Origin of the sequence: Roseovarius nanhaiticus, from assembly GCF_900156535.1 — a bacterium.
GTDB classification, from domain to species: domain Bacteria; phylum Pseudomonadota; class Alphaproteobacteria; order Rhodobacterales; family Rhodobacteraceae; genus Roseovarius; species Roseovarius nanhaiticus.
Genome location: NZ_FTNV01000001.1, coordinates 2,023,553 through 2,109,937 on the forward strand (window position 1 = coordinate 2,023,553; position 86,385 = coordinate 2,109,937).

The window sequence follows — 86,385 nt, forward strand, 5'->3', positions numbered from 1 at the left end:
TCTTCGCCGGGATAAAAGCGCGCGCGCGTTGCCGTGGCCATGGGGCCGGGGCTGACGATGTGTACCTTGGGGCCATGCTTGGCCGTCTCGGCCTGCCACGAGCGGGCGAGCGCGATTTGTGCCGCCTTCGTCGCGCCATAAGCACCGGCAAATTTCTCACCGGCCTTGAAATCCTCAAAGAACATGGCCTGTCCATCCGCCCCCAAAAGCGGCGCGATGAAGGGGATGAGGTGGCCCGTGGCGGTCACATTGGTTGCGACCGACTTGTCCCAATCGCGCACATCCATATGCATCGCCGGGCTGAGTGGCGCGGCATGCACTGCGGTATGCGCCCAGATATGAACCCGTCCCCAACGGTCGTGGATGCTACGGCAGAGCTGGCGCATCGCGTCACCGTTGGTGATGTCCATGGGCGCCAGTGTGGCTGAATGGCCCGCCGCCTGAATGCGGTCGTCCAGTTCCTCCAGCGCGCCCGTGGTGCGCGCGACGGCAACGACGTGATGCGATGCGGCCAATTCGAGAGCGAGGGCCGCGCCTAGGCCGCGCGAGGCGCCGGTGATGAGGGCTATTTGTGTCATGGCGGGGGTGTGCACCCGGCGCGCGGCGGCGTCAAGAGGCAGCCGCCCGCGGATCATCCTGGCATGGTGATCCGCCGGCAAGACCCGTCTCACCGAGGCAAAATTGACCTCAAGCGCGATCACGGCTAAGCTTTCACCGGCTGTATTGGAGGATTTCGTGACGGACCCCTTTCAGAATGTCGATGCAGCCGGCCCCGAATTCATCCATGTTTTCGCGAACGCGATGGAGGTGCGGCAGTCCGAGCCCGCGATGGAGACGATCGTGGCACGTTATCTGGACAAACTGGCATTTTCAGAGGGCAGCCTGACAGTCGAAGTCGGCTCGGGGGCAGGCGCGATCGCGCGCAGGATCGCGGACCGCGCCGCGCCCGGCGCGGTGATCGGCTTCGAGCCGTCCAAGGGCTTCGTCGAGGAGGCGCGGATACGCGCCGAAGGCGTCGAGAACCTGTCTTTCGAGGTGGCCGACGGTGCCGCGCTTCCGTTGCCGGACGACGCGGCGGACGCCGTCGTCATGCATACCGTCCTGTCACATGTCGACAAACCCGACACGCTTATCGGCGAGGCCTGCCGCGTGCTGCGGTCCGGAGGACGACTGGTCATCTGCGACGCGGATTTCTCGAAATCGACGCTTTCGAGCTTTGCGAATGATCCGCTCGATATCTGCGCGCGGGAATTCACGTCGCATTTCGTGACGGACGCTTATCTGGTGGGCAAGCTGCGACAGCTGATCGCCGATGCGGGCCTTATCCTTGAGGACTTCACCCACGAGACCCGTGTCTCATCGACGCGAGAGGGTATGCGGCCGTGGGTCGACCGGGTCACGTCATTGATGGTGGAACGCGGCGATATCGGTCAGCCATTGGCGGATGCGTTCGTCGCCGAGTTCGAAAGACGTGCGGATAACGGCACGCTCTACGGCTATCAGGTCTTTGCGACCGCCATTGCGCTGAAGCCCTGAAGGCGGCCTATTCTGCCGCCTTCAACTCGAACCCCTGCTCGATCTGATCCGAAGGACGCACCGGGTATTCGCCCGAGAAGCACGCATCGCAATATTGCGGGCTTTTCGCGTCACGGCCATTCGCCTCGCCCACGGCGCGATACATGCCGTCGAGCGAGATGAACTTGAGGCTGTCCACGGCCAGATGCTGGCGCATTTCTTCCTCGTCCATGGTCGCGGCCAGCAGCTTGTCGCGCTGGGGCGTGTCGACGCCGTAAAAGCACGGCCATGCGGTGGGCGGCGACGCGATGCGGAAATGCACCTCCGCGGCGCCCGCGTCTAGGATCATCTCGCGGATCTTGCGGCTGGTGGTGCCGCGTACCACGCTGTCATCGACGAGGATCACACGCTTGCCCGCGATCAGCGCGCGGTTGACGTTCAGCTTGAGGCGCACGCCCATGTTGCGGATCTGCTCGGTCGGCTCGATGAAGGTGCGGCCCATATACTGGTTGCGGATGATGCCCATCGCGTAGGGAATGCCGGATTGCTGGCTGAAACCGATGGCCGCAGGCACGCCGCTGTCTGGCACGGGGCAGACAAGATCGGCCTCGACAGGGCTTTCCTTGGCCAGCTCCACTCCGATCTGGCGGCGCGTCTCGTAGACGCTGCGATCGCCGATGATGCTGTCGGGGCGGCTGAAATAGACATGCTCGAAGATGCAGAAGCGGGGCTTTTGCTTGCGGAAGGGAAAATGGCTCTCGACGCCAGATTTGGTGATAACCACCAATTCGCCCGGCGCGACCTCGCGGATATACGTGGCGCCGATAATGTCGAGCGCGCAGGTTTCACTGCTGAGGACCCAGCCATCGCCGACCTGGCCCAGAACCAGAGGCCGCACGCCCAGAGGGTCGCGCACGCCAATCAGCTTGGTCCGGGTCATGGCAACGATGGAAAACGCACCCTCGACCCGGCGCAGCGCGTCCTCCATCCGCTCGGGGATGGTGCGCTGCAGGCTGCGGGCCATGAGGTGGATGATGCACTCGCTGTCGGAGTTGGATTGAAAGATGCTGCCGCGCTCGATCAACTCCTTGCGCAGGGCCATCGCGTTGGTGATGTTGCCGTTATGCGCTATCGCCGCGCCGCCCATGGCAAACTCGCCAAAGAAAGGCTGTACGTCGCGGATGACGGGCATCTTGCCGCCCGAGGTCGAGTAGCGCACATGACCGATGGCCAATTCGCCCGGCAGCGTCTCCATCAGGCTCTGCTTGGTGAAGTTATCGCGCACATAGCCAAAGCGGCGGGCGCTGTTGAAGCCCTCATTGGCGCAGTAGCTGACGATACCGCCGGCCTCCTGACCGCGATGCTGCAGCGCATGAAGGCCAAGGGCGGTGAAGTTCGCCGCCTCGGGGACGCCGATTACACCAAAGACGCCGCATTCTTCCTTCAGCTTGTCGCCGTCCTCCGCGTCTCGCAGATAGGATGTATCAAAGGGATGGGCGGGAGGCATGAGTTTGGTCAAGGGGCGCTCCGAATCCGGTTTTCACAGATGTGACACACATAAGGACTGATGGCGCCGGTGTCACGGCATGATCTCGCTGAAGTGATCTACCAGCGCGACAGGATCACGCCGCCCGCCACCAAGGCGGTCGATAGAACACGGGTAACATTGATGCTGTGCTGGGCTACGCCGAACGCGCCATAGTGATCGAGCAGCAGCGCCGCGCCCATCTGTCCGAAGATCATCAGCGATGCGGTGGTGACGACCCCGAGGATCGGCACGCTCCAAAGCGCGGCAAAGACGAAAAGCGCGCCCATGGCACCGCCCACCAGCAAAAATGGTGGCGCCTTGACCGCACGCAGCAGGCTGGAGCCGTCGCCGATAAGGATGGTGGCAATCAGCAGAACCGCGAATCCTATGGCGAAGGACACGGTGGCCGCGCCGACGGGACTGCCGATGCTGCGCCCCAAGGCTGCGTTGATCGGCGCCTGACTTGCGATCATGGCGCCGGCCACCGCCATCAATACCGTCGCGATCAGGATCTGGTTTGCCATCAGGGGCTCCCGTGCCCTATTGCCTTATTGCGCGGGTTCGGCAGGGGCAATCGTGCTCTCGGCCGGTGCGGTGGAGGCGGGCGGCGCGTCGCAGGCACCGACCAGCGATTCGTACTGCGCGGTGATCCAGCCCAATGCCTGCTCGGGGTTGCCGTCCTCGATCTTGCCGGTCATCTGGCCAAAGACGCGGGCCGAGCGGCTGTCGTCGATCATCTGGATGTCCTGGCCCGTCACGACGGTGTCATATACGAAGTAAGCGATGGCGACGAGTAGAACGCCCCGTGCCACGCCAAAGACAAAGCCAAGTCCCTGGTCCAGTCCGCCGAGGGCCGAACGCTGCACCAGCGACGAGAAAAGCGGTGTGATGAAAGACGCGACGATGAGTGCCACGGCAAAGACGACGGCGAAGGCACCGATCATGCTCAGCTCGCAGCTGTCGGCGATGAAGCCGCCGACCATCGGGATTTCCTTGACCAAAGGCTCGACCTGCGGCGCGAACATGAAGGCAAGGATGCCTGCCACGACCCAGCCCGCAATGGCCAGCGCCTCGCGCACCAATCCGCGGCTGTAGGCCAGAAGCGCCGACAGAACGATAACCAGCGCCACTACGCCGTCGATGATGGTAAATCCGTCCATGTCGCCCCGATCCTGATGCGCGTTTATCCAGCGCCGAAAATGTCACCTACGAAACCGGTCAAGTCCGCCGCGCGCGTCAGTCTCAGACCACTCTTTCCGCCGGACTTGCCGCCCTCGGGAAGGATTGCCGCGGTAAAACCAAGTTTCTCGGCCTCTTTCAACCTGTTTTCGGTCTGGCCTACCGGGCGCAGCGCCCCCGAGAGGCTTATTTCCCCGAAAACGACCGTATCGGCGGGCAGGGCGGCGTCTTCCCGCGCAGACATGAGCGCGGCGGCGACGGCCAGATCCGCCGCCGGCTCGCTGATCTTCATACCGCCCGCGACGTTCAGATAGACGTCGAGCCCTGCAAAGGGGATACCGACGCGCGATTCCAGAACAGCGAGAATCATCGACAGGCGCGCGCCGTCCCATCCGACCACCGCGCGGCGCGGCTGGCTGTGGGGTGAGGGCGCGACAAGGGCTTGCAGCTCGACCAGAACGGGGCGTGTGCCCTCGATACCCGAAAACACCACCGAGCCGGGCGAGGGCGTACCGCGTTCCGACAAGAAGAGCGCAGACGGGTTGGATACCTGAGCCAATCCGCCGCCCGTCATCTCGAAAACACCAATCTCATCGGCAGGGCCAAAGCGGTTCTTGACCGCGCGCAGGATACGGAACTGGTGTCCGCGCTCGCCCTCGAAATAAAGCACGGTGTCGACCATGTGTTCGACCACGCGGGGGCCGGCGATCTGGCCGTCCTTGGTGACATGGCCCACCAGCACCACGCTGACGCCCTTGCGCTTGGCGAAGCTGGTCAGCTCATGCGCGGCGGCGCGCACCTGGCTGACGCTGCCCGGTGCGCTACCGATCGTGTCCAGCCACATGGTCTGGATGGAATCGATGATGACCAGCTGGGGCTTTTCCGCCTCGATCGTGGTCAGGATGTCGCGCAGGTTCGTCTCGGCGGCCAGCTGCACATTGGCGCCGGACAAGCCCAGCCGGTCGGCGCGCATGCGCACCTGCGCGCTGGCCTCCTCGCCCGACACATAGATTGTCTTGAGGCCTTGCCCTGCGAAACTGGCTGCAGCCTGCAACAGAAGCGTGGATTTGCCGATGCCCGGATCGCCGCCGACCAGAATGGCAGAGGCGGGGACAAGGCCGCCACCCAGCACGCGGTCCAGCTCGTCCATGCCAGACGAGGTACGCGGCGGCGGCGCCTCCTTGGCCGAAAGGTCCGTCAGGGTCATGCCCTTGCCGCGGCTGACGCCCAGCGAATTGGCGGCGGGCCCGGCGCTGAGCCCCTCATCCTCTTGGATGGTGTTCCACGCACCGCACGCATCGCAGCGGCCCGACCATTTGGTGTGGACCGCGCCGCAGGCCGTGCAGGTGAAGGTGGGTTGGTTCTTTGCCATGGGCCGCTCATGCCCCAAGCGCGCAGGTCAGTCAAATGCCATACGGCATTAAAGGCGCGTGGGCGCGGCTATTCGGCAGCGGTCTTTATGGGGCCGGCGACGGGACGAGGACCGCGCGGCAGATCCGCCTGATCCAGCTCGGGCAGAACCGTCTTGAGATCATCCTTGAGGCGGTGCAACTGGCTGCGCGCGACGCTTTCGTCCATGTCGACACGCATCGCCCAATGTTTGAGCTCTTGGCAGACCAGCTTGGCCTTCTCCAGCCGCGTCTCGAACGCCTCAATCTCCTGCTGGCGCTGGATCAGGAAGGCGCGGGCCCGTTCGACCTTCTCGTCCGAATAGGTCTCGGCCAGTTCGCGGCTGAGATAGGACATCTGCGCAGCCACCTCCAGCATTGAAGGCTCGAGCGTGCCCAGATCGGGATGATCGTTCAGATGCGCCAGCCGCGCGCGCACCGCATCGAACTCGGAATGCACCGAAAAGGCGCCAGCGCGATCCGCGGCGTGGGCGGCGGCATAGGCGCGCGCCACGTCCTCCATGTTGATGGCAAAACGGCGATGTGAGGTCTCAAGCGCCATGATCCGCCCGTTCGAGGGCAAGAAAAAGCACAGCATCACGGCAAGCGCGGTCGCGCCGATCTGGAACATGCGCCCGGCGGCGTCATAGGTGGTGTCGCCGATGCGCGCCGTCATTTCCAGCCAGGGCAAGACGCCAAAGGTGGCGAGTGCCGTCACTGTCAGAAGCGAAAGGGTCGCCGCGACCAGCAAGGCGAAGGCCAGGCGCTGCATCAATGTTTGCGTCAGCCGCCACGCGGCCTTGGTATGACTTGGCATGCGTATCCCCCCAGACAGGATGCCCCATCCCGTAATAGGCGATATTATGCCGACGCAGCGCATTCGCGAAGAAAATAATGAAATTTTCGGAATTGGGCGTGCGCCGCGTGTCCTATTTACCCCCGACCTGCCGTTTCTGTTTCCGCTGAGCGAACAATAACCGGCAATTCGGGCCTTTAGCGCACGGCTTCGATGGGGCCAGTCGCGCGCCCGTGGATGAATTGATCCAGATATGGATCACCCGAAGCGTCCATTTGGGCCACGGGGCCGGTCCATTGGATCACACCGTCATGCAGCATCGCGATGTCGTCGGCGATGGCCCGCACCGATGTCATGTCATGAGTGATGGTCATCGCGGTGGCACCCATTTCGGTCACGATCTCGCGGATGAGGTCATTGATGACGCCCGCCATGATGGGATCTAGACCCGTCGTCGGCTCGTCAAAAAAGATGATCTCGGGCTCTGCGGCGATGGCGCGGGCGAGGCCCACCCGCTTTTGCATGCCGCCCGACAGCTCGGCGGGGTACTTGTCGGCCTGCTCGGGTGTCAGGCCCACGCGGCGCAGCTTTTCAATGGCGATCTCGCGCGCCTCGTCTGGGGGCCGCTTGAGCGAGCCGCGCATGAGGCGAAAGGCCACATTCTGCCAGACAGGCAGTGAGTCAAAGAGCGCGGCGCCCTGAAACAGCATCCCGAAGCGCGCGAGAAACGCGTCGCGGTCGCCCTTGGTCACGTCGCGGCCATCGAGCGTGATGGTGCCGCTATCGGGCGTGACCAGGCCCAAGATCGATTTCAGCAGAATGGACTTGCCCGTGCCCGACCCGCCGATGATCACCATCGACTTGCCGCTTTCGATGGTCAGATTCACGCCCCGCAGGACGTGGTTCGAGCCGAAGGATTTGGAGACGTCCGAAAGCGTGATCATGCCGAGAAAAACACCTCGGTCAGGACATAATTGCTGGCCAGGATCAGCACGGATGCGGCGACAACCGCCGCCTTGGTCGCGCGGCCCACGCCTTGGGCGCCGCGGCCCGAATTCATACCGTAATAGCAGCCCATCAGCGCCACGATAAAGCCAAAGACAGCGCCCTTGATCATGCCGCTGATCACGTCCCACGCCTCGAGAAAATCGAGCGTATTGTGCATGTAGGTGGCGGCGTTGAAATCCAGCCGTCCGATGGCCACCAGAAACCCGCCCATGATTCCGATCACGTCGCCCACGCCCACCAGCAGCGGCACCGCGAGAGTCGCGGCCAGAACGCGGGGCAGGGTGAGGTATTTCATCGGATTGGTGGAAAGCGTCGTCAGTGCGTCGATCTGCTCGGTCACCTTCATCGTGCCAATCTCGGCGGCGATGGAAGAAGCCACGCGCGCGGCCACCATGAGGCCTCCCAGCACCGGTCCCAGCTCGCGCGTAAGGCCGATGGCAACAATGGAGGGCACGACCGTCTCGGCGTTGAACCGCGCGCCGCCCGCGTAGATCTGAAGCGCAAGTGCACCGCCTGTGAAGAGAGCAGTCAGGCCCACCACCGGCAGCGACAGCCAGCCGATCTGCACCAGCGCATGAGTGAACTCGCGCCCGTAGAACGGCGGGCGGATCAGATGCGACACTGTGCTGCCCGCGAATAGCGCGATTCGGCCCATTCCGGCCAGCGCGGCAAGCGCGCTCCGTCCCAGCGCCGCCAGAAGATGCAGGATCACGTTCATCCGCCCAGATATCGCCGGTTATAGCGCGCGCCGAGCGAGGTGAGGATCTCGTACCCGATGGTCCCGGCGGCATCCGCCAGATCGTCCACAGTCTGATCCGGCCCCAGCAGCGAGACCGTTTTGGGATCGCCCGCCGCGTCGGTGATGTCGACGCCGATCAGATCCATCGACACGCGGCCCGCCAGAGGACAGCGCACTTCGTCCGCCCAAACCGAGGCGCGCCCGCTGAGAGCGCGTAATAGCCCGTCCGCATAGCCTGCGCTTATGGTCGCGATGCGGCTGGGCCGCTGCGCCATCCATGTGCCGTTATAGCCGACCACCTCGCCAGGGGCGACGTCACGGCACTGGATCACCGGAATATCGAGGCTGACCACCGGGCGCGCATCGGCAAAGGGGCGCCCGCCATAAAGCCCGATACCGGGACGCGTGACGTCGAAATGATACGCTTTGTTGAGCAGGACGCCACCCGTATTGGCGAGGCTCAGCGGGCAATCGACCCCTTCCGTCATCTCCCGAAAGAGCGCCAGTTGCCGGCGGTTCATTTCGTCGCCGGTATCTTCGGCGGCGGCCAGATGGCTGATGATCAGTTGCGGGTCCTGCGCCACGGCAACTTCGCGCACGGCGGACCATTCGCTCGGCTCCATCCCCAGCCGGTTCATCCCGGTATCCAGCTGCAGACCAAAAGGGTGCGCCGGAAGCGCCTCGAGATGACGAATCATCTGATCGAGCGAGTTGAGGATGGGCGTCAGGTCCATGTCGCCCAGCATGTCCGCGTCGCCGGCCATATGGCCCGAAAGGATATAGATCGTCGGACCTGGGCCCAAGGCCTGCCTCAGGGCCGCGCCTTCCTCGGCCACAGCAACGAAGAAGGTCCGCGCGCCAGCCCGCGCCAGCGCACGCCCCACGCGTGCGGCGCCAAGGCCATAGGCATCCGCCTTGACCACCGCGCCGGTTTCGGCGCGGCTCATTGCGGCCAGGACCTGCCAATTGGCGGTCAGCGCGTTCAGATCGACTGTCAGTGTGCCTGTGCTCATGGGCGGTCTTGTGACATGGGCGTGCGCAGGGTCAAGACCAAAGCGGTCCCCGGCCGCGCCGCATCAGAACTCCTGATCACCGCCGCCGCCGCCGTTCTGCCAGGGTTGGACGAGGTTGCCGAAGCGGGTAAAGCGTCCCTCGAAGCTTAGCTCGACCGTGCCGATGGGGCCGTGGCGCTGCTTGCCGATGATGACTTCGGCCTTACCGTGCAGGCGCTCCATCCGCTCTTGCCAGGCGGCCATTTCCTCCAGCTTCTCGTCGCCGGGTTTCTCGCGCTCGGCGTAATACTCCTCGCGAAAAACGAACATGACCACATCGGCGTCCTGCTCGATCGAGCCCGATTCGCGCAGATCGCTCAGCTGCGGGCGCTTGTCTTCGCGGGATTCGACCTGGCGGGATAGCTGTGACAGGGCGATCACAGGGATGTCGAGCTCCTTGGCGATGGCCTTGAGACCCATGGTGATCTCGGAAATCTCGTTCACGCGGTTTTCGCTGCGCCCGGTCCCGCGCACGAGCTGCAGGTAGTCCACGATCAGCACGTCGAGGCCGTGGGTCCGTTTGAGGCGGCGCGCGCGTGCGGCCAGCTGGCTGATCGGCAGGGCGGGTGTGTCGTCGATATAAAGCGGGCAGGATTCGAGCTGCTTGGCGGCATCGACGAAGCGGCGGAATTCGCCCTCGGTCATGTCGCCGCGCCGGATCTGCTCGGACGGCACTTCGGACGCCTCCGAGAGGACGCGCGCCGCCAACTGTTCGGCACTCATTTCCAGTGAATAAAAGCCGACGACGCCGCCCTCGATCGCGCCCTCGGTGCCATCGGGCCGTGTGCCGCGCCGGTAGGCCTTGGCGATGTTGAAGGCGAGGTTGGTCGCCAGCGACGTCTTGCCCATCGAGGGACGCCCGGCGAGAATCAAAAGGTCGGACTTGTGCAGACCGCCCAGCTTCTTGTCCATGTCGATGAGGCCGGTCGAGACACCGGCAAGACCGCCCTCGCGCTGATAGGCGGCATTGGCGACATTAACCGCGTCGGATACCGCCTTGAGAAAGCTTTGAAATCCGCTCTCGGTCTGGCCCTGCTCGCTGAGTTTGTAGAGCATCTGCTCGGCTTCGACGATCTGGTCCTTCGGCTCGCTGTCCACATCCATGCGCGCGGCCTTGCCGGCGATGTCATGGCCCAGATTGATCAGCTCGCGCCGGATGGCGAGGTCGTAGATCATCTGGGCGTAGTCGCGCACCGCATAGGTGCTGATCGCGGCGCCCGCGAGGTTCACCAGATAGGCGGGGCCGCCAAGCTCCTTCAGCCCCTCATCCTCTTCCATGAAGGCCTTGAGCGTGACCGGCGAGGCGAGGTTGTTCTTGGCGATGCGCGCCGAGGCGGTCTCGAAGATGCGGGCATGGACCGGGTCGTAGAAATGCTGCGGCCCGATGATGCTGGCGATGCGGTCGAAGACGTCGTTATTGGTCAGAATCGCGCCCAACAGCTGCTGCTCGGCCTCGATCGAATGGGGCATGGTGTCGGCGGCCTGAACCTCGGTTCCGGCGGCGGCCCCGGTGGCGTTGAAAGTTGAGATTTCGTTCATGGTGCTGACCCCGGCTGCTCGGCCCCGCTCATACAGTCAGGGCAGGCGCCGGGGCAAATGGTATAAGTCTGTGGATAATTGCGCCGCGCCGCATGTTGCGGCGCCCCGGACACCAACGCCTACATATGGTAGGAAGATAGGCGCCGCGTGATGAAAAAGCAACGACGTCAGGCGCGCGCCTCTTGCCAGGCACGGGGCGCCTTGAGAAACGCCTCGACCTCGCGCAGCGTCTCGTCGTCGAACGTGCCCTGGGCACGCGCCTCGGCCAGAACGTCCCACCATGTGCAGAGGTGGTGCAGCGTGACGCCGTGATCCCCCAGCGTCTGTACGGTGTCCGGGAAAATGCCGTAATAAAAGATCACTGCCGTATGCGCGCAGCTTGCGCCCGTCTCGCGGATCGCATCGACAAAGCCGATCTTGGAGCCGCCATCGGTGGTCAGGTCCTCGACCAGAAGCACGCGCTGCCCCTCGGTCATCGTGCCCTCGATCCGCGCGCCGCGTCCGTGGCCCTTCGGCTTCTTGCGCACATAGGTCATCGGCAGGGCCATCCGCTCGGCCATCAGCGCGGCAAAGGGGATGCCCGCCGTCTCGCCGCCTGCAACATTGTCGAACGCCTCAAAGCCGGCGTTGCGCATCACGGTGACGGCCAGAAAGTCCATCAAGGTGCTGCGGATGCGCGGGTACGAGATCAGCTTGCGGCAGTCGATATAGGTCGGGCCGGGCAGGCCGGAGGAATAGATATAAGGCGTCTCGGCGTTGAAGTGGACGGCGCCGATTTCCAGCAGCATGCGTGCGGTCAGGCGGGCAATCTCATCGGCGGGAGGGTATGTGCTGGGGATCATGAATGCGGTCCTTGTATCGGCGTGCAGCTTTCGCCTTCGGCGAGGATATTTTCAGCAAGAAGAATGGGAAGAGACGTGCCAACTCGGGGTGAAGCCTGGATCGAACACGGTGACGGGGCCATCGTCAGTGTCGATCTGAGCGGGCAGATCGGGCGCGCCGCGGCTGAGCGTGATCGTGCCTTTATTGGCGGGCAGACCATAAAAGGCGGGGCCATTCAGCGACGTAAACCCCTCAAGCCGGTCAAGCGCGCCGTCGTCCTCGAATACCTGCGCGAGGATCGGCAGCGTGTTGGGCGCGGTAAAGCAGCCGGCGCAGCCACAGGGTTGCAGCTTGGCCGGATCGGTGTGGGGCGCGCTGTCGGTGCCGAGGAAAAAGCGCGCATCGCCGGACGTTGCGGCGGCGCGCAGAGCCAAGCGATGCTCCTCGCGCTTTGCGACGGGCAGGCAGTAGTAATGTGGCCGGATTCCGCCGGCGAGGATGTGATTTCGGTTTATCACCAGATGATGGGTCGTAATGGTCGCCCCGAGGTTGGTTTCGTGCGCTTTTACATATTCCACACCCTGCGAGGTGGTGATGTGCTCCATCACCACTCGGAGGCCAGGCACGCGGGCGCGGAGCGGGTCAAGCACGCGGTCGATAAAGACGGCCTCACGGTCGAAAATGTCGATGGCCGGGTCCGTTACCTCACCATGGACACACAGGGGCAGACCGATCTCGGCCATGCGCTCCAACACGCTTTGTACGCGGGAAAAATCGCTGACGCCGCTGGCGGAATTGGTGGTGGCGCCTGCCGGGTATAGCTTGACCGCCCTGATGAGGCCGGATTCGTGGGCGGCGGCGACATCATCTGCGTCGGTATCTTCGGTCAGATAAAGCGTCATCAGCGGCTGAAAATCGGCGCCCGCGGGTAGCGCCGCAAGGATGCGGCCACGGTAGGCCTCGGCATCCGCAGCGGTCACGACGGGCGGCACGAGATTTGGCATGACAATGGCGCGTCCGAAATACGCGGCGGACCACGGCAGAACCGCGCGCAGCATGTTGTCGTCGCGCAGGTGCAGGTGCCAATCGTCGGGTTTGCGCAGGGTAATCTGCTGGGGCGTATCTGTCATGGGGCACGGGTTACACGAGCCGCAGCGACCGCGCCAGACCCTTGCCGTGCAAAACTCTGCGCTCAGCCCTTGACCGAACTGTCGGTCATGTTGTCCTCATCTGGCGCGGCGCCAGGCGCAGCGGCGACGCGTGCCTCCTGCTCTGCACCCGGCCGTGTTTCGGGCGGCAGGCGGCTGCCGTTTTCTCTAGCCGTGCGCAGAGCCGCGTCCAGCGCCTTTTTGAAGGGCCGTGCGCTGCGCTGCTCCAGCACCTTGCGCGCCAGGAGGATCACCAGATAAGGCCGACCGGCCGCCTTAAGACGCTCGAGCAGCGAAAACTGATAGCCTCCGTCGCGGCGGCGCGCGCGGAAGAGCTTGGCCAGCGCCGCGCGGTCCAGCTTGCCCGCGCTGACCTGCGCCAGGATGCGAAAGAGGATCTGGAGCCGCATCAGCCCCTGTTCCAGCTCGGGCCCCATATACCGCATCCGAAAGAGCGTGACGTTCTTGCGGGCGAAAAGTGCGGCATGCATCGCGTCGAGGTCATCCTCGGGGTCATATATAACGAAAGCCTCGGAAGCGGCATCCAGCATGTCGGGCGCATAGCCGTAGCGATCGGTGAAGGAGGTCCGGCGCATGTCACGGAAACGATCATCCCATTCGGCCATGCGCGGATCGAGCGTCGCCTGAGGGGCAAGCGCGACGACCTTGGCGCCCGGCGCCGCGACCGAAAAGGCGGCGGCGGCATAGCCGCAAGAGCCCGCGCCATAGAAGATGACCTGGTCGAAATCCTCGAAGAAACCGTCGTCGATCAATCGGTCGAAATAGCCATAAACGGCGCGATCACGGAACCACGTATCGCCGTCCGACACGAGGCACAGATGCGACCAGCCCAGCGCGCGCGCCATGTCCCAGCCCAGCGGCTGTGCGTCACGTGACAGCGCGGCAATGCCCTGATGCGTCTCGAAGGTGACCAGAAGGATCGGCTTGTCCTCGATGAAAAGTGCCGCGTGGCGGTCGCCCAGCCGTTCCACATAGCCATCATCGGCCGCGACCTCGGCGGCCCTGGTCAGCCAGGCGTCTCGATCGGCGAGACCCGATAGGGGCGTGTTGAACGTGTTGGGCGTGTCTTGCATGAAGCTGTCCTCGCATGAGCAGGCGCATCGCCTTTGGGGACGATCCTTTTGGACTATCCGGCAAAAGAGGCAAAATTTTGAAAAATCCGTGTGGTTTGCTGGACAGGGCCCATGGCGCGCGGCAGGGTGAAGCGCGCGGCACGGGCCGCGGCCGGGTACGCAAGACGGGGCAGGGCGATGGAGCATGTGAAGACGATCGAGGATGTCCAGCGCCTTCTGGCCGAAGAGGGATATGTCTGCGGCAGAGCCCTTGCCACCGCGCTTTTTCTGGCGCTGCGCCTCGGCCGCCCGCTTTTCCTCGAGGGCGAGCCCGGCACCGGCAAGACCGAGATCGCCAAGGCCATTGCCGCTGCGCTTGGCCGCCGCCTCATCCGTCTGCAATGCTATGAGGGGCTCGATTCCGCAAGCGCGGTGGCCGAATGGAATTTTGCCGCACAGATGATCGCCCTGCGCGCTGCCGAAGTCGGCAAAACGGCAGAAGGTGGCGCGCTCAAGGATCAGCTTTTCTCAGACGAATTCCTGATCGAGCGCCCGCTTCTGCAGGCGATGCGCCCGCAGCCCGGCGGCGCGCCGGTCCTTCTGATCGACGAGATGGACCGCACCGATGCCCCCTTCGAGGCGTTCCTGCTGGAGGCGCTCAGCGACTACCAGGTCACCATCCCCGAGCTGGGCACGATCAAGGCCGAAACGCCGCCCATCGTCATCCTCACTTCGAACCGCACGCGCGAGGTGCATGACGCGCTGAAGCGCCGCTGTCTCTATGCCTGGGTCGACTACCCGGATTTCGAGCGCGAGGCGCAAATCCTCGCCGCCCGCGCGCGCGAACTGCCCGCCCAGCTCAGCCGAGAGGTCGTGGCCTTCGTCCAGGCTCTGCGCACCGAGGATCTCTTCAAGAAGCCGGGCGTCGCCGAGACGATCGACTGGGCCAAATGCCTGCTGGCGCTCGATGCGGTTGCTCTCAGCCCGCAGGTCATCGCCGATACGCTGGGCGCGCTCTTGAAATACCAGGATGACATCGCGCGCCTGAACAATAGCGAGGCCACCCGCATCCTCGATCAGGCCCGCGCCGCGATCGCCCCCGCATGAGCCTGATCTTTCATTGTTCCACAAATACTTCGGGGGTCCGGGGGTAGAACCCCCGGCGCCGCATCATGCCCGAATACCCCGATCTCGATATCCCGCAAAACCCGCGCCTGGCGCAGAATATCGTACATTTCGCGCGCGCCTTGCGACGTGCGGGGATGCCGGTGGGCACCGGGCGCATCATCGATGCGGTGCGCGCCGTGGGTGCCGCGGGCTTCACATCGCGCCGGGATTTCTACTGGACTCTGCACGCTGCCTGCGTGACCCGGCCCGAACATCGCGCTGTCTTTGCCCAGATCTTCCGTCTCTACTGGCGCGATCCGCGTTTTCTCGAGCATATGATGGGCCTGCTGATCCCTGCCATGCGCGGCCTGAACGAGGATCGCGGCGCCGAGGCCGCCGAGAAGCGTGCGGCCGAGGCGCTCTTGGATGGTGCCGAGGCGCCCGACCGCGACATCCCCGAGCCGAAGGACGAAGACGCGCTGCTCGAGATTGACGCCAGCGCCACCCAGTCGGCGCGCGAACAGCTGCGCACCCTCGATTTCGAGCAGATGGGCACCGAGGAGATCGCCGCGGCCCGGCGCATGCTGGCGCAGCTCAGCCTGCCGGTGCCACCGCTGCCATCGCGGCGCATGGGCGCTGATGCGCGAGGCCGGGTGCTGGACGCGGGTCGCACCATGCGCCTTGCCATGCGCCGGGGCGGCGAGATCACTCAGATCGCCCACCGCAGCCCCCGTGCCAGACCGCCTGATCTGGTGGTCTTGTGCGATATTTCCGGCTCGATGAGCCAATACAGCCGGATGGTGCTGCATTTCGTTCATGCGGTGGCCAATACGCAGCGGGCGAATGATGCCAAGCCGGGTTGGGGCAAGGTGCATGCCTTTACCTTCGGCACTCGGCTCAGCAATGTGACCCGCCATCTCGCCACGCGCGATGTGGATGCCGCGCTCGCCGCGGCGGGGCGCGAAGTGCAGGATTGGGAGGGCGGCACGCGCATCGGCGATTGCCTGACCGCCTTCAACCGCGACTGGTCGCGCCGGGTGCTGGGGCAGGGCGCGCTGGTTCTGTTGATCACCGACGGTCTCGACCGCGGCGCGCCGGATGCGCTGGCCGCGCAGGTACAGCGCCTTCAGCTGACCGCGCGGCGGCTGGTCTGGCTTAACCCGCTTTTGCGCTGGGACGGGTTCGCGCCCAAGGCGCAGGGCATCGCCGCGATGTTGCCGCATGTGGACATGGTGCTGCCATGCCACTCGGTCGCCACGCTGGAGGATTTGGCAGAGGCGCTCGCCGCGCGGGGTGCGGCGGGTCACAAGGCGCGGTTGATGGCCATGCGCTAGGCCACCAGCGGAAAGCCGCCAGAGAAGGCCTGCTGTGGGAACGATGAGGGCTTGCCCGGAGTTTGATACCGAACCGTCACTTGGCCTGATGGAGCAAACGTCTGCCGCGCACCGAGATTTACAAAAGCGCGGCGCGGCAATCGCTCTGGCAGATGCCCAAAAAATTTTTCTCGAGACTGGAGATACATATGCAACGCCATTGGCTGACTTCGACCACCGCCCTCGCCCTTGTCCTCAACGCCGCTACGCCGCTGCCTTCCACCGCTTACGAAAAGGCATCGATCCAGCCGGCAGTGGCGCCGAACGGCGCCGATCTGCGCTTGGCGCAGGCCGACGCCACGGCCAGTGATGCCATCGATGGTGTGATCTCGGACACCGTGGGCCAAGCGTCGGGTGAGCAATCCGGCGCATCCGACGTGTTGGAAAACGCCGCAGAGGCCCAAGCGCAAGCCGAAGCACAGGCCGCTGCGGAGGCACAGGCCGCTGCAGAAGCGCAAGCCGCAGAGGAGGCTCAGGCGGCCGCAGACGCACAAGCTGAAGCGGAAGCGCAAGCAGCCGCAGAAGCGCAAGCTGCAGAAGAAGTGCAGGCTGCTGCAGAGGCACAGGCGGCCGCAGATGCACAAGCTGAAGCGGAAGCGCAAGCTGCCGAGGAAGCGCAAGCAGCCGCAGAAGCCCAAAGCGCAGCCGAGGCCGAAGCGGCGGCGGCTGAGGCGGCGGCCAAGGAGGCCGCCGAGGCCGAAGCAGCGCGCGCCGAAGCCGAAGCAGCCGCGGCGCAGCAGGCCGCAGATGAGGCCGCTGCCGCAGAAGCGGCGGCGCAGCAGACGCAATCCGCAGAGACGGGCGAAGCCGCCGCTCCTGAGGCAAGCACGCAAACGCAATCTTCCGAAAACGCGGCGCCCGATGCTGCGATCGAGCCGGCGCAGACCGAGTCGACCGAAAACAGCGCCCCCGACCTTCCCGAAACTGACGCCGAGCCCGCTGCCGAGCCCGCTGCCGAGTCCGAGGCGCCCGAGATCCCCGAAGTACCGATCCAAACGCAGAGCCAGGAAAACGCCGCACCCGACGTCGGAGCGGCTGAAACCCCCACCGAATCGACCGAAAATCTGGCGCCGGATACGCAGCCCGAGGTTCTGCCCGAAGTCAGCGCCGAAGATCAGGCGACCGCCGCAGATCTGGCGGATGAAAACGCTGGCGCCGCTGCCGCCGCTTCTGGCGAGGGTGAGGTCGTGGAGACTCAGGATATCACCGTCACCGAGGAAAACACCCGCGCCTCGAACGAAGAATTCACCACCTCTGCCAGCGGTCAGCAGGCTCCGGCGCAGCAGACGCCAGTGGCACGCGATGACGATGACAATCAGCTGCTCAAAAACCTCGGCGTTGCTGCGGCGGCGGGCCTTGGGGCCTACGCCATCGGCCGCATGCTGGATGGCGGCGGGCGCGTCGTATCGAACACCGGCGACCGCGTCGTCGTGCAAGAGCCGTCGGGCGGCTACCGCATCATCAAGGATGACGACACGCTCTTGCGTCAGCCGGGATCAGATGTGCGAACCGAGACATTCTCGGACGGCTCGACGCGCAGTGTCGTGACCGAAGCCGATGGCAGCCGCACAGTCACCATCCGCGCCGCCGATGGCCGCGTTCTGCGCCGCGTGCGCACCCTGCCGGACGGGCGCGACGTGACCCTCTTTGACGACACGCGCCGGTTCGAGCGTGTCGATGTGACCGAGCTCGAGCGCGCCGATGCGCGTCGCGGTGCGGATTACGACTACAGCACGTCGGACGTTGATCAGTTGCGTCTCGCGCTCAATGCCGCCAATGGCGAGCTGCCCAAGCGCAGCTATTCGCTGAACCAGATCCGCCGCATCGACGCGGTGCGCAAGCTGGTGCCGGTCATCGCGCTTGATGCGATCAATTTCCGCACTGGCTCGGCGGTGATTGAGGCCGACGAGGCGCAGGATCTGGCCGATCTGGGCCGCGCCATGGTGGCCGCCATCAACGACGACCCCGGACAGGTCTTCCTGATCGAGGGGCATACAGACACCGTTGGCGACGCCAGCTACAATCTGGCGCTCTCTGACCGGCGCGCCGAGTCCGTTGCACTGGCTCTGACCGAGTATTTCCAGGTGCCGCCTGCCAACATGATCGTGCAGGGCTATGGCGAGGGCGATCTGCGCATTCGTCAAGAGGGCGACATTCGCGCCAATCGCCGCGGCGCCGTGCGGAACATCACCCCACTGCTGGATGGTGGCCGCTAACAGCGACTGCCGCGCGAGTTCCGATTGAGTGTTCCGGCCCTCCGCCCCATATTGGGGGTGGAGGGCCTTTTCATGACCGACAGTGACGATATTCCACAGATCGCGCTCGACTGGCACCGCGCGGGCCGGGGCGCTGCGCTGGCCACCGTCGTCCAGACCTGGGGCAGTGCGCCGCGCCGCATCGGGGCCATGCTGGCCGTGTCGGGCGCGGGCGATATGGCGGGCTCTGTCTCGGGCGGCTGCGTCGAGGGGGCCGTCGTGGCCGAGGCGATCGAGGCAATCGCCGAGGGCGCCGCACGGATGCTGGAATACGGCGTGGCCGATGGCGACGCCTTCGCCGTCGGCCTTGCCTGCGGCGGCACGATCCGCGTGCTGGTGCAGCCCGTGGGCAGCGCGCTGCCCGAGGCGGTGCTGGCCCAGCTGACCGAGGCGCGGACCGCGCGCGTGCCCGCGGCGCTGGTCAGCCCAAAGGGCGCGCCTCCGCGGGTCGAGGCCTCGGGCCACGCCGAGCGCTTTCGCATGGACCGCTCCGGCTTCGAGGAGGATGGCGAGACATTTGTCGCCATTCACAACCCGCCCTTGCGCCTTATCGTCGTCGGCGCCGTGCATATCGCGCAGACGCTGGTTCCGATGGCGCAGGCGGTGGGGTATGATCCGGTCGTGGTCGACCCACGCAGCGCCTTTGCCAGTGCGGCGCGTTTTCCCGGCACCCGGCTGCTGGATGACTGGCCGGATGATGGCGTGCGCGCGCTGGGGCTCGACGGGCGCACCGCGCTGGTGCTGCTGACCCATGACCCCAAGCTGGACGATCCGGCCCTGACCGAGGCGCTGCGCAGCAAGGTCTTTTATATCGGCGCGCTGGGATCGACGCGCACCCATGCTGCGCGGCTGGACCGGATGCGCGCGGCAGGCTTTGGCGAGGATGATCTGGCGCGCATTCATGGCCCCGTCGGCCTCGATATCGGCGCGGCGGGCCCTGCGGAGATTGCGCTGAGCATCCTGGCGCAGATGACCCAGGTTCTGAGGCGCGGCGCGTGAAATTCGGCGCCGTGCCCCTGAGCGAGGCCGAGGGCGCCATCCTCGCCCATTCCGAGGCGGTGCCGGAGGGCCGGCTGCGCAAGGGTCTGCTGCTGGAGGCGGGCCACATCGCGCAGCTCAGCGCGGCGGGGCTGAGCGCGGTCACCGTTGCACGGCTCGCGCCGGACGATCTGCACGAGGATGTGGCGGCCCGGCATCTGGCCGAAGCCCTGTCGGATGGCAGCACCGGCATCCGCCGCAGTGCGCCCGGCACGGGGCGTGTCAACCTCATTGCCGAGGGGCCGGGCGTTGTGCAACTGGACGTCGATGCGATCCGGGCGGCCAACGCCGTTGATCCGATGATCACGGTCGCGACCCTGCCGCAACTGGCGCAGATCGGCCGGGGCGGCATGATCGCCACGATCAAGATCATTTCCTACGCGGTTGCGGGCGATCTGGTGACACAGGCCTGCGACATATCGCGCGGCGCCATTCGCCTTGCCGCGCCGCAGCACCGTACCGCGTCGCTGATCGTGACCCAAACCGCGGCGGGCGCGGGCGACAAGGGGGCCTCCGCCATCGCCGCGCGCGTCGAGGCGCTGGATATGAGGTTGGCCGAAACGCTGCACTGCCCGCATGACACCGCGCCGCTGGCGGTACAATTGGCGGCGGCGCAGGGCGAAATCCTCCTCATTCTCACCGCGTCGGCCACGTCCGATACCTATGATACCGGCCCGGAGGCATTGCGCGCGGCGGGCGGGACGGTCACGCGCTTTGGCATGCCGGTGGATCCGGGCAACCTGCTCTTTCTCGGGCATCTTGGTGCAAAACCCGTCATCGGCTTGCCGGGTTGCGCCCGCGCGCCCAGCCTCAATGGCGCCGATTGGGTGCTGTCGCGCATCGCCTGCGGGCTGGACGTGACGCATGACGACATCGCGGCCATGGGCGTGGGCGGTCTGCTGAAGGAAATTCCCAGCCGCCCGATGCCGCGCCGCGGCAAGAAATCGGCGTAAAAACAGGCTTCTCAACTAAGGGGCGCCGTGCTTAACTCTGGGCAATAACAAAGATAGCTCATAGGGAGGGCGCCCATGTCACAGGTCACGATGGCCGTGAATGGCAAGTCCGCGAGCGGCACTATTGAGGGCCGCACGCTTCTTGTCGATTTCCTGCGCGAAACGCTGGGTCTGACCGGCACGCATGTCGGTTGCGATACCAGCCAATGCGGCGCTTGCGTGGTCCATGTGGACGGAAAGGCGGTCAAGGCCTGCACCATGTTCGCCGCCGAAGCCGATGGTGCCGAGGTGGACACGATCGAGGGGCAGGCGGCGCCCGACGGCACCCTGAACAAGATCCAGCAGGCGTTTCAGGACCATCACGGCCTGCAGTGCGGATTTTGCACCCCCGGCATGGTGATGAGCGCGGCGGCCCTTCTGAAGGAAAACCCCAAGCCGACCGAGGCCGAGGTGCGCAGCTATCTGACCGGCAATATCTGCCGCTGCACCGGCTATCACAACATCGTCAAATCCATCCTCGCCGCCAGTGGCCAGGATGTCAGCCAGATCGGCGGCGCGATCGCTGCCGAGTAAGGCCCGACCAGCTTTTCAGGGAGGCATCTCATGCCCAAGGATAATGCACTCGATAACGGCGGCATCGGCGCCAGCCCCAAGCGGCGCGAGGATGTCCGGTTTCTGTCGGGAACCGGCAACTATACCGACGATATCAATTTGCGCGGACAGGCCTATGTGCATTTCCTGCGCTCAGATGTAGCGCATGGCAAGCTGAACGGTCTGGACCTGAGCGAGGCCGAGAAGATGCCGGGTGTCCTGCGCATCTTTACCGGGGAGGATTTCAAGACTGCGGGCTCGATTCCCTGCGGCTGGCAAGTGACCGACCGCTTCGGCAACCCGATGCAAGAGCCGCGCCACCCGGTGCTGGCCGAGACCCATGTGCGTCATGTGGGCGACCCCATTGCCGCCATCGTCGCCGAGACGCGCGATCAGGCGCGCGACGCCGCCGAGGCGATCATCGTCGATATGGAGGAGTTGCCCGCCGTCGTTGACATGCGCGCAGCGCTGGAGGAGGGCAGTACGAAAGTACATGAAGAACTGACCAGTAACCTTTGTTTCGACTGGGGTTTCGTGGAGGAGAACAAGCAGGCGGTCGATGATGCGATCAAGAACGCCGCGCATGTCACCACCGTGGAGCTGATCAACAACCGCCTTGTGCCCAATGCGATGGAGCCGCGTGTGGCCATCGGCGATTACAACCGCGCAAGCGGCGACTCGACGCTCTATACCACGTCGCAGAATCCGCACGTGATCCGCCTGCTCATGGGCGCCTTCGTGCTGAATATCCCCGAGCACAAGCTGCGCGTCGTGGCGCCCGATGTGGGTGGCGGCTTTGGCTCCAAGATCTATCACTATGCCGAAGAGGCGTTCTGCACCTTTGCTGCCAAGGCCCTGAACCGGCCCGTGAAATGGACCTGCACCCGGTCCGAGGCGTTCCTGAGCGACGCGCAGGCGCGCGATCATGTGACCAAAATCGAGCTGGCGCTGGACAAGGACAACAATTTCACCGCCGTGCGGACCGACACGCTCGCCAATATGGGCGCGTATCTGAGCACTTTCGCGCCCTCGATCCCCACATGGCTGCATGGCACGCTGATGGCCGGCAATTACAAGACGCCGCTGGTCTATGTGAATGTGCGCGCGGTCTTTACCAACACTGTCCCGGTCGACGCCTATCGCGGCGCGGGCCGCCCCGAGGCGACCTATCAGCTGGAGCGTGTCATCGACAAGGCGGCGCGCGAGCTGGGCGTCGATCCCATTGCCTTGCGCCGCCAGAATTTCATCACCGAATTCCCCTATCAGACACCCGTTGCGGTCGAGTACGATTCCGGCGATTTCAATTGCTTGATCGACAAACTTGAAGCGCAGGCGGATCTGTCGGGCTTCGACGCGCGCCGCAAGGAGAGCGAGAAGAAGGGCAAGCTGCGCGGCCTCGGCGTCAATTGCTTTATAGAGGCTTGCGGCATCGCGCCCTCGAACCTGGTCGGGCAACTCGGCGCGCGCGCAGGGCTATATGAAAGTGCCACGGTGCGCGTCAACGCCACCGGCGGCATAACCGTGATGACCGGCAGCCACAGCCACGGGCAGGGGCACGAGACGGTGTTCCCGCAGGTCGTGGCCGACATGATCGGCATTCCTGCTGACATGATCGAGATCGAGCATGGCGATACCGCCAACACGCCGATGGGCATGGGCACCTACGGCTCGCGCTCGATCGCCGTGGGCGGCAGCGCGATGGTGCGCGCCACCGAGAAGATCATCGCCAAGGCCAAGAAGATCGCCGCGCATATCATGGAAGCGTCGGACGGCGATATCGAGCTGAAGGACGGCAAGTTTACCGTTGCTGGCACCGACAAATCGCTTGCCTGGGGGGACGTGACCTTGGCGGCTTATGTGCCGCACAACTACCCGCTCGACGAGGTGGAGCCGGGGCTGGAGGAGACCGCCTTTTACGATCCGAACAACTTCACCTATCCCGCCGGCGCCTATGCCTGCGAGGTGGAGGTCGATCCCGAGACCGGCAAGGTCACGATCGAGAAATTCACGACTGCCGATGATTTCGGCAATATCGTGAACCCGATGATCGTGGACGGTCAGGTGCATGGCGGCCTCACGCAGGGCATCGGCCAGGCGCTGATGGAGAATTGCAGCTATGACGCGGACGGGCAGCTATTGTCCGCGAGTTACATGGATTACTGCATGCCGCGCGCCGATGATGTGCCTTTCTTCAAGATCGACCACTCCAATGGCACGCCCTGCACCCACAACCCGCTGGGCGTGAAGGGCTGCGGCGAGGCGGGGGCCATCGGCTCAACGCCGACGGTGATCAACGCGGTTGTCGATGCGCTGCAATCGGGCGGGCACAAGGTGGACCATGTGGACATGCCCGTGACGCCGCACCGCGTCTGGCAGGCGATGCAGCAGGGCTGAGAGGGCGGGGCGTTCGGGGCTCTGCCCCGGACCCCGGGATATTTCCGGCAAGAAGAAAGACTTGCCGCAGTGGGAGTTGATGGGATGTATGCATTCGAAATCGAGCGGCCGACCAGTATCGCCGATGCCGTGAAGGCACTGAAAACCGAGGAAGCGCAGCCGCTGGGGGGCGGTCAAACGCTGATCCCGACACTGAAGCAGCGGCTGGCCATGCCATCGGTGTTGGTCAGCCTCGCCGGCATCAAGGAGATGCGGGGCATTTGCAAAGACGATCAGGGGCGCATGTGCATCGGCGCGGGCACGATCCATGCGGACGTTGCCGAGGGCGGGTTTCCGGGGCTGGCGTCACTGGCGGCCCATATCGGCGACCCGGCGGTGCGCAATCGTGGCACGATCGGCGGCAGTCTGGCCAATAACGATCCATCGGCCTGCTATCCGGCGGCGGCCCTGGGGGCAGGCGCGGTGATCAAGACCGACAAGCGCGAGATCGCGGCGGATGACTATTTTCAAGGCATGTTCGACACGGCCCTGGACGAGGGCGAGATCATCACCGAGGTGAAGTTCCCCGTGCCGGAGGTGTCCGGTTATGCCAAGTTCGAGCAGCCCGCGTCGCGTTTTGCCTTGGTTGGCGTCTTTGTGGCGAAATTCGCGGATGGCGTGCGCGTAGCGGTGACGGGCGCATCCGAGGGCGGCGTTTTTCGCTGGTCCGAAGCCGAAGAGGCGCTGTCGAAATCCTTTGACGCCTCGGCGCTCGAGGGGCTGAGCGTTCCGGCGGACGTCATGATCGGGGATCTGCATGGCACGCCGGCATACCGGGCGCATCTGGTGGGCGTGATGACGCGCCGGGCAGTTGCTGCGGCCAAATGACGGCGGCCGTTACTCTTGATTGAAACGAAAAACGGCCCGGAGATCATCCGGGCCGTTTTTTACATTTGAATATCTGCGGTTTAGCGGGGCAGCGGGCCGATGATCATGATCATCTGGCGGCCTTCCATCTTGGGCATGTTCTCGACCTTGCCGGTGCCCTCGACGTCTGCGGCGACGCGCTGTAGCAATTCGCGGCCCAGATCCTGATGCGCCATCTCGCGGCCGCGGAAGCGCAGGGTGATCTTCACCTTGTCGCCATTTTCAAGAAACTTGAAGACGTTGCGCATCTTGACGTCGTAGTCATGCGTGTCGGTGTTGGGCCGGAACTTGACCTCTTTCACCTCGATGATCTTCTGCTTCTTGCGGGCCTCGGCCTCGCGCTTTTGCGTCTCGTACTTGTACTTGCCAAAGTCCATGATCTTGCAGACCGGCGGCTTGGCATTGGGCGAGATTTCGACCAGGTCCAGTCCCGCTTCTTCGGCCATCTCAAGAGCGCGGGCGCCCGAGACGACCCCGACATTATCGCCATCGGCCCCGATAAGTCTGATTTCGGCGTCACGGATACGGTCGTTGACGCGGGGGCCTGTGTCGCGCTGTGGCGGCGCGTTATGCGGTCTGCGGGCTATGGCTTTGATCCTTCGATGGTTGATGCAAATCTATGAGGTCGCAAGGTAGCCATGCCATCCCAAGGATTCAAGGCGCAAAATAGGCCGATCCGTGCCGAAACAAGGTGAATCGTCCTTGCACCTTGCAGGGACGCCGGGCATGAGGTCAGATGGTGCGGCGCGGTCTGACAGACTGGCATGAAGGCTGCCCGCTAAATTGCGCAAATGGGGATGACACCATGAAAAATATTCTTTGGATCGTGCTGGCCGCGATCGTGCTGATCGGGGGCTATGTTCTGGTCACCGGCAAGTCGCCAACCGAGATGATCGAAGAGGCCGGTGACGCGATCGACGCGCCCGCCGAGCTTGAGCAGTCCGCCGATGACGCCGCGAGCGAGACCGAAGCTGCTGTGGACGAGGCTGCCGCCGAAACCGAAGCCGCCGCCGAGGAAGCCGCTGCCGAGGCAGACGCGGCCGCCGATGACGCCGCCGCTGCCGCCGAAGAAGCCGCAGCCGAAACCGGTGACGCGATCGAGGCCGCATCGGACGAGGTCCTTGAGTCGGCAGATGGCGCGATGAACGCCGTCGAAGGTGCTGCCAGTGACGCGGCCGCATCCGCGAGCGACGCCGCCAGCGATGCGGTTCAGGGCATCGAGAACGCCGTGGACGCGATGGCCGAAGAGGGCAGCGATGCGGTTGAAGCCGTCGACAGTAACGCTGATGAAGCGGCGGATGCCACCTCGGAAGCCGCAGACAGCGCTGCCGAAGGCACCGAAAGCACCGCAAGCGATGTGGTGGATGCGGTCGATGATGCAGCTGCACCGGCAACCGAGCCAACGAAGGAAGGGGCGACAGAGGGCGCAAGCGAGGCTAGCGAAGGCAGTGTCGTAGATGCTGTCGATGATGCGACCGCTCCGGCCACGGATGGGGCAAGCGCTACCGGCACAGACGTGCCCGAGGCGCTGACGGTCGAGAATTTCGATCTGGAAGCCGCAAAGCAGATGATCGACAATTCCGACGTCAACGCGACGCAGAAATCCCTGCTGAAAGCGACGCTGGAAAAGGCGCAGGAGAACCCCGAGCTGCTGCAGGCGGCGCTTGAGCAGGCCCGCTCTGCTCTGGGGATGTAAACTGCGACAGACATGATGCAGAAAGCCCGCGCCATGGATAATGGCGCGGGCTTTTTCATGACACGGATGGCTGGGCGTGGATCAGTCCAGAAAGGCCTTCTCGACAACATATTCGCGCGGTGCAGAATTGGCGCCCTCGCGCAGGCCGTATTCTTCCAGAAGCGCCTTGAGCTCCAGGTTGAAGGCCATGTTGCCGCAGATCATCGCGCGGTCGGTCTCGGGCGCGAGGGGCGGCACGCCCAGATCCTCGTAGACTTCGCCCGAGCGCATCAGATCCGTGATCCGGCCCATCTTGGAGCTCTGCTCGCGGGTCGTGGTCGGGTAGTAGCGCAGCTTGGCGGCGAAATTGTCGCCGATCAGCTCTTCCAGCATCTCATCACCGCGAACATCCTCGATCAGTTGCGCGCCGTAGGTCAGCTCGCCCACCGTGCGGCAGGTATGCGTGACGATTACCTCGTCGTAATCCTGGTAGGTTTGCGGATCACGCAAGAGCGAGGCAAAAGGCGCAAACCCCGTGCCCGTGGCAAAGAGCCAGAGCCGCTTGCCAGGCAAGAGCGCGTCATGCACGAGGGTGCCGACGGGCTTGGGGCGCAGGATTACTTGATCGCCCGGCTGAATATGCTGCAGCTTGGACGTCAGCGGTCCGTCCGGCACCTTGATCGAGTAGAATTCCAGCTCGTCATCCCAGGAGGGGGACGCAATGGAATAGGCGCGCAGCAGGGGCTTTTGCCTGCCGGTCACAGGATCCGGATCGCCCATCAAGCCGATCATCACGAACTCGCCCGAGCGGAACCGAAGCGAGGCCGGGCGCGTCACACGAAAGGAAAAGAGCCGGTCCGTCCAATGCGTGACCTGCGTGACGGTCTGCGCATCGGGCAGGGCGGGCGCGGCGCGCGGGGCGGTCTCTTGGGCGGCATGGGTCACTTGGATCATCTCGTTCATTATGCGTCTGTCACCGACTGTTCATGCCGGTGCCCCTTCGTATAGTCATTGCGTTACATCAATTAAAGGCGGCGTTCAGCCGCGCAGGCGTGACTGGTAGTCATGCGCGCGCCAATCTGCCCGAAAAAGCCACTGATCCTCGGGTTGGCGGGCGGCAAGCGCCTCATCGATCTCGACCTCGTCGAAACCGCAGCGCCGCGCCATGGCGTATTGATCGGCCAGAATGTGTCCCTGCGCGCGCAGGCGCCCGTCATAGCCCATCAGGCGCAACTGCCGTGCAATGGAAAAGCCGCGCCCATCGGCCGAGGTAGGAAAATTGACGCGGATCAGGGCGATGTCGGGCAGGCGGCCCGCAAGTTCGGCAGGGTCCACGCTGGAGGCCAGGTTGATGCCGACGCCATCCCGCGCATCCTCCAGCGCGACGATGGGCAGGGTCCAGTCATCGGGACCAAAGCCCGCATCGGTAACGATAACGCTCATGCGCTTTCTCCTTGTTTGACAAATTTTCCATCCACCAGATGGATGCCGCATTCGGTCTTATCCTGGCCCTTCCAGCGGCCAGCGCGCTCATCCTCGCCGTCCTGAACGGGCGAGGTGCAGGGCATGCAGCCGATGGAAGGGTATCCTTGCGCCACCAGCGGGTGGCGGGGCAGGCGGTTTTCCTCGATGTATGTGCGCGCGTCTCCGGGTTGCCAATGAGCCAGCGGGTTGACCTTAAGCCGGCCTGCATGCTCGCCATTTGGCTCTTCGACCTCGAAGAATTCCAGATCTGCGCGCGCCGCGCCCTGATACCGTTTGCGTCCCGTGATCCAGCCTTCAAACCCGCTGAGGGCGCGGGCCAGCGGCACGGTCTTGCGCAGGGCGCAGCAGGCGTCGGGATCGCTCTGGTTCAGCTGACCGGTGCTGTCGCGCGCCTTGATTTCCGCGGTGTCGGGGCGAATGACGCGCATATCCCTCAGGCCCAGACGCTCGGCCAATTCCTGCTGGTAGATCAGCGTTTCGGTAAAGAGCATTCCGGTCTCGAGGAAGATCACGGGCGTGTCGCGCCGCGCCAAGGCCACCATATGCAAAAGCACGACCGATTCCGCGCCGAAGGACGAGACCAGCGCCAGTTGGCCCACATCCGGGTCATGCAAAGCGCGCGCGAGGACAGCAATCGCCGAATGATAGCGATAGTCCGCGTTCAGCGCATCGGCGCGCGCCTGAAGCGCGGTTATGGGGGTCTCATGCCGCGACATGGGCCTCCGCCTTTCTGCGTGGCTTGGCGTCGGTGTCTCCATAAAGCGCTGCCTTGAAGGGATCCATGCCAAGGCGTCGATATGTTTGCAGGAAGCTCTCGGACGCATCGGAGCGATGGGCAAGATAGGCCAGCATGATCTTTTCGATGGCTGGCACGATATCCTCCGCCGAGAAGCCTGGCCCGGTGCGATCTCCGAGGCGCGCATCTGCACCGCCGTCACCGCCGATGGTGATCTGGTAGCTTTCAACACCGGCACGGTCGAGGCCGAGAATACCAATATGGCCCACATGGTGATGCCCGCACGCGTTGATGCAGCCCGAGATCTTGATCTTCATCTCGCCGATCTCATGCTCAAGCTTGAGCGCGTCAAAGCGGGTGGCGATCTGCTGGGCGATGGGGATCGAGCGGGCCGTCGCCAAAGCGCAGTAATCCATGCCGGGGCAGGCAATGATATCGCTGATGAGGCCGATATTGGCCGTGGCGAGGCCGACGCGGCGCAGCGCGGCATGGACGCTGGGCAGGTGGGCCTTGTTCACATGCGGCAGGATCACGTTCTGCTCATGGCTGATGCGCAGCTCTTCATGGCCATATCGCTCGGCGAGATCGGCCATGACGCGCATCTGCTCGGCGGTGGCATCGCCCGGTGTCTCGCCATGTGCCTTGAGGCTGATCGAGACGATGGCATAGCCCCGCGCGCGATGCGCGGCCAGATTGGTGTCGGCCCAGGCGCGAAAGACGGGATCGGCGGCGCGGGCCGCGTCATAGGCTTGCGTCTCTGCCGCGTGAAAGGCGGGCGGTGCAAACTGCTCCCGTATGGCACCCAAAAGCTGCTGATCGACGCCGCTGAATTGCGAGCGAATGAGCGCGTAGCGCGCCTCGACGCGGGCGCGGATATCGTCGATGCCGTGCTCGTGTACCGTAATCTTGATGCGCGATTTGAACTTGTTGTCGCGCCGCCCGATGGTGTTCCAGACGCTTACGACAGCTTCAAGATAGGGCAGCAGATCCTCCTCGGGCAGGAAGTCATGCAGCACTTTGCCGATCATTGGCGTGCGGCCGAGACCGCCCCCCACCAGTACCTGATAGCCCATCCTGGTTCCGCGCTGCACAATGCGTAGGCCGATGTCATGCGCAAGCGTCACAGCGCGGTCCATGGGGCTGCCGGTAACGGCGACCTTGAACTTGCGCGGCAGGAACTGAAATTCAGGGTGATCTGTCGACCACTGGCGGATCAACTCGGCGATGGGGCGCGGGTCCGCCACCTCATCTGCGGCGGCGCCTGCGAAATGATCTGCGGTGACATTGCGGATCGTGTTGCCGCTGGTCTGGATCGCGTGCATCTGTACCTCGGCCAGTGCGTCCAGAATATCGGGCACATCGGCCAGGTTGGGCCAATTGAACTGTATGTTCTGGCGCGTGGTGAAATGGCCATAGCCCTTGTCCCACCGCTCGGCGATCATGGCAAGCTGACGCATCTGGCGCGCGCTGAGCGTGCCGTAGGGAATCGCGACGCGCAGCATGTAGGCGTGCAGCTGCAGGTAGAGGCCATTCATCAGGCGCATCGGCTTGAACTCTTCCTCTGTCAGGCTGCCGTTGACGCGCCGAGCGACCTGGGCCCGGAACTGGCGATTGCGCTCGGCCACGAAAGCGGCGTCGAATTCGGAATACGTGTACATCAGCGTGTCCTTTCGGCTGGTGCCATGTTTCCACACGGAAACATGCGGAAAATCCGTGCGGATTTTCCTAGCGCGCCGCCTGCTTGCCGTGAAAATAGTTGGAGGGACCGGTGCGGCGGAACTCCTCGCGAAAATGCGTGGGCTGCGGGCCGGCGGCTCCGGGCGCGACATCGGCCAGATAGGCGCCGACAACCTCGCTTGCACGGCCTTGCGCGCCCAAAAGGCGTATGTCGGCATCGGCCTCGTCGGTCAGGATTTCGGCCTCGGACAGATGGCGCGTCCAGGTATCGGCCTCGGTCAGGTAGACGACGTCGCCTTCCAATAGCGCATTGGCTGTGACGACTTTTGAGGTAAATTCACGTGGCATCAGGCGGTCTCCTCGAGTGGGACTAGATTGGGCACGGGCACAATGCCCGGAATGATATGCGGCGTCAGACCTGCGCCATGACAGGCCGCGACAATCCGCGTATCGGGCGCGGAGGGCATGAGACAGAGGACATGTTCTCCGGCAACCGCGGCCTTGATCAGGGGTGCAGCATGGTCCGGCAGGGGGCCGAAAACGGCCTCGCGCCGGGCCAGCTCAAGCACGCCCGGCGACATGGTATCCCCGTGCAGCACCAGATCGGCCTCATGCAGAATGCGGCGCGTCTTGTGGGGCAGAAGCTCGGGGTCGCCGCTCGCGACGATTGCGAAGGTAATGCGGCCCGGCTCTGTACCTTTCCCGAGATGCTGCGCCAGCTGCGCGTCCAGGACGGTCTGCAAATCCTCGCCGCGCTCCAGCGCCTCGGGGCCGCTGCGGAAGAAAAATGCACTCCAGAAGGCGCGGCGGGCGCGGCCCATGGGCAGCGCCTCGGCGATACCTCGGAACGCACGCGCAGCACGGGCGAGGGGGCCAAGGCGGGCGGGCAGCATCGCCTCGATATCGGCCTTAATCGCGCGGGCCAGAACGGGCGCCGTGCCTTCGGTGCCGATGGCGATGGTCACGGGGTCGCGGTCGACAATGGCGGGCGTGATGAACTGGCTGCCGCTCAGATTGTCGACGATGTTTGTCAGTGCGCCGTCCGCGCGCGCCAACGCCACGGTGCGCGCATCCTCGGCGGCGTCCTCATCGGCGGCGTAGAAAAGCGCGGCGCAAAGCGCATCGCCCGGGTCCATGCGGCGACGCACGAGCGAAAGGCGGCCCGCGCCGGCCCAGCTTTCGATCTCGGGCGCGGGTGCTTCGGAAAAGACGGTCAGCCGCGCCTCGGTCTTCATCAGAAGACGCAGCTTGGCCAGCGCGGCATCACCGCCACCCGACAGCACCACGCGGCGCCCCTCCAGTGCTATGAAGATCGGAAAATGTCTCACACGATGCCCATTCCGTTTGACTTGCCCTCATATATAGAAAATATTCCCGGCAAAGCGCCATGGGGGCGCGCCAATAAGGACATACGTTCTAATTGGCGGGCTGCCGCGCAGAGAAATTCCACCAATCGGAGAAAACCGGAATGGCCGTTCGTCTGGATGATCTGGATCGGAAGATCCTTGGGCAGTTGCAAGAAGATGGGGGGCAGTCGCTGGACGATATCGCCAAATCCGTCGGCAGTTCCAAGACGCCGGTCTGGAACCGGATTCGCAAGATGCGCGAGGCCGGGGTCATCAAACATCAGACCTATTTGCTGGATGCCGAGGCACTGGGATTTGAGGCGTGCTTTTTCGTGCTGATCCGCACGTCCGAGCATGATGCGGAGTGGCAGCAGGCCTTTCTCAGGGCGCTGAAGGGCCGCCCCGAAGTGCAAGAGGCGCACCGGTTGGCGGGCGATATCGACTATATCCTGAAGGTGCGCGTCAGAAATGCGCGCGCCTACGACACGTTCTATCAGGCGCTGATCTCAGAGGTGAAAGTGCATAATGTGACCGCGCTCTTGTCGATGGAAGAGATCAAATCGACCACAATCCTGCCGCTATGATGCGCTAGACTGGGCTTCCAAGGCACTGATGATAGGAGAAAAATCATCCACGGACAGGCTGGCGCCGCCCACCAGCGCGCCGTCCACGTTTGATACAGCAAAAATCTCGGCGGCATTCGCGCCCTTGACTGATCCGCCATAGAGCAGACGCACCGACCGGCCCACTCCCGCGCCAAAGCGTCGCTCGATCCGGGTGCGGATAAAGTCATGCACCTCGCCGATTTGATCGGTGGTCGGCGTCAAGCCGGTGCCGATCGCCCAGCATGGCTCATAAGCGATCACGGTGTTTTCGCCCGTCGCGGTATCGGGGACCGAGCTGGAGAGCTGCCCGCCGATAATGTCGAGCGTGTTTTGCGCCTCGCGCTCGGCCAGGCTCTCCCCGACGCAGATGATGGCGATCAGGCCCGCCTCATGCGCGGCACGCGCCTTGGCGCGGACGTCATCACTTGTCTCGCCATGATCGGCGCGCCGCTCGGAATGGCCTAGAATGACGGCTCCGGCCCCAGCCGCACGCAGCATGTCGGCGGAAATGTCGCCGGTATGCGCACCGGCAGATTCTGAATGGCAATCCTGCCCGCCGATGGTGATGAGGGCCGCGTCAGAAAGCGCTGCCGCGGCGTCAATCAGGGTGAAGGGCGGACAGATCATGATATCGACAGCGCCACCACTGTGCGCACGGGCCAACGCCTCGAGCATGCCCAGCGTACTCCGCTCGCCGTTCATCTTCCAGTTGCCTGCTGCCAGTTTTCGCCGCATGCCCAATCCCCTCAGCTATCGATGCTCATCGCCTGCCTCGCCCAATCGCAAGCCGCGCCGCAATCGTCAAGCGCGGCTTCGGTGAAGGCACTCTAGCACTGGCCGAAGTGTTTTTGCGCGCAAACGGATGCAAGCCCGCGCAACAGCGCAGCGATCGCGGTGCAGCACCGTTATCGCGCTGCACCGCGCAAATCCGGCTATCCAAGAAGGTATGGCCCTGCAAAAGACCGCGCGAAAACCGGGCGCGGATTGCCTCTTTCGGGAAGCGTCACCCGTTTTGACCGAGCTTTTCGTCGAACTTGATCGATTCGCCGCAGCCGCACGCTTCGGTCACGTTGGGGTTGTGAAAGCGGAAGCCCGACTCGAGCAGGCTGACCTCGTAATCGATTTCGGTACCAAAGAGGAACATCTGCGCCATGGGCGCGATCATCACGCGCGCGCCTGCCGTCTCAACCACCTCGTCATGCGGGTCGACCTCGGTCACGTAGTCCATCGTGTATTCCATACCCGCGCAGCCACCCTTCTTGACGCCGATGCGCAAGCCTTGATGGCCATCCTTGGTCATGAGTTTCGAGATCTGCGCCGCGGCGCGATCTGTGATGGTGACGGCCTGTTTGCCGGGAATGCCAAACATCTGCTGCGTTCCTTTGCGTTTGAGACCAAGGTAAGGGCGCACCGCATGCTTCACAAGCGGCGCGGCATCCTTCTACATGAAGCCCAGTTCCAGCCGGGCCTCGTCGCTCATCATGTCCATGCCCCAGGGCGGCTCCCAGACGAGGCTGACATCGACCTGCTTGATGCCGTCCAGCGGCTCGATCGCGTCTGCAACCCAACCCGGCATTTCGCCCGCGACGGGGCAGCCGGGAGCGGTAAGTGTCATAATGACCTTCACTGCATTCTCGTCATCAATGTCGATCGTGTAGATCAGGCCCAGATCGTAGATATTCACCGGGATCTCCGGGTCGAACACCGAGCGGCAAGCCTCGACGATTTCTTCATATTTCGGATGCCCGGTCGAAGAGGGGGCGATCAGCGGGATACCCTCGAAGGGTTGTGGATTTTCGGTCATGTCACTTCCTGCACCTTTGCCTGAGTTTTTATATAGGGATTGTGACGCCATGCGTAAAGTGCGCCGCGCAGGGGTGCGTCACCCGGACTTGCGCTTGCGGATCGGAGTAGGGCGCACCCGCGCCTCAATCGTCTCGTAAAGCTTGCCGACGATATTCTTGCCGGTCGAGCCCTCGATTCCCTCGAAGCCAGGCGAGGAATTCACCTCAAGCACTTTTGGCCCCTTTTCGGCGCGCAAAAGGTCCACACCCGCCATGTTGAGGTTGAAGGCGCGCGCGGCGCGCAGGGCGGTCTCCCGCTCTTCCTTGGTGATGCGCACCGATTGCGCGCTGCCGCCGCGATGCAGGTTCGAGCGGAAATCGCCCTCGGCCCCGGTGCGCTTCATCGAAGCGACGACCTTGCCGCCGATCACGAGGCAGCGAATATCCTCGCCCGCCGCCTCCTTGACGAAATCCTGCACCAGGAAGTTGGCCTTGAGGCCGCGGAACGCGTCAATCACCGACTCCGCCGCCTTTTTCGTCTCGGCCAGCACGACGCCCTTGCCTTGTGTCGATTCCAGCAGCTTGACGATCAGCGGCGCAGTACCGACGAGGCCGATGATGTTGCCCGTATCGCGCGGGCTGGCGGCGAAGGCGGTGTTGGGCATGCCGATCTTGGCGCGGGCCATGATCTGGTGCGCGTGCAACTTGTCACGGCTGGCGACGATGCCGGCGCTGCCGTTGACGCAATAGGTGCCGATGGTCTCGAACTGGCGCAGGATCGCCGCGCCGTAGGGCGTGATCGAGGCGCCGATACGCGGGATCACGGCGTCAAAGCGTGGTAAACGCTTCCCGTCATAATGCACTTCGGGCGCCATCGCATTGATCGCCATGTAGCAGCGCGTAGTGTTGACGACCTCGACGGTATGCCCGCGCTTTTCGCCCTCCTCGACCAGCCGCTTGGTGCTGTAATTATCCTCGCGGCTGAGAACGGCGATGCGCAGGGCGCGGTCGGGCGCCTCGCTGCGCATCTTGGCGGTGGTGTAGACGTCATAGCTCAGCTCGGGCTGCAAAAACCGGTCCGTCGCCACGATCGAGATGTGATCCTTGAGCGCCTGACGGCCCAACAGCATCCGGCTGGCCATGCCGCCCCGGTTGGTCAGGGTGATCTCGATAGGCCAGCTATCGCCGTTTACTGCGAGAGGCGTCTCGATCACGAAGCGCGACTCGCTCTCGCCGTTGGACGAGGTCACATCGCGTCGATCGATAATCAGGGCAGAGCACGGAATGACCAGATCGTCGCGCCCCGGGATCGGATGGAGCGTGAAGCGCACCTTGGGGCGTGCGGCGGGCCCGAAAGTCTCGATGTCGAATGCGTGGAGCGCCGACGTGCGCGCACCTGTATCCACCTTGGCCCGCAACGCGGGCACGCCCAGCTTGGGAAGGGCTATCCACTCTTCCCATCCGAATTGTAGCTGTTCTGGGATCTCTGGTTGATCGGCACGGGACATGGCGGCATCCTTTCATTGACGTCGCTTGAAGTGCGGGAACCTAGCGCAATCGCCCAGAAGGTGAAAGTGCGCCCTTGGTCCCGAAAAGGACAGGCGCTACTGGATCAGTCGCGATTGATGTCGCCCCGCACACGCCGGACCTGACCTTTTTCCAACCGGAAATAGCGCCTCAGCCCAAGCCATGCACCCAAGGATAAAAGTGCCCAAAGCGCCAGGAGGAGCGGCAGCCCCATAAGGCCCGGCGCAAACACCAGGATAAGCCCCACCAGCGCTCCGCCAATGGCGAATCCGAGCGCCAGGAAGCCGGGCAGGACGATTTCGGTGATGCCCAGAAGGAGCGCAGCAGCAATCCAGACCCACCACAGCTGCCACAGCGGCAGGGTTTCCACAGCCTCGATCATGCCTTGCCCTTGAGCATGGAAAACGCGTTGCCAAACGCCTCGAGCGCATTCGCGGGCACGAGGATGGTCGAGGAAGACGGGCTGGCGCCCAGCTTGTTCAGCGCCTCGACCTGTTTCAGCGCCACCTGGTATTGCGCCGCCTCGAGGCCGTTATCGGCAATGGCGCGTGCGACGACGGAGGTGGCGTAGGCTTCGGCGTCGGCGGCGATGCGGCGGGCCTTGGCGATCTGCTCGGCGGCATAAAGCTCGGCGTCGGCATTGAGTTCGACGGCGCGCTTTTGCCCCTCGGCTTCGGTCACGTGGGCGCGGCGGGCACGCTCGGCGTTCAGCTGTTGCAGCATCGCATCTCGGGTGGCCTGATCGAGGTTCACATCCAGGATCTCGGCGCGTGTCACCTCGATGCCCCAGTTATCCACGGCATCCTCGACCGAGTTCTTGATCGTCTGGATCAGTTGCGCGCGGTTCGATTGCACCTCGTCGAGGTCCATCTTGCCCATCTCGGCCCGCACGATACCGGCGACGGTCGTGGCGATGGCGCCGTCGATGTCGCGGATGCGATACACCGTCTTTTCCGGCTGCACGATGCGGTAGAAGACCGAGCTGTCGACCTGCACCAGTACGTTATCCTTGGTGATCGCGTCCTGGCTGGCGGTGGGCAATTGCCGCTCAAGGATGGAAATGCGGTGCGCGACCTTGTCCAGAAACGGCACGATCATGTTGATGCCCGGCCCCAGCACCGAATGCAGTCGGCCGAACCGCTCGACCACGTGCTGTTCGGATTGCGGCACGATCTGGATCGCCTTGAAGATGGCGATGATGATCAGGATCGCCAGCAAGATATAGAGAAGGTTCGATGAGAGCAGCTCGGCAACGGCGTCTTGGGTCATGTACAGGCTTTCTGAAAAAGGGCGCGGCGAATGGCTTTTGCAAAGCAGAGTAATGCGCTTTATGCAGCGGCAAAAGTGAATAAGGGCTTGAGGCGATGACAAAGCGGATCGAATTTCAGCTGGCGGCGACCGACGGCGCCGCGCGCACCGGCACCATCCGCACGACGCGCGGCGATATCCGCACGCCCGCGTTCATGCCGGTCGGCACCGCCGCCACCGTCAAGGCGATGATGCCCGAAAGCGTCGCGGCCACCGGCGCCGACATCCTTCTGGGCAATACCTACCACCTGATGCTGCGCCCCACGGCCGAGCGGATCGCGCGGCTGGGCGGGCTGCATGATTTCATGAACTGGCAGGGTCCGATCCTGACCGATAGTGGCGGCTTTCAGGTGATGAGCCTTGCGGACTTGCGCAAGCTGACCGAGGAGGGCGTCGCCTTTCGCAGCCATATCGACGGATCGAAGCATATGCTGACGCCCGAGCGGTCGATGGAGATCCAGAAGCTGCTGGGCAGCGATATCGTGATGTGTTTCGACGAATGCCCGGCGCTGCCGGCCACCGACAAGGCCGTTGCCGAAAGCATGGAGCTATCGATGCGGTGGGCGCGCAGGTCGAAAGAGGCGTTCGGCGACCGGCCCGGTCATGCGCTTTTCGGCATCATGCAGGGCGGTGTGACACAAGAACTTCGCGGTATAAGCGCCGAGAAACTCAAGGAGATCGGCTTTGACGGCTATGCGATCGGCGGCCTGGCGGTGGGTGAGGGTCAAGAGGCCATGTTCGGCGTTTTGGACTACGCGCCCGCCATGCTGCCCGAGGACAAACCGCGCTACCTGATGGGCGTGGGCAAGCCCGATGACATCGTGGGCGCCGTCGCGCGCGGTGTCGACATGATGGATTGCGTGCTGCCCAGCCGCTCGGGCCGCACCGGGCAGGCCTGGACCCGGCAAGGCCAGGTCAACATCAAGAACGCGCGCCACGCGGACGATCCGCGCCCGCTGGACGAGCATTGCACATGCCCCGCCTGCCGCAACTATAGCCGCGCCTATCTGCACCACGTTTTCCGCGCGCAAGAAATGATTAGCGGCATGCTGTTGACGTGGCACAACCTGCATTACTACCAAGAGATCATGTCGGGCATGCGCCAAGCGATTGCCGCGCAGCGCTTTGATGCGTGGCAGCAGGGTTTTCACAGCACTCGTGCGATGGGCGATATCGAGCCGCTCTGATCACCTGTAAGCCAAGCTTTCAGATCATCACGAAAACTGATGCAGTTGCGCCTTGCTGCGGCGCAGCGCGTTCTTACCTGTGAGGCCACACAGCAACATCTCCGAAAGGCATTTCAAGATGACCGATAAGCTATTCACCCCCATCGACGCCGGCGCCATCCACGCGCAGAACCGCGTCGTGATGGCCCCGCTGACCCGCAACCGTGCCGATAATGTGACCGGTGAAGTGGGCGACATGCATGTCGATTACTACCGCCAGCGCGCCGGCGCCGGCATCATCATTACCGAGGCCACGCAGATCAGCCCCGAAGGCAAAGGGTATTTCCAGACCCCCGGCATTCACACCGAGGGGCAGGTGGCCGCATGGCGGCGCGTCACCGATGCCGTCCACGAGGCGGGCGGGAAGATCGTTGTTCAGCTGTGGCATGTCGGGCGCATCAGCCACACGTCTTTGCAGTTGAATGGCGCACAGCCTGTGGCCCCTTCGGCAATCGCGGCTGACGTACAGACCTTCACCGCAGATGGCTTTGCCGACACCTCGACGCCCCGCGCGCTGGAGCTGGACGAGATGCCGCGCCTGATCGCCGATTTTGTTCATGCGGCCCAGATGGCCAAGAAGGCCGGCTTCGACGGCGTCGAGGTGCATGGCGCCAATGGCTACCTGCTCGACCAGTTCCTCAAGACCGGCAGCAACCACCGGACCGATGCCTACGGTGGCAGCCCCGAAAACCGCGCGCGTCTGCTACTCGAAGTGCTTGAGGCCGTGACCAAGGTCTGGGGCGGCAACCGCACCGGCCTGCGCCTGTCGCCATTTTCGCCTGCGAACGGGATCGAGGATGCGAATCCGCAAGAGACGTTTGAATACCTGGTCCCGCAGCTCAACCGTTTTGGCCTAGCCTATCTACACATGATCGAAGGCGCCACCGGCGGCTCGCGCGAGTTGACCGAGGGCCAAAGCCTGGCCGCGCTGCGGAAGCTTTTTGACGGGGTCTATATGGGCAACAACGGCTATGACCGCGCCATGGCGATCGACATGGTCGAGAGCGGCAAGGCGGATATGGTGGCCTTCGGCGTGCCTTTCATCGCCAACCCCGACTTGCCCGAGCGGCTGCGCCAAAACGCACCGCTGAACAAGCCGGACAAGGACACCTTCTACGGCGGCGGGCGCGAGGGATATACGGATTATCCGAGCCTGCCAGAAACGGTCGCCTGACACCCATCGGGGGCGGCCCGCCGCCCCCGACCATCACGGGCCGCGATTTTTGCGAAAAATCGATCTGTCCAGTGCTTGCCCCCGGCCCGGCGTCAGGCCATTCTGCGCCAAAGGTTGAAAGGGGCCGGTCACTGCCCCAGATTATAGCGACAGATGGAGAGGGCATGGTCGCCGCCGAGCGGGGCCTGACCCTCTTGCCAAGAAAGGGCCGGATAAAATCCCTGCCCGATGCATAAGGAAAGAGCATGAAAGAGCCTCTCAACTCCTCCTACCCGGTGTTGCCGCTGCGCGATATCGTGGTGTTCCCGCACATGATCGTGCCGCTTTTCGTGGGCCGCGAGAAATCCGTGCGCGCGCTGGAAGAGGTCATGTCCGATGACAAGCAGATCCTGCTGTCGAGCCAGATTGATCCCAGCGTCGACGATCCTGACGCCGAAGGCATCTATAAGGCCGGCGTTCTGGCCAATGTCCTGCAACTGCTGAAACTGCCGGACGGCACCGTCAAGGTGCTGGTCGAGGGTGTCGCGCGGGTGCGGATCACCGAATATATCGAGAATGACGATTTCTTCGAGGCGCGCGCCGAGTATCTGACCGAGATGCCGGGCGATGCAACGACGATCGAGGCGCTTTTGCGCTCGGTCACATCCGAGTTCGAGCGCTACGCCAAGGTCAAGAAGAACGTCCCCGAAGAGGCCCTGACCGCCGTATCCGAGGCCGACGATCCCGCACGTCTGGCCGATCTGGTCGCCGGTCATCTGGGCATCGAGGTCGAGCAGAAGCAGGAGCTTCTGGAGACGCTGAGCGTCAGCGAGCGGCTGGAGAAGGTTTATGGCCTGATGCAGGGCGAGATGAGTGTTCTGCAGGTCGAGAAAAAGATCAAGACCCGCGTGAAATCGCAGATGGAGCGCACCCAGCGTGAATACTACCTGAATGAGCAGATGAAGGCCATTCAGAAGGAGCTGGGCGATGGCGAGGATGGCGAAGGCGAAGTGGCCGAGCTGGAAAAGCGCGTCTCCGAGACCAAGCTGAGCAAGGAAGCGCGCGAGAAGGCCGATGCCGAGCTGAAGAAGCTGAAAAACATGAGCCCGATGAGCGCCGAGGCGACAGTGGTGCGCAACTACCTTGACTGGATGCTGTCCATTCCGTGGGGCGTCAAATCCCGCGTCAAGAAGGACTTGGCCCGCGCCGAAAAGGTGCTGGACGATGACCACTATGGTCTCGAAAAGGTCAAGGAGCGCATCGTCGAATATCTCGCCGTGCAGCAACGCTCGAAGAAGCTGAAAGGCCCGATCATGTGCCTCGTCGGCCCTCCGGGCGTCGGCAAGACGTCGCTGGGCAAGTCCGTGGCCAAGGCGACGGGGCGCGAGTTCATCCGCATCTCGCTTGGCGGTGTGCGCGACGAATCCGAGATCCGTGGCCACCGGCGCACGTATATCGGCTCGATGCCGGGCAAGATCATCCAGGCTCTGAAAAAGGCCAAGACGACGAACCCGCTGATCCTGCTCGATGAGATCGACAAGATGGGCCAGGACTTCCGTGGCGATCCCGCGTCGGCCATGCTTGAGGTGCTTGACCCCGAGCAGAACGGCACCTTCGTCGATCACTATCTGGAGGTCGAATATGACCTTTCGAACGTGATGTTCCTGACCACGTCGAACAGCTACAACATGCCGGGCCCGCTGATGGACCGGATGGAGATCATCCCGCTGGCCGGCTATACCGAGGACGAGAAGCGCGAGATCGCCAAGCAGCATCTGCTGTCGAAACAGGTCAAGAACCATGGCCTCAAGAAGGGCGAGTTCGAGCTGACGGACGCGGCGCTCACGGACATCATCCGCTACTACACCCGCGAGGCGGGGGTGCGGAACCTCGAGCGCGAGATCGCAAAAGTGGCGCGCAAGGCGGTGACCAAGATCATCAAGAAGGAGGTCACGTCGGTTGTTGTGACGCCGGACAACCTCAGCGACTACCTGGGCGTGCGCAAGCACAAGTTCGGGCTTGCCGAGGATGCCGATCAGGTCGGTGTCGTCACGGGCTTGGCCTACACCTCGGTCGGTGGCGAGCTTCTGAATATCGAAGCGCTGCGCCTGCCGGGCAAGGGTCGGATGAAGACCACCGGCAAGCTGGGCGACGTGATGAAGGAGTCGATCGACGCGGCCAATTCCTACGTTCGCTCGGTCGCGCCCGCCATCGGGATCAAGCCGCCACGGCTGGAGAAGTGGGATATCCACGTCCACGTCCCCGAAGGTGCTACGCCCAAGGATGGCCCGAGCGCAGGTCTTGCCATGGTGACCTCCATCGTGTCGGTGCTCACGGGCATTCCGGTGCGCAAGGATATCGCCATGACCGGCGAAGTGACGCTGCGCGGCAACGCGCTGCCCATCGGCGGTCTGAAGGAAAAGCTGCTGGCGGCGCTACGCGGCGGGATCAAGACGGTTCTCATTCCCCAAGAGAATGAGAAGGATCTGACCGAGATCCCGGACAATGTGAAGGAGGGGCTGGACATCATCCCCGTGACACATGTTCGCGATGTCCTGCGCCTTGCGCTGACCCGCGCGCCCGAGCCCATCGAGTGGGACGAGGCCGCCGAGGAGGCCGCCGCTGCCGAAGCGGCGTTGAAGGCCGGGCCGGACGGTACTGGCGCGACAGCACATTAAGCCGCGCCACATTGATGCGAATACGGGGGGCGCCTGACAGGGCGCCCCTTTTTTCATATTAATTTCAACTTATTGCGCGGCAAAGGTCACGCCGGGGATCAGTTGGCGCTGATCAGGGCGGTCAGAAACACAAGTGCCGTCAAGGACAATGCCACGATCTCTGCCTGATTGGCCGATGAACTCGCGGTTTCGGCTTCGATGATGGCGGGCTCCATGACGGGCTCGGCCAGGTTACCCGCCATAACAGGTGCGGCGGCGAAGGTGGCGGCGGCAATGGCCGCCAAGCAATAGGTTTTCATGGTGTTATCCCCCAAGGTTTTGGCGCGCGCCTTACCATGGTTGTCCCATAAATGACGCGGCACCCATTCAAGCCCCGCGCAAAGCGCGTTCAATAGGTTTGCAGTATCATGACGTTACGTCAAGAGCGATCAGATCAGGCGTCCACCGTCTTCCAGGCGCTGTAGATCGGCCAACAGGGCGCGATAGGTCTTTTCCGCCCGCACGACCCGCGCCGAAGGAAGCGCGGGCGTTTCGACGCGGATCAGAGCCTCGAACGCGAGAAAGAAGGGCAGAGTATGGCTGCGCTCCAACGGCGATAGCCCAAACGCATGCGCGAAGCTTTGCAGGCAGTCATGGTCGACGCCAAGCACGGTTTTGCCCGACAGACGCAGGCGCCGCCGCCCCATATGCATCGCAAAGCGGGCGATATCCTTCAACACCGGCATCCGGCGCGAGCCGCCAAGGTCGATCCCCGTCAGGCGCGTACCGTAGCAGATCAGATTGTTCGGATGAAAATCTCCGTGACAGATCGCGGCGCGCCAGGGCGCGTCGGCAATGATCGGTGCGATCCGTTCCATATGGGCCAGAATACCGGCTTCGACCTCACGCAATGCCGCGAAGGGTTGCTGCTGCGCGGCGCGGGACGCGCGGTTGATCCACCGTTGGGGCTGCGCGATTTGCCAGTCCTCGCTGGACTGGGTGCTGGCCCGCAGCCATGCAGCGGCGGGCGCCATGAACGCTGGCCGCGCCTTGGCATCGAGGCTGTAGAGCAGCTCCATGAGGGGCGTGCCAGGAACCGCCTCCTGCACCGTGACGCCAGCGTCGGGCGCGGCGCAGATCGGTTCGGGAACGCGCAGATCGCCAACAGACATAAGCGGCCAAAGGCGCTGCATCTCGTCCCATTCCCTTTGCGCATCGCCTGCCTCGGGCGCGAGGTGAACGCGAAAGATCACGTCGCGGCCCTCAAGCTGGCCGCGCAGGATCGCGCGTTTGTCTTTGACGAGACGCAGAAGATCCGTGGGGTTGGCGCCGCTCAGACGCGGCTCTTGCCGTGCGGCCTTTGCCAGCAGCGCCGCGATGCGCTGCGTTGCGTCGAGATCGGGGATCGGGGGCAGGGGCGCGCTCATGGGCGCAGTCAATCGCAGGGCTTGGGCGCGGTCAAGCGCAGCAAAGGGATCCCCAGCGCGATTGAACCCCTCTGGCGGCGCGTCTATGGTGGCACGAGAGAATGAAACACCAGCCATGAGGCCCGACATGAGCGACACACCCGTAGCCGAGATGACCTTCGAGCAGGCAATGGCCGAGCTGGAGCAGGTGGTAGGCCGGCTGGAGCGCGGAGATGTGGCGCTGGACGAGTCGATCACCCTCTACGAGCGCGGCGCCGCCTTGAAAAAGCGCTGCGAATCCAAGTTGAAAGAGGCGGAAGAAAAGGTGGCTGCGATCACCCTCGATGCCGAGGGAGAGCCTGCGGGGCTCAAGCCCGTGGACGGGCTTTAGGCGCCGTGGACGCCGAAATCAAAGGCGCGCAGCGAGCGGTCGAGGCGCATCTTGATCACGTTCTGGCCCCGTTCGGGACCTCGGATGTGGCCGAGGCGATGCGCCACGCGACGCGCGGGGGCAAGCGGCTGCGCGCATGCCTTGTACTGCAATCGGCCAAGCTGCACGGTGTGTCCGAGGCTCAGGCAATCTGGCCCGCGACCGCCATCGAGGCGATGCATGCCTATAGCCTCGTCCATGACGATCTGCCCTGCATGGATGATGATGACGCGCGGCGCGGCCAGCCTACAGTGCATGTCAAATGGGACGAGATGACCGCCGTCTTGACGGGCGACGCGCTTCAGGCGCTGGCCTTTCAGTTGGCCGCCCATCCCGAGGCGGGCAGCGCCGAGGTGCGGGCCGATCTGGCGCTGAGCCTGGCGCGTGCCGCTGGGGCGCAAGGCATGGTCTTGGGCCAGGCTCTCGACATGGCGGCTGAGCGTCCGGGTGCGGCGCTGGACCTTGAACAGATCAGTGCCCTGCAAGCGGGCAAGACCGGCGCGCTTTTCGAATGGAGCGCCGGGTCCGGCGCGCGGATGGCGGGCGCCGATCCCGGGCCGATGATCCGCTATGCCGCTGCCATGGGGCAGGCCTTCCAGATCCATGATGATGTGATTGATGTGACAGGTGACGCGGCCTCTGCCGGCAAGGCCGTGGGCAAGGATGCGGCGGCGGGCAAGGCAACCTTCGTCTCGCTTTTGGGTTTGGATGGCGCGCGCGCGCGGGCGGAGGCGTTGGTTGACGAGGCGGATGCGGCGCTATCTCCTTACGGTGAGGGTGCCGATCCCTTGCGGCGCATCGCGCGCTTCGCTATCTCGCGTGACAACTGACGCCAAGCCCCGCTGACCTGACGCCCCGAGGAGGGGAGTGCCATGACGACCGATGCCGACAGGGCGCCGAAAACGCCGCTGCTTGACCGTATCTCGACCCCGACCGACATGAAGCGCCTCAGCGATGGCGATCTTGCGCGCCTTGCCGATGAGCTGCGGGCCGAGACCATCCATTCCGTATCGCAGACGGGTGGGCATCTGGGCGCGGGACTGGGCGTTGTCGAATTGACAGTTGCCCTGCATGCGGTCTTTGATGCGCCTCGGGACAAGATCATCTGGGACGTCAGCCATCAAAGCTATCCGCACAAAATCCTGACCGGACGCCGCGACCGGATGAAGACCATTCGACAGAAGGACGGCCTTAGCGGTTTCACCAAACGCTCCGAGTCGCCCTATGACCCTTTCGGCGCTGCGCATTCCAGCACGTCCATTTCGGCGGCGCTCGGCTTTGCCGTGGCGCGCGATCTGGGCGGCGCTTGCGAGACGGAGCATGGCGATGCGGTGGCCATCATTGGCGATGGCGCGATGAGCGCGGGCATGGCCTTTGAGGCGCTCAACAACGCGGGCGGTCTGGGCAAGCGGATGTTCGTCATCCTCAACGACAATGAGATGTCGATCGCGCCGCCCGTCGGGGCACTGTCCTCGTACCTGTCACGTCTCTACACCGAGCAGCCGTTTCAGGAGCTCAAGGCCGCCGCCAAGGGCGCAGTCTCGCTTCTGCCCGGACCTTTTCAGCAAGGCGCGCGCCGCGCCAAGGAAATGCTTAAGGGGCTTGCCGTCGGTGGCACGCTTTTCGAGGAGCTTGGGTTCTCGTATCTCGGCCCCATCGACGGGCACGATATGGAGCAACTTCTGCCGATCCTGCGCACCGTCCATCAGCGCGCGACGGGTCCGATGCTGATCCATGTGCTGACCAAGAAGGGCAAGGGCTATGCGCCCGCCGAAGGCGCCGACGATGGCGGCCACGCGACCGCGAAATTCGATGTGGCTACGGGCAAGCAATCAAAACCGCCCAGCAATGCGCCCAGCTATACGTCGGTCTTCGGGCGCGAACTGGCCGCGCATGCCAGCCGCGATGATCGTATCGTCGCCGTCACCGCCGCCATGCCCGATGGCACCGGACTTGGCCTCATGGCCGAGCGGTATCCCAGCCGCACCTTCGATGTCGGAATTGCCGAGCAACACGCCGTCACCTTTGCCGCCGGTATGGCGGCAGGCGGCTTGCGCCCCTTTTGCGCGCTTTATTCGACCTTTCTGCAGCGCGGCTATGATCAGGTCGTGCATGATGTGGCAATTCAGCGTCTGCCAGTGCGCTTTGCCATCGACCGTGCCGGGCTGGTCGGGGCTGATGGCGCGACCCACGCGGGCAGCTACGACATAGCATTTCTCGCTAATTTGCCCGGTTTCGTGGTCATGGCAGCGGCAGACGAGGCCGAGCTGGTGCATATGGTGGCCACCGCTGCGGCACATGACGATGGCCCCATCGCGTTCCGTTATCCACGGGGCGAAGGCGAGGGCGTCACCATGCCCGAGCGGGGCGAGATCCTTGAGATCGGCAAGGGCCGAATGATCGAAGAGGGCAGCCGCGTCGCAATCCTCAGCTTTGGCACGCGTCTGGGCGAAGTGCGCCGCGCCGCGGAGGCATTGCGCGCACGGGGAATTAGGCCCACCATCGCCGATGCACGCTTTGCCAAACCACTGGATCGCGACATGATCTTGCAGCTTGCGGCCGATCACGAAGCGCTGATCACGGTAGAGGAGGGCGCTGTCGGCGGCTTTGGCAGCCATGTCGCTCAGCTTTTGTCAAACGAGGGCGTGTTCGACCACGGTCTGAAATTCCGCTCGATGGTTTTGCCGGACATCTTCATTGATCAGGCCAGCCCCGCGGATATGTATAGCGTCGCCGGGATGAGCGGCGCCCAAATCGAGGCCAAAGTGTTGGAACTGCTCGATATCGCTCAGATTGCGGACAAGCGGGCCTAAGACCGTCGCGGGGCCGACCCTTTGATCGGGTCTTTTCTTGGTGCCATTTCGGCTTAGATCAGAAATATGCTGATCGCACGTTTCATCGCCGCGTGGCTATTGTTGGCCGCGCCTGTCATGGCCCAGACACTCGACGGGCCGGATGGCCCCTTGCCGGTGACGCCAATGGCCGATGGTCTGGAAGGTCCATGGTCCTTTGCATTTCTGCCGGACGGCGGTGTGCTGATTACCGAAAAGCAGGGGCGTCTATGGCTTGTTCGGGACGGCGCGAAGACCGAGATCACCGGTGTCGGACCCATTGCACAGATCGGGCAGGGTGGTCTTCTGGATGTTCTGGTCCCCCACGACTTCGCGCAGTCCCGGCAACTTTATTTCAGCCATGCCGTCCCGCAGGGCCGCAGCGGAGGCACGGCGCTCGCCCGAGCGATCCTGCCCCAAGGCGCGACGGCGCTGCAAGAGTGGACGGTCCTTTACCAAATTGCCGAGGGCAGTCGCGGCGGCACACATTTCGGCTCGCGCCTTGTCGAGGCGCCGGATGGAATGATCTTCATGACCGTCGGTGAACGCGGCGATCGGCCCTCGGCGCAGGATTTGAGCCGTGAGAACGGCAGCGTTCTCCGCCTGACGCGCGAAGGAGCACCCGCCCCTGGCAATCCGTTTGCCGGGCAAGAGGGTGCAAGGGACGCGATTTGGTCTTATGGACATCGCAACCCACAAGGTGCGGCGCTTGACGCGTCGGGCCGACTTTATGTCACCGAACACGGCGCGCGCGGCGGAGACGAGGTGAACCGCATCGAAGAAGGCGCCAACTATGGCTGGCCGGTCATCTCTTACGGTCGTCACTATTCCGGTGCACGCATCGGTGAGGGAACCGAAAAGCCTGGCATGGCGCAGCCGGAATTTTACTGGGATCCCAGCATCGCGCCGTCGGGCCTGATGATCTACTCGGGCGCTCTGATCCCCGAATGGGAGGGCGACTTCTTTACCGGCTCGCTCAAATTCGGCTTTATCTCGCGTCTTTCGGGTGATCCGCTGACCGAGATCCAGCGCCTGGATTCGCCCGAAACCGAGCGTCTGCGCGATATTCGCGAGGGGCCGGACGGCGCGATCTGGTGGCTGAGCGAAGGGCAGGGCGCGCTCTACCGCATGGCGCCCTAATGTCTAGACCGACAGGCGCGACGAATGCGAGCCGCGTTCGCGGTATGGCGTGGTATTGTAATGCGCACGATAGCATTTCGAGAAATGCGACGGCGACGAAAACCCGCAGGCAAGCGCCACGTTGATTACCGTCATATCCGTTTGCATCAAGAGGTTGCGGGCCTTTTGCAGGCGAAGTTCCATGTAATACCGCTTGGGCGAACGCGACAGATACCGGCGAAAGAGCCGCTCGAGCTGGCGCGTCGACATGCCGGCATCGCGCGCGAGCGTTGCGGGACTGATCGGCTCTTCGATATTGCCTTCCATCATCTGGATGACCTGGCTCAGCTTGGGATGGCGCACGCCGATGCGCGTCGGCACCGACAGGCGCTGCGTATCCTGATCGGTGCGGATGGACGAATAAATCAGCTGGTCGGCCACGGCATTGGCCAGCTTTTCGTCATGGTCCTGCGCGATGATGTTCAGCATGAGGTCGATCGAGGACGTGCCGCCCGCCGTCGTCATGCGGTTTCCGTCCACGGTAAAGACCGATTTGGTCAGCGTCACCTCCGAGAACTCCTCGGCAAAACTGTCGTGATTTTCCCAGTGGATCGTCGCGCGCTTGCCATCCAGCAGGCCCGCGCGCGCCAGAACGTAGGATGCCGTGCAGAGCCCGCCCATTTTCAGTCCGCGCCGCGCCTCGCGGCGGAGCCAATTCATGACTTTTTTTGTGGCGGCTTTCTGAATCTCGATCCCGCCGCAAACCAGAACGGTGTCATCGCGGCTGAGCTCGCCCAAAGGGCCGTCCAGTTGAAAACGCGATCCCGCCGAGCAGGCGATCACGTCTTCGCTGTCGCCGATAACGGACCACTCATATAGCGGCTTTTCCGCCATTCTGTTGGCAATACGCAGACATTCGATCGCCGCGGCAAAGCTGAGAAGCGTGAAGTTCGGAACCAGAACAAAGACAAAGCGACGCGGCGGCTGCGCCTTGGCGGGCGTGGCGGAGGACGAGGGCTTGCGCGGGTCACTTTGCATGCAGGACGCCTTGAAAATGCGAGGTCGTTGATCGGGTGTTCCACAAAATGGGTGCGATTGACAATAGTTGCGCTTAGAAATCCACGCGAGGCGGCGATTATTCGTGTGGCGCTGCGCACGGGCCTTTGCTATGCAACCGTTTCAGAATTGCCCAAGGCGGAGTGGATGTCATGGCTGAATGGACAAAATCCGACTGGCGCGCGCTGCCGCGCGTACAGATGCCCGAATATACCGATCAGGCGACGCTTGAGAGCGTCGAAGCGCAGCTGGCGCAGTTTCCCCCGCTGGTCTTTGCAGGCGAGGCGCGCCGGTTGAAGGCGCAGCTGGGCGCGGCGGGCCGCGGCGAGGCGTTCTTGCTGCAGGGCGGCGATTGCGCCGAGGCGTTCGAGCAGTTCAGCGCGGATGCGATCCGCGACACGTTCAAGGTCATGCTGCAGATGGCGATGGTGCTGACCTTCGCGGCCAAGGTGCCGGTGGTCAAGGTGGGCCGCATGGCCGGCCAATTCGCCAAGCCGCGCAGCGCCCCGACCGAAACGGTGGACGGTGTCGAGCTGCCCAGCTATCGCGGCGACATCATCAACGAGCTGGCCTTCTCCGAGGCGGCGCGCATGCCCAACCCGGCCAACATGCTGCGGGCCTATACGCAGTCTTCGGCCACGCTCAATTTCCTGCGCGCCCTGTCAAAGGGCGGCTACGCGGACATGAACAAGGTCCATAGCTGGACGCTCAGCTTTACCGAGGGCGAGAAGGCCGCGCGGTTCCGCGAGATGGCGGGCCGGATCACCGACGCGCTTGATTTCATGCGGGCGGCGGGCATCAATGACGGCGCGACCGATGCGCTTCAGACGGTCGATTTTTATACCAGTCATGAATCGCTTCTGCTGGAATACGAGCAGGCGCTGACGCGGCTCGACACCACATCGGGCAACTGGCTTGCCGGATCGGGCCACATGATCTGGATCGGCGACCGCACGCGTCAGCCTGACGGCGCGCATGTCAATTTTGCCAGCGGCGTGCTGAACCCCATTGGCTTGAAATGCGGTCCTTCGATGACCGAAGACGACCTCAAGGCGCTGCTTCAGAAATTGAACCCCAAGAACGAGCCGGGCCGTCTGACCCTGATCGCACGTTTCGGTGCAGGCAACGTGTCCGAACATTTGCCGCGCCTCATCCGCTGCGTACGCGAGGCAGGTGCGACCGTGACATGGGTCTGCGATCCGATGCACGGCAACACCGTCAAATCCGCGTCTGGCTACAAGACGCGGCCCTTCGATGCCGTCCTGCGCGAGGTGCGCGAGTTTTTTGCGGTCCACAAGGCCGAGGGGACAGTGCCCGGCGGCGTGCATTTCGAGATGACGGGCCAGGACGTGACGGAGTGCATTGGCGGCGTTCAGGCCGTGACCGACGAAAACCTCAGCGATCGCTATCACACGGCTTGCGATCCGCGGCTCAATGCGTCGCAATCGCTGGAGTTGGCGTTTTTGGTCGCCGAAGAGCTATCCGTGCTGCACGATGCCCGGCAGTCCGAAGCGGTCTGAGCGCGTCTAAAAGTCAGGTTGGAGGGCGCGTGAGGGAAACCTCGCGCGCCTTTTTTCATAGATTATGTGATCCGCAGGCCTTGCCGGTCGTCCGTGAGGTGACTAATTTTTCAGCTTTTTTGCTACCGCAGCATGAATATGCGGCAGCGCAGCGAAAAAGCCTTGCACTTGTGGCGAGGGCACATTGCCGCCGCGCGTGATCCCGTGCTGTTCTAAGAAGGCAAAAGGATCAATGCGATACCTCCTCCCATCGCGATCTGGCTGCAGCTTCTGCGCGGGGCGGCTCCTCCCACGTCGCGCGGATAAACAAATGGTAGCGTCCGATATCCTCCTCCCATCGGTGCGCTACCGATAAGAAACGGTCCAACAGGGCATGGCCGGGCGGGTAAACCGCTCGGCCGCTTTGCTTGTCTCGAGTGTGGCGGGGCGCGTCAGCCCTTGATCAGGCGCAGATAGGGCCGCTCGGACGCGCTGCGCGCAGCGGGCTCGACGTGCTGAGCGGGCACATCTTCCGGACCGCTATCCGAGACAAGACGCGGCGCCGCATCGGGCAGGCCTTCGCCCTCCAGTGGCGTGACCTCAGCATGGCTGATCTCGAAGCGGCGCGGGCCGCGCCCGATCGTGCCGTTGGTTACCAAGCATCCCAAGGCGCGCGAGATATCCCCCAGATCGCTGCGCAGCGGCAGCATGATCATCGTGCCGCTTAGGGCAGGCGCGCCGGGCCGTGCGGCACTGGTCAGCGTCAGGCGCAAGGTGGCGGGCTGATCGAAGAGGCAGACAAGGTGATGGGCCAGAGCATCGCGTGCGCCAGGCTCCAGAAAGGCGCTGATCGGCATGCCGCGCACCTCCATCCCCATCAGATCGGTCAGATGGCCCCCCGCGATACGCAGCCGGGCAAGGCCGGGCGCGATCCGCTCGGTCACGAAAGCATGGCTGAGCAACGGCTCGATCCCGCGCGGGTCGATATCCGAGCGGCGCGGCACCAGCGCACCGTGGCGCTTTTCTTTCCAATAAGCCTCGAATGCCTCCAACTGGGGCGCGAAAGGTGAGGGTCGTGCAGCGTCGCCTGCAATAATTTCCCCAGGGTCCTTGGTCATGTCCTCATACCTTTCAAAACATCCGGTCGCTGCCGCACTCAACCGACCTTGGACAAACCGCCGCAAGGCCACCCCGGTTCCCGCCTGCCGCCGATGCGGCCCATCAATCCCGAGTCGGATTGTTCGGTGCGCTCAGGTTGCCATAGATGTCGGCGCATTTGTCTAAAATCCTATCCAATTGGTTAACCTTGGCGGAGGACCGCGCGCGGAGCTTTCATATTTGCGATGCCCCCAAGCCGCGCGGCTGGTCACTTACGGCACGCGCCGCGCGTCTTGCCTCCTCGGCGGAGGCAGCTTAGGACGGGTGCAAATGCCCTCCTTCGGAGCCAAGTCCAGATGCCCGACACGTCAGCCAACACCCAGCATCCCGGCACGCCCCAATCCATGACAGCCTTTGCAGCGGGCAGGGGCAATGCCCTTGGCCATGACTGGGCATGGGAGCTGCGCAGCGTCAACGGCAAGGGCCTCGATCTGCGCCTGCGGGTGCCCGACTGGATCACCGGGCTGGAGGCGGCGCTGCGGGCGCGCCTGTCGGCGGCGTTGGGGCGGGGCAATGTGACACTTTCGCTGCGCGTCAGCTCGGCAGAGGCGGGTGGGCGCATGGCTGTGAACACCGCGCAGCTCGATGCGGCGCTTGATGCCATGGCAGAGGTCGAGGCGCGGGCCATGGCGCGCGGTCTGTCGCTGGCCCCCGCACGGCCCGGCGATATCCTGGCCCTGCGCGGCGTGCTGGAAACCGCGAGCGCGGATACCGACACCGAAGCGCTCAGCGCCGCGCTGCTGGCGGATTTCGACGCGGTGCTTGGCGATTTTCTGGCGATGCGCGCCGATGAGGGCGCCGCCCTCGCTGCGCTGCTCGGCGCCCATCTGGACGAGATCGCACGCCTCACGGCCAGCGCGGCCAAGGTCGCCGAAGCGCGTCGCCCCGAGGCCGCCGCAGCCCTCACCGCTGCGCTCTCCCGCGTGATGGAGGATGCCAGCGGCGCCGATCCGGACCGCGTGGCGCAGGAGCTGGCCATGATGGCGGTCAAGGCGGATATCACCGAAGAGATCGGGCGCCTTGATGCGCATGTCGCGGCGGCGCGCGCCCTTCTGGCCCATGATGGACCTGTCGGGCGCAAGCTGGATTTTCTGTCGCAGGAGTTCAACCGCGAGGCCAATACGCTCTGCTCCAAGGCAGGGTCGAGCGCGCTGACCGCCGTTGGTCTGGAATTGAAAGCGGCTGTCGATCAGCTGCGCGAACAAGTTCAAAATGTGGAGTGAGCCCTGACATGGCACCCAGACGTGGCCTTTTGATCATCTTGTCCTCGCCCTCGGGCGCGGGCAAGTCCACCCTGTCGCGGCGCCTGCGCGCGTGGGACGAGAATGTGCTTTTTTCGGTCTCGGCAACCACGCGCGCGCCGCGCGACGGCGAGGTGGACGGGCAGGATTACTATTTCATGCAGACCGACGACTTCAAACGCCAGGTCAACGACGGCCAGATGCTGGAACACGCGTTCGTCTTTGGCAATCTTTATGGCTCGCCCAAGGGGCCGGTCGAGGCGGCGATCAACGAAGGGCGCGATGTCCTGTTCGACATCGACTGGCAGGGCGCGCAGCAGATCCAGAACTCGGATCTGGGCAAGCATACGCTGTCGATCTTCATCCTGCCGCCCTCCATCGGCGAGCTGCGGCGCAGGCTGGAGACGCGCGGACAGGACAGCGCCGAGGTAATCGCCAAGCGGATGCAGAAAAGCTGGGACGAGATCAGCCATTGGGCGGAATACGATTACGTTCTGACCAACGACGATCTGGAGGCGACCGACGCCAGCCTCAAGCAGATCATCGCCGCCGCCCGCCTGCGCCGCATCCAGCAGCCCGCCCTGACCGAACATGTGCGCAGCCTGCAGATGGAATTCGAGGAGCTGGCATGAGCCTTTATGCATTGAACGGCGTCGCGCCCAGCCTGCCCGAGAACGGCGATGTCTGGGTCGCCCCCGGCGCGCATGTCATCGGGCATGTGGTGCTGGAGACGGCAAGCTCGGTCTGGTTCTGTGCCACGCTGCGGGGTGATAACGAGGTCATCCATGTCGGCGCCGGGACCAACATTCAGGAAAACTGCGTGCTGCACACCGACAAGGGCTATCCGCTGACCATCGGCGCGGGCTGCACCATCGGGCACAAGGCGATGCTGCATGGCTGCACTATTGGCGAGAACAGCCTGATCGGCATGGGCGCCACGGTCCTGAACGGCGCACGTGTCGGGCGCGATTGCCTGATCGGGGCAGGGGCGCTGATCACGGAGGGCAAGGAGATCCCAGATGGCAGCCTCGTCATGGGCGCGCCGGGCAAGGTCATCCGCACGCTCGATGCCGCCGCGATCGAAGGGCTGCGCCAGAGCGCGCTGCATTACCAGCAGAACATGCGCCGCTACCGCGAGGGGCTGACGCCAATCTAGGCGCCCGGACGTCGTCCGAATTCCGATCAGCGCGGCAGCAGATCCTCTTCGTTGATCTGCCCGGACAGCCAGTCGCGAAACTTGGCCAGCGCGCCGTCCTCTCCTTTGGTCTCAGGCCAGATAAGATAATACCCGCCGGGGCTTGCCGTCTGACCGCCCCAGGCCACCACCAGCCGCCCGGAGTCCAGATCCGCATGCGCAAGGTATTCGGGCAAAAGCGCGACGCCCAGCCCGTGCAGCGCCGCTTGCGTGATGGTCGAAAACTGGTCATAGATGGTGCCGGGAACCCGCGCCGCCTGCACGCCCTGGGCGGCAAACCACGCGCGCCACGCATCGGGCCGCGTTTCGATATGCAAAAGCGGCAGCTCCAGCAGATCACGCGCATTTGCGGGCCGCTTGGCCGCAATCACCTCGGGCGCGCAAACGGCAATCACAGCCTCGCCGCGCAGCCGCATAGATGCGGTGCCGGGCCAGTCATTCGCTCCGAAATGTATCGCCGCGTCAAAGGGTTCCACGTCGAAGTTGAACGGCTTGATGCGGGTTGAGAGGTTTAGAGTCACCTCCGGATGCAGCCGCGCAAAATCGGGCAGACGCGGCACCAGCCACCGCATCCCGAAGGTGGGCAGGATCGCAAGGCTCAGCGCGCCGCCGGACGGATTCACTGCCAGCTTCATGGATGCCTGCGCGATCTGGCCCAAGGCCGCACGGATCTCGGCCGCGTATTGCACCGCGTCGGGGGTCAGGCCCATGCGCCGACCGCTTTTGACCACCAGAGGCACGCCCAATTGCTCCTCCAGCGCCTGAATCTGGCGGCTGACGGCGCTTTGGGTCAGCGACAGCGCCTCGGCAGCGGCGGTGGCGCTGCCCAGACGCTCAAGTGCCTCCAGCGCACGCAGGCTGGCGATGGAGGGCAAAAACCGGCGGGGCAGGGCCATCTATTCTATTTCCTCATGGGATATCCCGAAACTCTCGGTGTTTTTCTGGCCTGCCATGGTCTATATTGCAAGCTGAACGCATGAAAACTCATGAAAGGTATCGCAATGAGCCTCGACAACCCCACAAAGCCAGCCGACCGCCCTACCATCAAAGCCAAAGACGCGCCCGACCTGGCCGGGTTCAACTGGCAGGATCCATTTCGCCTCGACGACCAGTTGGAAGAAGATGAGCGCATGATCGCCGAAAGCGCGCGCACCTTCGCACAAGAGAAGCTGCAGACGCGTGTCATCAAGGATTATGCGACCGAGGCCGTGTCGCCCGAACTCTTTCCCGAGATGGGCGAGATGGGCCTTCTGGGCACCACCATCCCCGAGGAATACGGCGGCCTTGGCGCCGGCTATGTCAGCTATGGCCTCGTCGCACGCGAGATCGAGCGCGTCGACAGCGGGTACCGTTCGATGATGAGCGTGCAATCCTCGCTGGTGATGTATCCGATCTATGCCTATGGCAGCGAAGAACAGCGCAAGAAATACCTGCCCAAGCTGTCCACCGGCGAACTAATCGGATGTTTCGGCCTGACCGAGCCGGATGCGGGCAGCGACCCTGCCGGCATGAAGACCCGCGCCGAAAAAGTCGACGGCGGCTATCGCCTGACCGGCGCCAAGACATGGATTTCCAACAGCCCGATCGCCGATGTTTTTGTCGTCTGGGCGAAGTCCGACGCGCATGATGGCAAGATCCGTGGCTTCGTGCTGGAAAAGGGCATGAACGGCCTTTCGGCACCCAAGATTGAGGGCAAACAATCTTTGCGCGCCTCCGTCACGGGCGAGATCGTGATGAAAGGCGTCGAGGTGGGCGAGGACGCGCTTTTGCCGCATGTCGAGGGTCTGAAGGGGCCCTTCGGCTGCCTGAACCGTGCGCGCTATGGCATTGCCTGGGGCGTGATGGGCGCTGCCGAGTTCTGCTGGCATGGCGCGCGGCAATACGGCCTGGATCGTCATCAATTCCGCAAGCCTTTGGCGCAAACGCAGCTTTTCCAACTTAAACTCGCGAATATGCAGACTGAAATCACGCTGGGCCTGCAGGCCGCATTGCGTGTTGGGCGCCTGCTGGACGAGGCCAACGCCGCGCCCGAGATGATCAGTATGATCAAGCGCAACAACTGCGGCAAAGCTCTTGATATCGCGCGCATGTCCCGCGACATGCATGGCGGCAACGGTATCTCGGAAGAGTATCAGGTGATCCGCCATATGGTGAACCTTGAGACCGTTAACACCTATGAGGGTACGCATGACGTGCACGCCCTGATCCTCGGTCGGGCACAGACGGGCCTGCAAGCATTCTTTTGATGGAAGAGCGGGCCCAGCGGCCCGCTTACCACTTTAAGACTTTCACGTAAGTCACTGGTCTATATATGAATGAACGATCCGATGTCATTGTGATCGGGGGCGGCATTGCGGGCATTTCGGCGGCAGCCGAGATCGCCCGAGACGCGCGCGTCACCGTCCTTGAGGCCGAGCCTGTCACCGGCTATCACGCCACGGGCCGCTCGGCCGCGATCTATATTCGAAACTACGGCAATGCCGTGCTGCGCGCCATCAACGCGGCCTCCGAGCCCACGCTTGCGGCGCCCGGTGCGCTTTGTGATCACAGCTTGCTGTCGCCGCGAGGTGAACTTTTGATCGCGAGCGAGTCCGAGATGCCAAAGTTGCAGGCTTATGCCGCAGATGCCGTTGGGCTGGAGCGCCTCTCAGCGGTCGAAGCCGCGCAACTGGTGCCGATACTGCGACCCGAGCGCATTGCGGCTGCCATCTATGAGCCGGGCGCCCAATCCATTGACGTTGACGCCATGCTGCAGGGCTACACCCGGCTTCTGAAGGCTCGTCAGGGAAAGGTGATCACGAAGTCACCCGTGACGGCCATAACTTCTGGTGGCGGACATTGGAAAATCGCCGCGGGCGGTGCCAGCTACAGTGCGCCTGTTGTCGTTAACGCCGCTGGCGCCTGGGCTGACGCCATAGCGGCCATAGCCGGCACTGCGCAGATCGGCTTGCAGCCAATGCGCCGATCAGCCGCCATTCTCAACCTGCCGCCGGAGCATGATGTGATGAGCTGGCCGCTTTTTGGAAATGTTTCGGATACTTGGTACGCAAAGCCCGAGGGTGGCAAACTGATGGTGTCGCCCGCGGACGAAGACGCAGTAGAGCCGCACGATGCCTGGCCGGACGACATGGTGCTGGCCGAGGGATTGGACCGCTACGAACAGGCCGTCACGGTCCCTGTCACCCGAGTCGAGCGTAGCTGGGCCGGTCTGCGCAGCTTCGTTCCCGACCGCACCCCAGTCGTTGGAATGGCACCGGACGCTCCGGGTTTCTTCTGGCTGGCGGGGCAGGGTGGCTATGGCGTTCAGACCGCGCCCGCGCTATCGCAACTGGCAGCGGCGCTGATCTTGCAGCGCGGCCCGACCCTGGACCCGGATATCGTAGCCGCCATCGCGCCGGATCGACTATTTTGAACCTTGCCAAGGAGTTACACCAATGAGCGACATCACCCGAAACCATACCGGCCCACGCATGAGCCAGATCGTCACGCATAACGGCACCGTTTACCTTGCGGGCCAGGTTGGCAACGCGGGCGACAGCGTGACCGAACAGACCAAGACCTGTCTTGCCAATATCGACGCGCTCCTCGCGGAGGCCGGCACGGACAAGACGCGCATTCTGCAGACGATCATCTGGATGGCGGACATGAAAGATTTCGCCGAGATGAACGCGGTCTGGGACGCTTGGGTGCCTGAGGGACATACACCGGCGCGCGCTGCGGGCGAGGCCAAGCTGGCAACGCCGGAATATCTGGTGGAATTCATCGTGACGGCCGCTCTGACCTAGGCCTGAACACTCGGCCCGGCGGGGAAACTCCGTCGGGTCGTAGCGCCTGATAACGCTCCGTCCGAATATCGCATAATCAGTATTATGTAAATAATGCGTTGGTCAGGTGTAGCTTTTGATTCCTGCGGCCTATCGCCCAGCTATACGCGCGCAACGCGCACTGCGGCCTATAACTTCAGGCCACAACCCTCAAAAGCGGCGCGAGTCGCGGCCTTCTCGGCATCGGTCAGTTGCAAAAGCGGTGCGCGCACAGGCCCACCGACTTGGCCCAGAAGTTCCTGCCAGTATTTGCCGTGCGCCTGCGGTTTGCCGCCCGGTTTGGTGTTGCGGAACGCGGCGCGCACGGGATCGAGGCTGTCGCGCACTCGGCGCGCCTCGTCATGGCGCCCGGCAAAAGCCAGCTGCGTGTAGTCATGCATCCGGCGGTCCACCGCGGTTTGAAACTGATACGGCGGCGACGAGCAGAGATAGAGCTTCCAATCCAGTTCAATGATGTTGTCGAGCCATTCGGTCTCGGACGCGGTCGAGACGTGGATCTTGTCGCCAACCATATGAGTCAGACGCACATACATCTCGCGCGGGACAGAATATTTGATCGCCACGATATTCGGCAGCTCAGCAATGCGCGCGCATAGCTCGGGTGACATCAGATAACCGCTGTCGGGGTGGCTCCACATGGCGATGCCGATGTTAACTTCGTCGCATATCGCCTTGTAATAATTGTAAACTGTATCATCTGGATCGGTCACGAAATGCAGCATCGGCGCATGTACGACGATGTAATCGGCACCGCAGGCTTCGGCATGCCGCGCCAATTCCAGCACGGTGTCGAAGTTCTGGTCCGAGGCGGACATGATCGTGCCGGCGCGCCCGTCGCAGGCTTCGACCGCAATCTCGAAATTGCGCTTCCGCTCCTCGATCGACATCGAGAAAAATTCCCCCTGCTTGCCGCAGATAAAAAGACCTTTTATTTCCAGGCCTTCAATCCAGTGATTGATGTTCTGCGTTAGGCCCGCCTCATCCAGCGCGCCGTCGGCGCGGAACGGATTGAGCGCGGCGGCCCAGATGCCACGCATATGCTCGCGGGCGTAATCCTTGGCATCGAGTTTCGCGTATTTCATCGACTGTCTCCTACTGACCGGGCGCTGTCCGCTGCGTCTCGGGCCGCCTGGATCGCGGTCCAGAGCGTCTGCGATGTCAGCGGCATTTGCAAATCCTCCACCCCGAGCGGCGCAAGCGCGTCGATGGCGGCGTTAAGAATGGCGGCTGGTGCGCCGATTGTACCCGCCTCGCCCAAACCTTTGGCGCCCAGCGGGTTCATCGGGCTGGGCGTGTGCATGTCGGCCAGCGTCATCGGCGGCACGCTGTCGGCGCGTGGCACGGCGTAATCCATCAGTGACGCGGTCAAAAGCTGGCCAGAGCTGTCGTAATGCACCGCTTCCATCATTGCGGCGCCGACCCCTTGAGCAAAGCCGCCGACGATCTGATCCGCCGCGCCCTGTACATCGACCACATGGCCCGCATCGTCGACACAAAACGCAGCCTCGATCCGGGGGGCGCCGGTCTCGGCATCGACGCTCATCTGCACCAGATAAGCGCCATAGCCCCAAGTCTGCCCCTTGGTCTCAAAGCGAACCTCCTCGGTCAAAGGCAAGGCGCTGCCCGCCTCCCGCGCGCGGCGCAAGGCGAGGCAGGCCTCATGCACCGCGCTGCCTCCGATGGCGGTGCTGCGCGAGGCAACGGCGCCGATGCCTTCGGGACACGTTGCCGTGTCACCGTAACGCACATCCACCTGATCGGAACTCAGGCTCAGCGCTTCGGCGGCAATGGCGGCATAACTGCGCACCCGCGCCTGGCCCTGGGCCGAGCTTCCGCTCTCGATCAGGACGCGGCCGTCTTTGGACCAGGTGACGCGCGCGCTTTCCCAACCCTCGCCCGACGGCTCAAGAAAGAAGCCAAGACCAAGCCCGACCAACTGGCCCTGCTCTCGCCGATGCGCGACCTCGGCCAAACGCGCGTCATAGCCTGACACATCGCGCAGAAGGCGCAGCACGCCCGCATAATCGCCGCTGTCCAGCGTCTGGCCCGTGCCCGTCAACACCGGCATCTCTTCGGGCTCGCGCAGATTTCGCAAGCGGATCTCGAACGGATCAAGATCCAACTTGCGCGCCGCCTTGTCCATCAGCCGCTCGATCAGGGCCGCCGCTTCGGGGCGCCCTGCCCCGCGGTAAATGCCCGTTGCGGCGCGGCTTTCGGGCGTGGTCTCGGTCAGGATTTTCAGCGCCTCCACGCGATATCCACCCGGCAGGATACGCGCGGCGTTCCAACCGGGGATCAGCGCGCTATTGGGCAGCCAATGACCCAGCGGCGCCTGGACATGCGCCTCCAACGCCTGGGCGCGGCCATCCGCATCAAATGCCAGCGCGCCTTGCATGTGGATGCCGCGGCCATGGGTGGCGCTCAGGAAATCCTCGCTGCGCGTCGCACTCCAACGCACCGGCCTTTGCAACTGGTGCGCGGCCCAGACGCAATAGACCTCCTCCGGATAAAGCGAAGCTTTCATGCCAAAAGCGCCGCCGACATCGGGCGTGATCACGCGCAGAAGGCCTGCGTCGATGCCCAGCATCTGCGCCAGGTGCTGGCGCGTGCGGTGCGGCGTCTGGCCCGAATGCCAGATGGTCAGCCCGCCATCCGCCTCAGGGCGCACGGCGATCTGCCGGGTCTCAAGGCTGAGCGGCGCAGTGCGTGGGTGAATTACCTCGGCCCGGACGACATGCGCGGCACGCGCCATGATGTCGGCGGCATCGCCGTGGGTCCATGTTTTCTCTGCTATTGGTGCATCAACGCCAGCGTCATCCACGTCCAGCTCCAGCCAGATCTCATCCGCGGCGTCCAGCCCCGCGCTGCGCGTCTCGGCCAGGATCCCGGCCACGGGTTGGCCCACCGCCTCCACCCTCCCCTGTGCCAGCACGGCAAAGCGCGGCATAGCCGCAACCGGGATCACCTCATTGACGGGCAACCCGCCCGAATGCGCCACATCGGCGCCGGTATGGACGGCATGGATCCCCGGCATCGCCTTAGCTTCTTCGATGTCGAGGGACGCGATCCGACCTGAGGCCTCGTCACTGCGCAGAAACACCGCCCAAAGCGCGCCAGGCAACGCGATATCGGCTGTGTACTGCCCCGCGCCGCGCAAAAGAGCTTGGGGCGTGGGGGCACGCAAATCGGTGGTCATGAAACGGACATATCTCGGGTTATTTCAGCCTGGATCATGACCTGTCGGGGCGCGCCCGGCAAATACCGATGGGGGCTGTCGATATCACAAAAACGGATAGCCAAAGGGTTTGAGTCGATTTATTCTGCAGCAAGGGAAAGCAGGAGCGTGACATGCCAAGGATCGGACTTATCGGATATGGCGCCATCGCCAGCTATGTCGCGCGTGCGCTGAAGGACGATGGGATGACACCGGTTTGCGTTCTGGCGCGACGCGGCCGCGAGGCGGCAGCGGAGGCGGCGACCGGTGCCGCATCCGTCACCGATACGGCACAGATGGCCACGCGGGCAGATATCATCATCGACTGCGCCGGTCATGCCGGACTGACGATGCACGGACCCGCACTATTGGCCGCGGGCCGCGATCTGATCACCTTGTCACTGGGCGCCTTGGCAGATGCAGAATTGCAAAGCACGCTGGAAGCGGCCGCGAAAGGTGGGGGCAGGCTGCACCTCGCGTCCGGGGCCGTCGGCGCGCTCGATGCGCTAACGGCGGCCCGCGTCGGGGGCCTTGAGATGGTGCGATATACGGGTATCAAACCACCCAGCGGCTGGGTTGGATCGCCCGCCGAAGAGGTGCTGGACCTTGTCGCGCTGACGGTTGCCGTACCTCATTTCACGGGAACCGCGCGCGCCGCCGCGCTGGCTTATCCCAAGAACGCCAATGTTGCAGCCGCCGTGGCCCTCGCCGGGATTGGTTTCGATGCGACCGAGGCGCAGCTGATCGCGGATCCCACGGCGACGCAGAATACCCACCGGATCGAGGCGCGCGGCGCATTCGGGCAGTTCGACTTTGTCATCAGCGGCAATGCCTTGCCGGACAATCCCAAATCCTCGGCTCTGGCCGCGATGAGCGCGGTCAGTGCCTTGCGCCGCCAGACCGGCTGGCTGCGGATTTAGACAGATGCAGAGCCACGAACAAATCACGAGTCGCGTCATCAACCGCCTCAAGCTGCGTCAGCTGCGCCTGCTAATTGCGGTGGACCGGCATCGCAGCATCCTGCATGCGGCGCGCGAGTTGAACCTGTCGCAGCCCGCCGCAACCAAGATGATCAAGGATCTGGAGGCGGATTTCGACGTGCTGCTCTTCGAGCGGACCAATCGCGGGGTTAATCCGACCGCGGCGGGCGCCGCCCTAATCCGGGGCGGGCAGCTGATTTTCCGTCAGATCAGCACCACGGCACAGGAGCTGGAGGATATCGCGGGCGGCAATGCGGGGCGCATCGTGGTCGGCACGCTTTTGGCCGCCTCGGCGCGCCTTTTGCCCGAAGCGATTGCGCGCGTAATGGACGACAGGCCGGGCCTTATCATCAAGGTCGTAGAGGGCACGAATGAAGTGTTGATGCCCCGCTTGCGCGCGGGTGAGCTGGATCTGGTGGTCGGGCGACTGCCGATGCTGCGCCACCGCTCGGACCTCAGCCAGATGCGGCTGATGCAAGGCCGGATCGCGCTGGCCTGCCGACGTGGACATCCGCTCCTGGAGAAGGATGAACTGGAATTCGACGATCTGCGCGGGCTGGGCTGGATACTGCCGCCCTCCGACACCACGCTCAGGCGCCAGATCGACCAGTTTTTCCTCGATCAGGGGCAATATGCCCCGCCCCGCGTGGTGGAATCGGTCAGCTTTGTCACCAATCGCGCGCTTCTGGCAGGGAGCGACATGATGTGCGCCATGCCCGCCGAATTGATCGAGGGCGATCCGGGAGGGGCGCTGGCCGCCCTGCCCCTGCCCCTGCCCTTCGGCGATGGCCCGGTCGGGGCCTCGTTCCGGGCGGGCACATCCCTGCCGCCCGCCGCCGCCGCGCTTCTGGATGCGCTGCGTGCCATGGCTCAGCCGATTAACGCCAGCGACAGGCTGGGCCAGTAGCAGACCGCCAGCAGCACCAGCACCACCGCCAACAGAAACGGCCAGAGCGCCGCAAAAATTGAGGTGGCCTTCACGTCGCTCATGGAGGCGGCGATAAAGAGGCCGACTCCCACAGGCGGGGTCAGCAACCCGAGCGCGAGATTGATGCTGATCACTACGCCGAACTGGAACGGGCTGATACCGTAATCGCCCGTCGCGATAGGCAGCAGGATGGGCGTGACGAGGATCAGCGCCGCGATGCCATCAATCAGCATGCCGACCAGCAAAAGCGCCCCCATTACGATCAGGAGAAACACGAACGGGTCCGAGGTGAGCGAGGTGATCAGCGCGGCCAGCTTCTGCGGGATCGCCTCATAGATCACGACCCAGCCGAACACATTGGCCGCGGCGACCATGAAGACCACCAATGACGCGTTCTGCGCGGTGCGCAGAAAAAGGGCCGACAGCTGCGCAGGCTTCAACTCGCGGTAGACGAGCCAGCCCAGCAGGAAGGCGATCAGCGAGGCCACTGCCGCGCTCTCGGTCGGGGTGGCGATACCCATGACGATGCCGCCGATGATGGCGATGGGAATGAGCGCCGCCGGAAGCGCGGCGAGGATGGCGGCCAGCGCCTCGCGCGCCGTCATCCATTCACCCTTGGGAAATTGCTGCGCGAGGCCGATAAGTGTGACGACGATGAAAAAACTGCCCGCCATCATCAGCCCCGGCAGAATGCCCGCAAGAAACATATCGCCAATGGGAATCTGCGCCAGCACGCCATAAATCACGAAGAGCATCGAGGGCGGGATCACCGGCGCGAGAAGGCCACCCGCCGCCGTGGTGGCGGCAGCAAAGCCCCTATCATAGCCCTCACGCTCCATCGCCGGGACCATCGCGCGGCTCATCACGGCGATCTGGCTGACGGCGGAGCCGATGATTGCGGCCATGAACATGTTGGCAAGAAGGTTGATCCACACAAGGCCACCGCGAAACCCGCCAACCAGCACACGCGCGGCATTGACGAGGCGCTTGGTCATGCCGCCCTCGTTCATCAGCTCGCCGGTCAGCATGAAAAGGGGGATCGCCAGGAGGCCGTAGTTTTCCGTGCCCGCAAACATCTGCTGGGCGAAACTGTCGAACAAGACGGTATTGTCCGACTGCCAAATATAGCTGATCGCGGTCATCGCCAGCACGATGGAAATCGGCACTGCGCCGAAGAGCAGCACGAGGAAGAGCGCGGCGGTCATGCCTTGGCCTCCACCGAAACGGGGCGCAAGAGATTGGCGACCGCGTGCAGCGTCAAGCCAAGCGCGAAGATCGGCATGATGAGCCACAGCCAGAACTTGTGAATGCCCAGCGTCAGCGTCGGTTCGGCATAGATGAAGTTGAACGTCTCGCCCTGAAACGCCATCGTGTCGAAGCCTGCGCGCATCAGATCTAGCGGCAGAAACCAGCGCCAGCAGAGCCAAAGCATCAGCATTGCGAAGACCAGGATCACGACATCAACCGCCCGCTGCGCGGCCCGGGCGGCGGAATCCGGCAGCGCATCGGTCAGGATGGTCACGCCAACAGAGTGACCAAAATGAACGGCGGCGGAGGCGGCGAGGAAGGTCATCCAGGTCATCGCATAGATTGCCGCCTCATCGACCCAGAAGATCGATGCGCTCATCGCGCGGGTGACGACGTTCAACAGCACGAGGCCGGTGATCGCTACCGCAAGAAGTGCGGCAATGCCCATCTCGGCGCGGGCCCATTGATGTGAAATCCTGTGCAGCACGCGGCCCCTCACATTAGCCCCGAACGTAAATTTGGCCGCCCGTCTCCGGGCGGCCATTTGCCGGGCGCCTTTGGCCGATCATTCTGCCGAAGCAGCTGCCGTGTCGCGCATTTCCGACAGGACAGAGGATTGCTCGGACCAGATCTCGTCCCACTGTGCGGGCACGTCGCCAAAGAATTCGGGACCAACGTCGATGAAGGCCGTGTCTGTGCCGCGCACCTGGTCCAGCCATTCGCGGTCCTTGACGATATAGGTCGCGATGCACTCATCGAGGCGCTTTTTCATCAGCTCGGTGATGGTGGCGCGCTCTTCTTCCGACAGACCCTGCCAGACCTTGGCCGAAACGAGACCGACCATCGGGAACATCATGTGATTGCTGACCACGACCGTATCGGCCTGCTCGAAATATTTCAGCTTCCAGATCAGCTCGGCATCCATGTCGATCGCGTTGACCTGACCGTTTGCCAGCGCGTCATAGACCGCAGGCAGCGGCATGGGCGTGGGCGCGGCGCCCAGCAGGTTGTAGAAATCGAGGATCGGTTTGAAGGGCGTGATGCGCAGCTTCTTGCCCTCCAGATCGGCGGCGGATGTCACCTCACCCTTCGACACGATTTGGCGCAGGCCGGCCATGCCATAACCGATGCCGACAACGCCCGCCTTGGCCGGCAGATCCTCGAGCATGCGCAGCGCGAGGTCCGATTGCAGGATGCGGCCCGCATGGGCGATATCCTGCGCCATGTAGGGCGCGTAGAAAGCACCGAAATCGGGCACGCGGTTTGAAACCTCGGCCACGGTCAGAAACGCCATGTCGAGCGCGCCGGTCTGAAGCTGCTGCATCATCTCGGCCTCACTGCCCAGCTGCTGTGCCGGGAAAACCGTGACCGAATGTGCGCCATCCGTTGCATCCGACAGGTCAGTGCCGAAATTCTCGGCCGCCTGTGTCCAGATGTGATTGGGCGGCGTGATGAGACCAAGGCGGAAATCCTTGGCCGCAGCCGCACCCGCCAGCATCATCGTCGCCGCAGCGACCGAGGCCGCAAGCGCGGCGGGCAGTTTCATCATAAAGCTCATAGTGGAATGTCTCCTCCCGGAAGGGGTGTTGGTATGATCGCGCCTCTCTGACGGGACGCTTTTAGGGTCTTATGCAGGGTCCAGTTGGACCCAGCCTGCGGGCGGCTCCTTGCCGGGATGGACGGATCCGCATTCCGGGCAAGTGCGCGCCTCGGTCGAGGCATAGAAACTTTCATAGACAGGCGGCAGATCGTCCACAATGGATTTCAACTGCATTTCGGCACGGTGGACCAGCGCGCTGCAGTCAAAGCAATACCATTCGATCGCATCCAGCTCGCCCGTCTGGCGCTTGGGCTCGATCACCAGGCCGATGCTGCCCTCCTGCGGGCGCTGGGGCGAGTGGCGCACATGGGCGGGCAAAAGAAACACGTCGCCCTCGCGGATCGGCACGTCGTAGAACTCGTCGCCGTCCTTGAGCTTGAGCAGCATGTCGCCCTTGAGCTGGTAGAAGAACTCTTCGACCGGATCATCGTGATAATCGGTGCGCTTGTTCGGACCGCCGACGACCGTGACCATCAGATCCGCATCCTCGAACACCTTCTTGTTGCCGACAGGCGGCTTCAGCAGGTGCTTGTGTTCGTCGATCCACTTGTGAAAGTTGAAGGCGGCCAGTCTGCCCATGATGATCTCTCCCCTTAGGTGCCGCGCCGATATTCGCCCTGCCCCGCCACGTCGCGCAATCGGGCAGCGCGAAATCCGCTATCGCGCTTTGCGATAACAGCGGGGCCAACTCTGGGTCAAAGCGGGGGGCAAGGCAAGCCGCCGGCGCCGCAAGGGCGCCTAGGCGGACGCAAAGAGATCGCCATATTTCTCGCGCAGCACGTTCTTTTGCACCTTGCCCATCGTGTTGCGCGGCAGCTCGTCCAGCACGATCAGCTTGCGGGGATGCTTGAACCGCGCCAGCGCCTCGCTTGCGGCGGCCATGATGGCGTCCGCGTCCGGCGTCTTGCCCGGCTCGGGCACCAGAACGCCCACCACCGTCTCGCCAAAATCGGGATGCGGCACGCCGATCACGGCCGACTCCAGCACGCCGGGCTGCTCGTCCAGCACCAGCTCGATCTCCTTGGGATAGATGTTGTAGCCGCCCGAGATGATCAGATCCTTGCCGCGTCCGACGATCTGAACATAGCCGCGCGCATCGATCAGGCCCAGATCGCCGGTAATGAAAAACCCATCCTCGCGCAGCTCTTCTGCGGTCTTTTCCGGCATCTGCCAATATCCCTGAAAGACGTTGTCGCCCCGCACTTCCAACTGGCCCACCTCGCCCTGCGGCAGTTCCTTGCCCGTCTCCGGGTCCGTCACCTTCAGCTCGACCCCCGGCAGCGGAAAGCCGACGGTGCCGGCCCGCCGATCGCCATCGTAAGGGTTCGAGGTGTTCATGTTCGTTTCGGTCATGCCGTAGCGTTCCAAAATGGCATGGCCGGTGCGCGCGCGGAACTTGTCATGCGTCTCGGCCAGCAAGGGCGCCGAGCCGGAGGTGAAAAGCCGCATATGCTTGGTCGCGGCCTTGTCGAAACGCGGATCGTCCAAGAGGCGGGTGTAGAAGGTCGGCACGCCCATCATTGCCGTGGCGCGCGGCAAATGCTGCATCACCGCGTCCTGATCGAATTTCGGCAAGAAGATCATCGCGCCGCCCGCCATGAGCGTCACGTTGGTGGCGACGAACAGGCCATGGGTGTGGAAGATCGGCAGGCAATGCAGCAGCACGTCATCGGCATTGAAGCGCCATTCGCGCACCAGCACTTCGGCATTGCTAAGCAGGTTCTTCTGGCTCAGCATCGCGCCTTTCGAGCGGCCCGTGGTGCCAGAGGTGTAAAGGAGCGCGGCCAGATCGTCCTCGCTCCGCGCGGCGGTCTCGAAGCTGTCAGGTTGCCCCTTGGCGCCGTCCATCAGGCTGCCGCCACCATCCGTTCCCAGCGTCTCGACACGGGCGCCCTGCCCGCTAGCGATGCCCTCCATCGCCTCCCTGCCCGCAGGATCGCAGACCACCATGGAGGCGCCGGAATTTTCGATGAAATATTCCAGCTCGGTTGCCGTATAGGCGGTGTTCAGCGGCAGAAACACGACGCCCGCCTGCGCGCAGGCCGCATAAAGCGCCAGCGCCTCGGGCGATTTGGCGATCTGCGCGGCCAGGCGGTCACCCGGCTTCAGACCGCTTGCGGTCAGATGCCCTGCGATCCGCGCCGACAGAGCGAGGAAGGCGTCATAGCTCATCTCGCTGTCATCCGGCAAGATCAAGAAGGGTGCGTCGCTTCCGGCGTGGCGCCCGAACAGCGTGTCATAGAGCGGGTTGGCCATGGCTCAGGCTCCTTTATTCATCTTGGTCTCGGCGGTAGCGGCCAGCGATTTGACCGCGCTGGTCACGGCGACGGCCCCTGTCCCGGCAAACGCTTCGTGCCGCTCGGCGGTGCGGCGCAGATCATAGAGGTAATTCACCATGACACCGCCCGATTGGGCGAGGCCCTTTTGCGACAGATCGGCCTGTCCGTGCAAGGCGTGGATGATCGCCCCGTTCCCGAGATGAAACCGCGCCACCGGATCGCGCGGCAGATCGCCCCGGCCCTTGGCATGCATCAGATAATAGGCGGCAAAAGCGGGCAGATCGGCCTCATTGGTCGTGATGCCTTCGGCTTCGGCCCACTTCATGAACCCCGGGATGGGCGACAGCGTGACGAAGCGTGTGAGATTGGTCAGTTCCGCAGCCAGATCGCCTGCAACCTGCTTGATCAGTGAATTGCCAAAGGAAATCCCGGCCAGCCCCGACTGGCAGTTGGATATGGAATAAAAGACGGCGGTGTCCGCGTTCGCAGCCTTGAGCGCCTCGCGCGTCTCCGCCAGAAGGGGCTGCACGGCGCCCGGAATGCCCCGCGTCAGCGCGACCTCGACGAAGATCAGCGGCTCGTCCGGCATGGCCGGATGAAAAAACGCGAAACAGCGCCGGTCCTCGGGCTGAACGCGGCGACGCAAATCATCCCAGCTGTCGATGGCATGAACCGCCTCATAGGCGATGATCTTTTCCAGGATTTGCGCGGGCGTATCCCAGGTGATGCGCCGCAGCACCAGAAATCCGCGATTGAACCAAGATGCAAAGAGATGCCGGAAATCGAGATCCAGCGCCTCCAGCTCGGGCACACCGCGGCCGAGGCGCAGAAGGTCCGCACGCATTGCCACCAACGCGCCCGTGGCGCCCGGCACGCGGTTGAGACGGCGGATCAACTCCTGCCGGGGCGGCTCGGCAGCGGCCATGAAGCCGCGATAGCTTTGCCGCGAGGGCGCTGCCTCGTATTCGTCCAATGCGGCGCGCGCTGCTGCCGGATCGACATTCATCGCGTCCGACAGATGCCGAAAAAACGCCAGCTTGGCCGCGTCGTCCATCGCGGCGAAACGCGACAGGATCTGCTCGGCCAGGATCGTGCCCGACATCTCGCCATGCGTAGTCACCAGCGCATCGGCCAGCTCGGCAAGAGGGCGGCGGCTCCAATCGCCGCGCCGCGCCGCGCCTGCCCCCCGCTCGAAAACGGAGGCCAGAAGATCACTGAGGACGGTCATGTCGCGGTGCCCATGACATAATCCGGTAGCCACGTCGCGAGGCCCGGAAAGAAGCACAGGATGATAATGGCGATCACCATGCAGGCCACGAAAGGCAGCGAGCCGGTCAGGATGGTTTTCAGCGAGATGTCGGGCGCGATGCCGTTGATCACGTAGAGGTTGAGGCCCACGGGCGGGCTGATCAGGCCGATTTCCATGTTGATCGTCAGGATCACGGCGAACCAGATGGGATCAAAGCCGGCGATGGTGATGATCGGCAAGAGGATCGGCGCCGCCATCAGGATCACCGCGACGGGCGGCAGGAAGAAGCCAGCGATCAGCAGAAAGACATTGACCGCCCCCATCAACACCCAGCGGTTCACCTCGAGCGTGCCGATCCATTCCGCGATGGACTGCGTGATGAAAAGGCTGCTGAGCATGTAGCTGAAAACGCCCGCCGCGCCGATTATGAAGAGGATCATCACGCTCTCGCGGGTCGAGTCGCGCAGGATCATCCACAGGCCCGCCGGGCTCCACAGGCGATAGATCACCACGGCAATCACAATGCAGAGGAGCGCGCCGACCGCCGCCGTCTCGGACGGGGTCGCGATGCCGCCATACATAGCATAAAGCACGCCGATGATGATGACGATGAAGGGAATGACGCGGGGCAGGATCTCGAATTTCTGCTTCCAGGTATAGACACTCTTGGTCAGCACCTGCGCGTTGCCGGACTTGACGGTGGCGTAGATCGACCACGCCATGAAGAGGCTTACGAGAAGGAGACCCGGGATGACGCCCGCCAGAAAAAGCCGCCCGATCGAGGTTTCGGTCGCAATGCCGTAGACGATCATGGTGACCGAAGGCGGGATCAGGATGCCCAGCGTGCCGCCCGCCGCGATGCTGCCTGCGGCGACGCCGTCGGGATAGCCGCGCTTGCGCATCTCGGGAATGCCCATCTTGCCGATGGCCGCGCAGGTCGCGGGGCTGGACCCGGACATGGCGGAGAACAGCGCGCAGGCGCCGAGGTTCGACACAACGAGGCCGCCGGGCACGCGGGTCAGCCACCGCTCGAGCGCCTCATAGAGGTCCGCGCCCGCGCGGGTCGAGGCGATAGAGGCGCCCATGATGATGAACATCGGGATGCTGAGCAGGGCAAAGCTGTTGAGCTTGCCGAAGAAGATCTCGGGCATGAGTTCCAGCGAGCGCATGCCGTCGAAGACCACCAAAAAGCCGCCCGAGACGATCAGCAGGCCAAGCGCCACCGAGACGCCGGAGAATAGAACGGCAATGGTGAAAAGGGCGACAAGGCCGCCAAGAACAAGCGGATCCATCAGATATCCTCCAGGCCGAAGGGCGGCTCCACGCGTGTGACCAGCGCGACCAGATCCGCAATGAGTTGCAAGAGCAGCAGGCCAAAGCCTACGGGAATGGCGAGATAGGGGATCCACAGGCGCACGCCCCAGATCGTGTCGGATTTCCAGCCGCGATCCCACGCGAAATGCCAGTATTCATACCCGTACCACAGCATGATCGCCACGATGGCGGCGCTGACGCTGAGCGTGAAGCAGGCCATGACAAAGCGTGCGCGGCGCGGCAGAGCGATGGGAATGAGATCGACGTTCACATGGCCGCGGAGGCGCTGCACATAGGGCAGCCCGATCAGCGTGGCCGCGATCATAAGATAGACCACCATCTCGGTCTGCCAAATGGTCGATTGGTTCAGCACCGCGCGCACAAAAATCATCTGACAAGTGATTCCGACCGCCACGACGATCATGGCCGCCGAGATCCAACCAGCGACGGTCGACAATGCGGCAACGATTTTGAGAAAGAGGTTATCGCCCGTCTGGGCGACCCGGTGGGTCACTTGTCCGGCCATGTCGCGCTCCTTTGGATTGAGGTGCAGCTATGCGTGAGGGTGAGACTACCCTGTCCATTCGGCGCGCCGCCAAATGGGTGTGAAGTCAGCGGGTGGGGCGTGAGGACAGGCAGGGCGCGCGATCCGCGCGCCCTGCCCCGCACCCCGTCACTCGACGGCGAGCGCCATATCCAGAAGCTCTTGGCCGTCCGAGACAGAGGCCACGAAATCTTTGTAGGATGTCTCGGCCGCCACGGCACGCCACGCATCGAAATCGGCCTGGCTCATCTGGGCAATCTCGACACCGGCATCCTTGAAGGCCTGCACGGAGTCCGCGTCTTCCTTCTTGGCTTCTTCGACGTAATACGCCTCGGCCTTGGCGGACGCGTCCATCAGCGCCTGCTGCTGCTCGGGCGTCAGGCCATCAAATGTGGATTTGTTCATCAACAGAGGCTGGTACATGAACCACAGCGCATATTCGCCCGGCGGGGTGTAGCAGGCCACCTGCTCGTAGATGCGGTAGCTGACGAAGGACGAGGACGAGGTGTTCGCCGCGCTCAGAACGCCGGTCTGCATCGCGTTATAGATCTCGGAGCTGGACATGGACGCAATCGAGGCGCCCGCACCGGCCAGCATCTGCTCAAACGCCTTTCCGGCGGCGCGTGTCTGCAGGCCAGAGACATCCTCGGGCTTGGTGATGCAGGTATCCTTGCCGACGAACCCGCCCGCCAGATAACCGTGCACAAGGACCATCACGTCGTCTTCGGCCATCTTGGCCTCGATCGCCTCCATGAAGGGGCTGTTGCTGAGACGCGTGGCGTGATCGTGGTTCTTCACCAGACCGGGCATCAGCGTGAGGTTATAGGCCGGCTGCTGACCGCCCGCATAGCTGAGCGGCAGAACCGCCATGTCCAGCTGACCGCGGCTGAGCGGCTGATACTGCTCGCGCGCCTTGAAGAGCGACTCGGACCCGAAGATGCGGATATCGAGGTCCACATCGGCCGCCGCGACCTCGTCGGCGACGATCTGCGCGACGTTGTGACGGATATCGCTGTTGGACCACTGGTGCGACAGGCGAAGCTCGGCCGCCCAAGCGGTGCTGCTGAGCGCCATCAGGGCCGTGGCCGCGACCGCGGTCTTGAAAATGGATGTCATGAATATGTCCTCCCAGACTGTTATCTTTCGCCCGGCCTCCCCGCCGGATCGCGTGACAGGCAGGTTAGGCGCGCTTGGTTTTCCGAGTCAACGATTTTGTATACAAGAAAATAAAGTTTGCATGCGATCTACGCCGCGCTAATCTGTCGCCATGGAAAAACGCCGTGCCGATATCATTGCTGACGATCTGGAAGAGCTCGTTTTCGACGGCACCTTCCCTGACGGCGCGCGTCTGGATGAAAACGCGCTGGCCGACCGGTTCGGCGTGTCGCGCACCCCTATCCGCGAGGCGCTGCAACGGCTGGTCCAATCTGGCCTTGCGGCCCAGATCCCCCACCGGGGCGTCTTTGTGCGTCAGCCCGGTCCGGTCGAACTGATGGAGATGTTCGAGGTTATGGCCGAGCTTGAGGCCGCCGCCGCCCGCCTTGCCGCACGGCGTATCAGCGATGCGGCCCTCGCCGATCTGCGCGCCGCGAATACCCTTTGTGCAAAGGCGGTCGCAGAAAACGCGCCAGGCGCCTACTACCTTGAGAACGAGCGATTCCATCAGATTATCTATGCGCAATCGGGCAACAGCTTTCTGCGCGCCGAGGCGGAGCGCCTGCACCGCCGCCTGCGGCCCTTCCGCCGCCAACAGCTGCGCCTGCGCGGGCGCCTTGCCCAGTCCATGGCCGAGCATGAGGCCATCGTCGATGCGCTGACGCAAGGCGACGCACCCGGCGCCGCCGATGCGCTGCGCGCGCATGTCGCCGTTCAGGGCGAAAAATTCCACTACCTCATGTCGTCGCTGCGCCCCGCCGCCGAATAGCCGCCCAGTAGTCCTATCTCGACAGGGCGCGCTCCGCCGGTCTAAAGAGAGATCCAAAGGAGCCGCCGTCATGACCTCGATCCTCATTCTCAATGGGCCCAACCTGAACCTTTTGGGCACCCGCCAGCCCGAGGTCTATGGCCGAGCCACCCTTGCCGATATCGAGGCACTGTGCCGCGCCCATGCCAGTACGCGCGGCGCCGAGATCGAGTTTGCCCAGAGCAATCACGAAGGCGCCTTGATCGATTCGATCCACGCGGCCAAGGGCAGACATGGGGGTATCATTCTGAATGCGGGCGCCTATACGCATACATCTGTCGCGCTCATGGACGCCATTGCATCGGTCCAGTTGCCTACGGTCGAGCTGCATCTGTCGAATGTCCACGCGCGCGAGGAATTTCGCCATGTCAGCTATATCGCGCGTGTCGCGCTGGGTGTGATCTGCGGATTCGGCGCTGCGGGCTATCCAATGGCCATGGACGCGCTGCTGGCGCACTTGGCGCAAGAGGGCTAGGGCGGCAATTCCGACATCCAAGTCGCGAAACGGCGAGACAGCGCGCGCGAAATAGCCAGTCATGCGCGCATGACCATTGCATCGGTTCCAGGCGCTCCGCCCCTATCGCACACCTCACAGGGAATCCTCTGTGTCGTGGCTGGCATGGTGCTCTTTGTGGGCCAAGACGTTCTGATGAAGGACATGCTGACGCTCTACCCGGTGTGGATGCTTATCTTTGTCCGGTCTGTGGCGGCGCTGGTCACGCTTTTGCCGCTTGTAGTGTTTCTGGGCGCGCCGCACCGCATCTGGACGCCGCTTTGGCCTTGGTATCTGGCGCGTGCGGTCCTCTTTGCCGCCGGATTCGCCGCCTTCTATGCCGCGTTCCCGTTCATGGGCCTGGCCGAGGTGATCACGCTTTTCTTCTCGGCGCCCTTGATGACGGCCACGCTGGCCGCGATCTTCCTGCAGGAAAAGATCGGCCGTCACCGGGCGGCCGCGCTGTTTGTAGGTTTCGTCGGCGTCGTGATCGCCGTCAATCCGACCAGCGGCGACATCGGCTGGATCGCGATCCTGCCCCTTCTTTGCGCGCTGAGCTATGCGGTCAGCCAGATCATCGTGCGCAGGATCGGTGAGCAGGACACATCGCTGACCATCGGGCTTTATACGATTTCATTCTCGGGTCTTGTCATCCTGCCCATCGGCTTTGCGGTGTCGATGATCTTGGATATCACGCCCGAACTGCGGCATCTTGGCATGGAATGGCCCCTGCCGGACTTGAACGGCCTTGCCATGCTCGCGTTTCTTGGCACGCTGGGCACGCTGGCCTATACGCTGGTCTCGCGCGCCTACCAGATCGCCAGTGCCAGCGTGATCGCGCCCTTCGACTACAGCTATCTGCCACTGGCGGCCGGCCTTGCCTACCTGCTCTGGGGCGAAGTGCCGCCCATCACGACGCTGATCGGCATGGTTTTGATCGTGGGCAGCGGCATGTACACCGCCTACCGCGAATTGCGCGTGGCGCGGCCGGCGGATGAGACCCCGCCAATCTCGCAGACCGTCTTTACGCCGGGCGGACCGGCTGCGGTTCTGGCCGAAGCGCTCGATGCCGAGGCGACTCAGCTGGACGCGGCGGGCGAAAAGGTCAGCCCCTGATCGCCGCGCCGCGCGGGTTGCCTAGCGCAGCACATGCACCGCGCAGGTCGCATGGCGCACCACATGCCCTGCCGTGCTGCCAAAGAAGTAATCGGCAGCGCCCGGACGATGCGATTCGACCACGATCAGATCTGCGCCGATCTTGTTGGCATAGTCCGTGATGGACCGCCCCGCCGAGCCAGTGATGACTTCGCCGCGCGCCCGGTCAAAGCTTTTCGCCAGCTTGTCCAGCTCACGGTGCAATTCAGCGCGCAATTCTGCCGTGGCGTTTTCGGGGATGTAGGGCGCAACGTAGGTCGGCATACGCTCGATCACGTGCAGCAGCGTCACCTGAGCGTCAGGTCCGGCCAGTGCGGCGATCTCGCGCGTTTTTACGTGGTCGTGAACATCGTCTAGCAGCACGGGAACGAGAATATTCTTGTACATTGTTATGGTCTCCTTTGATCGAGGGCATGTTGCGCGCGATGGCGCGGTGCGCCTTGATGCAGATCAGATGCCGCGCAAGTCCTGCCATCGCACGCAAAGAAAAAGGGGGCGCCCCTTGCGCAAGCCCCTTACCGGATGTGTGGAAGAAAATGCTTTGGTTGGCCACAAAGTGGCAAACCTTATCCTTAGAAACTTGACTTGAACGAATCCACGAATGGAGATGTCAGGTGAAGTCCGTCCCGCAAAAATCTGCGACAGCCCCAAAAAGGCGCATTCCACTCCCGTTTTTCGGGGTGGATGTGAACTTTTGCCGGAATGCGCGATGCGCTCATTTCGGCGTTCCGCCGGACCCTCGCGACGGCCGGGGCCTAAAGATTAGCTCCGCCAACACCAACTTTCCGCGTGGGAAAGTTGGCGGCACCGGAGACAGAAAATACTTCGAATGTGGCTCTTGTGGACAGGAATCCGTGGTCAAGAACAACCGCGCTGTTTTCGAAGAATACACACGCCTGCGCCGATTGCAACGCTTTCACGGCAAGTCCTGCAGCAACGAGCGGTGCCCCTCAAACGGAAAGACGTTAGAGATGTGGCCGGATCGATATTGGAAGACCGGTCGGACGAAAGCCGGACATCAGCGATATGCCTGCAAGCGGTGTAGATCAACGTTCACCGTCGGGCATCCAACGCGCAATCATCGGCGACAATCCAAGAACGGGCAGATTCTGAAACTTCTCGTTCACGGAACCTCCCTATCGAAGATCACCGAAATCGCCGATGTTGCGCCCCGGGACGTTTATCGAAAGCTGGATTTTATCTATGATTGTATCCGGGAGTTCACGGGTCGGCGCGAAGGCGATCTGCACCATGTCGATTGGGAGAGATAAGGCCGCCGTTTCGCCACAGACAGCCAAACGCTGACACTCAACTGGCCCAACCGCAAGAAGCGCGCCTCGGTGGCTGTGCAGCACCTCTGCACCGCGCACGCGAACTCGGGTTACATCGTCCTGGGGCATCTTCAGTTCGATCCTGCGGCCGATATGGCGCAGGTCGAGATCGACATGGCCGCAAACGGAGACTTGGAAAAAGATCGCTGCTGGCGGCGCCATGGACGCCTGTGGACGGCTTCCGAGTTCAAGAAATACCTCGACGACATTACCGCAGACGCCAAAATTGACCCCGAGATTCTCGCTGATGTTGATCTTGGCCTCCAGCTACCTCACGAAGGCGGTCTCGTGCGGCAGGACATCCAACAATACGCCCACGCGCTGATGCTCCGGAGGATGGTGTCGAAGTCCGACAGTCGCTTCTTTTTCATCCAGGACGGCGACTCCGGCCTCAGCAAGGCTTTTCTTGCGGCCTTCGCTCCAGAGGTAAGGCAAGGTCGCGTCGATGTGGCCACTATCTCCTTCGCAAAATACGAGTTCAACGATACGCGCGAGGTTTTGTATGCTCAGGGCCGTCGGATCTTGCGAAAAGAACTCAACCTAACTCCCCATGAACTCAATAGCCTGCCGGCGTTCGTGCTGAATGAGGAAATCGATAAGGAAATTGTGAAACGGATGGCCGGGAGGCCGCTCGGCTCTCTCTTTGCCTGGCCCTATCATACGAAGTCCGAGCCTTCCCGCGTCATTGATCTCAAGACGGATCGACCGGAGCTATCGACTGAGCGGTGTGCGAGGTTGATGCGCCTTGCCACCCTGCGCAGCGTCGACAGCTATTTCCACAAGATTCGCAGCAACGTGCGTCCTGCCGCCCGCCCTGTCTCGACGCCGAGCGCGAATGGCCGAACCTGGGATCGGCACTTCCTCTACAAGCCGGAAATGCTGCTCAAGATCATCGAGATCTACCGCTTCCATCATAACTGGATGGGGACACGCAACACCAAACGAACCCCGGCAATGAAGCTCGGCCTCGCCAAGGGGAAGGTTTATGAGCGCGACCTCTTCGGATAGTCAGCCTCCGCGAAATCCGTCAAAGATTCACGACAGAAAATCTGCCACGGTCTGGCAGATATAATCGGCGACTACTTTCGCGAATCGTAAAACCAAGATTCCGATAAAGGCGAGGCTGATAAGCCCGCCAAGAGGCTTTTCGGTTTCGACGATAAAACCAATCGCCATGGCGCCGGCGAGAAGAAGGTATGCAAGGATGATCCCCGCCGTGAGGATGCGAGACATCCCTTCTACCCAATCCGAGTTCCACATGCCTGATCGACTCCTCTTGTCGCTGTTTTAGAGACGTAGGTAGCGAGGTGCCTGAAACGAAATGCGCGCCCACCTCTGGGCGCGCATCCATCAACACATCCGGTAAGGGGCTTGCCCCTTGCGGTGCGCCCCCTCTCGATCACTATTCCTGAAAAGCCTCAGCTTTTGCCCATCTTGGCGACTTCGGCGGCGAAGTCTTCCTTTTCAACCGCGATGCCCTCGCCCACTTCGAGGCGCACATAGCCCGTCAGCGTGACGCCGGCCTCTTTGGCGGCGGCCTCGACCGTCAGGTCGGGGTTCATGACGAACGCTTGGCCCATCAGGGTCGACTCGGCCATGAATTTCTTCATGCGGCCCTCGATCATCTTCTCGATGACCTGCTCGGGCTTGCCGCTCTCGCGGGCGATGTCCATCTGGACCTGCTTTTCCTTCTCGACGACCGCCGGATCCAGCGATGCCTCGTCGAAGGCGACAGGGTTGGTTGCGGCAATGTGCATGGCGATCTGGCGACCGAACGCCTCGTCACCCTTCAGCGCGACCAGAACACCGATCTTGCCCATGCCATCCACGGCAGCGTTGTGGACATAGGACACGACGCTGTCGCCCTCGATGGATGCCATCCGGCGCAGGGTCATGTTCTCGCCGATGGTTGCGATCTTGTCGGTGACTGTCTCCTCGACGGTTTTGCCGCCCAAGTCGGCGGCCTTCAACGCCTCGACATCATCCGCCTTAACCGCCGCATCGGCGATGGAGGACACCATCTTCTGGAAGTCAGCATTTTTTGCGACGAAATCCGTCTCCGAGTTGATCTCGACGGCGACGCCGCGGCCACCCTCGACCTTGACGGCGACCAAGCCCTCGGCCGCAGTGCGGCCCGATTTCTTGGCGGCCTTGGCCAGACCCTTGGTGCGCAGCCAATCGACGGCGGCGTCCATGTCGCCATCCGCCTCGGTCAGTGCCTTCTTCGCGTCCATCATGCCTGCGCCCGTCGTGTCGCGCAGCTCTTTCACCATTGCAGCAGTGATTGCCATTGGGGCTCTCCTGAATTTGTAAAGCGGCCCGGCGGTAATGCCGCCGGGCTCGGGTAGGATGGGATCAGCCGTGGATCAGCTGTTCTGACCGGCCTTGGCAGCCATGTCGGACACTTCTTCGCTCGACTTGATGTCCAGCGGCGCGTCCTTGGTCTGCTTGTCGTCATGAACGGCTTCGTGGCTGATGTCGCCAGTTTCAACGCCGGTCGAGGCAGCTTCCTCGGCGGGGGCTTCTTCCATCTCGCCGATATCGATGCCGGCGGCGCCCATCTGGGCGGTCATGCCGTCCAGCGCGGCGCGGCTGATCAGATCGCAATAGAGCGCGATGGCGCGGGCCGCGTCGTCATTGCCGGGGATGATGTAGTCGATGCCGTCGGGCGAGCAGTTGGTGTCGACAATGGCGACAACCGGAATGCCCAGCTTGTTGGCTTCGGCCACGGCCAGCTGCTCTTTCTTGACGTCGATGACGAACAGAAGGTCAGGCACGCCGCCCATTTCGCGGATACCGCCCAGCGATGCCTGCAGTTTGGTTTGGTCACGCTCCATGCCCAGACGCTCTTTCTTGGTGAGACCCTCGGCGCCCTGCTCGAGCAGCTCGTCGATCTCCTTGAGGCGGTGGATCGACTTCGAGACGGTCTGCCAGTTGGTGAGCGTGCCGCCCAGCCAGCGGTGGTTCATGTAATACTGCGCACATTTCTCAGCAGCTTCAGCGATTGGCGTCGCCGCCTGACGCTTGGTGCCGACAAAAAGCACGCGGCCGTTCTTGGCCACGGTTTCGCGCACGACGTTCAGCGCCGCGTCCAGCATCGGGACGGTCTGCGTCAGGTCCATGATGTGGATGCCGTTGCGCGCGCCATAGATGAACTCGCCCATGCGGGGGTTCCAACGCTGCGTCTGGTGGCCGAAGTGAACGCCAGCTTCCAAAAGCTGACGCATGGAGAACTCGGGAAGAGCCATGCCGTTATTCCTTTTCCGGTTTTCGCCTCGGCACGGGGTGAGAGGGGTATGCCCTCAACCGGTGGACTGCCGGGGATGTCTCCCCCGGACGGCCCGCCCGTGCCTGCGGATTTCAAGTAGGCGCGCTATAGACCGCCTCGCGCCGGGTTGCAAGGCCGTGATGAGGCCGCGCCACCAAGACCGCCTGCATCTTGTGCAATGCGGGAGCCGCACCCAAGTAAATCTGGCCGATGATACCGCCGCGCCGCCGCAACCCATTGCCGCGCCGCACAAATGTTCGTAAACCTTCTCAATTCCGTTTCCGAGGCCGAACCACCCCATGACCGCACCATTCGACGAAGAGACCGGCCCACCCCGACGTGTGGGCATTCTGGCGCGGCTGCGCGCCCGTTTCCTGACGGGCCTTGTCGTGATCCTGCCCGTGGCGCTGACAATCTGGCTGATCTGGACGATGATCGGCTGGGTCGACGGGCTGGTTTTGCCCCTTATCCCCTACGATCTGAAGCCATCGCATTACATCGGCATCGACGTGCGCGGCGTGGGCGTCATCGTTTTCCTCATCTTTACCATCCTCGTCGGCTGGGTCGCAAAAGGGCTGATCGGACGCACACTGATCCGCTTTGGCGAAAACCTCGTGGCGCGCATGCCGGTCGTCCGCTCGATCTATTCGGGCGTCAAACAGATCTCCGAGACGATCTTTGCCCAGACCGAGCGCAGCTTCGAGACGGCGTGCCTTATTCAGTACCCTCGCAAGGGGATCTGGGCCATCGGCTTCATCTCGACCCAGGCCAAGGGCGAGATTGCGGGCAAGGCGGAAACCGGCGGCGCGCTGATGTCGGTGTTCCTGCCCACGACGCCCAACCCCACCTCGGGCTTCTTGCTGTTCCTGCCAAAGGAGGACGTGATCGAGCTGGAGATGACGGTGGAGGACGCGGCCAAGCTCGTGATCTCGGCGGGTCTAGTCTATCCCAACCAGGTCAAGCCCGAGGACCTGCCGAAGAAGAACGGTGGCAAGTAGCCGGGTCCGGCGGGCCTAGCCGAACATCTGACGCAGATCGGTGCTGCCGGTCTCTCCCAGATCGTCCCAATGCGCCTCGAGAAACGAGTCCGCCGCAATGCGGCCAGCCTTCTTGAGCCGCGCCAGAAGATAGGGGTTGGGCGACAGCTTGGTTGATACCGACAACTCGGCCATCAGCGCATCGTCGGCGATCATGTGAACGCGCAGGCGCTTCATCGTCCGTTCGCTGACCGTGCCGCTGTCCAACAGACGCTGCACGAACTCGATGGCCCGCAATTCGCGCAAGAGCGATGAGTTGAAGCTGATCTCGTTGATGCGGTTCTGGATCTCCTGCGGGCTGCGCGGCAGGGCGTCACGCTCCAGCGGGTTGATGTTGATGATCACGATGTCCGACGGCAGATCGGGCTCGAAAAGCGGGAACAGCGCCGGGTTGCCGGTATAACCGCCATCCCAATACGCCTCGCCATCGATCTCGACCGCCTGAAACAGCGTCGGCAGGCAGGCCGACGCCAAAAGCGCATCGGCATTGATCTCGGACCCGTCAAAGACGCGGATCTTGCCCGTACGCACGTTGGTGGCGCAGACATTCAGCTTGGGGGCATGCTCGGCGCAGACCTTGTCATAGGCGAAATTCTCGACAACGCGGCGCAGCGGGTTTGAATAGAACGGGCCATAGGCATAGGGCGACACCACGCGCGAAACAGCGTCCGAGAACTCGATCGGCAAGGTGACCATCGACGACGCGCCGCCCGGCATCATACCCAGCATCCATGACGGCATGCGCATGTCGTCCACGGCACCCATTTGCGCCCAAAGCCAGTCAAGCTGCTCGCGCGCACCCTCGCGCCCGTTCATGACAAAGCCGGCCTTCAACGCCGCGCCGTTGAGAGCGCCTGCAGATGTGCCCGATATCGCGGCCACCTCCAACTCGCTTTCCTCAAGCAGCCGGTCCAGCACGCCCCAGGTAAAGGCGCCGTGCGCGCCCCCGCCCTGAAGCGCCAGGTTGATCCGTTTGGTCTGCATGGTGCCCCTATCTGCCTCGCGGCATGCTTTTCTTGGGAAAAATACCCATGCCCCGCAGGGTCATCGGCCCGCGGCTGGATTACATCGCCGTCCAACCGCCGTCGACGCTGAGCGTGGTGCCGGTGACCTGCGCCGCCGCGTCGGAGGCAAGATAGAGCGCGGTGCCGCCCAGCTGCTCGACCGTCGCAAATTCCTTGGAGGGCTGGCGCTTGAGCAGAACGTTCTCGATCACCTCCTCGCGGCTCATGTCATATTCCTTCATCGTGTCGGGGATCTGCTCCTCGACCAGCGGCGTCAGAACATAGCCGGGGCAGATCGCGTTGGCGGTGATCGGCTCCTTCGCCGTCTCCAGCGCGGTGACCTTGGTCAGACCGACGATGCCGTGCTTGGCCGCGACATAGGCGGATTTGTAGGGGCTGGCGCGCAGGCCATGCGCCGAGGCGATATTGATGATCCGGCCCCAGCCCGCCTCGCGCATGAGCGGCAGCGCAGCAGCGGTCGTGTGGAAGGCCGAGCTGAGGTTGATGGCGATGATCGCGTCCCATTTGGCGCTGGGAAATTCGGGCATAGGTGCAACATGCTGAATGCCGGCATTGTTGATCAGGACGTCGCAGGCACCTGCCTTCTCGATCAGGGCGCGGCAGGCGACGCCGTTCGACATATCGGCCTGAATGTAACGCACCTTGGTGTCGAATTCCTCGGCCATGTCCTTGGCCAGCTGGTGATCCTCGTCCGTATCGCTGAAGGAGTTGAGTACAATGTGCGCTCCGGCCTTGGCCATCTCGCGCGCGATCCCGAGGCCGATGCCCGAATTGCTGCCGGTTATGACGACGGTCTTGCCTTGAATGCTCATGTTTTTCTCCTGCGCGTTGTTGCATCGCAGAATATAATGCTGCATCTGCAAATGTCACCCGCGAACACGAATGCGCCCGCTTTCACACAGCACACTGGCACGGGGCCAAAAAAAAACGCCAGCGCGAAGCTGGCGTTAAGTTATTGAGGCAGGTTTCATACAGGCAAGAAACCTATCGAGCAGTAACTCTCTTATAAGCAATCTCGCGCCGTCATCCAAGCTAAAAGTTTGAAAACCCTTGGAAGCGCCTTTACCGTCGCGCACAGTCTGCGCCCAATCAAACAACGCTATCGAGGAATTGTCCCCGCGATGAGATCACTTTGTTTCCCGCCGCTTAGAGGGCTTTCTTACAGTATAGCCTTTATTTCTCTGGGCATCCTCCCTGCGCAGGCCGATCCGGATCACGCTATTGCGATGTATGGCGAACCCGCCCTTGGGCCGGGCTTCACCGCCCTGCCCTATGCCAATCCTGATGCCCCCAAGGGGGGGCGCGTGACCACCGCCAACGTCGGAGGGTTCGATTCGCTCAACCCGTTTGCGCCCAAGGGCACCCCGCCCTGGCAGTTGCGCGCGCTGGCCTACGAATCGCTTCTGGGGCGCTCCTGGGACGAGCCCTTCACGCTCTACGGGCTCCTGGCCGAGACGGTCGAGACCGACGAGGCACGCACCTGGGTCGAATTCACGCTCAATCCCAAGGCCGCCTTTTCCGACGGCACGCCCGTCACCACCGAGGATGTGATCTGGTCGTTTCAAACGCTGGGCACACGCGGCCATCTGCGCTACCGCGATTTCTGGACCCGGATCGAGACGATCGAGGAGACCGGCCCCGGCAAGGTGCGCATCACATTTGACACGTCAAACGGCCCGCCAGACCGCGATCTGGTGCTGCTGGCCGGTCTGCGCCCCATCCTGAAAAAGGCGCAATGGGAGAATGCCGTCTTCGAGGATGGCGCAATCGAGGATATCCCCATCGGCACCGCGCCTTATGTGGTCGACAGCTACGACATTGGCCGTCAGGTTATCCTGCGCCGCGATCCCGATTATTGGGGCCGCGATCTGCCCTTTCGGCGCGGCACAAACAATTTCGACGAGATCCGGATCGATTTCTACGGCGATGACGCGGTGATGAAAGAGGCGTTCAAGGCCGGTGAGATCAGCTATATCCGCGAATTCAACGCCGAGCGTTGGGCGGAGATGGCCAACCTGCCAGCAGTCCAAAGCGGCGACATCGTGCGCAGCACCATTCCCAGCGGGCAGCCTTCGGGCATCGCAGGTTTCGTGATGAACACACGCAACGCGCCGCTGGATGACTGGCGCGTGCGCGACGCGCTGATCCATGCGTTCAACTTCGAATACATCAACGACACGCTGACCGGCGGGCGCCAGCCGCGCATCACCTCCTACTTCTCGGGCTCCGAGCTGGGGATGAAGCCCGGCCCCGCGACCGAGGCCGAGCGCGCTCTGCTCGCGCCCTACGAGGATAGCCTTCTGCCCGGCGCGCTGGACGGATACACCCTGCCCGCCTCCGACGGCTCGCGCCGCAACCGGGACAATATCCGCAAAGCAGTGGACCTTCTGGCCGAGGCGGGCTGGCAGGTGGTGGATGGCGTGCTGCAAAAGGACGGGGAGCCGCTGACCCTGACGGTGCTCTTGCAGCAGGACGCGCTGGTGCAGCAGGCTACGGCGATGATGGATATCTACGCCCGCGCGCTCGAACGGTTGGGCATCACGCTGAACGTGCAGAGCGTCGACAGCGCGCAATACAACATCCGCGAGGCGAATTACGATTTCGACCTCACTTTCATGCGCCGGTCCCTGTCGCTCAGCCCCGGCGCCGAGCAGTATTTCTACTGGGGCGCCGAGGGTGCGGACCAGCCGGGAAGCCGCAATCTGATGGGCATGAACAGCCCCGCCGCCGAAGCGATGATCCGCGCCATGCTGGCCGCGACCGAGCACGAGGATTTCGTCACCGCCGTGCGCGCGCTGGATCGGGTGTTGATTTCGGGCCGCTATGTCATCCCGATTCACCAGTATTCCGAGGGCCGTATTGCCCATGACGCAAGGCTGACCTATCCTAAGGATCGCCTGCCGCTTTATGGCGACGGCGTCGGTTTCCTGCCCGAAGTGTGGTGGATGACCGAAGAAAAGTGAGGCGCCGATGACGAGACCGGGCAAACCGGCGACATCGGCAAGAGCAGAAACAGGCAAAGACAGGTTTATCAGATGAAGAAGATGATCGCTCTCTGGGCGCTTGCCGTGCTGGCCGGTTGCGCGACCGTCGATGGCGTGGGGCAGGATCTTTCCGGCGCCGCGCGCGGCGTCCAAAGCTGGTTCTGATCTAGGCGCGCCCTGCGCGTGCCCCGCCCGCCGGCAACAGCCGAGCGGGCCTTTCGGCATGTCATGTACGGCCCGCCTTGTTGCATCACGCGGCGCCAGCGCCTACCAATGCGCCACCCTGCCCCGGCCCTTGAAAGGATGCGCCCATGGTCAAGCTCGACATCGTCTCTGACCCGATCTGTCCCTGGTGCTATATCGGCAAGACGCTGCTGGATGCCGCATTGGCGCAGCGCCCCGATCATCCCTTCGTCATCGAATGGCACCCATTCCAGCTGAACCCCGACATGCCGCGCGAGGGGATGGATCGCCGCGCCTATCTCGAGGCCAAGTTCGGCGGCAAGGAGGGCGCGGTTGCGGCCTACGCCCCCGTCGTCGAGCGAGCCGAAGCCGCCGGCCTTAAGATTGATTTCGAGGCGATGACGCGTACGCCCAATACGCTTGACGCGCATCGCCTGATCCACTGGGCCGGCGTCGAGGGCAAGCAGGAAGCCGCCGCGATGGCGCTTTTTGCCGCCTATTTCACCGAAGGGCGCGATATCGGCGATGCCGAGGTGCTGGCCGATATCGCCGACGGGATCGGCATGGACGCCGCCGTCGTGGGCAAACTGTTGCTCTCGGATGCCGATACGGACGATATCGCCAAGCGCGACGCGCAATTTCGCGAGATGGGCATCAGTTCCGTGCCGACCTTTATCGTTGCCGCGCAGCATGCCGTGCCGGGCGCACAAGACACCGCGCTCTGGCTGAACGTCATCGACGAAATCATGGCGCAGCGCGCCGCTGAGGACGGTGCCTGAGCCTCGGCACGTTTCTGCATACCGCCGTATACTGAATGCTTCCCTTCGCCGCGCCGATACGCTAGAAGCGGCGCATCATTCGCTCCTCCCAAAGGAAAGGCCGCCCCATGTCCAAGATCAAGGTAGAAAACCCGGTCGTCGAACTCGACGGCGACGAGATGACCCGCATCATCTGGGATTTCATCAAGAAGAAGCTGATCCTGCCCTATCTCGATATCGATCTGAAATACTACGATCTCAGCATCCAGTCCCGCGACGAAACCGATGACCAGATCACCGTCGATGCCGCTCATGCGATCCAGAAATACGGCGTCGGCGTCAAATGCGCGACCATCACCCCCGATGAGGGCCGGGTCGAGGAATTCGGCCTGAAGAAGATGTGGCGCAGCCCCAACGGCACGATCCGCAACATCCTGGGCGGCGTGGTTTTCCGCGAGCCGATCATCTGCTCAAACGTGCCGCGCCTCGTGCCGGGCTGGACCCAGCCCATCGTGATTGGCCGTCATGCCTATGGCGACCAGTACCGCGCGACGGACATGAAATTCCCCGGACCCGGCAAGCTCAGCATGAAATGGGTCGGCGAAGACGGCACCGTGATGGAAGAGGAAGTGTTCGACGCGCCTTCCTCGGGCGTCTACATGGGCATGTATAACCTCGACAACAGCATCCACGATTTCGCCCGCGCCTCGTTCAATTACGGGCTCAAGCGCGGCTACCCGGTGTATCTGTCGACCAAGAATACCATCATGAAGAAATACGATGGCCAGTTCATGATCATCTTCCAGAAGGTGTTCGACGAGGAATTCAAGGACAAGTTCGAAGAGGCCGGCCTCACCTATGAGCACCGCCTGATCGACGACATGGTCGCCTCGGCGATGAAATGGTCGGGCGGCTATGTCTGGGCCTGCAAGAACTACGATGGCGACGTGCAGTCCGATACCGTGGCGCAGGGCTTTGGTAGCCTCGGCCTGATGACCTCGCAGCTCATGACGCCCGATGGAAAGATCGTCGAGGCCGAAGCGGCGCACGGCACCGTGACGCGCCACTATCGCCAGCACCAGAAGGGCGAAGAGACATCGACCAACTCGATCGCTTCGATCTTTGCCTGGACTGGCGGTCTGCGCCACCGTGGCAAGCTGGACAGCAATGCAGAGCTGACCAATTTTGCGGAAACGCTCGAGAAGATCGTCGTCGACACCGTCGAAGCGGGCCACATGACCAAGGATCTCGCCCTGCTGGTCGGCCCCGACCAGAAATGGCTGACCACGATGGGCTTCCTCGAGAAGGTCGACGAGAACCTGAACAAGGCGCTGAACGGTTAAGCACAAAGCAGGATCAATAACGCGAAGGGCGGGCCTCCCAAGGTCCGCCTTTTTCTTTTGCCGTGTCCACAAATCGTGTTGGTTGGCCTTCGTATTTTCACATTTGGCCAATATCCCGCAGGAAAACACTGCGGAGATGCCTATGCG

The 86,385-nt window shown here is 63.3% G+C and carries 84 protein-coding genes (1 of these 84 running past the window's edge); 36 read left to right on the forward strand and 48 right to left on the reverse strand.

What is annotated here, in order from left to right; genetic code table 11:
* Positions 1-578 carry the 5' portion of an SDR family NAD(P)-dependent oxidoreductase gene (locus tag BW975_RS09840; RefSeq protein WP_076533634.1) on the reverse strand. The gene continues 61 nt to the left of window position 1, outside the view, so 578 of the gene's 639 nt are visible here — the first part of the coding sequence; it begins with the start codon at positions 576-578; the stop codon falls past the left edge of the window.
* 157 nt (positions 579-735) lie between these two features.
* On the opposite strand from BW975_RS09840, the gene BW975_RS09845 reads away from it, so the two are divergent.
* Entirely contained in the window at positions 736-1,536 is an 801-nt protein-coding gene (locus BW975_RS09845) for a methyltransferase domain-containing protein (RefSeq protein WP_139194197.1), read from the forward strand.
* 7 nt (positions 1,537-1,543) lie between these two features.
* Here the strand turns inward: BW975_RS09845 and purF are convergent, their stop codons facing one another.
* The 12 genes from purF to BW975_RS09905 form a co-directional block, all read right to left on the reverse strand.
* Positions 1,544-3,022 carry an amidophosphoribosyltransferase gene (gene purF, locus BW975_RS09850; RefSeq protein WP_076533044.1) on the reverse strand — a complete coding sequence of 493 codons (1,479 nt, stop codon included), beginning with the start codon at positions 3,020-3,022 and terminating at the stop codon, positions 1,544-1,546.
* 98 nt (positions 3,023-3,120) lie between these two features.
* Positions 3,121-3,567, reverse strand: a complete 447-nt coding sequence (locus BW975_RS09855) for a DMT family transporter (protein WP_076533045.1) — start codon at positions 3,565-3,567, stop codon at positions 3,121-3,123.
* Positions 3,568-3,591: 24 nt separating this feature from the next.
* On the reverse strand, positions 3,592-4,203 hold the full coding sequence (locus BW975_RS09860; RefSeq protein ID WP_076533046.1) for a CvpA family protein: 612 nt from the start codon (positions 4,201-4,203) through the stop codon (positions 3,592-3,594).
* Between the two features lie 23 nt (positions 4,204-4,226).
* Complete coding sequence (gene radA / locus BW975_RS09865; protein WP_076533047.1) at positions 4,227-5,594, reverse strand: DNA repair protein RadA; 1,368 nt, start codon at positions 5,592-5,594, stop codon at positions 4,227-4,229.
* 68 nt (positions 5,595-5,662) lie between these two features.
* Positions 5,663-6,427: a DNA repair protein gene (locus tag BW975_RS09870; protein ID WP_076533048.1), complete on the reverse strand. Its 765-nt coding sequence runs from the start codon at positions 6,425-6,427 to the stop codon at positions 5,663-5,665.
* A gap of 176 nt (positions 6,428-6,603) precedes the next feature.
* Positions 6,604-7,350: an ABC transporter ATP-binding protein gene (locus tag BW975_RS09875; RefSeq protein ID WP_076533049.1), complete on the reverse strand. Its 747-nt coding sequence runs from the start codon at positions 7,348-7,350 to the stop codon at positions 6,604-6,606.
* A complete protein-coding gene (locus tag BW975_RS09880; protein WP_083687039.1) occupies positions 7,347-8,132 on the reverse strand; it encodes an MlaE family ABC transporter permease in 786 nt (261 codons plus the stop codon). The genes BW975_RS09875 and BW975_RS09880 overlap by 4 nt, the downstream gene beginning before the upstream one ends.
* Positions 8,129-9,166 carry an alanine racemase gene (gene alr, locus BW975_RS09885; RefSeq protein WP_076533050.1) on the reverse strand — a complete coding sequence of 346 codons (1,038 nt, stop codon included), beginning with the start codon at positions 9,164-9,166 and terminating at the stop codon, positions 8,129-8,131. The genes BW975_RS09880 and alr overlap by 4 nt, the downstream gene beginning before the upstream one ends.
* 63 nt (positions 9,167-9,229) lie before the next feature.
* Positions 9,230-10,744 carry a replicative DNA helicase gene (locus tag BW975_RS09890; RefSeq protein WP_076533051.1) on the reverse strand — a complete coding sequence of 505 codons (1,515 nt, stop codon included), beginning with the start codon at positions 10,742-10,744 and terminating at the stop codon, positions 9,230-9,232.
* 167 nt (positions 10,745-10,911) lie between these two features.
* The gene (locus tag BW975_RS09895) at positions 10,912-11,586 is read right to left on the reverse strand and encodes an orotate phosphoribosyltransferase (RefSeq protein WP_076533053.1); all 675 of its coding nucleotides are present in this window, start codon (positions 11,584-11,586) and stop codon (positions 10,912-10,914) included.
* A gap of 51 nt (positions 11,587-11,637) precedes the next feature.
* Positions 11,638-12,696 (reverse strand): dihydroorotase, encoded by a 1,059-nt coding sequence (pyrC, locus tag BW975_RS09900; RefSeq protein WP_076533055.1) that lies wholly within the window; start codon positions 12,694-12,696, stop codon positions 11,638-11,640.
* 62 nt (positions 12,697-12,758) lie between these two features.
* Complete coding sequence (locus BW975_RS09905) at positions 12,759-13,808, reverse strand: phosphoadenosine phosphosulfate reductase (protein WP_076533057.1); 1,050 nt, start codon at positions 13,806-13,808, stop codon at positions 12,759-12,761.
* 177 nt (positions 13,809-13,985) lie between these two features.
* Here BW975_RS09905 and BW975_RS09910 point away from each other — a divergent pair, with 177 nt between their 5' ends.
* The 8 genes from BW975_RS09910 (at position 13,986) to BW975_RS09945 (ending at position 24,365) form a co-directional block, all read left to right on the forward strand.
* Positions 13,986-14,894 carry an AAA family ATPase gene (locus BW975_RS09910; RefSeq protein ID WP_076533058.1) on the forward strand — a complete coding sequence of 303 codons (909 nt, stop codon included), beginning with the start codon at positions 13,986-13,988 and terminating at the stop codon, positions 14,892-14,894.
* 65 nt (positions 14,895-14,959) lie between these two features.
* Complete coding sequence (locus tag BW975_RS09915) at positions 14,960-16,228, forward strand: vWA domain-containing protein (protein ID WP_076533060.1); 1,269 nt, start codon at positions 14,960-14,962, stop codon at positions 16,226-16,228.
* A gap of 188 nt (positions 16,229-16,416) precedes the next feature.
* Positions 16,417-18,483: an OmpA family protein gene (locus tag BW975_RS09920; protein WP_076533638.1), complete on the forward strand. Its 2,067-nt coding sequence runs from the start codon at positions 16,417-16,419 to the stop codon at positions 18,481-18,483.
* Positions 18,484-18,555: 72 nt separating this feature from the next.
* A complete protein-coding gene (locus tag BW975_RS09925) occupies positions 18,556-19,521 on the forward strand; it encodes an XdhC family protein (protein WP_076533640.1) in 966 nt (321 codons plus the stop codon).
* Complete coding sequence (locus BW975_RS09930) at positions 19,518-20,513, forward strand: molybdopterin-binding protein (RefSeq protein WP_076533062.1); 996 nt, start codon at positions 19,518-19,520, stop codon at positions 20,511-20,513. Before BW975_RS09925 ends, BW975_RS09930 begins: the two co-directional genes overlap by 4 nt.
* 75 nt (positions 20,514-20,588) lie before the next feature.
* A complete protein-coding gene (locus BW975_RS09935) occupies positions 20,589-21,086 on the forward strand; it encodes a (2Fe-2S)-binding protein (protein ID WP_076533064.1) in 498 nt (165 codons plus the stop codon).
* Between the two features lie 30 nt (positions 21,087-21,116).
* Complete coding sequence (locus BW975_RS09940; protein ID WP_076533066.1) at positions 21,117-23,498, forward strand: xanthine dehydrogenase family protein molybdopterin-binding subunit; 2,382 nt, start codon at positions 21,117-21,119, stop codon at positions 23,496-23,498.
* 84 nt (positions 23,499-23,582) lie between these two features.
* The gene (locus BW975_RS09945; RefSeq protein ID WP_076533068.1) at positions 23,583-24,365 is read left to right on the forward strand and encodes an FAD binding domain-containing protein; all 783 of its coding nucleotides are present in this window, start codon (positions 23,583-23,585) and stop codon (positions 24,363-24,365) included.
* An 80-nt stretch (positions 24,366-24,445) separates the two neighbouring features.
* Here the strand turns inward: BW975_RS09945 and infC are convergent, their stop codons facing one another.
* Positions 24,446-25,021, reverse strand: coding sequence for a translation initiation factor IF-3 (gene infC, locus BW975_RS09950; protein ID WP_335743498.1), 576 nt, complete (start codon positions 25,019-25,021; stop codon positions 24,446-24,448).
* A 188-nt stretch (positions 25,022-25,209) separates the two neighbouring features.
* On the opposite strand from infC, the gene BW975_RS09955 reads away from it, so the two are divergent.
* Entirely contained in the window at positions 25,210-26,100 is an 891-nt protein-coding gene (locus tag BW975_RS09955) for a hypothetical protein (RefSeq protein ID WP_076533641.1), read from the forward strand.
* Between the two features lie 81 nt (positions 26,101-26,181).
* Here the strand turns inward: BW975_RS09955 and BW975_RS09960 are convergent, their stop codons facing one another.
* The 6 genes from BW975_RS09960 to BW975_RS09985 all read right to left on the reverse strand — a co-directional run bounded on the left by BW975_RS09960 (position 26,182) and on the right by BW975_RS09985 (position 31,305).
* The gene (locus tag BW975_RS09960; RefSeq protein ID WP_076533076.1) at positions 26,182-27,042 is read right to left on the reverse strand and encodes a ferredoxin--NADP reductase; all 861 of its coding nucleotides are present in this window, start codon (positions 27,040-27,042) and stop codon (positions 26,182-26,184) included.
* 75 nt (positions 27,043-27,117) lie between these two features.
* Positions 27,118-27,522: a DUF934 domain-containing protein gene (locus BW975_RS09965; protein WP_076533079.1), complete on the reverse strand. Its 405-nt coding sequence runs from the start codon at positions 27,520-27,522 to the stop codon at positions 27,118-27,120.
* Positions 27,519-28,280 (reverse strand): phosphoadenylyl-sulfate reductase, encoded by a 762-nt coding sequence (locus tag BW975_RS09970; protein WP_076533081.1) that lies wholly within the window; start codon positions 28,278-28,280, stop codon positions 27,519-27,521. The genes BW975_RS09965 and BW975_RS09970 overlap by 4 nt, the downstream gene beginning before the upstream one ends.
* Positions 28,267-29,958, reverse strand: coding sequence for a nitrite/sulfite reductase (locus tag BW975_RS09975; protein WP_076533083.1), 1,692 nt, complete (start codon positions 29,956-29,958; stop codon positions 28,267-28,269). The genes BW975_RS09970 and BW975_RS09975 overlap by 14 nt, the downstream gene beginning before the upstream one ends.
* Positions 29,959-30,025: 67 nt before the next feature.
* Complete coding sequence (locus BW975_RS09980) at positions 30,026-30,325, reverse strand: DUF2849 domain-containing protein (protein WP_076533085.1); 300 nt, start codon at positions 30,323-30,325, stop codon at positions 30,026-30,028.
* Complete coding sequence (locus BW975_RS09985) at positions 30,325-31,305, reverse strand: siroheme synthase (protein ID WP_076533087.1); 981 nt, start codon at positions 31,303-31,305, stop codon at positions 30,325-30,327. Before BW975_RS09985 ends, BW975_RS09980 begins: the two co-directional genes overlap by 1 nt.
* 140 nt (positions 31,306-31,445) lie before the next feature.
* On the opposite strand from BW975_RS09985, the gene BW975_RS09990 reads away from it, so the two are divergent.
* Positions 31,446-31,907 (forward strand): Lrp/AsnC family transcriptional regulator, encoded by a 462-nt coding sequence (locus BW975_RS09990; protein ID WP_076533643.1) that lies wholly within the window; start codon positions 31,446-31,448, stop codon positions 31,905-31,907.
* Here BW975_RS09990 and tpiA read toward each other — a convergent pair.
* The 6 genes from tpiA to BW975_RS10020 form a co-directional block, all read right to left on the reverse strand.
* Positions 31,902-32,663 (reverse strand): triose-phosphate isomerase, encoded by a 762-nt coding sequence (gene tpiA, locus BW975_RS09995; protein WP_076533089.1) that lies wholly within the window; start codon positions 32,661-32,663, stop codon positions 31,902-31,904. The two genes, BW975_RS09990 and tpiA, sit on opposite strands and share 6 nt — an antisense overlap.
* A gap of 268 nt (positions 32,664-32,931) precedes the next feature.
* Positions 32,932-33,297, reverse strand: a complete 366-nt coding sequence (locus BW975_RS10000) for a HesB/IscA family protein (protein WP_076533091.1) — start codon at positions 33,295-33,297, stop codon at positions 32,932-32,934.
* A gap of 72 nt (positions 33,298-33,369) precedes the next feature.
* Positions 33,370-33,732, reverse strand: a complete 363-nt coding sequence (locus BW975_RS10005; RefSeq protein ID WP_076533093.1) for an SUF system Fe-S cluster assembly protein — start codon at positions 33,730-33,732, stop codon at positions 33,370-33,372.
* A gap of 78 nt (positions 33,733-33,810) precedes the next feature.
* Positions 33,811-35,220, reverse strand: a complete 1,410-nt coding sequence (rimK, locus tag BW975_RS10010) for a 30S ribosomal protein S6--L-glutamate ligase (protein ID WP_076533095.1) — start codon at positions 35,218-35,220, stop codon at positions 33,811-33,813.
* Positions 35,221-35,324: 104 nt separating this feature from the next.
* Entirely contained in the window at positions 35,325-35,621 is a 297-nt protein-coding gene (locus BW975_RS10015) for an NfeD family protein (protein ID WP_076533097.1), read from the reverse strand.
* Positions 35,618-36,508 (reverse strand): SPFH domain-containing protein, encoded by an 891-nt coding sequence (locus BW975_RS10020; RefSeq protein ID WP_076533099.1) that lies wholly within the window; start codon positions 36,506-36,508, stop codon positions 35,618-35,620. Before BW975_RS10020 ends, BW975_RS10015 begins: the two co-directional genes overlap by 4 nt.
* 95 nt (positions 36,509-36,603) lie before the next feature.
* On the opposite strand from BW975_RS10020, the gene tgt reads away from it, so the two are divergent.
* The 3 genes from tgt to lon all read left to right on the forward strand — a co-directional run bounded on the left by tgt (position 36,604) and on the right by lon (position 41,604).
* Entirely contained in the window at positions 36,604-37,734 is a 1,131-nt protein-coding gene (gene tgt / locus BW975_RS10025) for a tRNA guanosine(34) transglycosylase Tgt (RefSeq protein WP_076533100.1), read from the forward strand.
* A 118-nt stretch (positions 37,735-37,852) separates the two neighbouring features.
* Positions 37,853-38,947: an alkene reductase gene (locus BW975_RS10030; protein ID WP_076533107.1), complete on the forward strand. Its 1,095-nt coding sequence runs from the start codon at positions 37,853-37,855 to the stop codon at positions 38,945-38,947.
* Between the two features lie 245 nt (positions 38,948-39,192).
* Entirely contained in the window at positions 39,193-41,604 is a 2,412-nt protein-coding gene (lon, locus tag BW975_RS10035) for an endopeptidase La (RefSeq protein WP_076533109.1), read from the forward strand.
* 98 nt (positions 41,605-41,702) lie between these two features.
* Here the strand turns inward: lon and BW975_RS10040 are convergent, their stop codons facing one another.
* Positions 41,703-41,903 carry a hypothetical protein gene (locus BW975_RS10040; RefSeq protein WP_076533111.1) on the reverse strand — a complete coding sequence of 67 codons (201 nt, stop codon included), beginning with the start codon at positions 41,901-41,903 and terminating at the stop codon, positions 41,703-41,705.
* A gap of 129 nt (positions 41,904-42,032) precedes the next feature.
* Positions 42,033-43,010, reverse strand: coding sequence for a phosphotransferase family protein (locus tag BW975_RS10045; RefSeq protein ID WP_076533113.1), 978 nt, complete (start codon positions 43,008-43,010; stop codon positions 42,033-42,035).
* 127 nt (positions 43,011-43,137) lie between these two features.
* Here BW975_RS10045 and BW975_RS10050 point away from each other — a divergent pair, with 127 nt between their 5' ends.
* The 4 genes from BW975_RS10050 to BW975_RS10065 all read left to right on the forward strand — a co-directional run bounded on the left by BW975_RS10050 (position 43,138) and on the right by BW975_RS10065 (position 47,390).
* Positions 43,138-43,380 (forward strand): exodeoxyribonuclease VII small subunit, encoded by a 243-nt coding sequence (locus tag BW975_RS10050; protein WP_076533115.1) that lies wholly within the window; start codon positions 43,138-43,140, stop codon positions 43,378-43,380.
* 5 nt (positions 43,381-43,385) lie between these two features.
* Positions 43,386-44,249, forward strand: coding sequence for a polyprenyl synthetase family protein (locus tag BW975_RS10055; protein ID WP_076533117.1), 864 nt, complete (start codon positions 43,386-43,388; stop codon positions 44,247-44,249).
* Between the two features lie 42 nt (positions 44,250-44,291).
* Complete coding sequence (dxs, locus tag BW975_RS10060; protein WP_076533119.1) at positions 44,292-46,232, forward strand: 1-deoxy-D-xylulose-5-phosphate synthase; 1,941 nt, start codon at positions 44,292-44,294, stop codon at positions 46,230-46,232.
* A gap of 66 nt (positions 46,233-46,298) precedes the next feature.
* Positions 46,299-47,390, forward strand: a complete 1,092-nt coding sequence (locus BW975_RS10065) for a PQQ-dependent sugar dehydrogenase (protein WP_076533121.1) — start codon at positions 46,299-46,301, stop codon at positions 47,388-47,390.
* A gap of 3 nt (positions 47,391-47,393) precedes the next feature.
* Here the strand turns inward: BW975_RS10065 and BW975_RS10070 are convergent, their stop codons facing one another.
* Positions 47,394-48,407, reverse strand: a complete 1,014-nt coding sequence (locus BW975_RS10070; RefSeq protein WP_076533123.1) for a GlxA family transcriptional regulator — start codon at positions 48,405-48,407, stop codon at positions 47,394-47,396.
* A gap of 170 nt (positions 48,408-48,577) precedes the next feature.
* On the opposite strand from BW975_RS10070, the gene BW975_RS10075 reads away from it, so the two are divergent.
* Positions 48,578-49,945, forward strand: a complete 1,368-nt coding sequence (locus BW975_RS10075; protein ID WP_076533125.1) for a class II 3-deoxy-7-phosphoheptulonate synthase — start codon at positions 48,578-48,580, stop codon at positions 49,943-49,945.
* 431 nt (positions 49,946-50,376) lie between these two features.
* Here the strand turns inward: BW975_RS10075 and BW975_RS10080 are convergent, their stop codons facing one another.
* A complete protein-coding gene (locus BW975_RS10080; protein ID WP_083687041.1) occupies positions 50,377-51,042 on the reverse strand; it encodes a PAS domain-containing protein in 666 nt (221 codons plus the stop codon).
* Between the two features lie 336 nt (positions 51,043-51,378).
* Here BW975_RS10080 and BW975_RS10085 point away from each other — a divergent pair, with 336 nt between their 5' ends.
* The 3 genes from BW975_RS10085 to BW975_RS10095 are packed head-to-tail and all read left to right on the forward strand — an operon-like array spanning position 51,379 to position 53,479.
* The gene (locus tag BW975_RS10085) at positions 51,379-52,305 is read left to right on the forward strand and encodes a YicC/YloC family endoribonuclease (protein ID WP_244512445.1); all 927 of its coding nucleotides are present in this window, start codon (positions 51,379-51,381) and stop codon (positions 52,303-52,305) included.
* An 8-nt stretch (positions 52,306-52,313) separates the two neighbouring features.
* Positions 52,314-52,955: a guanylate kinase gene (gene gmk / locus BW975_RS10090; RefSeq protein ID WP_076533128.1), complete on the forward strand. Its 642-nt coding sequence runs from the start codon at positions 52,314-52,316 to the stop codon at positions 52,953-52,955.
* Entirely contained in the window at positions 52,952-53,479 is a 528-nt protein-coding gene (locus tag BW975_RS10095) for a gamma carbonic anhydrase family protein (RefSeq protein ID WP_076533136.1), read from the forward strand. Before gmk ends, BW975_RS10095 begins: the two co-directional genes overlap by 4 nt.
* Positions 53,480-53,505: 26 nt before the next feature.
* Here the strand turns inward: BW975_RS10095 and BW975_RS10100 are convergent, their stop codons facing one another.
* Complete coding sequence (locus BW975_RS10100) at positions 53,506-54,414, reverse strand: LysR substrate-binding domain-containing protein (protein WP_076533138.1); 909 nt, start codon at positions 54,412-54,414, stop codon at positions 53,506-53,508.
* 105 nt (positions 54,415-54,519) lie between these two features.
* Between BW975_RS10100 and BW975_RS10105 the strand changes: the two genes are divergently transcribed.
* From BW975_RS10105 to BW975_RS10115, 3 genes are all read left to right on the forward strand, one after another.
* Positions 54,520-55,764, forward strand: coding sequence for an acyl-CoA dehydrogenase (locus tag BW975_RS10105; protein WP_076533647.1), 1,245 nt, complete (start codon positions 54,520-54,522; stop codon positions 55,762-55,764).
* 65 nt (positions 55,765-55,829) lie between these two features.
* Positions 55,830-56,930, forward strand: coding sequence for an NAD(P)/FAD-dependent oxidoreductase (locus BW975_RS10110; RefSeq protein WP_076533140.1), 1,101 nt, complete (start codon positions 55,830-55,832; stop codon positions 56,928-56,930).
* 22 nt (positions 56,931-56,952) lie between these two features.
* The gene (locus BW975_RS10115; RefSeq protein WP_076533142.1) at positions 56,953-57,303 is read left to right on the forward strand and encodes a RidA family protein; all 351 of its coding nucleotides are present in this window, start codon (positions 56,953-56,955) and stop codon (positions 57,301-57,303) included.
* 167 nt (positions 57,304-57,470) lie between these two features.
* Here BW975_RS10115 and BW975_RS10120 read toward each other — a convergent pair whose 3' ends face one another.
* Both BW975_RS10120 and BW975_RS10125 read right to left on the reverse strand, forming a co-directional pair.
* Entirely contained in the window at positions 57,471-58,424 is a 954-nt protein-coding gene (locus BW975_RS10120; RefSeq protein ID WP_076533144.1) for a dihydrodipicolinate synthase family protein, read from the reverse strand.
* A complete protein-coding gene (locus tag BW975_RS10125) occupies positions 58,421-60,538 on the reverse strand; it encodes a xanthine dehydrogenase family protein molybdopterin-binding subunit (RefSeq protein WP_076533146.1) in 2,118 nt (705 codons plus the stop codon). The genes BW975_RS10120 and BW975_RS10125 overlap by 4 nt, the downstream gene beginning before the upstream one ends.
* 152 nt (positions 60,539-60,690) lie before the next feature.
* Between BW975_RS10125 and BW975_RS10130 the strand changes: the two genes are divergently transcribed.
* Together BW975_RS10130 and BW975_RS10135 are read left to right on the forward strand one after the other, a co-directional pair.
* Positions 60,691-61,476: an aspartate dehydrogenase gene (locus BW975_RS10130; RefSeq protein WP_076533148.1), complete on the forward strand. Its 786-nt coding sequence runs from the start codon at positions 60,691-60,693 to the stop codon at positions 61,474-61,476.
* 4 nt (positions 61,477-61,480) lie between these two features.
* A complete protein-coding gene (locus tag BW975_RS10135; protein WP_076533151.1) occupies positions 61,481-62,443 on the forward strand; it encodes a LysR family transcriptional regulator in 963 nt (320 codons plus the stop codon).
* On the opposite strand, the gene BW975_RS10140 is transcribed toward BW975_RS10135, so the two are convergent.
* The 9 genes from BW975_RS10140 to dctP form a co-directional block, all read right to left on the reverse strand.
* On the reverse strand, positions 62,407-63,669 hold the full coding sequence (locus BW975_RS10140) for a TRAP transporter large permease (RefSeq protein WP_076533153.1): 1,263 nt from the start codon (positions 63,667-63,669) through the stop codon (positions 62,407-62,409). The two genes, BW975_RS10135 and BW975_RS10140, sit on opposite strands and share 37 nt — an antisense overlap.
* Complete coding sequence (locus BW975_RS10145; RefSeq protein WP_076533155.1) at positions 63,666-64,199, reverse strand: TRAP transporter small permease; 534 nt, start codon at positions 64,197-64,199, stop codon at positions 63,666-63,668. Before BW975_RS10145 ends, BW975_RS10140 begins: the two co-directional genes overlap by 4 nt.
* A gap of 78 nt (positions 64,200-64,277) precedes the next feature.
* Entirely contained in the window at positions 64,278-65,270 is a 993-nt protein-coding gene (locus tag BW975_RS10150) for a TRAP transporter substrate-binding protein (protein WP_244898133.1), read from the reverse strand.
* A 69-nt stretch (positions 65,271-65,339) separates the two neighbouring features.
* Complete coding sequence (locus BW975_RS10155; RefSeq protein WP_076533157.1) at positions 65,340-65,891, reverse strand: 3-hydroxyanthranilate 3,4-dioxygenase; 552 nt, start codon at positions 65,889-65,891, stop codon at positions 65,340-65,342.
* Between the two features lie 159 nt (positions 65,892-66,050).
* Complete coding sequence (locus tag BW975_RS10160) at positions 66,051-67,568, reverse strand: malonate--CoA ligase (RefSeq protein ID WP_076533159.1); 1,518 nt, start codon at positions 67,566-67,568, stop codon at positions 66,051-66,053.
* 3 nt (positions 67,569-67,571) lie between these two features.
* On the reverse strand, positions 67,572-68,819 hold the full coding sequence (locus BW975_RS10165; RefSeq protein WP_076533162.1) for a malonyl-CoA decarboxylase: 1,248 nt from the start codon (positions 68,817-68,819) through the stop codon (positions 67,572-67,574).
* On the reverse strand, positions 68,816-70,132 hold the full coding sequence (locus BW975_RS10170) for a TRAP transporter large permease (RefSeq protein WP_076533164.1): 1,317 nt from the start codon (positions 70,130-70,132) through the stop codon (positions 68,816-68,818). The genes BW975_RS10165 and BW975_RS10170 overlap by 4 nt, the downstream gene beginning before the upstream one ends.
* A complete protein-coding gene (locus tag BW975_RS10175; protein ID WP_076533166.1) occupies positions 70,132-70,680 on the reverse strand; it encodes a TRAP transporter small permease in 549 nt (182 codons plus the stop codon). The genes BW975_RS10170 and BW975_RS10175 overlap by 1 nt, the downstream gene beginning before the upstream one ends.
* 147 nt (positions 70,681-70,827) lie before the next feature.
* Positions 70,828-71,814 carry a TRAP transporter substrate-binding protein DctP gene (dctP, locus tag BW975_RS10180; protein ID WP_076533168.1) on the reverse strand — a complete coding sequence of 329 codons (987 nt, stop codon included), beginning with the start codon at positions 71,812-71,814 and terminating at the stop codon, positions 70,828-70,830.
* Between the two features lie 151 nt (positions 71,815-71,965).
* On the opposite strand from dctP, the gene BW975_RS10185 reads away from it, so the two are divergent.
* From BW975_RS10185 to BW975_RS10195, 3 genes are all read left to right on the forward strand, one after another.
* The gene (locus tag BW975_RS10185; RefSeq protein WP_076533170.1) at positions 71,966-72,622 is read left to right on the forward strand and encodes a GntR family transcriptional regulator; all 657 of its coding nucleotides are present in this window, start codon (positions 71,966-71,968) and stop codon (positions 72,620-72,622) included.
* Between the two features lie 70 nt (positions 72,623-72,692).
* Positions 72,693-73,136, forward strand: a complete 444-nt coding sequence (gene aroQ, locus BW975_RS10190; RefSeq protein WP_076533173.1) for a type II 3-dehydroquinate dehydratase — start codon at positions 72,693-72,695, stop codon at positions 73,134-73,136.
* Positions 73,137-73,205: 69 nt separating this feature from the next.
* Positions 73,206-74,270 (forward strand): DMT family transporter, encoded by a 1,065-nt coding sequence (locus BW975_RS10195; protein ID WP_076533176.1) that lies wholly within the window; start codon positions 73,206-73,208, stop codon positions 74,268-74,270.
* A gap of 21 nt (positions 74,271-74,291) precedes the next feature.
* Here the strand turns inward: BW975_RS10195 and BW975_RS10200 are convergent, their stop codons facing one another.
* Positions 74,292-74,696 carry a universal stress protein gene (locus BW975_RS10200; protein ID WP_076533179.1) on the reverse strand — a complete coding sequence of 135 codons (405 nt, stop codon included), beginning with the start codon at positions 74,694-74,696 and terminating at the stop codon, positions 74,292-74,294.
* Positions 74,697-75,649: 953 nt separating this feature from the next.
* On the opposite strand from BW975_RS10200, the gene BW975_RS10205 reads away from it, so the two are divergent.
* Positions 75,650-76,648 carry a hypothetical protein gene (locus BW975_RS10205; RefSeq protein WP_076533181.1) on the forward strand — a complete coding sequence of 333 codons (999 nt, stop codon included), beginning with the start codon at positions 75,650-75,652 and terminating at the stop codon, positions 76,646-76,648.
* A 27-nt stretch (positions 76,649-76,675) separates the two neighbouring features.
* On the opposite strand, the gene BW975_RS10210 is transcribed toward BW975_RS10205, so the two are convergent.
* The 3 genes from BW975_RS10210 to rpsB form a co-directional block, all read right to left on the reverse strand.
* Complete coding sequence (locus BW975_RS10210) at positions 76,676-76,900, reverse strand: hypothetical protein (RefSeq protein WP_139194196.1); 225 nt, start codon at positions 76,898-76,900, stop codon at positions 76,676-76,678.
* 158 nt (positions 76,901-77,058) lie between these two features.
* Entirely contained in the window at positions 77,059-77,931 is an 873-nt protein-coding gene (tsf, locus tag BW975_RS10215; protein ID WP_076533185.1) for a translation elongation factor Ts, read from the reverse strand.
* Positions 77,932-78,006: 75 nt separating this feature from the next.
* Positions 78,007-78,888: a 30S ribosomal protein S2 gene (gene rpsB / locus BW975_RS10220; protein ID WP_076533187.1), complete on the reverse strand. Its 882-nt coding sequence runs from the start codon at positions 78,886-78,888 to the stop codon at positions 78,007-78,009.
* A gap of 319 nt (positions 78,889-79,207) precedes the next feature.
* On the opposite strand from rpsB, the gene BW975_RS10225 reads away from it, so the two are divergent.
* Positions 79,208-79,906 (forward strand): DUF502 domain-containing protein, encoded by a 699-nt coding sequence (locus BW975_RS10225; RefSeq protein ID WP_076533189.1) that lies wholly within the window; start codon positions 79,208-79,210, stop codon positions 79,904-79,906.
* 15 nt (positions 79,907-79,921) lie between these two features.
* Here the strand turns inward: BW975_RS10225 and BW975_RS10230 are convergent, their stop codons facing one another.
* Complete coding sequence (locus BW975_RS10230; protein WP_076533191.1) at positions 79,922-80,929, reverse strand: patatin-like phospholipase family protein; 1,008 nt, start codon at positions 80,927-80,929, stop codon at positions 79,922-79,924.
* 79 nt (positions 80,930-81,008) lie between these two features.
* Complete coding sequence (locus BW975_RS10235; RefSeq protein ID WP_076533651.1) at positions 81,009-81,782, reverse strand: 3-hydroxybutyrate dehydrogenase; 774 nt, start codon at positions 81,780-81,782, stop codon at positions 81,009-81,011.
* A gap of 309 nt (positions 81,783-82,091) precedes the next feature.
* Here BW975_RS10235 and BW975_RS10240 point away from each other — a divergent pair, with 309 nt between their 5' ends.
* The 4 genes from BW975_RS10240 to BW975_RS10255 all read left to right on the forward strand — a co-directional run bounded on the left by BW975_RS10240 (position 82,092) and on the right by BW975_RS10255 (position 86,238).
* Positions 82,092-83,933, forward strand: a complete 1,842-nt coding sequence (locus BW975_RS10240; protein ID WP_076533193.1) for an extracellular solute-binding protein — start codon at positions 82,092-82,094, stop codon at positions 83,931-83,933.
* A gap of 72 nt (positions 83,934-84,005) precedes the next feature.
* Entirely contained in the window at positions 84,006-84,119 is a 114-nt protein-coding gene (locus BW975_RS10245) for an entericidin EcnA/B family protein (protein WP_076533195.1), read from the forward strand.
* 146 nt (positions 84,120-84,265) lie between these two features.
* Positions 84,266-84,916 (forward strand): DsbA family oxidoreductase, encoded by a 651-nt coding sequence (locus BW975_RS10250; RefSeq protein WP_076533197.1) that lies wholly within the window; start codon positions 84,266-84,268, stop codon positions 84,914-84,916.
* A 107-nt stretch (positions 84,917-85,023) separates the two neighbouring features.
* Positions 85,024-86,238, forward strand: a complete 1,215-nt coding sequence (locus BW975_RS10255) for an NADP-dependent isocitrate dehydrogenase (protein WP_076533199.1) — start codon at positions 85,024-85,026, stop codon at positions 86,236-86,238.
* Positions 86,239-86,385 lie beyond the last annotated feature (147 nt).

Bases quoted from the DNA above. Each gene is read 5' to 3' on its own strand.
- BW975_RS10050 (WP_076533115.1), top strand. From the start codon at position 43,138: ATGAGCGACACACCCGTAGCCGAGATGACCTTCGAGCAGGCAATGGCC.
- gmk (WP_076533128.1), top strand. From the start codon at position 52,314: ATGGCACCCAGACGTGGCCTTTTGATCATCTTGTCCTCGCCCTCGGGC.
- BW975_RS10155 (WP_076533157.1), bottom strand. From the start codon at position 65,891: ATGGGCAGACTGGCCGCCTTCAACTTTCACAAGTGGATCGACGAACAC.
- BW975_RS09920 (WP_076533638.1), top strand. From the start codon at position 16,417: ATGCAACGCCATTGGCTGACTTCGACCACCGCCCTCGCCCTTGTCCTC.
- BW975_RS09960 (WP_076533076.1), bottom strand. From the start codon at position 27,042: ATGAACGAGATGATCCAAGTGACCCATGCCGCCCAAGAGACCGCCCCG.
- lon (WP_076533109.1), top strand. From the start codon at position 39,193: ATGAAAGAGCCTCTCAACTCCTCCTACCCGGTGTTGCCGCTGCGCGAT.
- BW975_RS09990 (WP_076533643.1), top strand. From the start codon at position 31,446: ATGGCCGTTCGTCTGGATGATCTGGATCGGAAGATCCTTGGGCAGTTG.
- BW975_RS10210 (WP_139194196.1), bottom strand. From the start codon at position 76,900: ATGTGGAACTCGGATTGGGTAGAAGGGATGTCTCGCATCCTCACGGCG.
- BW975_RS10085 (WP_244512445.1), top strand. From the start codon at position 51,379: ATGCCCGACACGTCAGCCAACACCCAGCATCCCGGCACGCCCCAATCC.
- BW975_RS10045 (WP_076533113.1), bottom strand. From the start codon at position 43,010: ATGAGCGCGCCCCTGCCCCCGATCCCCGATCTCGACGCAACGCAGCGC.
- tgt (WP_076533100.1), top strand. From the start codon at position 36,604: ATGACAAAGCGGATCGAATTTCAGCTGGCGGCGACCGACGGCGCCGCG.
- BW975_RS10185 (WP_076533170.1), top strand. From the start codon at position 71,966: ATGGAAAAACGCCGTGCCGATATCATTGCTGACGATCTGGAAGAGCTC.
- BW975_RS10245 (WP_076533195.1), top strand. From the start codon at position 84,006: ATGAAGAAGATGATCGCTCTCTGGGCGCTTGCCGTGCTGGCCGGTTGC.
- BW975_RS10165 (WP_076533162.1), bottom strand. From the start codon at position 68,819: ATGACCGTCCTCAGTGATCTTCTGGCCTCCGTTTTCGAGCGGGGGGCA.
- BW975_RS10020 (WP_076533099.1), bottom strand. From the start codon at position 36,508: ATGACCCAAGACGCCGTTGCCGAGCTGCTCTCATCGAACCTTCTCTAT.
- radA (WP_076533047.1), bottom strand. From the start codon at position 5,594: ATGGCAAAGAACCAACCCACCTTCACCTGCACGGCCTGCGGCGCGGTC.
- BW975_RS09915 (WP_076533060.1), top strand. From the start codon at position 14,960: ATGCCCGAATACCCCGATCTCGATATCCCGCAAAACCCGCGCCTGGCG.
- BW975_RS10200 (WP_076533179.1), bottom strand. From the start codon at position 74,696: ATGTACAAGAATATTCTCGTTCCCGTGCTGCTAGACGATGTTCACGAC.
- tsf (WP_076533185.1), bottom strand. From the start codon at position 77,931: ATGGCAATCACTGCTGCAATGGTGAAAGAGCTGCGCGACACGACGGGC.
- BW975_RS09980 (WP_076533085.1), bottom strand. From the start codon at position 30,325: ATGCCACGTGAATTTACCTCAAAAGTCGTCACAGCCAATGCGCTATTG.
- alr (WP_076533050.1), bottom strand. From the start codon at position 9,166: ATGAGCACAGGCACACTGACAGTCGATCTGAACGCGCTGACCGCCAAT.
- BW975_RS09875 (WP_076533049.1), bottom strand. From the start codon at position 7,350: ATGATCACGCTTTCGGACGTCTCCAAATCCTTCGGCTCGAACCACGTC.
- BW975_RS10250 (WP_076533197.1), top strand. From the start codon at position 84,266: ATGGTCAAGCTCGACATCGTCTCTGACCCGATCTGTCCCTGGTGCTAT.
- BW975_RS10125 (WP_076533146.1), bottom strand. From the start codon at position 60,538: ATGACCACCGATTTGCGTGCCCCCACGCCCCAAGCTCTTTTGCGCGGC.
- BW975_RS09860 (WP_076533046.1), bottom strand. From the start codon at position 4,203: ATGGACGGATTTACCATCATCGACGGCGTAGTGGCGCTGGTTATCGTT.
- BW975_RS09880 (WP_083687039.1), bottom strand. From the start codon at position 8,132: ATGAACGTGATCCTGCATCTTCTGGCGGCGCTGGGACGGAGCGCGCTT.
- BW975_RS10130 (WP_076533148.1), top strand. From the start codon at position 60,691: ATGCCAAGGATCGGACTTATCGGATATGGCGCCATCGCCAGCTATGTC.
- pyrC (WP_076533055.1), bottom strand. From the start codon at position 12,696: ATGACAGATACGCCCCAGCAGATTACCCTGCGCAAACCCGACGATTGG.
- BW975_RS10100 (WP_076533138.1), bottom strand. From the start codon at position 54,414: ATGGCCCTGCCCCGCCGGTTTTTGCCCTCCATCGCCAGCCTGCGTGCG.
- BW975_RS09965 (WP_076533079.1), bottom strand. From the start codon at position 27,522: ATGAGCGTTATCGTTACCGATGCGGGCTTTGGTCCCGATGACTGGACC.
- purF (WP_076533044.1), bottom strand. From the start codon at position 3,022: ATGCCTCCCGCCCATCCCTTTGATACATCCTATCTGCGAGACGCGGAG.
- BW975_RS09925 (WP_076533640.1), top strand. From the start codon at position 18,556: ATGACCGACAGTGACGATATTCCACAGATCGCGCTCGACTGGCACCGC.
- BW975_RS10225 (WP_076533189.1), top strand. From the start codon at position 79,208: ATGACCGCACCATTCGACGAAGAGACCGGCCCACCCCGACGTGTGGGC.
- BW975_RS10075 (WP_076533125.1), top strand. From the start codon at position 48,578: ATGGCTGAATGGACAAAATCCGACTGGCGCGCGCTGCCGCGCGTACAG.
- BW975_RS10110 (WP_076533140.1), top strand. From the start codon at position 55,830: ATGAATGAACGATCCGATGTCATTGTGATCGGGGGCGGCATTGCGGGC.
- BW975_RS10235 (WP_076533651.1), bottom strand. From the start codon at position 81,782: ATGAGCATTCAAGGCAAGACCGTCGTCATAACCGGCAGCAATTCGGGC.
- BW975_RS09870 (WP_076533048.1), bottom strand. From the start codon at position 6,427: ATGCCAAGTCATACCAAGGCCGCGTGGCGGCTGACGCAAACATTGATG.
- BW975_RS09970 (WP_076533081.1), bottom strand. From the start codon at position 28,280: ATGTCGCGGCATGAGACCCCCATAACCGCGCTTCAGGCGCGCGCCGAT.
- BW975_RS09890 (WP_076533051.1), bottom strand. From the start codon at position 10,744: ATGAACGAAATCTCAACTTTCAACGCCACCGGGGCCGCCGCCGGAACC.
- BW975_RS09855 (WP_076533045.1), bottom strand. From the start codon at position 3,567: ATGGCAAACCAGATCCTGATCGCGACGGTATTGATGGCGGTGGCCGGC.
- BW975_RS10160 (WP_076533159.1), bottom strand. From the start codon at position 67,568: ATGGCCAACCCGCTCTATGACACGCTGTTCGGGCGCCACGCCGGAAGC.
- BW975_RS10170 (WP_076533164.1), bottom strand. From the start codon at position 70,132: ATGGATCCGCTTGTTCTTGGCGGCCTTGTCGCCCTTTTCACCATTGCC.
- BW975_RS10255 (WP_076533199.1), top strand. From the start codon at position 85,024: ATGTCCAAGATCAAGGTAGAAAACCCGGTCGTCGAACTCGACGGCGAC.
- dctP (WP_076533168.1), bottom strand. From the start codon at position 71,814: ATGACATCCATTTTCAAGACCGCGGTCGCGGCCACGGCCCTGATGGCG.
- BW975_RS10000 (WP_076533091.1), bottom strand. From the start codon at position 33,297: ATGTTTGGCATTCCCGGCAAACAGGCCGTCACCATCACAGATCGCGCC.
- BW975_RS10115 (WP_076533142.1), top strand. From the start codon at position 56,953: ATGAGCGACATCACCCGAAACCATACCGGCCCACGCATGAGCCAGATC.
- BW975_RS10240 (WP_076533193.1), top strand. From the start codon at position 82,092: ATGAGATCACTTTGTTTCCCGCCGCTTAGAGGGCTTTCTTACAGTATA.
- rpsB (WP_076533187.1), bottom strand. From the start codon at position 78,888: ATGGCTCTTCCCGAGTTCTCCATGCGTCAGCTTTTGGAAGCTGGCGTT.
- BW975_RS10195 (WP_076533176.1), top strand. From the start codon at position 73,206: ATGACCATTGCATCGGTTCCAGGCGCTCCGCCCCTATCGCACACCTCA.
- BW975_RS10230 (WP_076533191.1), bottom strand. From the start codon at position 80,929: ATGCAGACCAAACGGATCAACCTGGCGCTTCAGGGCGGGGGCGCGCAC.
- BW975_RS09940 (WP_076533066.1), top strand. From the start codon at position 21,117: ATGCCCAAGGATAATGCACTCGATAACGGCGGCATCGGCGCCAGCCCC.
- BW975_RS09945 (WP_076533068.1), top strand. From the start codon at position 23,583: ATGTATGCATTCGAAATCGAGCGGCCGACCAGTATCGCCGATGCCGTG.
- BW975_RS10105 (WP_076533647.1), top strand. From the start codon at position 54,520: ATGAGCCTCGACAACCCCACAAAGCCAGCCGACCGCCCTACCATCAAA.
- BW975_RS09955 (WP_076533641.1), top strand. From the start codon at position 25,210: ATGAAAAATATTCTTTGGATCGTGCTGGCCGCGATCGTGCTGATCGGG.
- BW975_RS10080 (WP_083687041.1), bottom strand. From the start codon at position 51,042: ATGACCAAGGACCCTGGGGAAATTATTGCAGGCGACGCTGCACGACCC.
- BW975_RS10030 (WP_076533107.1), top strand. From the start codon at position 37,853: ATGACCGATAAGCTATTCACCCCCATCGACGCCGGCGCCATCCACGCG.
- BW975_RS09935 (WP_076533064.1), top strand. From the start codon at position 20,589: ATGTCACAGGTCACGATGGCCGTGAATGGCAAGTCCGCGAGCGGCACT.
- BW975_RS10175 (WP_076533166.1), bottom strand. From the start codon at position 70,680: ATGGCCGGACAAGTGACCCACCGGGTCGCCCAGACGGGCGATAACCTC.
- BW975_RS09895 (WP_076533053.1), bottom strand. From the start codon at position 11,586: ATGATCCCCAGCACATACCCTCCCGCCGATGAGATTGCCCGCCTGACC.
- BW975_RS09910 (WP_076533058.1), top strand. From the start codon at position 13,986: ATGGAGCATGTGAAGACGATCGAGGATGTCCAGCGCCTTCTGGCCGAA.
- BW975_RS10140 (WP_076533153.1), bottom strand. From the start codon at position 63,669: ATGACCGCCGCGCTCTTCCTCGTGCTGCTCTTCGGCGCAGTGCCGATT.
- BW975_RS10120 (WP_076533144.1), bottom strand. From the start codon at position 58,424: ATGAAATACGCGAAACTCGATGCCAAGGATTACGCCCGCGAGCATATG.
- BW975_RS09975 (WP_076533083.1), bottom strand. From the start codon at position 29,958: ATGTACACGTATTCCGAATTCGACGCCGCTTTCGTGGCCGAGCGCAAT.
- BW975_RS10040 (WP_076533111.1), bottom strand. From the start codon at position 41,903: ATGAAAACCTATTGCTTGGCGGCCATTGCCGCCGCCACCTTCGCCGCC.
- BW975_RS10135 (WP_076533151.1), top strand. From the start codon at position 61,481: ATGCAGAGCCACGAACAAATCACGAGTCGCGTCATCAACCGCCTCAAG.
- BW975_RS10015 (WP_076533097.1), bottom strand. From the start codon at position 35,621: ATGATCGAGGCTGTGGAAACCCTGCCGCTGTGGCAGCTGTGGTGGGTC.
- dxs (WP_076533119.1), top strand. From the start codon at position 44,292: ATGACGACCGATGCCGACAGGGCGCCGAAAACGCCGCTGCTTGACCGT.
- BW975_RS09905 (WP_076533057.1), bottom strand. From the start codon at position 13,808: ATGCAAGACACGCCCAACACGTTCAACACGCCCCTATCGGGTCTCGCC.
- aroQ (WP_076533173.1), top strand. From the start codon at position 72,693: ATGACCTCGATCCTCATTCTCAATGGGCCCAACCTGAACCTTTTGGGC.
- BW975_RS10065 (WP_076533121.1), top strand. From the start codon at position 46,299: ATGCTGATCGCACGTTTCATCGCCGCGTGGCTATTGTTGGCCGCGCCT.
- tpiA (WP_076533089.1), bottom strand. From the start codon at position 32,663: ATGCGGCGAAAACTGGCAGCAGGCAACTGGAAGATGAACGGCGAGCGG.
- rimK (WP_076533095.1), bottom strand. From the start codon at position 35,220: ATGTCCCGTGCCGATCAACCAGAGATCCCAGAACAGCTACAATTCGGA.
- BW975_RS10005 (WP_076533093.1), bottom strand. From the start codon at position 33,732: ATGACCGAAAATCCACAACCCTTCGAGGGTATCCCGCTGATCGCCCCC.
- BW975_RS10070 (WP_076533123.1), bottom strand. From the start codon at position 48,407: ATGCAAAGTGACCCGCGCAAGCCCTCGTCCTCCGCCACGCCCGCCAAG.
- BW975_RS10150 (WP_244898133.1), bottom strand. From the start codon at position 65,270: ATGAGCTTTATGATGAAACTGCCCGCCGCGCTTGCGGCCTCGGTCGCT.
- BW975_RS10095 (WP_076533136.1), top strand. From the start codon at position 52,952: ATGAGCCTTTATGCATTGAACGGCGTCGCGCCCAGCCTGCCCGAGAAC.